Origin of the sequence: Deinococcus cellulosilyticus NBRC 106333 = KACC 11606, assembly GCF_007990775.1 — a bacterium.
GTDB lineage: Bacteria > Deinococcota > Deinococci > Deinococcales > Deinococcaceae > Deinococcus_C > Deinococcus_C cellulosilyticus.
In genome coordinates, this window is record NZ_BJXB01000009.1 from 1 (window position 1) to 110,017 (window position 110,017).

Annotated in this window: 121 protein-coding genes (1 of these 121 cut by a window edge); 73 read left to right on the top strand and 48 right to left on the bottom strand. The window is 59.0% G+C overall.

What is annotated here, in order from left to right; all coding sequences use genetic code 11:
• From DC3_RS11080 to DC3_RS11120, 9 genes are all read left to right on the top strand, one after another.
• Positions 1 to 410: hypothetical protein (locus tag DC3_RS11080; RefSeq protein WP_222594746.1), on the top strand; the 410-nt coding region annotated here is incomplete at its 5' end.
• Positions 407 to 1,474: a flavin-containing monooxygenase gene (locus DC3_RS11085; protein ID WP_146884440.1), complete on the top strand. Its 1,068-nt coding sequence runs from the start codon at positions 407 to 409 to the stop codon at positions 1,472 to 1,474. The genes DC3_RS11080 and DC3_RS11085, both read left to right, overlap by 4 nt.
• Before the next feature lie 40 nt (positions 1,475 to 1,514).
• Positions 1,515 to 2,195 carry a response regulator transcription factor gene (locus tag DC3_RS11090; protein ID WP_146884441.1) on the top strand — a complete coding sequence of 227 codons (681 nt, stop codon included), beginning with the start codon at positions 1,515 to 1,517 and terminating at the stop codon, positions 2,193 to 2,195.
• Positions 2,196 to 3,134: 939 nt separating this feature from the next.
• Complete coding sequence (locus DC3_RS11095; protein ID WP_246130629.1) at positions 3,135 to 5,276, top strand: heavy metal translocating P-type ATPase; 2,142 nt, start codon at positions 3,135 to 3,137, stop codon at positions 5,274 to 5,276.
• 711 nt (positions 5,277 to 5,987) lie between these two features.
• Positions 5,988 to 6,725, top strand: coding sequence for a glucodextranase DOMON-like domain-containing protein (locus DC3_RS11100; RefSeq protein WP_246130641.1), 738 nt, complete (start codon positions 5,988 to 5,990; stop codon positions 6,723 to 6,725).
• Positions 6,726 to 6,784: 59 nt separating this feature from the next.
• Positions 6,785 to 7,075: a hypothetical protein gene (locus DC3_RS11105; RefSeq protein ID WP_146884444.1), complete on the top strand. Its 291-nt coding sequence runs from the start codon at positions 6,785 to 6,787 to the stop codon at positions 7,073 to 7,075.
• Positions 7,076 to 7,137: 62 nt separating this feature from the next.
• Positions 7,138 to 7,446, top strand: coding sequence for a hypothetical protein (locus tag DC3_RS11110; protein ID WP_146884445.1), 309 nt, complete (start codon positions 7,138 to 7,140; stop codon positions 7,444 to 7,446).
• A gap of 560 nt (positions 7,447 to 8,006) precedes the next feature.
• Positions 8,007 to 8,369, top strand: coding sequence for an ArsR/SmtB family transcription factor (locus DC3_RS11115; protein ID WP_146884446.1), 363 nt, complete (start codon positions 8,007 to 8,009; stop codon positions 8,367 to 8,369).
• Positions 8,370 to 8,526: 157 nt separating this feature from the next.
• Entirely contained in the window at positions 8,527 to 9,552 is a 1,026-nt protein-coding gene (locus DC3_RS11120) for a DUF475 domain-containing protein (protein ID WP_146884447.1), read from the top strand.
• A 99-nt stretch (positions 9,553 to 9,651) separates the two neighbouring features.
• Here the strand turns inward: DC3_RS11120 and DC3_RS11125 are convergent, their stop codons facing one another.
• On the bottom strand, positions 9,652 to 10,278 hold the full coding sequence (locus DC3_RS11125) for a DUF305 domain-containing protein (protein ID WP_146884448.1): 627 nt from the start codon (positions 10,276 to 10,278) through the stop codon (positions 9,652 to 9,654).
• On the bottom strand, positions 10,275 to 10,781 hold the full coding sequence (locus tag DC3_RS11130; protein WP_146884449.1) for a thioredoxin-like domain-containing protein: 507 nt from the start codon (positions 10,779 to 10,781) through the stop codon (positions 10,275 to 10,277). The genes DC3_RS11125 and DC3_RS11130 overlap by 4 nt, the downstream gene beginning before the upstream one ends.
• A 310-nt stretch (positions 10,782 to 11,091) precedes the next feature.
• On the opposite strand from DC3_RS11130, the gene DC3_RS11135 reads away from it, so the two are divergent.
• Positions 11,092 to 12,384 carry a cytochrome P450 gene (locus tag DC3_RS11135; RefSeq protein ID WP_146884450.1) on the top strand — a complete coding sequence of 431 codons (1,293 nt, stop codon included), beginning with the start codon at positions 11,092 to 11,094 and terminating at the stop codon, positions 12,382 to 12,384.
• Between the two features lie 402 nt (positions 12,385 to 12,786).
• On the opposite strand, the gene DC3_RS11140 is transcribed toward DC3_RS11135, so the two are convergent.
• Entirely contained in the window at positions 12,787 to 13,023 is a 237-nt protein-coding gene (locus DC3_RS11140; protein WP_146884451.1) for a 4Fe-4S dicluster domain-containing protein, read from the bottom strand.
• 71 nt (positions 13,024 to 13,094) lie between these two features.
• Between DC3_RS11140 and DC3_RS11145 the strand changes: the two genes are divergently transcribed.
• The 10 genes from DC3_RS11145 to DC3_RS11190 all read left to right on the top strand — a co-directional run bounded on the left by DC3_RS11145 (position 13,095) and on the right by DC3_RS11190 (position 21,412).
• Positions 13,095 to 15,455, top strand: a complete 2,361-nt coding sequence (locus DC3_RS11145) for a heavy metal translocating P-type ATPase (RefSeq protein WP_146884452.1) — start codon at positions 13,095 to 13,097, stop codon at positions 15,453 to 15,455.
• Between the two features lie 11 nt (positions 15,456 to 15,466).
• Positions 15,467 to 15,712, top strand: a complete 246-nt coding sequence (locus tag DC3_RS11150) for a glutaredoxin family protein (protein ID WP_146884453.1) — start codon at positions 15,467 to 15,469, stop codon at positions 15,710 to 15,712.
• Positions 15,705 to 16,085: an ArsR/SmtB family transcription factor gene (locus DC3_RS11155; protein WP_371863436.1), complete on the top strand. Its 381-nt coding sequence runs from the start codon at positions 15,705 to 15,707 to the stop codon at positions 16,083 to 16,085. The genes DC3_RS11150 and DC3_RS11155 overlap by 8 nt, the downstream gene beginning before the upstream one ends.
• A complete protein-coding gene (locus tag DC3_RS11160) occupies positions 16,082 to 16,876 on the top strand; it encodes a lycopene cyclase domain-containing protein (RefSeq protein ID WP_146884455.1) in 795 nt (264 codons plus the stop codon). Before DC3_RS11155 ends, DC3_RS11160 begins: the two co-directional genes overlap by 4 nt.
• A complete protein-coding gene (locus DC3_RS11165; protein ID WP_146884456.1) occupies positions 16,873 to 17,673 on the top strand; it encodes an undecaprenyl-diphosphate phosphatase in 801 nt (266 codons plus the stop codon). The genes DC3_RS11160 and DC3_RS11165 overlap by 4 nt, the downstream gene beginning before the upstream one ends.
• Positions 17,670 to 18,167: a signal peptidase II gene (lspA, locus tag DC3_RS11170; RefSeq protein WP_146884457.1), complete on the top strand. Its 498-nt coding sequence runs from the start codon at positions 17,670 to 17,672 to the stop codon at positions 18,165 to 18,167. Before DC3_RS11165 ends, lspA begins: the two co-directional genes overlap by 4 nt.
• 103 nt (positions 18,168 to 18,270) lie before the next feature.
• Positions 18,271 to 18,648: a hypothetical protein gene (locus DC3_RS11175; protein ID WP_146884458.1), complete on the top strand. Its 378-nt coding sequence runs from the start codon at positions 18,271 to 18,273 to the stop codon at positions 18,646 to 18,648.
• A 325-nt stretch (positions 18,649 to 18,973) separates the two neighbouring features.
• Positions 18,974 to 19,486, top strand: a complete 513-nt coding sequence (locus DC3_RS11180; protein WP_146884459.1) for a TlpA family protein disulfide reductase — start codon at positions 18,974 to 18,976, stop codon at positions 19,484 to 19,486.
• A 478-nt stretch (positions 19,487 to 19,964) separates the two neighbouring features.
• Positions 19,965 to 21,077 (top strand): apolipoprotein N-acyltransferase, encoded by a 1,113-nt coding sequence (lnt, locus tag DC3_RS11185; protein ID WP_146884460.1) that lies wholly within the window; start codon positions 19,965 to 19,967, stop codon positions 21,075 to 21,077.
• Positions 21,032 to 21,412, top strand: a complete 381-nt coding sequence (locus DC3_RS11190) for a nitrilase-related carbon-nitrogen hydrolase (RefSeq protein WP_246130644.1) — start codon at positions 21,032 to 21,034, stop codon at positions 21,410 to 21,412. Before lnt (DC3_RS11185) ends, DC3_RS11190 begins: the two co-directional genes overlap by 46 nt.
• 117 nt (positions 21,413 to 21,529) lie before the next feature.
• Here the strand turns inward: DC3_RS11190 and DC3_RS11195 are convergent, their stop codons facing one another.
• From DC3_RS11195 to DC3_RS11205, 3 genes are all read right to left on the bottom strand, one after another.
• Complete coding sequence (locus tag DC3_RS11195) at positions 21,530 to 21,838, bottom strand: anti-sigma factor family protein (RefSeq protein WP_146884462.1); 309 nt, start codon at positions 21,836 to 21,838, stop codon at positions 21,530 to 21,532.
• 582 nt (positions 21,839 to 22,420) lie between these two features.
• Complete coding sequence (locus tag DC3_RS11200) at positions 22,421 to 22,666, bottom strand: DUF2171 domain-containing protein (protein WP_146884463.1); 246 nt, start codon at positions 22,664 to 22,666, stop codon at positions 22,421 to 22,423.
• Positions 22,667 to 22,869: 203 nt separating this feature from the next.
• The gene (locus tag DC3_RS11205) at positions 22,870 to 23,235 is read right to left on the bottom strand and encodes a M23 family metallopeptidase (protein WP_146884464.1); all 366 of its coding nucleotides are present in this window, start codon (positions 23,233 to 23,235) and stop codon (positions 22,870 to 22,872) included.
• Between the two features lie 578 nt (positions 23,236 to 23,813).
• On the opposite strand from DC3_RS11205, the gene DC3_RS11210 reads away from it, so the two are divergent.
• Complete coding sequence (locus tag DC3_RS11210; protein WP_186815974.1) at positions 23,814 to 24,488, top strand: response regulator transcription factor; 675 nt, start codon at positions 23,814 to 23,816, stop codon at positions 24,486 to 24,488.
• A 136-nt stretch (positions 24,489 to 24,624) separates the two neighbouring features.
• On the opposite strand, the gene DC3_RS29100 is transcribed toward DC3_RS11210, so the two are convergent.
• From DC3_RS29100 to DC3_RS11220, 3 genes are all read right to left on the bottom strand, one after another.
• Positions 24,625 to 24,777, bottom strand: a complete 153-nt coding sequence (locus tag DC3_RS29100) for a hypothetical protein (RefSeq protein ID WP_186815975.1) — start codon at positions 24,775 to 24,777, stop codon at positions 24,625 to 24,627.
• A 343-nt stretch (positions 24,778 to 25,120) separates the two neighbouring features.
• Positions 25,121 to 26,074 carry a vWA domain-containing protein gene (locus DC3_RS11215; protein WP_146884466.1) on the bottom strand — a complete coding sequence of 318 codons (954 nt, stop codon included), beginning with the start codon at positions 26,072 to 26,074 and terminating at the stop codon, positions 25,121 to 25,123.
• A 12-nt stretch (positions 26,075 to 26,086) separates the two neighbouring features.
• Positions 26,087 to 27,160, bottom strand: coding sequence for a hypothetical protein (locus DC3_RS11220; RefSeq protein WP_146884467.1), 1,074 nt, complete (start codon positions 27,158 to 27,160; stop codon positions 26,087 to 26,089).
• A 168-nt stretch (positions 27,161 to 27,328) separates the two neighbouring features.
• Between DC3_RS11220 and DC3_RS11225 the strand changes: the two genes are divergently transcribed.
• Together DC3_RS11225 and DC3_RS11230 are read left to right on the top strand one after the other, a co-directional pair.
• Entirely contained in the window at positions 27,329 to 28,252 is a 924-nt protein-coding gene (locus DC3_RS11225; protein ID WP_146884468.1) for a cation diffusion facilitator family transporter, read from the top strand.
• Positions 28,253 to 28,356: 104 nt separating this feature from the next.
• Positions 28,357 to 30,474, top strand: coding sequence for a tetratricopeptide repeat protein (locus tag DC3_RS11230; protein ID WP_146884469.1), 2,118 nt, complete (start codon positions 28,357 to 28,359; stop codon positions 30,472 to 30,474).
• On the opposite strand, the gene DC3_RS11235 is transcribed toward DC3_RS11230, so the two are convergent.
• The 7 genes from DC3_RS11235 to DC3_RS11265 form a co-directional block, all read right to left on the bottom strand.
• Positions 30,448 to 30,675 carry a hypothetical protein gene (locus DC3_RS11235; protein ID WP_146884470.1) on the bottom strand — a complete coding sequence of 76 codons (228 nt, stop codon included), beginning with the start codon at positions 30,673 to 30,675 and terminating at the stop codon, positions 30,448 to 30,450. The two genes, DC3_RS11230 and DC3_RS11235, sit on opposite strands and share 27 nt — an antisense overlap.
• Positions 30,675 to 31,112: a hypothetical protein gene (locus DC3_RS11240; protein ID WP_146884471.1), complete on the bottom strand. Its 438-nt coding sequence runs from the start codon at positions 31,110 to 31,112 to the stop codon at positions 30,675 to 30,677. The genes DC3_RS11235 and DC3_RS11240 overlap by 1 nt, the downstream gene beginning before the upstream one ends.
• Positions 31,113 to 31,117: 5 nt before the next feature.
• Entirely contained in the window at positions 31,118 to 31,633 is a 516-nt protein-coding gene (locus tag DC3_RS11245) for a hypothetical protein (RefSeq protein ID WP_146884472.1), read from the bottom strand.
• A gap of 311 nt (positions 31,634 to 31,944) precedes the next feature.
• Positions 31,945 to 33,144 carry a ZIP family metal transporter gene (locus DC3_RS11250; protein WP_146884473.1) on the bottom strand — a complete coding sequence of 400 codons (1,200 nt, stop codon included), beginning with the start codon at positions 33,142 to 33,144 and terminating at the stop codon, positions 31,945 to 31,947.
• Complete coding sequence (locus DC3_RS11255; protein ID WP_146884474.1) at positions 33,141 to 34,253, bottom strand: multicopper oxidase domain-containing protein; 1,113 nt, start codon at positions 34,251 to 34,253, stop codon at positions 33,141 to 33,143. Before DC3_RS11255 ends, DC3_RS11250 begins: the two co-directional genes overlap by 4 nt.
• Positions 34,250 to 34,666, bottom strand: coding sequence for a metal-dependent transcriptional regulator (locus DC3_RS11260; protein ID WP_146884475.1), 417 nt, complete (start codon positions 34,664 to 34,666; stop codon positions 34,250 to 34,252). Before DC3_RS11260 ends, DC3_RS11255 begins: the two co-directional genes overlap by 4 nt.
• 551 nt (positions 34,667 to 35,217) lie before the next feature.
• Positions 35,218 to 35,466: a hypothetical protein gene (locus DC3_RS11265; protein WP_146884476.1), complete on the bottom strand. Its 249-nt coding sequence runs from the start codon at positions 35,464 to 35,466 to the stop codon at positions 35,218 to 35,220.
• Positions 35,467 to 35,883: 417 nt separating this feature from the next.
• Here DC3_RS11265 and DC3_RS29565 point away from each other — a divergent pair, with 417 nt between their 5' ends.
• Positions 35,884 to 36,054 (top strand): hypothetical protein, encoded by a 171-nt coding sequence (locus tag DC3_RS29565; protein ID WP_222594747.1) that lies wholly within the window; start codon positions 35,884 to 35,886, stop codon positions 36,052 to 36,054.
• Between the two features lie 72 nt (positions 36,055 to 36,126).
• On the opposite strand, the gene DC3_RS11270 is transcribed toward DC3_RS29565, so the two are convergent.
• The 5 genes from DC3_RS11270 to DC3_RS11290 form a co-directional block, all read right to left on the bottom strand.
• Positions 36,127 to 37,680 carry a hypothetical protein gene (locus DC3_RS11270; protein ID WP_146884477.1) on the bottom strand — a complete coding sequence of 518 codons (1,554 nt, stop codon included), beginning with the start codon at positions 37,678 to 37,680 and terminating at the stop codon, positions 36,127 to 36,129.
• A 3-nt stretch (positions 37,681 to 37,683) separates the two neighbouring features.
• Positions 37,684 to 38,262 (bottom strand): ATP-binding protein, encoded by a 579-nt coding sequence (locus DC3_RS11275; RefSeq protein ID WP_146884478.1) that lies wholly within the window; start codon positions 38,260 to 38,262, stop codon positions 37,684 to 37,686.
• 233 nt (positions 38,263 to 38,495) lie between these two features.
• Positions 38,496 to 39,116 carry a zinc-binding dehydrogenase gene (locus DC3_RS11280; RefSeq protein WP_146884479.1) on the bottom strand — a complete coding sequence of 207 codons (621 nt, stop codon included), beginning with the start codon at positions 39,114 to 39,116 and terminating at the stop codon, positions 38,496 to 38,498.
• Positions 39,035 to 39,496 (bottom strand): alcohol dehydrogenase catalytic domain-containing protein, encoded by a 462-nt coding sequence (locus DC3_RS11285; protein WP_146884480.1) that lies wholly within the window; start codon positions 39,494 to 39,496, stop codon positions 39,035 to 39,037. Before DC3_RS11285 ends, DC3_RS11280 begins: the two co-directional genes overlap by 82 nt.
• A 30-nt stretch (positions 39,497 to 39,526) precedes the next feature.
• Complete coding sequence (locus DC3_RS11290) at positions 39,527 to 41,005, bottom strand: multicopper oxidase family protein (RefSeq protein ID WP_146884481.1); 1,479 nt, start codon at positions 41,003 to 41,005, stop codon at positions 39,527 to 39,529.
• Between the two features lie 233 nt (positions 41,006 to 41,238).
• Here DC3_RS11290 and DC3_RS11295 point away from each other — a divergent pair, with 233 nt between their 5' ends.
• The 6 genes from DC3_RS11295 to DC3_RS29960 all read left to right on the top strand — a co-directional run bounded on the left by DC3_RS11295 (position 41,239) and on the right by DC3_RS29960 (position 45,542).
• Positions 41,239 to 41,643, top strand: a complete 405-nt coding sequence (locus DC3_RS11295) for a hypothetical protein (RefSeq protein WP_146884482.1) — start codon at positions 41,239 to 41,241, stop codon at positions 41,641 to 41,643.
• A gap of 23 nt (positions 41,644 to 41,666) precedes the next feature.
• Complete coding sequence (locus tag DC3_RS11300; protein ID WP_146884483.1) at positions 41,667 to 42,329, top strand: hypothetical protein; 663 nt, start codon at positions 41,667 to 41,669, stop codon at positions 42,327 to 42,329.
• A gap of 94 nt (positions 42,330 to 42,423) precedes the next feature.
• Positions 42,424 to 42,867: an allene oxide cyclase barrel-like domain-containing protein gene (locus DC3_RS11305; protein WP_146884484.1), complete on the top strand. Its 444-nt coding sequence runs from the start codon at positions 42,424 to 42,426 to the stop codon at positions 42,865 to 42,867.
• 38 nt (positions 42,868 to 42,905) lie between these two features.
• Positions 42,906 to 43,625 carry a DUF3159 domain-containing protein gene (locus DC3_RS11310; RefSeq protein WP_146884485.1) on the top strand — a complete coding sequence of 240 codons (720 nt, stop codon included), beginning with the start codon at positions 42,906 to 42,908 and terminating at the stop codon, positions 43,623 to 43,625.
• Positions 43,626 to 43,697: 72 nt separating this feature from the next.
• The gene (locus DC3_RS11315; RefSeq protein WP_146884486.1) at positions 43,698 to 44,489 is read left to right on the top strand and encodes a response regulator transcription factor; all 792 of its coding nucleotides are present in this window, start codon (positions 43,698 to 43,700) and stop codon (positions 44,487 to 44,489) included.
• 54 nt (positions 44,490 to 44,543) lie between these two features.
• Positions 44,544 to 45,542, top strand: a complete 999-nt coding sequence (locus DC3_RS29960) for a C39 family peptidase (protein WP_146884487.1) — start codon at positions 44,544 to 44,546, stop codon at positions 45,540 to 45,542.
• Positions 45,543 to 45,646: 104 nt separating this feature from the next.
• On the opposite strand, the gene DC3_RS11325 is transcribed toward DC3_RS29960, so the two are convergent.
• From DC3_RS11325 to DC3_RS11335, 3 genes are read right to left on the bottom strand one after another with little or no spacing between them, the layout of a single operon-like run.
• Entirely contained in the window at positions 45,647 to 45,880 is a 234-nt protein-coding gene (locus DC3_RS11325; protein WP_146884488.1) for an anti-sigma factor family protein, read from the bottom strand.
• Positions 45,881 to 45,890: 10 nt separating this feature from the next.
• Complete coding sequence (locus DC3_RS11330) at positions 45,891 to 46,718, bottom strand: cytochrome c biogenesis CcdA family protein (protein WP_222594748.1); 828 nt, start codon at positions 46,716 to 46,718, stop codon at positions 45,891 to 45,893.
• Between the two features lie 3 nt (positions 46,719 to 46,721).
• Complete coding sequence (locus DC3_RS11335) at positions 46,722 to 47,138, bottom strand: cupredoxin domain-containing protein (RefSeq protein ID WP_146884489.1); 417 nt, start codon at positions 47,136 to 47,138, stop codon at positions 46,722 to 46,724.
• A 175-nt stretch (positions 47,139 to 47,313) separates the two neighbouring features.
• On the opposite strand from DC3_RS11335, the gene DC3_RS11340 reads away from it, so the two are divergent.
• The 6 genes from DC3_RS11340 (at position 47,314) to DC3_RS11365 (ending at position 52,145) form a co-directional block, all read left to right on the top strand.
• Entirely contained in the window at positions 47,314 to 48,348 is a 1,035-nt protein-coding gene (locus DC3_RS11340) for a YVTN family beta-propeller repeat protein (RefSeq protein WP_146884490.1), read from the top strand.
• A 135-nt stretch (positions 48,349 to 48,483) separates the two neighbouring features.
• Positions 48,484 to 48,729 (top strand): DUF2933 domain-containing protein, encoded by a 246-nt coding sequence (locus DC3_RS11345; RefSeq protein ID WP_146884491.1) that lies wholly within the window; start codon positions 48,484 to 48,486, stop codon positions 48,727 to 48,729.
• A gap of 40 nt (positions 48,730 to 48,769) precedes the next feature.
• The gene (locus DC3_RS11350; RefSeq protein WP_146884492.1) at positions 48,770 to 49,591 is read left to right on the top strand and encodes a class I fructose-bisphosphate aldolase; all 822 of its coding nucleotides are present in this window, start codon (positions 48,770 to 48,772) and stop codon (positions 49,589 to 49,591) included.
• 1 nt (position 49,592) lies between these two features.
• Entirely contained in the window at positions 49,593 to 50,264 is a 672-nt protein-coding gene (locus DC3_RS11355) for a M50 family metallopeptidase (protein WP_146884493.1), read from the top strand.
• Positions 50,261 to 50,866: a DUF2336 domain-containing protein gene (locus DC3_RS11360; protein WP_146884494.1), complete on the top strand. Its 606-nt coding sequence runs from the start codon at positions 50,261 to 50,263 to the stop codon at positions 50,864 to 50,866. Before DC3_RS11355 ends, DC3_RS11360 begins: the two co-directional genes overlap by 4 nt.
• Positions 50,808 to 52,145: a phenylacetate--CoA ligase family protein gene (locus DC3_RS11365; protein ID WP_146884495.1), complete on the top strand. Its 1,338-nt coding sequence runs from the start codon at positions 50,808 to 50,810 to the stop codon at positions 52,143 to 52,145. The genes DC3_RS11360 and DC3_RS11365 overlap by 59 nt, the downstream gene beginning before the upstream one ends.
• Positions 52,146 to 52,160: 15 nt before the next feature.
• On the opposite strand, the gene DC3_RS11370 is transcribed toward DC3_RS11365, so the two are convergent.
• Together DC3_RS11370 and DC3_RS29965 are read right to left on the bottom strand one after the other, a co-directional pair.
• The gene (locus DC3_RS11370; RefSeq protein ID WP_246130631.1) at positions 52,161 to 52,937 is read right to left on the bottom strand and encodes a sulfite exporter TauE/SafE family protein; all 777 of its coding nucleotides are present in this window, start codon (positions 52,935 to 52,937) and stop codon (positions 52,161 to 52,163) included.
• Positions 52,938 to 52,968: 31 nt separating this feature from the next.
• Positions 52,969 to 53,199, bottom strand: coding sequence for a hypothetical protein (locus tag DC3_RS29965; protein WP_146884496.1), 231 nt, complete (start codon positions 53,197 to 53,199; stop codon positions 52,969 to 52,971).
• 180 nt (positions 53,200 to 53,379) lie between these two features.
• Here DC3_RS29965 and DC3_RS11380 point away from each other — a divergent pair, with 180 nt between their 5' ends.
• Entirely contained in the window at positions 53,380 to 55,860 is a 2,481-nt protein-coding gene (locus DC3_RS11380) for a heavy metal translocating P-type ATPase (protein ID WP_146884497.1), read from the top strand.
• A gap of 27 nt (positions 55,861 to 55,887) precedes the next feature.
• On the opposite strand, the gene DC3_RS11385 is transcribed toward DC3_RS11380, so the two are convergent.
• A complete protein-coding gene (locus tag DC3_RS11385; protein ID WP_146884498.1) occupies positions 55,888 to 56,445 on the bottom strand; it encodes a hypothetical protein in 558 nt (185 codons plus the stop codon).
• 240 nt (positions 56,446 to 56,685) lie between these two features.
• On the opposite strand from DC3_RS11385, the gene DC3_RS11390 reads away from it, so the two are divergent.
• From DC3_RS11390 to DC3_RS11410, 5 genes are all read left to right on the top strand, one after another.
• Positions 56,686 to 57,045: a four-helix bundle copper-binding protein gene (locus DC3_RS11390; protein WP_146884499.1), complete on the top strand. Its 360-nt coding sequence runs from the start codon at positions 56,686 to 56,688 to the stop codon at positions 57,043 to 57,045.
• Between the two features lie 10 nt (positions 57,046 to 57,055).
• Positions 57,056 to 57,616: a DUF305 domain-containing protein gene (locus DC3_RS11395; protein ID WP_146884500.1), complete on the top strand. Its 561-nt coding sequence runs from the start codon at positions 57,056 to 57,058 to the stop codon at positions 57,614 to 57,616.
• A gap of 73 nt (positions 57,617 to 57,689) precedes the next feature.
• Complete coding sequence (locus DC3_RS11400) at positions 57,690 to 58,433, top strand: hypothetical protein (RefSeq protein ID WP_146884501.1); 744 nt, start codon at positions 57,690 to 57,692, stop codon at positions 58,431 to 58,433.
• Positions 58,434 to 58,528: 95 nt separating this feature from the next.
• A complete protein-coding gene (locus DC3_RS11405; RefSeq protein WP_146884502.1) occupies positions 58,529 to 59,176 on the top strand; it encodes a M23 family metallopeptidase in 648 nt (215 codons plus the stop codon).
• Positions 59,177 to 59,332: 156 nt separating this feature from the next.
• Entirely contained in the window at positions 59,333 to 59,638 is a 306-nt protein-coding gene (locus DC3_RS11410) for a hypothetical protein (RefSeq protein ID WP_146884503.1), read from the top strand.
• A 270-nt stretch (positions 59,639 to 59,908) separates the two neighbouring features.
• On the opposite strand, the gene DC3_RS11415 is transcribed toward DC3_RS11410, so the two are convergent.
• The 3 genes from DC3_RS11415 to DC3_RS11425 all read right to left on the bottom strand — a co-directional run bounded on the left by DC3_RS11415 (position 59,909) and on the right by DC3_RS11425 (position 62,619).
• The gene (locus DC3_RS11415; protein ID WP_146884504.1) at positions 59,909 to 60,886 is read right to left on the bottom strand and encodes an undecaprenyl-diphosphate phosphatase; all 978 of its coding nucleotides are present in this window, start codon (positions 60,884 to 60,886) and stop codon (positions 59,909 to 59,911) included.
• A gap of 84 nt (positions 60,887 to 60,970) precedes the next feature.
• Complete coding sequence (gene lnt, locus DC3_RS11420) at positions 60,971 to 62,437, bottom strand: apolipoprotein N-acyltransferase (protein WP_146884505.1); 1,467 nt, start codon at positions 62,435 to 62,437, stop codon at positions 60,971 to 60,973.
• The gene (locus DC3_RS11425) at positions 62,434 to 62,619 is read right to left on the bottom strand and encodes a hypothetical protein (protein WP_146884506.1); all 186 of its coding nucleotides are present in this window, start codon (positions 62,617 to 62,619) and stop codon (positions 62,434 to 62,436) included. Before DC3_RS11425 ends, lnt (DC3_RS11420) begins: the two co-directional genes overlap by 4 nt.
• A gap of 229 nt (positions 62,620 to 62,848) precedes the next feature.
• On the opposite strand from DC3_RS11425, the gene DC3_RS11430 reads away from it, so the two are divergent.
• The 10 genes from DC3_RS11430 (at position 62,849) to DC3_RS11460 (ending at position 68,941) form a co-directional block, all read left to right on the top strand.
• Positions 62,849 to 63,649: a site-2 protease family protein gene (locus DC3_RS11430; RefSeq protein ID WP_146884507.1), complete on the top strand. Its 801-nt coding sequence runs from the start codon at positions 62,849 to 62,851 to the stop codon at positions 63,647 to 63,649.
• A gap of 461 nt (positions 63,650 to 64,110) precedes the next feature.
• A complete protein-coding gene (locus tag DC3_RS29750) occupies positions 64,111 to 64,392 on the top strand; it encodes a hypothetical protein (protein ID WP_246130632.1) in 282 nt (93 codons plus the stop codon).
• Positions 64,393 to 64,419: 27 nt separating this feature from the next.
• Positions 64,420 to 64,584 carry a hypothetical protein gene (locus tag DC3_RS29755; protein ID WP_246130633.1) on the top strand — a complete coding sequence of 55 codons (165 nt, stop codon included), beginning with the start codon at positions 64,420 to 64,422 and terminating at the stop codon, positions 64,582 to 64,584.
• Positions 64,581 to 64,994 (top strand): type II restriction enzyme NmeDI-related protein, encoded by a 414-nt coding sequence (locus DC3_RS29760; RefSeq protein ID WP_246130634.1) that lies wholly within the window; start codon positions 64,581 to 64,583, stop codon positions 64,992 to 64,994. Before DC3_RS29755 ends, DC3_RS29760 begins: the two co-directional genes overlap by 4 nt.
• A gap of 26 nt (positions 64,995 to 65,020) precedes the next feature.
• A complete protein-coding gene (locus DC3_RS29765) occupies positions 65,021 to 65,341 on the top strand; it encodes a type II restriction enzyme NmeDI-related protein (RefSeq protein ID WP_246130636.1) in 321 nt (106 codons plus the stop codon).
• 51 nt (positions 65,342 to 65,392) lie between these two features.
• Positions 65,393 to 65,959, top strand: a complete 567-nt coding sequence (locus DC3_RS11440; protein WP_246130637.1) for a DUF305 domain-containing protein — start codon at positions 65,393 to 65,395, stop codon at positions 65,957 to 65,959.
• 59 nt (positions 65,960 to 66,018) lie between these two features.
• A complete protein-coding gene (locus tag DC3_RS11445) occupies positions 66,019 to 66,687 on the top strand; it encodes a response regulator transcription factor (RefSeq protein ID WP_146884508.1) in 669 nt (222 codons plus the stop codon).
• The gene (locus DC3_RS11450) at positions 66,684 to 67,784 is read left to right on the top strand and encodes a sensor histidine kinase (protein ID WP_146884509.1); all 1,101 of its coding nucleotides are present in this window, start codon (positions 66,684 to 66,686) and stop codon (positions 67,782 to 67,784) included. The genes DC3_RS11445 and DC3_RS11450 overlap by 4 nt, the downstream gene beginning before the upstream one ends.
• The gene (locus DC3_RS11455) at positions 67,781 to 68,428 is read left to right on the top strand and encodes a peptidoglycan DD-metalloendopeptidase family protein (RefSeq protein WP_146884510.1); all 648 of its coding nucleotides are present in this window, start codon (positions 67,781 to 67,783) and stop codon (positions 68,426 to 68,428) included. Before DC3_RS11450 ends, DC3_RS11455 begins: the two co-directional genes overlap by 4 nt.
• 6 nt (positions 68,429 to 68,434) lie before the next feature.
• Positions 68,435 to 68,941 (top strand): TlpA family protein disulfide reductase, encoded by a 507-nt coding sequence (locus DC3_RS11460; RefSeq protein ID WP_146884511.1) that lies wholly within the window; start codon positions 68,435 to 68,437, stop codon positions 68,939 to 68,941.
• A gap of 151 nt (positions 68,942 to 69,092) precedes the next feature.
• Here the strand turns inward: DC3_RS11460 and DC3_RS11465 are convergent, their stop codons facing one another.
• A complete protein-coding gene (locus tag DC3_RS11465; protein ID WP_146884512.1) occupies positions 69,093 to 69,662 on the bottom strand; it encodes a thioredoxin-like domain-containing protein in 570 nt (189 codons plus the stop codon).
• Positions 69,663 to 69,998: 336 nt separating this feature from the next.
• Here DC3_RS11465 and DC3_RS11470 point away from each other — a divergent pair, with 336 nt between their 5' ends.
• The 11 genes from DC3_RS11470 (at position 69,999) to DC3_RS11515 (ending at position 81,223) form a co-directional block, all read left to right on the top strand.
• Positions 69,999 to 71,582: a tyrosinase family protein gene (locus DC3_RS11470; RefSeq protein ID WP_146884513.1), complete on the top strand. Its 1,584-nt coding sequence runs from the start codon at positions 69,999 to 70,001 to the stop codon at positions 71,580 to 71,582.
• Between the two features lie 892 nt (positions 71,583 to 72,474).
• Complete coding sequence (locus tag DC3_RS11475) at positions 72,475 to 72,927, top strand: hypothetical protein (protein ID WP_146884514.1); 453 nt, start codon at positions 72,475 to 72,477, stop codon at positions 72,925 to 72,927.
• A 30-nt stretch (positions 72,928 to 72,957) separates the two neighbouring features.
• The gene (locus tag DC3_RS11480) at positions 72,958 to 74,124 is read left to right on the top strand and encodes a TniQ family protein (RefSeq protein ID WP_146884515.1); all 1,167 of its coding nucleotides are present in this window, start codon (positions 72,958 to 72,960) and stop codon (positions 74,122 to 74,124) included.
• A 169-nt stretch (positions 74,125 to 74,293) separates the two neighbouring features.
• Positions 74,294 to 75,298 carry a tyrosine-type recombinase/integrase gene (locus DC3_RS11485; protein WP_146884516.1) on the top strand — a complete coding sequence of 335 codons (1,005 nt, stop codon included), beginning with the start codon at positions 74,294 to 74,296 and terminating at the stop codon, positions 75,296 to 75,298.
• Between the two features lie 359 nt (positions 75,299 to 75,657).
• Positions 75,658 to 76,530: a DMT family transporter gene (locus DC3_RS11490; protein WP_146884517.1), complete on the top strand. Its 873-nt coding sequence runs from the start codon at positions 75,658 to 75,660 to the stop codon at positions 76,528 to 76,530.
• 84 nt (positions 76,531 to 76,614) lie between these two features.
• A complete protein-coding gene (locus DC3_RS11495; protein WP_146884518.1) occupies positions 76,615 to 77,433 on the top strand; it encodes a hypothetical protein in 819 nt (272 codons plus the stop codon).
• A gap of 76 nt (positions 77,434 to 77,509) precedes the next feature.
• A complete protein-coding gene (locus DC3_RS11500) occupies positions 77,510 to 77,956 on the top strand; it encodes a PaaI family thioesterase (RefSeq protein ID WP_146884519.1) in 447 nt (148 codons plus the stop codon).
• Positions 77,957 to 78,019: 63 nt separating this feature from the next.
• Positions 78,020 to 78,640: a hypothetical protein gene (locus DC3_RS11505; protein WP_146884520.1), complete on the top strand. Its 621-nt coding sequence runs from the start codon at positions 78,020 to 78,022 to the stop codon at positions 78,638 to 78,640.
• 21 nt (positions 78,641 to 78,661) lie between these two features.
• Entirely contained in the window at positions 78,662 to 78,832 is a 171-nt protein-coding gene (locus DC3_RS29105) for a hypothetical protein (RefSeq protein WP_186815976.1), read from the top strand.
• A gap of 369 nt (positions 78,833 to 79,201) precedes the next feature.
• On the top strand, positions 79,202 to 80,062 hold the full coding sequence (locus DC3_RS11510) for an AraC family transcriptional regulator (RefSeq protein ID WP_146884521.1): 861 nt from the start codon (positions 79,202 to 79,204) through the stop codon (positions 80,060 to 80,062).
• A gap of 54 nt (positions 80,063 to 80,116) precedes the next feature.
• Positions 80,117 to 81,223, top strand: coding sequence for an aminotransferase class I/II-fold pyridoxal phosphate-dependent enzyme (locus DC3_RS11515; RefSeq protein ID WP_146884522.1), 1,107 nt, complete (start codon positions 80,117 to 80,119; stop codon positions 81,221 to 81,223).
• Positions 81,224 to 81,417: 194 nt separating this feature from the next.
• Here DC3_RS11515 and DC3_RS11520 read toward each other — a convergent pair whose 3' ends face one another.
• Both DC3_RS11520 and DC3_RS11525 read right to left on the bottom strand, forming a co-directional pair.
• Positions 81,418 to 82,875, bottom strand: coding sequence for a glycoside hydrolase family 30 protein (locus DC3_RS11520; RefSeq protein WP_146884523.1), 1,458 nt, complete (start codon positions 82,873 to 82,875; stop codon positions 81,418 to 81,420).
• Positions 82,876 to 83,346: 471 nt separating this feature from the next.
• A complete protein-coding gene (locus DC3_RS11525) occupies positions 83,347 to 84,366 on the bottom strand; it encodes an LLM class flavin-dependent oxidoreductase (protein WP_146884524.1) in 1,020 nt (339 codons plus the stop codon).
• Between the two features lie 239 nt (positions 84,367 to 84,605).
• Here DC3_RS11525 and DC3_RS11530 point away from each other — a divergent pair, with 239 nt between their 5' ends.
• The gene (locus DC3_RS11530; protein ID WP_186815977.1) at positions 84,606 to 85,913 is read left to right on the top strand and encodes an AGE family epimerase/isomerase; all 1,308 of its coding nucleotides are present in this window, start codon (positions 84,606 to 84,608) and stop codon (positions 85,911 to 85,913) included.
• 173 nt (positions 85,914 to 86,086) lie between these two features.
• Here the strand turns inward: DC3_RS11530 and DC3_RS11535 are convergent, their stop codons facing one another.
• Together DC3_RS11535 and DC3_RS11540 are read right to left on the bottom strand one after the other, a co-directional pair.
• Positions 86,087 to 86,620, bottom strand: coding sequence for a hypothetical protein (locus DC3_RS11535; RefSeq protein WP_146884526.1), 534 nt, complete (start codon positions 86,618 to 86,620; stop codon positions 86,087 to 86,089).
• Positions 86,621 to 86,973: 353 nt separating this feature from the next.
• Positions 86,974 to 87,948, bottom strand: a complete 975-nt coding sequence (locus tag DC3_RS11540) for an MBL fold metallo-hydrolase (RefSeq protein WP_246130638.1) — start codon at positions 87,946 to 87,948, stop codon at positions 86,974 to 86,976.
• 351 nt (positions 87,949 to 88,299) lie between these two features.
• Here DC3_RS11540 and galT point away from each other — a divergent pair, with 351 nt between their 5' ends.
• A complete protein-coding gene (gene galT, locus DC3_RS11545) occupies positions 88,300 to 89,382 on the top strand; it encodes a galactose-1-phosphate uridylyltransferase (RefSeq protein WP_146884527.1) in 1,083 nt (360 codons plus the stop codon).
• Positions 89,379 to 90,428 carry a galactokinase gene (gene galK, locus DC3_RS11550; protein WP_146884528.1) on the top strand — a complete coding sequence of 350 codons (1,050 nt, stop codon included), beginning with the start codon at positions 89,379 to 89,381 and terminating at the stop codon, positions 90,426 to 90,428. Before galT ends, galK begins: the two co-directional genes overlap by 4 nt.
• A 94-nt stretch (positions 90,429 to 90,522) precedes the next feature.
• Here galK and DC3_RS11555 read toward each other — a convergent pair whose 3' ends face one another.
• Both DC3_RS11555 and DC3_RS11560 read right to left on the bottom strand, forming a co-directional pair.
• On the bottom strand, positions 90,523 to 90,924 hold the full coding sequence (locus DC3_RS11555; RefSeq protein WP_146884529.1) for a PaaI family thioesterase: 402 nt from the start codon (positions 90,922 to 90,924) through the stop codon (positions 90,523 to 90,525).
• Between the two features lie 74 nt (positions 90,925 to 90,998).
• Entirely contained in the window at positions 90,999 to 91,577 is a 579-nt protein-coding gene (locus DC3_RS11560) for a hypothetical protein (protein ID WP_146884530.1), read from the bottom strand.
• Between the two features lie 504 nt (positions 91,578 to 92,081).
• Here DC3_RS11560 and DC3_RS11565 point away from each other — a divergent pair.
• Positions 92,082 to 92,768 carry a GntR family transcriptional regulator gene (locus DC3_RS11565; RefSeq protein WP_186815978.1) on the top strand — a complete coding sequence of 229 codons (687 nt, stop codon included), beginning with the start codon at positions 92,082 to 92,084 and terminating at the stop codon, positions 92,766 to 92,768.
• A gap of 71 nt (positions 92,769 to 92,839) precedes the next feature.
• Here the strand turns inward: DC3_RS11565 and DC3_RS11570 are convergent, their stop codons facing one another.
• Positions 92,840 to 93,163 (bottom strand): hypothetical protein, encoded by a 324-nt coding sequence (locus DC3_RS11570; protein ID WP_146884532.1) that lies wholly within the window; start codon positions 93,161 to 93,163, stop codon positions 92,840 to 92,842.
• Positions 93,164 to 93,391: 228 nt separating this feature from the next.
• Here DC3_RS11570 and DC3_RS11575 point away from each other — a divergent pair, with 228 nt between their 5' ends.
• Together DC3_RS11575 and DC3_RS11580 are read left to right on the top strand one after the other, a co-directional pair.
• The gene (locus DC3_RS11575; protein WP_186815979.1) at positions 93,392 to 94,312 is read left to right on the top strand and encodes a LysR family transcriptional regulator; all 921 of its coding nucleotides are present in this window, start codon (positions 93,392 to 93,394) and stop codon (positions 94,310 to 94,312) included.
• Between the two features lie 85 nt (positions 94,313 to 94,397).
• Entirely contained in the window at positions 94,398 to 94,640 is a 243-nt protein-coding gene (locus DC3_RS11580) for a hypothetical protein (protein ID WP_146884534.1), read from the top strand.
• Positions 94,641 to 94,689: 49 nt separating this feature from the next.
• Here the strand turns inward: DC3_RS11580 and DC3_RS11585 are convergent, their stop codons facing one another.
• Positions 94,690 to 94,902 (bottom strand): hypothetical protein, encoded by a 213-nt coding sequence (locus tag DC3_RS11585; RefSeq protein ID WP_146884535.1) that lies wholly within the window; start codon positions 94,900 to 94,902, stop codon positions 94,690 to 94,692.
• A gap of 246 nt (positions 94,903 to 95,148) precedes the next feature.
• On the opposite strand from DC3_RS11585, the gene DC3_RS29970 reads away from it, so the two are divergent.
• Positions 95,149 to 95,283: a hypothetical protein gene (locus DC3_RS29970; protein ID WP_281292530.1), complete on the top strand. Its 135-nt coding sequence runs from the start codon at positions 95,149 to 95,151 to the stop codon at positions 95,281 to 95,283.
• On the opposite strand, the gene DC3_RS11590 is transcribed toward DC3_RS29970, so the two are convergent.
• From DC3_RS11590 to DC3_RS11600, 3 genes are all read right to left on the bottom strand, one after another.
• Positions 95,268 to 95,870 carry a hypothetical protein gene (locus tag DC3_RS11590; protein ID WP_146884536.1) on the bottom strand — a complete coding sequence of 201 codons (603 nt, stop codon included), beginning with the start codon at positions 95,868 to 95,870 and terminating at the stop codon, positions 95,268 to 95,270. The two genes, DC3_RS29970 and DC3_RS11590, sit on opposite strands and share 16 nt — an antisense overlap.
• Positions 95,863 to 97,482, bottom strand: a complete 1,620-nt coding sequence (locus DC3_RS11595; RefSeq protein ID WP_146884537.1) for a tetratricopeptide repeat-containing diguanylate cyclase — start codon at positions 97,480 to 97,482, stop codon at positions 95,863 to 95,865. Before DC3_RS11595 ends, DC3_RS11590 begins: the two co-directional genes overlap by 8 nt.
• 80 nt (positions 97,483 to 97,562) lie before the next feature.
• Positions 97,563 to 97,832, bottom strand: coding sequence for a helix-turn-helix transcriptional regulator (locus DC3_RS11600; protein WP_146884538.1), 270 nt, complete (start codon positions 97,830 to 97,832; stop codon positions 97,563 to 97,565).
• Positions 97,833 to 98,012: 180 nt separating this feature from the next.
• On the opposite strand from DC3_RS11600, the gene DC3_RS11605 reads away from it, so the two are divergent.
• Both DC3_RS11605 and DC3_RS11610 read left to right on the top strand, forming a co-directional pair.
• Positions 98,013 to 98,408: a hypothetical protein gene (locus DC3_RS11605; protein ID WP_146884539.1), complete on the top strand. Its 396-nt coding sequence runs from the start codon at positions 98,013 to 98,015 to the stop codon at positions 98,406 to 98,408.
• A gap of 2 nt (positions 98,409 to 98,410) precedes the next feature.
• The gene (locus DC3_RS11610) at positions 98,411 to 101,329 is read left to right on the top strand and encodes a DUF4132 domain-containing protein (RefSeq protein WP_146884540.1); all 2,919 of its coding nucleotides are present in this window, start codon (positions 98,411 to 98,413) and stop codon (positions 101,327 to 101,329) included.
• Between the two features lie 91 nt (positions 101,330 to 101,420).
• On the opposite strand, the gene DC3_RS11615 is transcribed toward DC3_RS11610, so the two are convergent.
• The gene (locus DC3_RS11615) at positions 101,421 to 103,247 is read right to left on the bottom strand and encodes a glycoside hydrolase family 3 protein (RefSeq protein WP_146884541.1); all 1,827 of its coding nucleotides are present in this window, start codon (positions 103,245 to 103,247) and stop codon (positions 101,421 to 101,423) included.
• Between the two features lie 329 nt (positions 103,248 to 103,576).
• The gene (locus DC3_RS11620) at positions 103,577 to 104,839 is read right to left on the bottom strand and encodes an MFS transporter (protein WP_146884542.1); all 1,263 of its coding nucleotides are present in this window, start codon (positions 104,837 to 104,839) and stop codon (positions 103,577 to 103,579) included.
• Positions 104,840 to 105,301: 462 nt separating this feature from the next.
• Between DC3_RS11620 and DC3_RS11625 the strand changes: the two genes are divergently transcribed.
• The gene (locus tag DC3_RS11625; protein ID WP_146884543.1) at positions 105,302 to 105,607 is read left to right on the top strand and encodes a Dabb family protein; all 306 of its coding nucleotides are present in this window, start codon (positions 105,302 to 105,304) and stop codon (positions 105,605 to 105,607) included.
• 43 nt (positions 105,608 to 105,650) lie between these two features.
• Here DC3_RS11625 and DC3_RS11630 read toward each other — a convergent pair whose 3' ends face one another.
• From DC3_RS11630 to DC3_RS11645, 4 genes are all read right to left on the bottom strand, one after another.
• Positions 105,651 to 106,502 (bottom strand): aldo/keto reductase, encoded by an 852-nt coding sequence (locus tag DC3_RS11630; RefSeq protein WP_146884544.1) that lies wholly within the window; start codon positions 106,500 to 106,502, stop codon positions 105,651 to 105,653.
• 178 nt (positions 106,503 to 106,680) lie between these two features.
• Positions 106,681 to 108,006 (bottom strand): GH1 family beta-glucosidase, encoded by a 1,326-nt coding sequence (locus tag DC3_RS11635; protein ID WP_146884545.1) that lies wholly within the window; start codon positions 108,004 to 108,006, stop codon positions 106,681 to 106,683.
• Between the two features lie 29 nt (positions 108,007 to 108,035).
• Positions 108,036 to 109,523 (bottom strand): gluconokinase, encoded by a 1,488-nt coding sequence (locus DC3_RS11640; RefSeq protein WP_146884546.1) that lies wholly within the window; start codon positions 109,521 to 109,523, stop codon positions 108,036 to 108,038.
• A gap of 15 nt (positions 109,524 to 109,538) precedes the next feature.
• Positions 109,539 to 110,017: the 3' portion of a MurR/RpiR family transcriptional regulator gene (locus DC3_RS11645; RefSeq protein ID WP_146884547.1), read on the bottom strand. Its footprint extends 397 nt past the window's final position; only the last 479 of its 876 coding nucleotides appear in the window; the start codon falls outside the window, past its right edge; its stop codon occupies positions 109,539 to 109,541.

Below are 110,017 nucleotides of genomic sequence, written 5' to 3' on the forward strand. Positions count from 1 at the left end.
GGAGTGCAGTAAACCCGAAAGCCATGACCAGACCACTCCCCCTGACCCTCCTGGCTGTTTCCCTCACCACAGGTGCTTTCGCCCATGGGGCCCACCTGGAAATCCAATCCATCCAGGTCTTGCCCACCAACAAAACCAGCGGGTTTTTGAAAGTGCAAGTCAAAAACTTTGAAAACGTCACCAACACCCTGCAGGCGTTTGCCTCCAGTGGGGTGAAATTCACCCTGGAGAAAAAAGTCGGCGGGGTGTACCAGAAAACCAAAAGCTGGCCGGTGAAGCCTGGCATCCAGCGGCTCGACAAAAACACCCAGTACCGGGTCCGTTATCAGGGCACCTTCCAGAAGACCAGCAAAGGCATCCCCATCACGGTGCTGGGCAGCGGCATGGTCGCCACAGTGGTGGTGAAATGACCGACGTGCTGGTCATCGGCGGGGGGCAGGCGGGACTGGCCACCAGTTACCACCTCAAACAGCAGGGCATCCGTCACCTGGTGTTGGACGCAGGGAGGCACACAGGGGACAGTTGGCGGGAGCGGTACGATTCACTCAAACTCTTCACCCCCACCCAGCACAGCTTGCTGCCCGCCCTGTCGTTTCCAGCCAGGCGGGACCATCACCCCACCAAAGATGAGGTGGCCAACTACCTGCAGGCGTATCGGGAGGTGCACGGACTTCCCGTCAAACACGGTGCCCGGGTGGTGGAGTGCCGCTCTGAAGGGGCAAGTTTCAAGGTCAGGACCGAAGTTGGGGAAACCTTCACCTCCCAGGCAGTGGTGGTGGCCACCGGACCGTTCCAGAAACCCTTCACCCCCCACCTCAGTCAGGAACTGAGCCCTGGCGTCTTGCAACTGCACTCCAGTGGTTACCAAAACCCCTCTTCGGTCACTGGAAAGCGGGTGCTGGTGGTGGGTGGAGGAAACTCCGGGTTTCAGATTGCCGAGGAACTCTCTGAAGACCATCAGGTGACGGTGGCCATCGGCAAGAAACCGTCTTTTGTGCCTCAACGCATCCTGGGCCGTGATGTGTTTGACTGGCTGGATGTGCTGGGGTTCATGGACAAACCTCCCCACTCCCTGATTGGGCGGATTTTGCAGCAAAGGGACCCGGTGATCGGATCAACAGTCCCCCAGTTGGTCAGGGAGGGGAAACTTGCCGTCACTTCACGCATCGTGGGGGTTCAGGGGGGCCTGCCGGTGAACCAGGAAGGTCAGACCCTGCAGGTGGACACGGTGTTGTGGGCCACGGGCTTCCGGCCCGATTACAGCTGGCTTTCCACCCCGGTGGTCCGTCAGGACGGCCAGGTGCTGCACCGTGAGGGCGTCACCCCGCACCGGGGGCTGTACTTTGTGGGACTGTCCTGGCAGCGCTCCCGGAGGAGTGCGCTCATTGGTGGGGTGGGCCGTGATGCCCTGTTGATTGCGCAGCACCTGAAAGAGCACCTCAAGAAACACCTGACGCCATCCGGTGCTGTTTGACCATCAGGGCACCCTCCATTCCCAACCGCCAAGGTGAAACATGCCAGACCTGCCCAAAGTGTTGGTGATCGAAGATGAAAAAGACACCGCCCGCTTCATCGAACTTGAACTGCAAGCCGAAGGCTACCACACCCACATTGCCCTGGATGGCCTCACCGGCCTCGCCCACTTTCGGGAGCATCAACCCGACCTGGTGATCCTTGACCTGATGCTTCCTGTGCTTGGAGGCCTGGACGTCACCCGCCGCATCCGCAAAACCAGCAACACCCCCATCCTGGTGCTCAGTGCAAAAGATGCCTTGCAAGACAAAATTGACAGCCTGGATGCTGGTGCGAACGACCACCTCAGCAAACCTTTCTCCATCGAAGAGTTGCTGGCACGGGTGCGCGCCCATCTGCGCCGGACGAACCCCACTTTGAATGGAGAGCTGCGCATTGCTGACCTGGTCATCGATTTGCACGGCCGGGAGGTTTTCAGGGCAGGGCGTCGGATTGAATTGACCAGCAAGGAATTTGAACTCCTTGAATTCCTCAGCCGTCACCCGGCACGGGTGCTCTCGCGGTATGAACTGGAAGAACAACTTTGGCCAGGGTACGTCGGTGGCAGCAACGTGGTGGATGTGTCCATCGGGTGCTTGCGGCGCAAACTGGAAAGGGAGGGAGAACGCCGCCTGATCCACACCATCCGCAGCGTTGGCTATGTCCTGCGTGATGACCGTTGAAAGGCCCTCCTGGGGTTCTGCTGGACGGCCCAGGAAACACACCCATTCCCACAGGGACTTTCTCTCCACCCGCATTCGACCCTGACAGCAAGTTTTTGCTTCGCCACCCTTGAGGTGCTGACCTTGCAGCGGTAGACCTGCAAGGTGGGGTGACCGTGGCGCAGCGTGGTGGGGTGACGGGATGTGCTCCCGGGTGTCCAGGGTCTTGCAACGCTTCTGTAGGGGGGTGTCCCCGTCAAATGGTGGGCAAAGTAGCCCTGGGCGTTCCGTATGTCTGGGTGGAACAAATCTCCCAGGAGGCCGTCGCCACCGGTGGCTGGATGGGATCGCCCGCACCTTTTTGGGCCTGGAGCTGGAGCCCTTGAGAGGAGGTGGTGGCCCTGGGCAGGGCCACTGACGTCCAGCAGGGCCGTGCCTCTGAAATCAACAACGATCTGATTGCCTTGCACGGTTGACAGGAACGAAGCTTCACCCTGCAGGGAAAGGGTTTGCTTTTGACTCAACCAACCCCCATTCGTGTCTGTCCTGGCTTTCCAGGCACACGTTCCCAGGGGTGACATGGGTCGATGAGGCCCACCCTGTTGGTGGCCCGCAGATGGTGTGCTATGAGGGTGTTGGTCGGATGGGCGAGCAGCGAGGGTGGCAGCAACTGGAGAGGCGGCATGTGGGCATGATCTTTGAAAATCGGCTGAACCCTCAGGTCTTGCTGCTGGTTGCGGAACGCAAGTCAACGCAGCTCCGGGTGAGGCTCAAGTCCCTGTGCTGAAGACCGCCAGCAGCACAGCCGCGTTTGCGCTGGGCGGGATGTCATGAGTGGGGGCAGGGTTCAGCCTGACAAGGGCTGTAGGGTGGGGCAGGTCGGGTGAGGGGCGTGCCCTCGATTCACATTGTACCCAAATCGACTTGTTACATGAATGAATGTTCATATATTATGGGGTCATGACCGAAGCCCGAAAGAACACCCTCACCTACTTCGTCGACGAAATGGACTGCGCAAGCTGCGTCAAAAAAGTCGAAGCCGCCACCGCCCGGCTCCCCGGCGCACAGGTGAAACGCACCAACTTCACCACCCAGATCCTGGAAGTCGAACTCGACGAACAGCAGACCCCCCGAAAGACCCTCGAACAAAACCTGCAATCCCTCGGCTACAAACCCAACCTCAGGGAAGAAAACGGCCAGGCCCCCCACAACCACGCCGGCCACGAAGCCGGACACAGCCACACCCATGAGCACGAAAGTGGCCCCTGGTACAACACTGGACAGGGCAAACTGGTGTGGCAAACCGGCCTCCTCTTGCTGATCGCCTACGGACTGGGTTTCCTCTACCCCCAGTACGCTGGCGGGTTTTACATCCTGGCCACGGTGCTCGGGGTGTGGCCCCTGATCAAAAAAGCCTATGCCTCTGCACGCCTCGGGGACCCCTTCAGCATCAACATGCTCGTCAGTGTGGCCTCCATCGGAGCCCTGCTGATTGGAGAAGCCGCTGAAGCCGCCGTGGTGGTGTTCTTCTTCGCCATTGGAGAGCTCCTGGAAGGGGTGGCCGCTGGCCGGGCCAGAAGCAGCATCAAAGCCCTCGCGGCACTGGCCCCCAAGACCGCAACCCTGATGGAAAACGGGGTGCCCAGGGACATTCCTGCTGAAGCTCTGCAGGTCGGACAGACGGTCAGGGTGGCCCCAGGAGGAAGGATCCCTGCAGACGGCACAATCCTTGAAGGCCAGAGCAGCATCGATGACTCGCCGGTGACCGGAGAGAGCGTGCCGGTGAACAAAGGACCTGGAAGCACCGTGTTTGCTGGCTCCATCAACACCGAAAACGTGATCACACTAAAGGTGGAGAAAGCCGCAAAGGACAACACCATCGCCCGCATCATCAAAATGGTCGAGGAAGCCGAAGAAAGCAAAGCCCCCACCTCCCGCTTCATTGACCGCTTCAGCCGCAAGTACACCCCCTTTGTGGTGCTGGCCAGCCTGCTCACCGTGCTGGTCCCCCCCCTGCTGTTCGGGGGCCAGTGGACGGAGTGGCTCTACAAGGGGATTTCGCTGCTCCTCATTGGTTGCCCCTGCGCCCTGGTGCTCTCCACCCCCGCAGCCATCACCTCCGGGATTGCCAGTGGGGCCAGACGGGGCCTCCTCATCAAAGGCGGAGCAGCCCTGGAAAGCCTGGGCACCCTGAAAACCATTGCCTTTGACAAGACCGGCACCCTCACCGAAAACAAACCCCGGGTCACGGATGTGGTCACCCTGGAAGGCACCGAAACACAGGCCCTCGAGATCGCTGCTGCTGTGGAATCCGGGTCCCACCACCCGCTCGCCAAAGCCATTGTGGAGAAAGCTGGAACGGCCAGCCTTCCACCCGTCACCGAAGCAAAAGCCCTCTCTGGAAAAGGGGTGAGTGCCGTGATTCAGGGGGTCACCCACCTGGTGGCTTCCCCCAAACATGCCCAGACCCTCACCGACCTCTCAAAACACCAGCACACCATTGAGGGGCTTGAGCAACAAGGAAAAACCGTGGTGGTGGTCCTGAAGGACACCACGGCGCTGGCGCTGATCGCCATCCGTGACGAAGCCAGAAAAGACGCCAAAGAGGCCATCTCTGAACTGAAAGACCTCGGGGTGGGTGCCGTGATGCTCACCGGGGACAACCGAAGGACCGGACAGGCCATTGCCAGTTCACTGGGCATGGACGTGCAGGCTGAGCTCCTCCCGGAAGACAAACTCCGCATCATCCGGGACATGAAAGCGAGAGGCGGCATCGGAATGGTCGGGGACGGCATCAACGACGCTCCAGCCCTCGCAGAATCCACCGTGGGCATCGCCATGGGGGGCGGCACCGACGTGGCCCTGGAAACCGCAGATGCAGCCCTGCTGCGGAGCAACGCCAGAGACGTTCCAGCCCTGATCCGCCTGTCCAGAAGAACCATGGGGAACATCAAACAAAACATCATCTTCGCCCTGGGCCTCAAACTCATCTTCCTGGTGACCACCCTACTGGGTTACACCAGCCTGTGGATGGCCATCCTGGCCGACACTGGAGCCACCATGATCGTCACCGCCAACGCCCTGAGGCTCCTCAGGAAATGACACCAGAAGGCACACGTGAAGGCCACCCCTGCAACCTGTTGTGGTGGCCTTCACCGTTCACCCGATCCAGCTCAGGGGCATCCCGTCCACAGGCACATGATGAGCCATGATCGTCCATCAGGCAACCTGGTTCCCCTGGAGGGTTGCTGAACCAGAGGTGCAGATCACCGCATTTTGGAGCAGGAATGCTGTTCAACCTGGTGTGCTTGCGGGATTGACACCCTTCAGGCACGACCGTTCAAAAGGGATGCAGGTGTGAGGTGAGATGGAAGATCATCATGAGCAGCACAGTTTTGTGCCCTGACCAAGCACCTTTGGATGGATTCGGTCCAACGCACAGGAAGAAGGGGTGACCTGGGGTTGTCCCGCTGACCAGATGATATGGGCACCTTGTGGAACGGTTTCAGGGCCTTTTTGGACAGGCGACCAGCGATGGCTGCAGCCTGTCTTTCACGGAATGAAACGGGGTTCAGTGGATTCACTTCAAGGTTTTTCAACCCTGTCTGGAAGGCCCCTGTCCCCTGAATTGCACCGCTGCCTTTGGGGGTTCTCCATCACATCAACCAGGGGGGTGCCATGTTGAAGTGGAACCCACAGGATCACCCACCACCAACGATCAGCGAGACCTTTTCAGGGCGTTGGTGAACCGCGGCATCCCCATGTCCGGCCTTCAGGCGTCTTGCTGGATGCTTTATACTTTGCAATGTGCCCATGGATGCCCCGGTGCTTTTGTTTGTTGCAGATCCTGCTGGGGACCAGCGGGGGGACGGAGGGTACCTGTTGCCTGGCACCCTTTCAAACCTTGAAGTGGCCAGTTTGGATTTGCGTTCTTTTGCCGTGCGCAACGAGGGGGGAAACCTCAAGCTGGAAGTCGGCATGGCTGCCCTGGAAAACCCCCTCAGGGCCCCAGTTGGATTTTCAGTTGCCGTGCTGGATGTGTTCATCAAAACCGCTCCTGGAGGGGATGAGCGTCTCGCCGACACGGGGTTCGTGACCCCCAGCAACCAGGGGTGGCAGCACCACCTGTCCATTTCCCCTTTGAAATCCACATTCCAAAAGTGGGACCCCTCGGGTGGGGTCGAGGTGCAAGAAGGTGCTTTTCAGGTGCAGACCCAGGGCACCACCGTGCACATCTCCACCTCCCTCCCAGCAGGCCAATACCAGTACTGGGTGATGGTCAGCGTCTTCGATCCGCTCACCCCGACGGGGGTGGAGGCACCCAGCCTGGGCGGCAACCCCAGTCACCTGCGCAGTTCGTTGCAAAATGCTCCTGTGCCAGTGGATGTGCTGCTGGCAGGTGAACAACAACCGGTGTACCGTGAGGGCACCCTCCCTGCGGTGGGAAGGTTCCGGGATGGTCGCCCCTGGTGGTTGTTGCTGCTGGGGGGGATCGGGATGGCGGGTGCCTTTTGGGCCACATTGCAATTGTGGCGGCGGGAAAATCGGTGACGGAGTCCCCGGAGAGGTCGCTCCGACCAGGGGTGCTTCGGGAGAGTCTCCTGGAGGCCATGGACATTTTTCGAGGGCTGTCCATTGTGGAAGTGGTGTGCCATCACCTGCTGTTGATCGTTCTGAACCGCACCTTGCATTTCGCGGTGCCTGTTTTTCCGTGCATGACTGCAGATGACTTCACCCAGGCTGCAGTCATGAAGCCTTTCAATGCCAGGCGTTTTCACAGGGGAGGTTTCAAAAAGAGCCTGATGCCACATGTGATCTGGACACTGCTTTATGGGGAAAAGATTCATGCGGTTGGTGGTGACCTGCTGGACTGGGAACGCTGGCTGTTCTGGCTGCAGTGACGCAAAAGACATGCCCACCTGTACTTTCTGATGGTTGCCCTGCGTTCTGTGCCCTTTTTCCCATGGTTGTTCCGCTCTGGAAACGCCAACAGCGGCATTTCTGGTGGGTGACCTGGATGGCTTTTGCCACACAGGCCGGGGTGTATTTGCTCAACAAGGAAAGCGCTCTGGTGGACTTCCGGTTTCCAGCGACCCTGGTGTGGTGGCACCTGCCTGCCCGGGCACTGGGAATGTATGTCGGCAGCCACGACCAAGGGTTTGAATGGGTGCGGCGCAACCACCGCCTTTCCATTTGTGTGTTGGCGGCGGTGGAGTTTGACCTGCCCCCGGGGGGTCAACAGCATGCTGGGTCTTCCTGTGAACAATGGTGAGTGCCATGCAGCACACTGGCGGTTCACCACCTTTGCCTTGATGCGCTTCGGCCTGGCCCACAGTTTCTCCAGGGGGCCAGTCGGATTCCGGAAACCCATGGCTTTCTGGGCAAGCACAGCCTGCACGTTTGCCTGGTGCATCCATGGGTGCTCGATGTGCTCAAACGGTTTTCAACCGGGTTGTTTTTGCTTTTTGTTGGGGTGTGTGGCAATCTCTTTGCTGTTCCCCTGGGGATGGCCCATGGGTTGCGCAACTCCAGGTGGTCGGTGTGGTTGTTTGGGAGGGGACGGCAGCATCCGCCCACTGAGGCATGGGGGGCAAGAAAGGTGCTTGTGCGTTGGCACGCTGGGTGAGGAGGCAGACGCCTCTGAGACAGACTGCATCACCCCATGGTGTGGGGCTCAAAATGTCAAGTTGGGCAGGGGTTCCACAACGCCAGCACCCCTCCCGGCAGCGTCCGTTTCCCAGCAAAATTCTTGCACCTCTCTGGTCGTGCTCCGGTGTGGAACCCAGTGCAGTGCACCTTTGTTGCCTGTGGGGTGGGTTATACTGGGGCTTAATGATTGAGACGTCTCAAGAAGATGTGTGTGAAGTGTCGTGTGTGCATCCGGAGGCGGTGCAGGCCGCCCGGAAAGCCCAACCTGCAGATGCCTGTGTGGAGGTGGCCAGTGGACTGTTGAAAGCGGTGGCTGACCCCACCCGCCTGAAAATTCTCTCGGCCCTGTCCACCACAGAGCTTTGCGTGTGTGACCTGGCGGTGGTGGTGGGGATCAGTGAGTCGAACGCCAGCCATCAACTCAGGCTGCTGAGGACCGCGAGGTTGGTGCGTTACCGCAAAGAAGGCCGGGTCGCGTACTACTGCCTGACCGACCACCATGTGAAGGAACTGCTGGGGAGTGCATTGGAACACGCCATGGAGTGAAACACCCACCGCTGACCTCCAAAGGTGTTTTCGCGTAAGATGGTCAAATGCAAAAACCTGTACATCCTTTCAGACATTCCTTTCGGGTGGCTTCTGCCCCCATTCAACTTCCTCCTGGTCATCCGCTCCCATGTTCAGATTTGTTCAGCAGGGCAGCATGCTGAGCAAAGAGTTCGGCTTTGCTTTTCTGGTGACCCTGATCTGCCTTGCCGGGGCTTTTGTTTACGGCCTGCAGACCGGAGGCATGGGCACCGCAGGCTCCTTTTTGCTGATCGCCGTGATTCTGGGTGTGATGGAAGTGTCCCTCAGTTTCGACAACGCCGTGGTCAACGCCAGTGTGCTCCGAAACATGAGCGAAGTGTGGCAACGCCGCTTCCTCACCTGGGGGATTTTGATTGCGGTGTTCGGGATGCGTTTCGTGTTCCCCATTTTGATTGTGGCGGTGGTCGCCAACCTGGGGTTCATCGAAGTGGCCCGGCTGGCCTTCAGTGACCCTGAAGCGTACGCCCGTCACCTCACCCAGGCAGAAGTGCCCATCTCGGCGTTCGGGGGCACCTTCCTGCTGCTGGTGTTTTTGAAGTACCTGATGGACCCCGAGAAAGAAATTCACTGGTTGACCTTCATTGAGCGTCCGCTGGCCAAAATTGGCCGTCTGGACACCATTCAGGTGTTCCTCACCGGTGTGCTGCTGCTGGTTCTGGTGAACTATACGGTGGCAGGGGAAGAAAAACTCACTGCCCTGATTGCAGGTGTGGTGGGCATCCTGACTTACATCTTCATTGATGCCCTCGGGGGCCTGTTTGATGCCGATGACATGGCGGCCAAAGCAGGCGCAGCAGGCCTCACTGCCTTCATTTACCTGGAGGTGCTGGACGCCAGTTTCTCGCTGGACGGGGTGATCGGGGCGTTCGCCATCACCCGCGAAGTGGTGGTGATTGCCGCAGGCTTGTGCATCGGTGCAGTTTTTGTGCGTTCCCTCACCCTGATGCTGGTGAAAAAAGGCACCCTGCAGCAGTACGTGTTCCTGGAGCATGGGGCACACTACGGAATTGGCGCTCTGGCCATCATCATGCTGCTGGGGATGAACGAAAACATCCACATCCCTGAACTGGTCACCGGCCTGATCGGGGTGGGTTTCATTGTGGCCTCGGTCCTGTGGTCTGTGCGGCACCCTCCCAGGTGAAAGCACCCTCACTTGAAACCCCTGGAAGCCTTCCAGGGGTTTTTTATGCAGGGTTCCCCTTCAGCAGGGGGTGTCAGGACCACAGGATGGCCCCAGAAATCACGGGTTGTCCTGCTGGTGATGCATGCCAGGCGTGGCATCCTGGGGGGATGTGGGCACCTCACCTCCCTGTTGTTTCAGCAGTCGGGTCAACTCCTCAATTTCGTTTTGTTGGGCCTGGATGATTTTTTGTGCAAGGTTGCGCACCACAGGCAGTCGAGCGGTGCTCACTGCAGCCTGGGCCATTTTCACCCCCCCCTGGTGGTGTCGGATCATCAAGCCCAGAAACTTGTTCTGGGCGTCGTTCAGGGGCAGGGTGCTGAGCGACTTCACGTCTTCTGGGGTGGCCATCCCCATGTGTGAGGGGTCCATGGGTTCACCTGTGACAGGCTGACCATACTGGTGCAGCCACCCCATCATCTGGCCCACCTGGTTGGTTTGCCCGGATTGGATGTCGAAGCTGATGGCTTTCAGGGTGATCTGGAGGGGGGAGCGTTGGTTGAGTGCGGTGAGGCGCTCATGAAGTCGAATGGCCATGTCAACTGCCTGGTTGTGGTGGGCGATCATGCCTTGCAGAAAACCGATGTCTTGCTGGTTCGGTTGTGGGCTGCGGAAGGCCAGCAGCCCCAGCATGAAACCACAGAGCACCCACAGCAATGGAAAGAGAACTTTGCGTGGGTTGTTCATTGCACCCCGCTGTAGGCACCGGAGCAGGGGGCTCCAGGCTCAGGGGCGTCTGGACTCTGGGCGTAGGTGCGGATGAATTCAACCAGTCGCACATCCGACACCGAATCCAGTTTCAGTTGTTTGCCCCAGGCCGAGACCACCACTTTGCTCTTCAGGTCCGGGTAAGGGGACATCAGCACGTGACTGTTGCCTTTCATGGCATCTGCCAAGGTGTTGATCTCTTCGGCACTCAGGTCCGGCTGGTGGGTGATCCACACCGCCCCGTGTTCCATCGAGTGCACCCCGTACTCGTTGTAAATGGGGGACTGGTAGATGCCGCAGTTCTGCCAGGTGGGGTTGTGCTCGCCGCCTGCGGGTGGGGTTTGTTTGTATTCCAGTTTGCCTTCTTTGTGGCCCGCTGCCACGGTGAAGGTTTCGACCCCTTCGATGCTGCTGGTTTTGGTGTTGCAACTGGCGAGCAGGGTCAGGCCGATCAAGAGGGGGATCATCTGGGGTGCTTTCATCTCCGGTTCATTTTACATGAACACCTGTGAGGACCTTCAGGCTTTGTGGTTTCAGGTCAGGGCAGTGCGGGGTGCTGAAACCTGTAATATTCTGCAGTTCCCCTGTTGCCCTGGCCAGCAGTTGGACCTCAAAGTTCCAGATGTGCGTCATCTGAAGTCATGCCTGATTGCTTTCGACACCACCTTGATATCTGTACATTTGTTCATATATCATGGATGGGCACCACCCCAAGGAGCCCACCATGAAAAATGCCCCCGGCCCCCGAGGACTCCCCATCTTCGGAAACCTGCTTGATTTTGCCAGAACCCCCTGAACTTCCTGGACGAAACCACAAAGCGGTACGGCTGCGGGGTGAAGGTCCGCATCGAAGCTGAACGGGACACCTACATCATCACCCACCCCCAGCACGTCGAAGAAGTCCTCCAAAACACCGGACGCACCTTCCAGAAAGGCTACCAGCGCCACCCCATCATGCGCATGGTGCTCGGCAACGGCCTGGTGGCCAGCGAAGGGGAGTTCTGGTTGCGTCAACGCCGCCTCGCCCAGCCCCTCTTCCACCGCCAGCACATCCACCGTTATGCCCAGACCATGGTGGACTTCACCACCCGCACCCTGAAAACCTGGCCAGACCACGGAGAGGTCCCCCTCACCGAAACCCTCCACAACCTCACCATGGAAATCATCACCCAGACGGTGTTCAGCGTCGACCTCAACCAGGGTACCCCACACAACGTGGGAACATCCATCACGCAGATGATGGACTTCTACCAGCAGCAAATGACCAGCCCGGTGCGCTTCTTGATGGAACGCTTCCCGCTTCCCCTCCCCATCCCTGGAGAAAAGCACCTCGTGCGGGCCGTCCGGGACGTTGAAGAAGTGATTCTTGCCTTGATTGAACTGCGTCGCCAAAGCCCTGAAAACCACCACGACCTCCTGTCCCTGTTCCTGCAAGCCCGGGACGATGACGGACAGGGCATGACCGACACCCAACTCCGGGATGAACTCATCACCCTGTTCCTCGCCGGACATGAAACCACAGCCAACAGCCTCTTGTGGACCCTGTGCCTGCTCAGCACCCACCCAGACATTGAAGCACAACTGCAAGACGAACTTCGCACGGTCCTGAATGGCCGCACACCCGGTGCTGACGATTACCCCAGCCTCACCTTCACCCAGCAGGTGGTCCGTGAAAGCCTGCGCCTGTACCCCCCGGTGTGGTGGATGTCCCGCGAACCCCTCACCGACTGGGTGTGTGATGACCTGCTGATTCCAGCAGGCTCCGAAGTGGGCATCAGCCCCTGGGTGATGCACCGGGACCCCCAATTCTACCCGGACCCCCAACAATTCCGGCCCCACCGCTGGACGTTCGAATTCCAGCAGGCCCTGCCCCGCCACGCCTACTTTCCTTTTGGGGGCGGACCCCGATTGTGCATCGGCAACAACTTTGCCCTGATGGAAATGGCCCTGGTGCTGGCCACCTTGCTGCAGCACTTTCATGTCCATGTGCATGGGGCACAAACCGTCCTGCCGGACCCTTCGTTGACGTTGCGTCCCCAAGCCCCCCTCAGGGCCCAGGTGGTTCGCCGCACCCCGGTGGCCTGACACACCAACCAACGGGCTTGCTGCATTTCTCCAGCAAGCCCGTTGGTTGCCACCGCACCTTCACAAGGCCCCATCCCCCGGTCTGGAGGTCAGGTTCAGACCCTTGCACCCAGCGAGGTGAGGCTTGTGGCTGGAAGGACTTTTGAAACCCATCCTGCATCCTTCTGGATGACTGGTCTGTCACGGAATCCCCTCAGAGGGCTTGGCTCACCCTTGAGGGACCGGGAACTGCAGTTGTCTGCACTTTGGCCCCGGCCTGATCCGAAACGTCCTCTTTCTCATGGGCAGGATCTCAGAGGGGGACGTTTGCTGGTGGGTCACCTGGGGTTTTTTCCTGGTTCCCTGTGCCCGTGGGGCGATGTTCAGCAGGTGCTGCTGGGAACCCGGGTGAGGGCCGGAGGTTCAGGTGCCGAAGTGCTTGCGGGCTTTTTCAGCAAATCCCTGCCAGCCCCTGGGCAGGTCGGTTTCGAGGTAGACGGCGTTCACCGGGCAGGCAGTCAGGCACGCCCCGCAATCGATGCATTCGGCTGGGTGGATCAGGAACTGGTCTCCGGCGTCGTAGATGCATTCCACCGGGCACACTTCGGTGCAGGCCTGGTCTCGGGTGTCGATGCAGGGCTGGGCAATCACATGGGTCATTTTTGCCTCCTGGCTTTCAATGTAACACATCCCTCTTGATATCTGTACAGTCATACAGATATCATCAGGCCATGACCCAGACCCGGCAGACCTACCGTTACTTCGTAGAGCGCATGGACTGCGCCGACTGTGCCCGCACCGTCGAAAATGCCCTCAGCAGGCTTCCAGGGGTAGAGGACACCCGGGTGAACTTCAACACCCAGACCCTTAGCCTCACCCTCGACACAACCCAGAGCTCCACCAGCAAAGTCGAACAGACCCTGAGAAGCCTGGGTTATCCCCCCACCCTGCAAGAGGAAAAGCAGACCCTCCTGCCCCTCAAATACTTCGTGGAGCGCATGGACTGTGCCGATTGTGCCCGCACCGTCGAAAACGCCCTCAGCAGGCTCCCAGGGGTGCAGGACACCAGGGTCAACTTCAACACCCAGACCCTCACCCTCACCCTGGACCCCGCACAAACGTCTGCCCTCACCCTGGAACAGACCCTCAGAAGTCTGGGTTACCCTCCCACCCTGCAAGGGGGTGAAGGAGGTGGAGGGGGTGGAGAGGTGAAAAAACCCCAGACGGCCCCCAGGGCACCCCAGCCCTGGCACCAGACCGCCAAAGGCAAAAGTGTCCTCACCACCGGGGGACTCTTGATCCTGGCGGTGCTCCTCAGCGTGGTTCTGCCCGGGTACGCCCTGTGGGCCTACACCCTCGCCACCCTCATCGGCACCTACCCCCTGGCCATCAAAGCCTTCCATGCTGCTCGGCTCGGAGAGCCCTTCACCATCAACACCCTGATCACCGTCGCGGCCCTGGGATCGGTCTTGATCGGCGAGAGCGCCGAAGGGGCACTGGTGGTGTTCCTCTTCACCATCGGAGAACTCCTCGAAGGCATCGCCGCCGGAAAAGCCCGCCAGGGCATCCAGGCCCTCGCCCAGCTGGCCCCCAAAACCGCCTTGCTCCTCGAAAATGGCCAGACCCGGGAGGTGCCGGTGGAAGACTTGCACGTTGGCCAGACGGTGCAGGTGCAGCCCGGAGGCCGCATTCCCGCCGACGGCACCATCCTCACCGGGGAAGGCAGCGTCGACGATTCCCCCGTCACCGGGGAGAGCGTCCCGGTCAGCAAAGGCACAGGGGACTCTGTCTTTGCAGGCTCCATCAACACCGAATCGGTGCTCACCGTGCGGGTCGAGCGGGACGCCAGCGACAACACCATCAGCAGAATCATCCACCTGGTGGAAGAAGCCGAATCCAGCAAAGCCCCCACCGCCCGCTTCATTGACCGGTTCAGCCGCATTTACACCCCCCTGGTGATGCTGGTCAGCCTGCTCATCGCTGTGGTTCCTCCCCTGTTCTTTGGGGGTTCCTGGTACGAGTGGCTGTACAAAGGGGTCACCTTGCTCCTGATTGGCTGTCCGTGCGCGCTGGTGCTGTCTGTCCCGGCTGCCGTCACCTCCGGCATCAGCGCCGGAGCCAGACGGGGCCTCCTCATCAAAGGTGGACTGGCCCTGGAGAACATCGGCTCCGTCAAAACCATTGCCTTTGACAAGACCGGCACCCTCACCGAAAACAAACCCCAGGTCACGGATGTTGTGCCCCTGGAAGGCACCGAAGAGAACGTGCTCAAAATCGCCGCTGCAGTGGAGCAGGGCTCCAGCCACCCCCTGGCCAAAGCCATCGTGCAAAAAGCCGGAGCGGCAAACCTCCCCGAAGCCAGGGACCACAAGGCCATTCCCGGCAAAGGGGTCACGGCCACCGTGCAGGGGGTCTCCCACCAGATCAGCAGCCCAAAACACGCTTCAAAAACAGCGGACCTCTCCCAGCACCAGAAACAGATTGAAACCCTGGAAGAACAGGGCAAAACCGTGGTGGTGTTGCTCAGGGAAAACACCCCTCTGGCACTCATTGCCATTCGAGATGAACCCCGAGGGGACGCAAAAGAAGCCATTGCGAAACTCAGGAGCCTCGGGGTGAATGCCGTGATGCTCACCGGGGACAACCGGAGAACGGGCCATGCCATTGCCAGCTCGCTGGGCATGGAGGTGCAGGCCGAACTCCTCCCGGAAGACAAACTCCGCATCATCCGCGAAATGAAACAGCACGGCAAAGTCGCCATGATTGGAGACGGAATCAACGACGCACCTGCCCTTGCAGAGTCCGATGTTGGCATTGCCATGGGGGGCGGCACCGATGTGGCCCTGGAGACGGCAGATGCAGCCCTGCTCGGTCACAATGTGCGGGGGGTCAGTGACCTGCTGCAACTCTCCCGGCAAACCATGGGGAACATCAAACAAAACGTGGTGTTCGCCCTGGGCCTCAAACTCATCTTCCTGGTCACCACCCTGCTCGGCATCACCGGGCTGTGGCCCGCCATCCTCAGCGACACTGGAGCCACCGTGCTGGTCACCCTCAACGCCCTCAGGCTCCTGAAGTTCAACCCCCAGTGAAAGGAACACCCATGATCACCGTGTACACCGTGCCCCAGTGCTCCAGTTGCGAAGCCATCAAAACCTACCTCCACCAGCGTGGTTTGGCGTTCACCGAGAAAAACGTCCGGGAAGACCCGGCGGCCCTGCAGGAAATGCAAGAGAAAACCGGCCTGAGGATCGCCCCGGTCACGGTGGTCGGGGAGCGGGTGCTGTACGGCACCTTTGAAGACCAGTTGCCGGAACTCCGCACCCTGCTGGAGGGTGACCGTGGCTGACGAACCCAGGCCCCTGGAGGCCGAATGTGAAGTCACCGTGCTGCACCCGGAACGCCTGGAGAACGTGCGCCGGCACCTCCCCAGCCAGGAGACCCTGGATGACCTCTCCCAGACCCTGAAACTCCTGGCCGACCCCACCCGGCTGTTGATCCTCAGTGCTCTGCTCTTTGAGGAGTTGTGCGTGTGCGACCTCGCCGCCCTCACCGGAGTGAACGAATCCACCATGAGCCACCAGCTCAGGTTGCTGAGGCTGCAGGACCTGGTGCAGTTCCGCAAGGTGGGCCGCATCGCCTACTACCGCCTCTCCGGGGAGAAAAGCCGACAGGTGGTGATGCAGGTGACCGGCATCCACCCGGTGGAGCCTGTCGAATGACGTACCTGGAGTTCCTGCTGATTTTCCTCTTGCCTCCCCTCACGGGCCTCCTGGTGTGGGCCTGGAGGGTGCACCGCCAGAACCTCCCGCTGGGTGGACGGTACCAGTCCAGCAACCGGCGCTCGGTGTGGTTTTTGCTCCTGCTGCCGGTGCTGGCCGTGGTTTACACCACCCCGTGGGACAATTACCTGGTGTACTCCCAGGTGTGGACCTACCCGGATGAACGGGTGATCGGCAAGATCCTGTACGTTCCCGTTGAAGAGTACCTGTTTTTCGTCCTGCAAAGCCTGCTGGGAGGGCTCCTGTTCTTGCTGTTGCTGCGCATCCTCCAGACCCCCCCGGAAGGCAAAAACCCCCTGGGGAGAGGGCTGGGGATGCTGTTTCACTTCCTGCTGACCGTGGCGGGCGTGTGGCTGTTGCAATCCCCCTCCGGAGTGTACCTGGGCCTGATCCTGGTGTGGGCCTGCCCGGTCTTGTTCTTCCAGTGGTGGTTCGGGGGGGATTTGCTTTCCGGGAAGGTGCAGGGGGCCCGCCTGCTCGGCACCTTTTTGCTCACGGTGTACCTGGGCCTGTGTGACATGCTGGCCATCAACCTCGAAATCTGGTCGATCAGCGAAACGTACACCACAGGGGTGATGCTGGGCCATTTGCCCCTGGAAGAAGGGGTGTTCTTCCTGGTGACCTCGGTGCTTTTGATGGACGGCCTGGCCCTGTTCTTGCACCCGGAGGCGGAAAGCCGTTACCTCAAACTCAAACACAAATTTCATCCCCTCATCAAAGGAAAAGCATGAACGAAACCCTCTCCAGTGTGATGCTCGGCGTGACCGAAGGCATCACTGAATTTCTGCCGGTGTCCTCCACCGGGCATTTGATCGTCACGTCTCAACTGCTGGGTGTGGAGGACACCGGTGGCACCTTCGAGATCGCCATTCAACTCGGCGCGGTTCTCGCAGTGGTCTGGCATTACCGACATGACCTGCTCTTGCAGGCGAAACAGGCATCCCACCCGGATGTGAAACGGCAGTGGGGGTCGATCCTGCTGGCTTTCGTGCCTGCGGCCGTACTGGGCTTTTTGTTCTCATCCTGGATCACCCTGCACCTGTTCTCGGTGCCAACCGTGGCTGCAGCGTTGATCATCGGCGGGGTGTTGATGTTGGTGGCGGAAGGCCTCGCTTACCGGGTGGGCACCCGCAATGTGCAGCAGGTCCGTCCCTTGCAGGCCCTGATGGTGGGGGGCATGCAGTGCCTGGCCCTCATTCCAGGCATGTCGAGGAGCGCCACCACCATCATAGGAGGGATGTTTGCAGGGATGGACCGCAGCACGGCCACCCAGTTCTCGTTTTACCTCTCGATTCCCACCCTGGGGCTGGCCACCCTGTACGCCCTTGGGAAGAACCTCTCTGCTTTGCAAGAGGGGCAACTCCTCAATTTGCTGGTGGGGATGGTTGCGGCGTTTTTCATGGCTTTGCTGGCGGTGGGCTGGCTGCTCAGGTACGTCTCCAAACACAATTTTCGCCTGTTCGCCTGGTACCGCATTCTTTTCGGGACTCTGCTGCTGGCCCTGACCTTCCGGGGGGTGCTGGCATGAGGTGGGGTGCCGTGGTTTTGATTGTGGTGGGGGTGGTGCTGGACCAGTGGCTGAAGGTGTGGGCGGTGTCCACCTTCCGGGAGGGGGAATTCCAGGCGTTCATTGGGGGATTCCTCAGCCTGGGCCTGATTTACAACAAGGGGGCGGCGTGGGGCATGCTGGGCGGAGCCACCCTGGCGCTGGCCGTCTTGCGCCTCCTGGTAGGCTTGTGGATCACGTTCAGCCTGCTGAGGGGCAAGTACGGGGACCTCTGGGTGCCGCTGGGCTTGATTGCTGCCGGTGCCCTGGGGAACGCCCTGGACGGGTTCCGTTTAGGAAAAGTGGTGGATCCCCTGATGTCACACACCCTGTCCAGCATCACCCAGTTCCTGTACAAGCAGGACTTCCCGATTTTCAATCTGGCGGATGTGTTTGTGGTCAGTGGGGTGGTGTTGCTGGTCTTGCGAAACTTGGTGCGTCCTGCAAAGGAAAAGCATTCCTCACCTGCAGCCTGAACCCCACAAGAATTCTAAGGAACCGCACAGGCGTTGTTGTTCCCGCTGTTGGCCAGGATCCAGACGGTGAACATCCGCTTGGCCCCTGAAAGAGGAGACTCCCATGACCCAAATCGAAAACACTACCCTTCATGTGCTGAGCATCTGGAAGCTTCTCAGTGAAGCCCAGACCAGGTCCATGGTCTGTGAAGTGATCCGGCAGGAAATCAGTTGCATGCAGTGCACCACCTTCCCGGTGCAGATTGCCTTGCATGTGAGCCAGGAGGGAGAAATCCTGTTGGTCTGGGGAGACAACGTCAGCCGCAGGGTCAAGGGGGTGGTGATTCGCACCATCCTTGAGCCTCCAGTGTACGGGGACGATGGAGAAGGGGGCGACCTGGTGCCCACGGTGGATGAAGTACTGGAGATCATGAGCATGGATGAGCAAGTGGAGGCCATTGAAGCTGCCCTGAGGGGGGTTGCAGGGTGCGGGAAAGCATGAATTCCTGCCACCACCAGGTCCTTTCTCGACACCTGCTGCTGGAGGTGTCTCCGTCCCAATGCTCCATGCCAGGGTTCGGAATGGTTTCCAACGAAACCAGAGCATCAGCGAACAGGGACCGGAAAGTCCCTTTTGTGTTCAGGTTGGTTTTGCTGCCTGCTGACGAAGGCTCAGAACCTTACCTTCCTGGTTGGGTGAACGGACCGCCCATGACTGAAATGCGGACATCTGGTCTTTTTCCTCAGGATCTAGCGGATGACTTTGCAGCTCCACCCCTGCTGGAATCCTGGATCGGTTCCGTGGGGTTTGCCATGGAGGTGATGGCATGAAGAGATTCATAGGCCCTTTGCTGGTGGTGCTGGTGGTGGCCCTGCTTGGGTATGGGCTGCTCAAGGAAGACAGGTCTCCTTCCAGCCCTCTGGAAGGCAAAGCCGCACCGCAATTCGTGCTGAAAAGCATTGAGGGTCAGGAATACAACCTGCAGAAAATGCAAGGCAAGCCTGTGGTGATCAACTTCTGGGCGTCCTGGTGCCTGCCCTGCCGGGCTGAAGCCCCTGTGTTTCGCACCCTCACCCAACAGGCTGGAGATCAGGTGGAATTTCTGGGGATTTTGTTCAATGACAACCCAGTGAAAGCCCAGGCATTTCAGGAGGAATTTGGTTTGAAGTTGCCCATCTTGTGGGATCCTGGCTCCAGAGTGGCCATCAATTATGGCATTGCACAGATTCCGGTGACCCTCATTCTTGATCAGAGTGGCATTGTCGTGTACCGACGATCTGGCGAGGTACGTCTTGAAACCATGCAGGAGGTGCTGAAAAATCTTGGAGTGAACCTGTGAAAAGGCTTTTCATCTGCCCTGTTTTGCTGTTCAGTCTTGCGGTTGGTTTTCTCTTCCAAAACCTCGGAGGTGACAAATTGGGCTGAATGGACAGGTGTGGTTGATGGCAAGAAAGACTGGATCTGGTGACCTCAGGGATTCTGCGAGCCAAGTTCCAGCGAAGGGGGTTTGCTCAGGTGATTTCAAACACCCTATTTTCCACCCAGGTGTCAAGCAAAAGATGTCCCACCTGGCTCTGTTCCAGCAAGGATGGCACAGCCTCAGGGCTTGTGACCAGGGAAAATGCACTTCGGATCCGTGCGAAAGGCTTCAGGAACACGGCAAAACCGTGCGCTGGAAAAACCTCATCAAAAGTCGAAATGCTCAAACACACGGACCCGTTCATCCTTTGTGCTGCCCGCTCAGGAAACAAAATCAACCAGACGACTGACCAGCTGGTCACTGCGCAGGGCAAAACAGGTGTGGACCTGGGGCAAAGATGAACTTCCGGATAAATCCCCCGTGCCTGTTTCCCCTGTTGGGGTTGATCACCGGGAGTGTGTTTCTGGTCACCCCCCTGTCCTGGCTCACTCCCCTGCTGCTGGCATCTTTGCTGGGCAGGATCAAAGACCTTGCTGTGGGTCCCCTGTTCTGGGGAATGTTCCAGTTTGCTTTCCTGTTTTTTGCGGTGCACCTGTGGTGGTTGCCGGTCAGCCTGGGAGAATTCTTTGGCCCCATGAGTTATTTGCTTTACGTGCTGGTGCTGCCAATCCTCTCCACCATGTGGAGCCTCACCACCGTGTTGACCCGCTGGGTGTTTGAAGGGCATTTCTTGTTCTTTTTGCCCTTCAGTTGGATGTTGATGGAGCATTTGCGCAGCCTGGGACCGTTTCAGTTCACCTGGGGCACCCTCGGGTATGCCTGGGTGAATTCGCCTGTGGTGCAAGTTGCTGACCTGGGTGGGGTTCCCCTGCTCTCTTTTCTCACCATGCTGCTGGCCTGTGCTCTGGCCGACCTCAGGAAAAAACAAGGGGTCTGGTTGCTGCTTTTGGCTTTGCCCATGCTGGGAGGGGCACTGCTGTATGGCCTGGTACCCCCTGGGCGCCCTGAAGCCAGAGAGAAGGTGGCCCTGGTGCAGGGCAACATCCCTCCCAGACAAAAAATCCAGCGCCGACAGCAGGCTGAACTGGAAGTTTATCTGGACCTTTCCAGAACACTGAAAACCCGGGATGCCCTGGTGGTGTGGCCTGAGACAGCCTCTCCGGTGACGGTGAAGGGGGATTTGCTTTCTGAAATGCTCAAGATGCAGCCCCGCTGGTTGGTGGGCAATCCCCGCTGGGAAGGGGACAGCTATTTCAATTCGGTCTCGGCGTTTTCCAGCACCTCCAGTGGCCGTTACGACAAAAGGGTGCTGGTGCCTTTCGGGGAAAGTTTTCCCTTGCAAGGTCAGCTTTCCGGGGTGTACAGCTGGGTTTTTGCCAGCCTGGGGTTGCCAAACCTGAGGGGGTCACCCCTGGGAAACGTGAAGCCCCCATTGGGCTGGATGGGATCCTTTACGGCACCTACATCTGTTACGAGTCCACCTTCCCTGAACTCACCAGACAACTGGTGAAGAAGGGGGCACAGGTCCTGGTCAACCTCAGCAACGACAGCTGGTTTGGTCAGGGCCTGGGGGCACAGCAGCACTTTTTGATGGGCACCGTGCGGGCCATTGAAACCCGGCGCTACCTTTTGCGCAGCGGCAATGACGGGATCACCGCTGTGGTTGACCCACGTGGACAGACCCTGGGAACATTGCCCAGCGTAGAGAGGGGGGTTTTGCTGGCCCGCTTCAGCACCCTGGAGGAAATGACCCCTTTTGTCAAATACGGCAACTGGATACTTTCCTTTGCCCTGATTGCTCTCCTGGGCGGTTTGCCTCTTTTGCTGAGGAGACGGGCAGGGTGAATCCCTCCCTGCTGTTGTTGATGGGGGATCTCAAGGACCTGGTTGGAGCACTGAAATTGCCTCCTTTTGACAGGTGTTCACGCAAGCCATGGATGGTCTTCTTTCAGGAAGCGAGGATCAAGGGGAGTTTTGCCCTTCTGATGGTTCGGGAGAGAGGTGGATGCGTTCCAGCACCTTCTCTTTGAGGCTTGCTGGAGGGAACTGGGAGTGGGTGAAGTCCAGAGCCTGAATCAGTTCGCGAAAATCTTGAAATTGCTGCAAGCAGTTCGGGCAGTCTTGCAGGTGCTTGCAGGTGCTGTCCGGAAGCGGTGTGTGCTCCAGCAGGTGGTTGAGAAGGTGGTCTTTTGTGTTTTCACAAGTGAAATCCATCATGGATTGCCTCACAGCACTCTGGGTTTTCCAGGGTTTGCGGTCAGGCCCCTTCATGGGGGTCGTTCTGACCAGGAAGTCTTGACTGGGGGGTTGACTGGAATTTTGATTGTCCCTTTGAAGCAAGGCTTTCAACTGGCTTTGCAAATCTGCCTGTTGGTGTTGCAAGTCTGCCATTTGAGCAGTTTGCTCTTCCAGTCTGGCTTCCAGCAATAGGCAGTTGGGACAGGATTCTTCCACGGTACCCCCATTCTAACCGTTTTGAAAGGTCAATCCCTGCTGGGACTGATTACAAATTCCCTTTGTTCTGGCCATCAAACCAGTCCTGGTGGCATCTGGTGATGTCAGTGTATTTCTGCTTCCAGTTGTAGAAGGGGGCTGTCCCCATTGGCACAGTTCAGCCATTGAGGTCTCACCTTGCTGGGCCTCTTGCAGAATGTCCAGGATCTGTTGTTCGGTAAAACGCCCAGTGCCGACCCTTCCGTCACTGCAGCATGCTTTCTGGCCAGGAAGCGGGACTCTTTCATGTTCGATCCTCCAGGGTGAAGGCCGAACTCTCGATTTTCTATTGGACCACGTTTCCGGGGGCAAACCACACAAAAAACGGACCCATGCGAGGGGCCCGGACGGCAGAACTTCTCAGGAGCGGTGCTCAGGGTGGGGGTCCTGGGACAGCCACTGTTGCTGTACTTCCTGATGTCCCCACTTGAGGTGGACATGCTCATCCACATGGTCCACCGCAGACAGGGGAATCCAGTGGTGCTGACCACTGTCGTCTTTGGCCACCTTGATGTAGTCACCGTCCAGATGATCCACTTTGCCGTGGTCGTTGTTGTCTTTGCAACGGATGGGCATGTGGGCTTGAATCTGTTCTTTGAATTCCATGAAATCCTCCTTGCAGGAATCCAATTTATGCTCACCGGGTCTCACCTTCAGCAGGTGACTTCACAGTCTTGGACTGCTGGCCCCTGATCTTCTGGGCCCATTTCCTCACTCCGGAGTGGCCTCAAAGTCTCCTCAGGCGGACTGAAACGTCCGTTTTCGCGAGGAGGTTTTCCTTTCGGTTTGCACAAAGCGAACCAAGGGGGTCAGAGCGCAGTCAGGGGATTGATTTCTTTGTCCTGAACGTACACCCGAAAATCCACGTGCACCACGGTGGCAAAGTCCGTCTGGCCCATCAAAGCCAGCACCTGTCCGGCTTGTACCAGCTGGCCCGCGGTGACCAGCAACTTGCTTTTGTGGCTGTAACGGCTTTCCACACTGTTGCTGTGGTCCACCGTGTATCCAAAGCCTTTGGTGTCCCAGCAGGAAACTTTCACCACCCCGCTTTGCGCGGCACGCACCGGGCTGCCAGCTTTGCCTCTGATGTCAAGGGCCGGGTGGAAGTTCTTTCCGACCACCACCATCTGGCGGTACCCGAAGCCATTTGCCACCTGCCCATTTGCCAGCCACACCCAGCTGGCGGTGCTTCAAGACAGCTGTTGCATCATCGGCCTGGAAACCTGGGTGTTCTTTTGTGGTGTCCCAGGCATGTTCAACCCTGACCGAGCCGCAACGCGTGGGGGGTTTCGTTGAGGGTTGAGGGCCACCACGGCATCCAGGTTCACCCCGGGGCGCTGGCTGATGCGGGTGAGGTGTCTCTCTGCTCTACGGTGTAGGTTCGAATTGCCAGTGCTGAGGGACCACCGCACAGCACCATCAAGGCAATCAACAAGGTTCTTTTCATGTTCACTTGAAATCAAGCAATTCCCACAAACCATAAAAACCCAGGTGAAAATGACATCGGAATCCTACTGCCAGGGTCAAAAATCGACACTCAACACAAGTGGAGAAGCATGTCCTGATCATTGAACACAAGTTGCTGCCTCTCCAAAGCCAACCATACCCAGCGTTTCCCACATGAGCGCTTCGGGAGCAGACTGGGTGCTCCTGGGTTGGTTTATTGATGTGTGTTTCCAGAGGGGTGAGGTCAAAAGATGATGCATGAATGTCCGCACAGATGTTCTCATGTGCCCTCCCTTATGATGTTCTCATGCCCGTTTCACCGACCTTGCTGCTGATTGAACTGCACGGCACCACCCCCTCTGGCACCCAGCGTGCACTCACCCAGGCCGGATACCTGCTGCTGCAGGCCGAACCGCAAGACGCGGTCATCGCGTACCAGCAACACCTCCCCGACCTGGTGCTGCTGGACCTCAGTCACCCCGAAGCCTTCCATGCCGTGCAAAACATCCGCAAAACCAGCAACGTTCCCCTGCTCACCCACAGCCTGCAACCGAGCCTCCACACCAAAGTCCAGGCCCTGGACGCGGGAGCAGACGACTGCCTGGACCGGCATTGCCCGCCGGTTGAACTGCTCGCCCGCCTGCGGGCCCAATTGCGGCGCAACGTTCCAGCCTTGCCCAGTGACGTGCAGGCCGCCGGACTCAACCTCAACCTGGAAAGTCGGGAGGTGCATTTCGGCCAGGAACGCATCCAGGTCACCAGCAAAGAATTCGAACTGCTGGAACTCTTCGCCCGTTCCCCCGGGCGGGTGTTCAGCCGCGGCGAAATCGAGCGGCGCATCTGGCCCGACTACCAGGGAGACAGCAACGTCATTGACGTGTACATCGGGTACCTGAGACGCAAACTCGAACAGGCCGGAGCCCCCGGGTTGCTGCGCACCAAGCGCGGTCTGGGGTATGGGCTTCTAGACGAGGACATTTGACCACCCGCATCGTCCGGGTTTCCTCACATCCAGGCATTCTCATCACAAGCAGCCCTGGCCCATTTCTTGCACACTGCCAGACCAGGCTTCGTGATCCTTGACGTGGACCTGAAGCCTGCAAAGAATCTACAGGTGATCAGGGGGTTGCTTTGAAGCCGTGGACTTCGGAGAGCAGTTCGTCGGTCACACCGTCCAGGGAGGCAACGGTTCCAAACACCAGTGTGCCCATCAGCAGCCCACCGACAAGCCCGGGCAGCAAGGTGCGTTCCAGCGGAATTTCTGACTGCACAGCAGCAGGGTGCCCCAGGAGGTTTTGCTGTTCTTTGGGTTCAGCTACCACTGCACCCCGCACACTCGGGACTCCATGGCACAGGTGAGCAACATCCCATGTGCCTTTCAGCGGGAAATCCCAGACCAGGCAGTCAACGATCAACCGAAACGTCCAGTACCAGCATGCAGGGTGCAACCCCTGAAGCGGCAGGTCTGCTCCAGCAACAGGTCGTGTTCACATGGGACCAGGGCAGGTCCAAATGGTGACACCACAGGTCTTTTTTCATGCAGGATGGGAACTTCATCCCACAGGGCTGTGAGGGTTCAGATTTCTTGCATGGGTTTCCCCACTTGGGTTTGGTTCACCCCTCGTGGTGTTCGGCCTCCACCACTTCGATGCGCTGGGTGATGCGTTTGTCCCCGGCGACCAGGGTGAAGCTGCGGCTGGAGGTGGGCAGGGGAAACGCAATCACCGTGGGCACCATGTCCTCGAAGGTTTTCACGGTCCTGCCCTGCTCGTCTTCGATGCGCGCTCCACCGTGGAAGGCGGGGGTGTTGGCGTCCACCAGGTGGGCCACCAGTTGCGGCAGGGCGGTGATTTCGCTGGCCAGGGCGTAACACCAGATTTCCCGGCCCGGGAAGTCTGCGGGGGTGGCTTCATGGGAGAATTCTTCCATCATTTCGGCGTTCACCCCGTTGCCGATCCCGACGACCGTGAAGACCGTTTTGGGGAATTTGCCTTCCACAATGGCTTTGGCCAGGAAGTCATGGGTGTATTCGATGACGTCTTCGCTGTCATGGAAGTGCCCGTCGGTGACGATCACCCCCAGGGCCGCGTCCACCCGTTCGCCTTTCTGGATGAGTCCTTTGATGTACTGCACGAAGTCCCGCACGGCGGGAAGCAGCAGGGTGTTCCCCCCGTCTTCTTTTGGGCCGGCGAACATCAGGCCGGAGAGGGTCGCTTCGGTGACCTCCCCGAGCGGTTCAATCTGGTCCCCTTGCGGTCCGCAGGCCCAGTAGGCCACCCGGCAACTCCCGTTGGCGTCTTTCTGGGCGAGGTAGGGGATGGAGACTTTCATGGCTTCATCCACCAGGTTTTTTTGTTTTCCAAGGCCAAACAGGCCCCCTTTGCGTCCGTACACCCCGCTGGATTCCATGCTGCCGCTGCCGTCCATGTAGAACGCCACCGCCAGGTTTTCCACCGTGGCATCAATCGCAAAGGTCACTTCGACGTTGAGCTGGCCGTTTTCTTCTTCTCCGTGAATGTCGCTGAAGACTTCGTTCAAAGCACCAAATTTTCTGACTTCCAGTGGCATGGGTGTGTCCTTTCAAAAATCCTGATCCCAGTCTTTCGGGGCAGGCGGAGAGGCTTCGGGTTGCTCGGGTTCTGTGGAAGGCTTTTTGGGAGGAGGGGACGGATCAAAGTCCGTCCCCCATGTCTTCTGGGCTCTGGGTTTCGTTTGTGGTGCTGGGGTGGCCTTGGCCGGGGTGACCGCAGGAGCGGGCTTTTCAGGTTCAACCGGAAACCCAGGCTTCTGGGAGGTGTTTTTTGGACCCCCGAGGGGCCGTCCGTCGTACACCGAGCGTTGCTGCTGGGCCTTGTGGATGCCCTTGCCGTGTTCACCCAGCAAGGCGGGCAGGTGGCGGTCCAGCACCTGCAGGGTTCCAGCAAGGGAATCGTCTGCGGTGTCTGCCAGGAACTGTTTCAACTGTCCAACCAGCGTGGTGGGAGGGGCCGTTTGCCAGCGGAGTTTCCTGAGGGGGTGCAAGTCCGGGAGGTCCCCCTGCAGATCCTGAATCAGGCCTTTGAGGGTGAGGTGCATGAGGTCCTGGTTGTCGATGTGTTCCCCCATGGGGTCCGGGTGCATCATGTACAGGCGCATCAAACGGTCGTCTTGCCCGCTGGCCGGGAAGGTGAGGGCGGAGACCTGCTGGGGCACGTCCCCCAGGGAGGTGAAGGTGAGGCCTGACCCGAGTTGTGCGCTGAGCAGCACGTCCAGGCGACCGAGGGTGAAATGTCCCTCCTGGTGCAGGTCCTGGGTGCCTGCCGGGGTCCAGCGGCCTTCCAGGGCACCGGTGGCCTGCAAGGGGTCGTTGAGGCCCTGCAAATTCCCCAGATGTGTCATGTGGGTGATGTGGCCGACGAAGAGGGCCGGGGTGCTGAGCATGGGGAGCCGTCCGGAGGTGCTGGTGTGCATCGCTTGCAGTTCCTGCAGCAAGGCGGGGTGGTCTTTCAGGTCGGCTTTTCTCAGCAGGGTCACCCCGCCTCCGAAGCGGGAGGCCACCACGCACAGGTCGGTGTGGCCAGCGTGGGTGAGGTAAAACAGGTCCATCAGCCGCACGGGGCGGTTTGATGGTTCAGGGGTCACCCCGGTGGGATGGAAGCATTCAGGCCAGTTCATGGTTCTGTTGTCATTTTACGTGTCCATGGGGTGCAAAGTTGCAGGGTCGGGCACAGCCACCGTCTGATCAACCACCTGCTTGGGATGCAGCGGGTTGAGAGACAGGTTGATATATGAACAAATATTCATATATAATCAAATCATAGGGAGCACCACCCCGGAGGAACCATGGGACACCACCACCCACACGGACATTCACACACGCACAGCCATGCCCCGGCCAATTTTGGCAAAGCCTTCCTCATTGGCATCACCCTCAACCTGACCTACGTTTTTGCTGAACTCATCTACGGCCTCATGTCCAAATCCCTGGCCCTGGTCAGCGACGCCAGCCACAACTTCAGCGACGTGATCAGCCTGATCCTCGCCTACACCGCAGTCCTGCTGGCCACCCGTAAGCCCTCTGCAAAGTACACCTACGGGCTGAAAAGCACCGGCATCCTCGCCTCCCTCACCAACGCTGTGCTCCTGCTGATCGCCGTGGGCATCATCGTCTGGGAAGCCATCGAACGCCTGCAGCACCCAGAACCCATCCAGGGGAACACCGTGATCCTGGTGGCCTCCCTCGGCATCATGATCAACTTCACCACCGCCATGCTCTTCGCAAAAGGACAAAAAGGGGACCTCAATGTGCGCGGGGCCTTCCAGCACCTGATGGCCGACGCCCTGGTCTCAGTCGGTGTGGTGGTGTCCGGCATCGTCTACCTGTACACCGGCTGGACCTGGCTGGACCCCATGGTGAGCCTGCTGGTGGCCCTGGTCATCACCCTGGGCACCTGGGGCCTCCTCAGGGAATCCCTGCGCCTCGCCCTGGCTGGCGTCCCCCACGGCATCCAGCTGGACAAAATCCAGAACCACCTGCAAAAGGTTCCTGGGGTGGTGGAGGTGCACGACCTGCATGTGTGGGCTTTTGGCACCACCGAAACCGCCCTCACCGTGCACCTGGTGATGGAAGTGCCCCAGAACAGCCTGGATTTCCACAGACAGCTCAGAAAAGACCTGCACGACCACTTCGGCATCGAGCACGTCACCGTGCAGGTAGAAGAACCTGGGGACCTCCCATGCCCACAAGCCTCCCCACATGGGGTGTGACAAAAACCCTGTTCTGAAGCCTAAAAGTGGACCCGAAAAAGGTCCACTTTTCAACTGCAAGCGAGGTCACTCCCTCTGGCTGTGAAGGGTGTTATGGTCAAAGCATGAAACGGTTCCTTCTCACCTTCACCCTCCTCGTCTCCACCGGTCATGCCCAGACGTCCGGGGCGGTGGGCTGGCTGGGTGCCGAAAAGAAAACCGATGAGGGCCTCTCTGCACTCCTGTCCCATGACCTCGCCGTTCACCTGGGGTTTTTAAAGCCCTTCCACACCCAGGTGTTCACCCCTCCCGTGATGACCCCTCAGGGGCCCTTACTGCCCATGGAGGTGCTCTACGGGGAGGGTTTCAGTGAAGTGACTTTAGGGGAGCACCTGCTTGTTCTCCAGGACGCACTGGGGGTGGACACCGTGGTGGGTGGTGTGGTTTCTGGAAACAAAGTCACCGTGCGGGTCAGGCAGGGGAAAAAAGAAAAAACCCTCACCGTCACCGGACAGGGGGACCTGCTGCGGACCCAGACCGTGGAAGGGGTGGCCCGGCTCCTCGGGCTCAAACCCCACAAAGTGGAACTCACCTCCAACACCGCTGCTCCACTCCTGCTGGACCTCAAAACCTTCAACATCCTGGAGGCACAAAAGAGAACCATCCCGGAAGGGAAGCTGGGCAAAGGTCTGCTGGAAGGGATCACAAAGCCCAACACCTGGCAGGAGCGGGCTTACCTGGCCCTGATGCTGAAACCTGGTGACCTGCCTGGACTGGACCTCTCCTTGCCTGCCCTGAAGGTGCACCAGGCGGTTTTGCTGGAAGGGCAGGGGCAAACGGAGAAAGCCGATCAACTGCTGGCAAACACCACCTTGCCCTTCGCAAAGACCCTCTCTGAGGTCTTCCACTGGAACCGGGGGGGGAAACTCCCTGCAAACTGGTCTCCGGCGGACCGGGGGGTGACGTCCCAGTTGCAGGCCGCACTCATTCACGCCCAACTTCCCTCCATCAAAGACACCCGCAGGACCCTTGCCTCCCTCACCCCGAATTCGGAGTTCAGCCTCCGGGGCCTGCAGGGGGTGCAACTGCAAAAAGCCGAGTGGAAGGGAGCGAAAGCAACCCTTGAGCAGCTCACCGATCTGAACCCCAAATGGCTTCCTTACTGGACGGACCTGTCCTGGGCCAACTTCAAACTGGGCAAGTCAGCTGAGGCCCTCACCACCGTCAAACGGGCATTGACCCTCGACCCCCAGGATGCGACCTCCAGGTACCGGCTGGGCCTCTACCAGCTGGCCGCCGGGCAGGAGAAGGAGGCCGAGGAATCCTACGGGAAGGCCTTGCAGGTGAGCAGCGCAAGTGACACCCGGGTGGCTTTAAAAGAACTGTGGACCCTCCAGAACCCGGTCAAACTGTACTTCCATGCGGTGCTTGACGAGCAGGTGGGCAGTTACCGGCATGCCAGTGCAGACCTGAAAACCTACCTGAAATCCGCAGGTGGGGAACAGGGGGAAAAAGCCAGAGACCGGCTCTCCCGGGTGGTTGGGGCAACCTGCACCCCGAAACTCGGAGAGAACCCCTGGACCCTGGGGAACGGGGAGAAGATCACGGTGCTCAAACGCAAACTGGTCCTCAGTTCCAACTGGAATGTGCGCTGCGAGGGGGTGCTGCCCTTGCCCCTCACCTTCACCTACCAGTTTGTGCAAGACGGCAAGGTGCTGGCTTCCGGACGGGCAGAGCCCGTGCAGCAACCCGGTCTCAGTGGACTGAAGGTGCCCGGGGTGACCGTGAAACTCGGTGAGGCCAGGGACGGGGACCTCACCGTGAAACTCACCTCCAGGGGAGGGGACGGGCAGGTGTTTGAATTTGCCGAAACTTACCCCCTGAAGGGAGAGGCGTCCCTGAAAGAAGAAGTGGTGAGCAGTGGCCTGCACCTCATCGATGAGCAGGGACGGGACATCCAGGGCGAAGACATCGTGCAAGTCCTGCTGGAGCAGGTGAAACGGGTGTTCTCGGACAGGGAGAAAGTGAAGAAACTCTACCCTGAACTCAGAGAACAGGACCGGCTGGAGGTTTTGAAGGTCACCCCTGAAGGGGTGGAGGCCCGGCTTCGCAAACTGCTTTCCCTTGTGGGAGACACCCTCGGGGCGGGCAGTCAGGTGTTCTTCCCGGATGAGTTCGTCACCCCGCTGGGCCGAACTCCGAGCGGGGGTGAAGCTTCACTGAACCAGGGCCTGAAGGCGTGACCGCAGGATCTCCGTCCGGCTCCTGGCATGCATCGGGGTGAACCCTTCCAGCCACCACTCGAAGTTGGGGTCCCCCATGATCTGCGTGAATTCTGCTTTGAGGTATCCCCTGAGTTCAGGGGATGCGGCCTGAATTTCATGGGTGAGTTCCGGGCGTCCGTCCATCACGCTGAGGATGTCTTCCATGTCGTGGCTGCACATCAGGTCCCCTTGCCCGCGCCCTTTGTAGGCTTCGAGTTTGGTGGCCAGGAGTCCACCACCCGCACATCAAGTCCGTCCAGGGTAAACTTCAGGGTGTGGTGGAGGGAGGGCTCGTACCACCGGTTGGTGAAGCCCAGCACCTGGGCATCGGGCGTCATCACATCCAGCAGGGTGTCCAACCTTTTCCAGCGGCACATGGGGGCGTCTTCGGTGGTGTCTTCGCTGAACCCCAACTTGCGGAGCTTTTCACTGAACTGGTAGTACTCCCCCAGGGTGCTGACATGGATGAGCAGGTCAATGTCTCTGGTGTACCGCACCTGTTCAGCACCGGCATCGGTGATCAGCAGGCCGGTGGCCATGCCACCCACCAGCACCACTTCATCCAGCACCGGCTGCAGGAGTTGCAGGGTGTGCCTGAGCAGGGCCAGGTTGTCCATGTTGTTTATGGCTGAGAGAGCCTTTTGGAGAGGTGTTTTTCGGCCAGTGTGCGTTCCCGGTTCCGTCCGGCCCTCAGGGCGTCGAGCAGGGCCAGGGTCTGGTGCACCTGGGGGTGGTTTCGGGCAATGCTGGGGGCGTACTTGTGGATGGGGATGAGGGCAGTACCCCGCTGGGTGCCTTCTGCATCCGGCCACACCGTGCGGGGGGTTTCTTCCGGGAAGTGTTCGCTGAAGGGTAAGACGTGGTGCAGGGTGGCAACGCCCCGCGTCTCCGGTCCATATTCGGGCGGGTAGAGGTATTTGATGGCGTGCAGGAAGAATTCCAGGGCCCGCTGTGAATGGGCTTTGAAACCCACTTCGCCCTTGTGGACCAGGCCGCTGCGGTCCAGGCGTTTGATGCTGCTGTGGGTTTCACTGAGGCTGATGCCGGTGAAGTCCGCGAGCCCCTGGTAGCCCTGAGGGGGTGCGGAGGTGGAGGTCAGGACCACCAGCAAGAGCACGTCCTGGTCTTTGAGGTTCATGGGATGAGTGTAGCAGATTTTCGCATTTCGCGAAACGCGAAAATGATGTCCTGATCCGCCCATTGTTGCATTGCGCAACAAGCGGTTTCAGCAAAAGTGCTGTTTCAGCATCACGGTGAAACAGCACTTTTGCTGAAAGCAGGAACGTCAGCAAGAAATTCACCTCTCTGGAAGGAAAGGCAGCAAAGGTAACCTGGGCTGTGCTCACTTTGCGCAGACCAGATCACTTTTCCTGGGTGATTCGGTTGCACCATGGTCGGGAATCGAACATGAGAACAGCACCCCCGCAGGGGTGCTGGAGTTCCTGAGCTTCAGAATTTGACCAGGAAGGCGGTGAAGTACATCACCAGCACCCCGGCCGTGAAGCCGGTGAAGTTCACCCAGTTCAGGGGGTTCACCTGGGCTTTCTCGTCGTCTTTCTTGACCAGGAGGCCCACTTCGAAAACCACCTGCAGGATGGCTCCCACACCGATGGCGAGGAACAGGGTGGCCAGGATGGGGTTGAAGGCAAACCCACCAATCCAGGTCCCGAGGATGGCTGGGAAGCCTGCAATCAAGACCAGCAGGATGAAGTGCTTGATCCCCGGGTTCTTCTTGAGGATCGGGGCAGCGATCCCCACCCCTTCGGTGATGTTGTGCAGGGTGAAGCCAATCACCAGGAAAGTGCCCAGAGCGGCCTCACCAGCTGCGAAGGCTGCCCCGATGGCGAGGCCTTCCCCGAGGTTGTGCAGGCCAATCCCGAAGGCGATGCGGTAACTCAGGGACAGGTTGGAGGGTTTTTCTCCGGCTTTCTTCTCCCGGCGTCCCAGCAAAATCAAGGTGAAGAGCACCAGCAGGGCAATCAGAATGGTGACGGGCAGGCCCTGAATGAAAGCGGGGAGTTCAGCGGCGAATTCGGTGGCGTCCAGCCAGGTGCCAATCGCCAGGTACACCAGCAGGCCCAGGGTCAGGGAGAGGATGAAGTTCATGGCCCGCCTGGAGAGCGAGCGCATCCACGGGTACCAGAGGACACCCAGGGCAACCGGGATGATGCCAACGTACAGGCCAATCAGGGCGAAACGCCACAAGAGGTCCCCGGAGAAACTCGGCGTCAACACGGCCACCGGGATTTCATGCTCGAACACGGTGCCGGTCGAGGTCATCAGGGCAATCAGGTGGGCTTCGTCCTGCACCCAGTGGTAGGGAATGGTGAAGGTGGCACTGCCAAACCTGGGGATGGTGTTGGACGGCTTAGCCGTGAAGGTCCAGAAGGCGTCATCGACCATCAGTTGCGGGATGGTGACCTCCTGGGGTCCATCGTTGACGACGGTGAGTTGGATGGTCTGGGCATCGGGCAACCTGACTTGCTGCACGGTGACGTGCTCAACAGGAGGACCAGAGAGGTTCTGCAGGCCTCCACCAGTGGTGAGCAGGTAGGCCAGCAAGACCCCGAGCAAAATCAAGGGGACGATCATGAAGCCCCACAGGCCACTTTTGTTGTTGGGGGTGTCTATGGTGGGTCCGGTGCTCATGACTTGCCTCCTTTGCCCTGCATGCTCTTCTGGTGCCAGGTCATGTCCACCCCGCTGTTTTTCAGGGCCTCTTCGTAATCTTCTTTTTTCACCACGTTGAAGTGTCCCATCCAGCCGAGTTCGGTGAATTCACTGATGTGGGGGTGGAACATGTACTGCCCGGGGAAGCGATAGCTGAATTCCAGGATGCCCCGCTGGCCCTGCACCTGTGAGATGGTGTCCACGGTCTTGGAGGTGGGGGTGAGGGTGGTGCCGTGGTCGTAGTAGTCGAACATGTTGGCGTGCAGGTGAAAGGAGTTGATGAAGTCGAATTCCAGGATGTTGATCAGGTAAATCCGCACCCGCTCCCCGACCATCAGGGGGATGGGGGTGTTGGCGTAGGCAAAGGCCACGGTGTTTACGGCGTAAATGTCATTCGCATTGTCGAAGTTGGTGTCAAAGGCGTTCATCACCATGATGAGTTCCTTGGCGGGGGGGCGGCCTTCCTTGGGGTCCACGATGAACGCGCCGTACAGGCCTTTGTGGATGTGGCGTTTTAAAGGCAACGCATGGCAGTGGTACAGGTGGCACCCGAAAGGCTCGGCGTCAAACTCATAGGTGAAACTTCCCCCGGGCTGGATTTCCGGGGCATTGAGGATGGTGCCGTCCATCTCAGCGGGGTGGATGCCGTGGAAGTGGATGGTGTGGGGGTGGCTGCTGGTGTTCACGAACTTGATCCTGAGGCGGTCCCCTTCGGTGCAGCGGAAACTGGGGCCCGGGACCCGTCCGTTGTAGGTCCAGGCGGCGAATTTCACCCCGGGGGCAATTTCGATTTCTTTGTCCTGGGCGTAAATGGTGTACTCCCTGAGGGTCTGGCCGGAGGGGAGGGTGGAGACCTTGCCGTAATCGAAATCGACCAGCATCAGCATGGGGTCAAAGCCGTTTTCCTGATGGTTCACGGTGCCCAGCATGCGGTTGTTGTCGCCGGTGTGTTTGCTGTGGGGCGTGGTGGTGTTTTCCGGGTGGCCCTGGTGGGTCTGGGCTTTCACCAGGGTGGTGAGGCCCAGCAGGCCCAGCAGGCCACTGAGGCCTTTGAGCATGTTCCGGCGGGTTGCAAGTGGGGTTTTCATGGGGTGCTGCTCCTTTGTTGAATGGGGTGGCCGGTGAGGTCTTCGGTGGGCTGGCCGAGCAATGCATACAGGCGGTCTTCAAGTTTTTCGCTGATGTGGTGCTCTAAGGTTTCGGCTTCCCGCTTTGCGTCTTCGATGCTGTAGCCGAGCACCTGGTGGAGGTAAAGGGTGAGGAGCTGGTGGTGCCGCTGGATGTTTTGTGCAAGGGTCCTTCCAGTTTCGGTGAGGGTGATGGTGTGGTAGGGGGTGTGCTGGATGAGGCCTTGCTGCTGGAGGTGCCTGAGCTTTCCGGTAACGGAGGGGGGTTTGACCTGCAGGTGTTGGGCGAGCCTGCCTGGGGTGACCTGTTCACCGAGGTCCAGGAGGTGTTTGAGGTAGTCCTGGGTGGAGGGGGTCAAGTCCTGGTGTCTCATGCCTTAATTATTAGGCATGCCTAAATCTTTTGCAAGGTCCATTAAAATCATGATCTGAGTGTAGCGAAACCCATACATCTGAACAGCAGTGCAGTTGGCCAAGTGAATCTGGGTAATCTCACCGTGCCCCCAGCCCAACTGAACCCTCGGTGGATGTCCTGGGCCACTACATCATGCTGTGTATGACATGACCCACCTTTGGCAGGGCCATGATCCGATGCTGTTCCTGCTGCTTTGGACGCTGGAACCTACCCTGTAGGCTTCCATCTCCAGGAGTGATGGAATGGTCCTGGTGGAAGGGCGCCCTGCTGTTTTAGTCATGGGTTTGGGTTTTCCAGTGTGCTCACAGAATTCAATGGGCAACTGGCCCTGGTGCCTCTGGTGTTCTGGTGGCTTCGGATCCAGGAAACCTTTCCTCTCATGGTGGTTTACCGATTGTCTGGTGGGTCGGTCCTGGCCATTTTTGCTGTGCTGCTTTTCCTGGACCAGGCCAGAGCATGAACCTTGACACTGGCACTGAGAATGCTGCTGGCCCTCCGGAGAAGGATGTTTCAATCAAACTGAAAAAATCTGAGGAGAACAAGGGAAATTCGTGAAAAATTCTTTTCTCGCAAATCATTGCGTGCCCTCAGCAAGGTGGGGGGCGGACTGTCCGAAGCCGTGGGGAGGGGTTGGAGGTTCAGGTCGTCCGGTCCAAGCAGGGTGTTGGACCTGATGCAGCTGACCTGCTGGGTTTTTTCGTTGAGGGTCAGCTGGCGGAGCAGGGCGTTGGCCAGTTCGAGGGGGGTGAAGTGGGGCATGGACATCCGCCGGGATCCTGTGCAGGGCGTCGAGGGGGGTCCAGCTTTTGGGCAAGGGTGTCCTGTGGGGTTGGCGTTTGAGATTGCTGTTGGTCTCATTGCAAGGGATGGAGACCAGCAGGGACTTGCCCTGTTTCCTTGTCACCGTCAGGGGTAGGGGCAAATTGAGGGCTGCTGGATAGAGGCTTCGAGAAAGGCAAAGATCTGTCCCAGGAACCGGTGTGCCCAGGTGAATCTGCTTGTGTGGTCTGGGGTTCAGACTGCGGTCTCGCTTGCAGGCGTGGGCCAGGCGGGCCTGCTCAATGGAGGGTGTCCTGTCAGCACATTGAAGGTTTTGAACTGCCAAAGTGTTGTGCTGATCACCAAATTTCCACTTATACCGTTAAAATCGGTTCATGCACCAATTCTCCCAAAGTCTTGAACAGGAATGCAAAATGGGCATCGGTGATGCTGGGTGTGGTGGTGCTGGGAGGTCTGCTGTACCTGATGCACCATTTGATTGTGCTGGGCCTCATGAAGCAACTGCACAGTGAAATCTTGTATCCACAGTGGTTAAAGCAGGGTTGCCAGGTTCCTGACGCCAGGTAAACTTGCAACCTCCACTGGATCAACCCACTCAAATGAGGCGCGATGAAACTCCAGGGGCATGAGGCAAAAGTCCTACAGCACTTTGGTTTCATCAATGCCCAGGCGCTGGAACAGAAATTGACTGCGCAATTTGGCTTCATCAATCAACGAGCCCAGGTCGATCACTTCCAGGTAGATGCCTGCATCTTTGAAATACCCGAAGTACCGGAATTTTGCGAAGTCTGCCTGCAAAAGCCCGACATCTGCATAGCGTTCCAGCAGGGTTCTGGCTTCTTCGGTGAAGTCGATGACGATGTACCCAAAGAACTGAGCCCCTTCGGCAGTACCGACCGTTTTGCCTGTGTGAGACTTGATTTTCCCCGCCTTGACTTTCTTGGCGTAGCCCCTGACCTGCTCCAGGGGGTCTTTTTTGGGGTGTCCGTACACGTACTGGTTTTTGCCTGGACGTTTGAATTCAATGATCACCACCGATGGGGAGCGTTCACCCTGCCGGTAAGCATGGGGGTTGTCGAAATACTGTTCATCGAAAGCCAGGTACATGTCGGGCTCCAGCAAACTCTCCGAATCGGTGTGCTTGTTCGATGCAAGTTTCATGTCCGAAGCCAGGTAAGAGTGGTACATCAGCCGTTCGTCCAGCACCCAGAGGTTCTGAAAGTTCTGGTGGATGCTGTCCGAAGAGGTGTTCAGGGGATGGAAGATGCGGTGCACCGCTTCCTCCAACATGTATTTTTCTTCTTTGGACCACTCCAGTGATTTTTCCAGGTACTCCAGGATCATTTTTCTGTGCACCACGTAATCCACCAAATCCATCTGTTTAAGCACATCCAGTTGCTCCATCAAGGCATTGTGGCGGTCCCGCAACGCTTCCAAACTGACCCCTGGGCCATCCGGGCGGGCCTGGTACAACTCCTGAGATTCCCGGTGGATGTCCTCTTCGATCTTGATGCGGGCTGTGGTCAAAGCCAATTCAAAATCACTGGGCTTCGGATTCTGTGGCAAATTCAATTGTTCCAGCAGGGGACGGTACCTGGGGTTTTCCACCAGGGCTCGGTATTTTGCGCGCCGCCGGGGTTCTTGAAAGATGTAGTTCCTCAAGGCGTCTTGCTCTTCGGTTTTGATGGCGGTGATCACATCAGACAGGTGCACTGCAGCACGGCTGCCCACATCTCCAAAAATGCGTTCAAGGGTGATCAGGGTTTCTTCGGGGTCTTCTGTGCCGTCAAACTCTGAACGCATGGGAATGTCAAAAGCGGTCCGTTCAGGTTTCACGTGACGGTCCAGGAAGTCCCCTGTCACGCAGGGCAGCAAGTAGAACTTTTCTTCCTTTCCGAGGCTGCCCTGCCTGGGGATTTTGGGCACGAAACTGGCCAGGTTTCGTCCCACCACTTCCCGACCATTGGCACACAGGTAGATTTTGTTGGTGTTTCCAGGGGCCCGTTTGGTGCGGACGTAACGGATGGTGAAGTTCTCCCCTCCGAGTTTCAGGTGATCCAACACCACCGAGGAGAGCATTTCATCTTTGAACATCCGGGTGATGTCCACTTCCTGCAGCCCCTGGCGGGTCAGGTCATGCAGCACAATGGAGGCTGCTTTCTCCGCTGAAAAGTAAATCAGGAAGTGTTGCATGATTTACTTGGCGATGTGCTCACCGGACTTCCTGAGAAGTTCAACGTACTCTGCTTTTGGCTGCAACAACCGAACGGTGGTGTGTGTGTCCTGAGGTGGGATTTCTTCGATGTCTTCCCCAAAGATGTTTTGTTCGACATCGCAGCTGAAGGTGCGCTTCAAGTACACCTCGCGTTCATGGTCAAAAAAGCAGCTTTCAACCTGGATTTGTTCGAACACCTTCAGGTAGGTCAGGCGACCTATGCCTTTTCCACCCCGTTCTGCTTTGTGCATGGAAAAAATGGTGAAGAAAGACTGGTGGTTGGCTTCATTGAAACCGATCCCGTTGTCGCGGACTTCGATGGCCTGAATGGGATGCACCACAGTTCGGCTGAGGTCCAGGTCCAGGGGTTCTTGTTGAATGTCCCTCTGAAGGGTGATCAGGATGCTGCCCGAACCCGAGAGGTCCCCCAGGATGTTTTTGCGGTCTTCCAGGGCATGTATGGCGTTGGACACAGCTTCAAACAAAGGCTGAAACGGTTTGTTTTTGAAGTCCGACAGAGACTTCATGAAACCCTGAAGTTCAAAACCGAATCTGCTCATACCAGAACATCTTATCGGATTTGTGAGCAGGGCGTCACATTCTGGCCTGGGCAGAGGACCTCACAGGCCACGGCCACAAAAGCACCCCCAGTGACCAGCAGTGACAGCTTGAGCCGGTTTACCCCAAGAGAGGATGAACACGACGAAAAAGGCCCAATGGGTGTGACCAGCAAACTTGAGGCACAAAAAAGAGGATGGAACGTCCTTCTTTCGGTATGGGCCAGACAGGCCTTTCACTTCCAGCCTGCCAGCACCTCCTTGCCCACCGTTTGAGCTGACCTCAGCACCCGGTGGGCCTCACGAAGGTTTTGGAGGGTGCTGGGACCCAGGTGCAGTCCCAGCACGGACTTCAGCACCTTGTGGTCCACCAACTCAGCCACCTGCTTCAGGATCTTTCCCACCTCGGACAGGTCCCCGGCCTGGGTGTCGGGACGGATGAACACCATCTCCCAGTGGAAACTCACCCGTTTGTTGAACAAATCTCCCAGGGGGACTTTTTCTGCGGTGTGCCGAACGGCCACGATCTTCCCCCGGGGCCGGATCAGGGTGACCATCTGCTGCCAGTACAGCCCTACATCCACCGCATTGAAAATGAAATCCACACTCGAATGAGGAATTTGCCTCAGCAGTTCCCCGGGGTGCACCACCAGGTCCGCTCCCATGTCCAGCGCCCAGTCGTGCGACACGTCCCGGGAGGCCGTGGCGATCACCCGCAGGCCCGCGTGTTTTGCCAGCTGGATCACCATGCTCCCCACCCCTCCCGCACCGCCGATCACCAGGAGGGTCTTGCCCCGGTCCTGCTCCTGAACTTCCAGGCATTCAAAGAGCCCCTCCCACGCCGTGAGGGCCACCATCGGCAGGGCTGCCGCTTCCAGCCGCAAAAAGAACGGGGTTTCAGGGCCACCAGGCGGTGGTCGACCCGCTGGAACTGGCTGTACGATCCAGGACGGTCGAACTCCCCAGCCCAGTACACTTCATCTCCCACCTGAAAGCCCGTCACCTGATCCCCCACGGCCACCACCACCCCCGAGCCGTCCCAGCCCAGAATGCGGGGTTCGGTGAGGGTCTGCCCGGTCAGGCCCCGGGTGACCCTGAGGTCCAGCGGGTTGATGGAGACGGCCCGCACCTCAATGAGCAGGTCCACCCCCGGCACGGTGGGCACGTCAAGAGAGCGTTCCGTCAGGCACTCAAGGCCGGTGATGGGCTGGTGGGCAGCAAAACCAAATGCTTTCATGACCGCTCCAGTGCAACAAAGAAAGGGGACTCAGTGGCCACTGTGGTCCATGCCGGGCATGTCAGGCATGTCCTCCGAAGCAGCTGCAGGGGGAAGGGTGGGTGTGAGAGACGCAGGGAGCGCCTCACCTGCTGGATGCACCTGCAAGACGCCCATCATGCCCTCTTCTTCGTGCTCGGCAATGTGGCAGTGGAAGACCGTCTTGCCGGTGAAGCCCTCAAATTTCACGGCCACCTGCACTTTTGCTTTCGCAGGGACGTTCACGGTGTCCTTCCACACCGGAGGCACTTCCTGGCCGTTCACCGAGAGGACCTGCACCGGGAAGGTGTGCAGGTGGAAGGGGTGGTCCATTTCGGTCTGGTTCTCCACCTCCCAGATTTCGGTGGTGCCTTCAGAGACATGGAAATCCACCCGGTTCATGTCAAACGTGCGTCCGTTGATGAAGAATTTCACAGGCTGCATGGTTTCTTGCAGCACCACCTTGCGAATGGCTTCGTTGCCAGTCACCTTCAGGAATGGACGGGGCTGCAGGGCAGGTTGTGGCACGCTGGCTGAGACGCTCCCTTTCTTCCCCTGCAGGGTGAGGAGCACCTCTGGTGTGCTGGGTGTGTGACCCTGATGCCCCCCGTCCATCTCATGCACCCCCCGGTCGTAAGGGTGGTTTTCCAGCCGGAGGTCCTGCTGGTCTTGCACGGAAATCAGCACATCGGCCCGCTCGCCGGGGGTGAGGAGGAGTTCTTTCACCTGCTCGGTTTTGGGCAGGTCGATCCCGTCCTTGGCGATGACGTGGAGAAAAGCTGAACCAGAGAGTTTCAGCAGGTCATAGCGGGCGTTTGAAGCGTTGATCAGGCGGAGCCTCACCCAGCTGCTTTCGGTCTTCAGGGTGGGGGAGGAGAGGCCGTTGACCAGCAGTTTGCCTTCCCGGCCGTTCATGCGGGTGCCGTCACTGTCCTGTACTTCAACAGGGAGGTCTTTGAGCACCACGGTGTGGGTCTCCATCCCCTGGATGTGGCTGTCAAAGGTGGGGTCCTCGACGATCAAGGGTCCTGCGAGGCCCTGGAAGAGTTGTGTTCCGAGGTGCCCATGGGTGTGGGTGTGGTACCAGAAGGTGCCGTGCAGGCCTTGCGGAACAGTGAAGCTGTAGGTGTGGCTTTCTCCGGGCTGGACCTGCAGAAAGGGATCGTCCACCCCTGCCGGGAGGGTCAGGCCGTGCAGGTGCAGGTTGGTGGGTTCACGGAGGTCGTTTTTGAGGGTGAGGTTCACCTGTTCTCCGGCCTGCAGGGTGAGCTGGGGTCCGGGAAAACTCTGGTTGAAGAGCTGTGCTTTCACCTCTTTGCCGTCCAGGGTGATGCTGGTTTCTGCGGCGGTGAGGGTGAAGGTGCTGCCTTTTTCTGTGCGGCTTGCTTGCACTTCAGCAGGGTTGTGGTACTCGGTCATGGGACTTCCTTTTGGAGCGCATGCGGTGAGCGCCACGGTCAGCAGGGTGAGGGAAGTGAGGGTTCGAATCATCGGGAACTCCTTGTGTTTTCTTTATATCCCCCCGAGGGGGATAAGTCAACATCCGATCTTCAAAAGAGACTTCAGTCACAGAGAAAGCGCCGTTTTTGTCCACATAATCGACTTCAGACCCGATGGTTGGCAATTCTGATTTTCGGTATCCCCCCAAAGGGGTGGAGAGAAACAGGGTGTTCGAGACCACAGGTGCCCCATGCCTGCCCGTGCAGGCCAAGGAAAGGAAAACCATGACCAAATTGAACGTCGGCAGTTACGTCTCCAGCCTCAAAGCCCTCCCCGCCCAGGTCAGGGACCGCCAACTCTTCCTGGAACGCGCCCGCCTCCGGGACACCGTGCCTGAAGTGGCCGGCCTCGAACTCGTTGGACTCGGCGGCAGTTGCGGCAAACCCGCCTTCTTGCTGCCTTACGTGCTGAGGTGGAATAAGGAAAACACCCTCAAACTCGAAAAAATTGCTGAAGACTTTGGTTGCTTCGTGGAGTACGGGGCCTACCCCCACCTGAAACTCCACGATGGGGGCCAGGAGGTTGCTGCCGTGCAGGACTGGAGTCAAGCCACGTTGGTGTTCGTGCGCCCCGGGTATGAACTGGGCGTCGAACTGCTCACCCGCCTGAATGAAGACCTGAAAGACTGATCATGTTGCGTGTCCTTTCTCTGATGACCCTGGTGCTCGTGTCCTGCAGCACCACCCCTCCCGTGCAGGTTCCCCTGGACCGGGGGGTGTTCGCCAGCAGTGAACGTGCCCTGTACGAACTAAACCTCCACACCGGTGAAGCCACCCTGCAAGGCTTCTTTGATGTGGGTCCTGTGCAGGACATCGCCCTCCTGAAGGACACCGGGGAGCTTTACGGGGTCACCCTGAACGGACTGTACCGGATCGACCCCGGAACGGCAGAAACCGTGCGGGTGGATGTGGAAGGCTTCGTTCCCGTAAACAGCCTCACCCAGACCCTCTCCGGGGACCTGCTGGCCGCCAGAGGAAGAAATGTGTTCCGGATCAGTCTGGACCGCCTGGTGATGCAGAAAGTCACCACCCTGCAGACCCAGAAATCGGTGAGTGGCGACCTGATTCAGCACCAGGGGCGGATGCTCGTCACCCTGGGGGCACCGGAAGAGGACGACACCCTGGCGGTCATCCGACCGGGTGGCCAGGTGACAGAACTCGGCTCCACCGGTTTCCGGGACGTCTCCGGCCTCACCGAAGTGGAAGGTCAACTGTACGGGGTCACCCGCCTCGGGGAGTGGATTTCCCTGGATCCAGTGACCGGAAAAGGCCAGTGGATCCATGACGTGCCCTTCCCTGGATCCGGCTTGCAGTAACTTCACCCACCCCTGAATTCCAAAAAAGACCCACGCCAGACACCAACCGTTGCCTGGGAGGGCCAGCTGTTGCTGGCCCAGAAAAGGAAAAACCATGAAATTGTCTCGTTTCCTCACGCCCGTACTTTCCCTGCTTTTCACTTCCTTTGCGGTTGCTGCACCTGTCCCACTGGTGTTTGATGTTCAGACCAGCCCGTTCACCCTGATTGATGTGGGCACACCCGGTCCCGGGGTGGGGGACACCACCGTTTTTGATGACCGTCTGTTCCAGGAAGGCAAAGAGGTGGGTTCGGGAAGTGGGTTTTGCACCATCACCCGCTTTGCGCCTGAGCAGGAGCACCCTTTTAAACTCTCTTGCACAGCAACGTATGTGCTGCCCGGGGGGACCGTGGCGGTGCAGGGCATCATGACCAACAGCCCCCTCAAGACCCTCACCGTGGTGGGCGGCAGTGGGACTTACCTGGGAGCCACAGGCACCCTGGAGTTCCTGGAGCACGGGGACGGCACCGGTAAAGTCACCTTACACCTGCAGCCCTGAGGCTTCCCTTGACGTTCCCCCTGGGGTACCCTGTGGGCATGTTTCGTCTGGACCTGCGGCCCCTCAGGCACCTCCTGGTCACCGTGGCTTTTCCGGTGCTGGTGTTGCAGCAGGATTTGTTCGGCACCGGCTGGGGGGTGCAGGACTTCGCCGGTCCCACGTTTGCCTTCATGATTTCTGCGCTCGTTCCCGCGCTGTACGTGCTGGGCATGCAACTGGGCAACCGTCAGGCCTCCCCGGTGTGGTTGCTGTTCACCCTGTCCACGCTGGTGAATGCCCTCAGCAGCTTCTGGTGGACCGACGGTTTGACGTTTGCCGTCAAGGACTCGAGTGGCAGTTTGTTCCTGGCCGTCAGCACCCTCACCTCCCTGCTTGTCGGCAAGCCCCTGTTTCGGTTCGTGGTGCGGGAGTACCTGTCGGTGGTTCCGCAGCTCACGGCCGACGACCTCACCCGATTGTTGCACGGTCCGGTGCGCACGCTGGTGCAGCAGAGCACGGTGGTGTTGTTCCTCAAAGGCCTCACGGTGGCTTCCGTGAACACCTACGTGAAATTCCACATGGTGAAGGGTTCGTTTGGCACCGAGGCCTTCAACCAGTCCCTGTCCCTGGCCGTTGCGGTGATGGTGCCCGTGGCGTACCTCGCCACCGTCACCGCGTACACCTTGATTTTTGTGTTGTGGAAACACAAATTGGGCCGTCACCTGACGTTTCCGTTCAGCCCTCAGGTGCTGCATCAGGCCCTCTTGCACGTCCGTTGACCCCTTTACGGTTTTTTCACACAAAACCCCTACTGTGAAGGTCATGCAAGACCCACACAAACCCAGCAGGCCGTGTTTCTCCCGGGCGGTGGAGGGGCCATTCACGGGGACGGTGGTGCCGGTGCCCCGGTCCGGCAAGCCCACAGGGCACCCCCTGACCGGCAGGGGGGAGGTGTGACCCTCCCGGGACCGTCGACCGTGCTGCTGGCGGCCAGACCCGACCAGATGGGGTTGCGGGGGGTGCTCGAGCAGGCGGGGCACCTGACCACCTGGGCAACTTGTTTCTCAGAGGCCCTGGACTTGTTTGAGCGGAACCGGCCGCAACTGGTGGTGGTGGATCAGGCCCTGCAGGCGGGCGGGGTGAGGCTGGTGGAACAGGTACGCAAAGTCAGCAACACCCCGATCCTGGTGCTTTGCCCGACCACTGAGGTGAACGAGATTGTGGGAGGCTTGCGGGCCGGAGCGGACGATTGCGTGCCGAGGGGGGTGATGCCGGAAGAGTTGCTCGCCCGGGTGCGGGCGCACCTGCGGCGCCAGCGACCCCCGGTGGTGGGGGAGGTGCATTTCGGAGGGTGGGTGATGGATTTCGACGCCAGGGAAGTGCGCTGCCACGGCACCCGGGTGTCGTTCTCACCGAGGGAGTTCGATTTGCTTTCCCTGCTGGTGCGGCACGAAGGGAAAGTCTTCTCCCGGCCGGAACTTGAACGCAAATTCTGGCCGGAGAAACACTCCGAGAGCAACGTGGTGGACGTGTACGTGGGCTACCTGCGGCGCAAAATGCTCCAGCATGACCCCCACCCCTACATTCACACCCTGCGCAGCCGGGGTTACGTGCTGCGCTTGCCGCAAAGTCCAGGACATTAGGGGCCTTCAGCGGGCCTTCTCGGATCCTTCACACCCGGCGGGCACCATCGGAGCATGAAACGCATGCGTGAGCATTTGGTGGGGCTGCTGCTGGGGGGCGTGGCGGTCGCCCAGCAGCAGGTGGAGTTGACGGGCGTCCCCCACGAGTACCAGCGCCTCAACAATTGCGGGCCGACCACGACGGGCATGTACCTGGGGTATTACGGCAGCGCCCTCAGACAACACCAGGTGGCGGAGGCATTGAAACCCAACCCCAGAGACAAAAACGTCACCCCACAGCAGGTGCTGGAGTACGTTCAGCAGCAGGGCTTCCAGGCGAAACTGGGTTCGGGTGGGAACCTCGGCACCCTCAAGAACCTGGTGAAAAGGGGCATTCCGGTGATGGTGCACACCTGGATGGAACTCCCCGGGGAGGGCGGACTGGGGCACTTCCGGCTGGTCACGGGGTACGATGAAACCCGCAGGCAATTCACCACGTTTGATTCCTACCTCGGTCCCCGCAGGGTGTTTTCGTACGGGCAGTTCGACCAAGACTGGCAGGTGATGAACCGCACGTACCTGGTGGTGTACCCCGGGCAGAAAGCCCCCTGGGTTGAAAAAACCCTGGGGGTGCGCATGGATGACCGCTGGGTGGAGCGAAACGCCCTGCGGGTGGCCCTGAGGGAAGCAAAGGAGCAGCCAGACAACCCTTTTGCGTTCTTCAACCTGGGTTCCAGCCTCTTGAAGGTGAACAGCCCCCGGGCGGCGGTGCGGGCGTTTGATCGGGCGTTCAGCCTGGGGGTGCCTCCTCGCATGTTGTGGTACCAGTTCACTCCGTTCCAGGCGCACCTGCAGGCCGGGCAACCCGGGCGGGTGGTGGAGTTGACCTCCAGGGTGCTGCGGGCCGCCCCGGACCATGAGGAGGCGTACTTCTGGCGGGCAGAGGCCCGCTTGCAGCAAGGGAAGGTCACGGAGGCCCGGGCGGATTTGCGGCAGGCCTTGCGCTTCCGCCCGTTGTTTCAGGAGGCCCGGGAGCGCCTGCTGGCCTTGAACGTCAAATCGAAACGGCCCTGAACCCTGTTGTGGGGGCCGGGGAGGCCGTCAAAAACCCAGGTTGAAAAGCAAGACCCCCTGCTTTTGCGGCCCCCTTTCACTGCAGCCGCAACTTGCCTCTCGGTTCAGGCCTTTTTTGGGGTGTGGAGGCGTTGCAGCATCTTCACTTTGGTGTCCGCTGGGGGCGGCTGGGGGGCACTGAACGCCAGGGCCTGAATCAACTGTCGCAGGTCCTGCTGGTGCTGCTGGCAGTCCGGGCAGTGCCGGAGGTGCAAGAGGGTTTCCGGGGGCAGGGGCGTGTGGTCCAGCAGGTGTTTCACAGTGCGGTCCCGGGTGGTGGGGCAATCCAGAGGGTTCATGGGGCCTCCTCTACAACAGGGACAGGAATCCCACCAGGATCACGAAGACGCCTAGGGTGAGTTTCACCTGCCGTTTGTGGGTGAGGTGCAGGCGGGACACCCGTTGCAGCACCGTTCGGCTGGAGGCCACCGTGACCAGCAAGACGAGCGGCAAAACGAACGCCACGTTGTAGGTCAACAGCAGTGTGTAAGCGTAAGTGACCGGGGTCAAAGAGGCGATCACTGCAGCAATGGCCAGGTACATGGCTCCACCGCATGGGATGGTGCAGGTGCCAATCAGGACCCCACCGATGAACGCCCCGGGGAGGGTGCTGTGCCGGGTGGCTGTGCGGGCCAGGCTGTGCAGGCCGCCCGGCATGGTGAGGCGGATGGGGCTGTCCGGGAACAGGTGTTCGAGCGACATGATCACCCCGAGGAGCACGGCGAGCATCCCGGCAATGCGGGTGAACAGGTGGGTGTTGCCGAGCGTTTGCAGCCACGCAATCTGGATGAATCCGGTGCCGAGCAGGAAGTACAGCAGGAAGATCCCCAGGATGTACATGAAGGCCACCCCCCAGATGCGACGCCGGGCCTGCAGCACCTCCGTCTGGCTGTGCTGGCCCACCAGGTGCATCAGGGCACCGATGAACAGGAGCAGGGTGGTGATGGCGCAGGGGTTCACCCCGTCCGCAAAGCCGGTGGTGGTGGTGAGCAGGAGGGCTGCGGGTTTGTTGTTTTGCAGCCAGCCGATGGAGGGCAGGGTGTGCTCGCGGGTGACGGCCAGCCACATGCCGAGGGGCAACAGGGACAGCACCAGGGCCAGGGGGGCCCAGCGGCTCAGGAACCGGGGGAGGGTCATGGCTTAGCCTTCCACCTGGATTTCTCCACGCATGAAGGGGTTGTCTTTGCCGCCGCAGCAGATGTCACAGTAGAAGGTGTACGTGCCTTTCCCCAGGGCGGGCAGGGTGAACGACCCGGTGGTCATGGGGGCGATTTTCTGCTCGAAGTTCTGGCCTTCGATGATGAAGTTGTGCCATCCCCCGCCGTCACTGTGCATGGTGTTGTCGAGGTTCACCACCGACACCTTCAGGGTTTCCCTTTCGCGGGTTTTCAGCACCTTCTGGTCCCAGCCGCCCATGCTGATTTGCAGGGTGAGGGCGTTTTCCTGCCGGGCGGCCTGGATGCGCTGGTAGGGTCGGAGGAAGAGCAAGACCATCAGGGAGAGCAGCAGCAGGGCGATCAATGTGGTGGTGAGCCGTTTCAGGGTCTGGGGGTTCATGTTTCACCTCTGGGGTCAGGGTACCTCTGTCCTGTGAAGATCATGTAAAGTTTTTCACGAGTAAGTCAAATGGGACGATTGTCCTGAAATTTTTGTTCGTCGGAAGACAAAAGTCCCGTTCAGAGCCACAAATGGTCTTCACACAATTTTCAAACTTCCCTGTTACCGTGAACCCATGAAAACCACAATGCTCGTCACCCTGATGCTGATGTCCGTCCCCGCCCTCGCCCAGCAAACCGACAAACTGTACGTTGCCAACGAGTACTCCGACACCGTCACGGTGCTCAACGCCCAGACCGGAGAGGTCCTCAAAACCATCGACCTGAACAGCGACAAACAAAACGAGCACCTCAGCCACCACGCACAAAGCACCGGGGACGGAGAAGACCACAAGGACGCCACCGTGATCCCCCACAACCTGCAAGTCTCTGCCGACGGCAAGTGGGTGTATGTCACCGAAGCCGGGCTGAATGTGGTGGCCCGCATCAACACCCAGAGTGACACCCTGCAAGGCACCTTCGACGTGGGGGACCACCCAGCCCACGTGGTGGACACCCGAGACGGCAAAACCCTCCTGGTCACCAACGGTGGAGCTGGCACCCTCAGCGTGCTGGACAGCAAAACCGGCAAAACCCTGAAGACCCTCAAGGTCGGCCAGCAACCCCACGGTCTGCGCGTCCGTCCGGACGGCCAGGAAGCCTACATCGCCAACACCCTCTCCAGCAGCGTCTCGGTCCTCGACCTCAAAACCCTCAAGGTGGTCGCCGAAATCCCGGTGGTCAGCAAGCCCGCCCAGGTGGCGTTCAGTCCGGACGGCAAGACCGTGTTTGTCTCCAACGCCCACCTTGGTGAGAAGGTCACCGGGCACGTCACGGTGATCGACACCCAGACCCGCAAGGTCTTAAAGAACATCGAGGTGGGCACCACCCCGATCCAGCTGGCGGTCACCCCGGACAACCGGTTTTTGTACGTGGCGAACACCGGATCCAATGACATCAGCGTGGTGGATTTGAAGGCCCTGAGGACCACCAAAACCCTTCCGGCTGGCAAGGCCGCGCACGGGGTGGCGATCAGCCCTGACGGCAGGTGGGGGTATGTCACCAACACCGACGATGGCACGGTGACGGTGCTGGATCTCACCACCCAGACGGTGAAAAACACCTGGAAGGCCCAGTACGGCAGCAACGGCGTGAGCCTGCTGGACCGTTGATGCACCAGGTCAGGGCCGGGATGTGCCGAGCATCCCGGCCCTGCCTCATGGTGGGTCACCCTTTACAGGAGCTTCACACCCCAGAGGTACACTCAAAACAAAGATCCCCCCAGGGGGGATGAAAGGAAGGCTGTCATGCAACACGAACACCCCCACAAAGAAGCCCCAACCGCCACCAAACCCTGGTACACCCAGACCGGCTGGCAAGTCACCCTGGTGGTCGCCCTCTTCCTCACCCCTTACCTGATCTACAGCCACTTCGGTCACCTCAGGGAAGCCCTGCCGTTCCTGTTCCTCTTGCTGTGCCCTCTCCTGCACCTCTTCATGCACGGCGGCCACGGTGGCCACGGCAGCCACGGCGGACCCACACCCCCCAAATGAGTCACCCTCCGGCCCGCACGGGCCAGAAAGGACCCCCATCATGCACCCCACCTCCCTGACAGCCGGCCAGAAAAGCCGCCTGCACCAGCTCACCCAGTTCACCCACCACCGCCTGCTGATTTTGCCCCTGGACCAGGGCCTGGAGCACGGCCCACAGGATTTCCTTCCTCACCCGCACAGCTGGGACACCCACCACCTCTACCCTCTGGCGCACCTCATCCCTTTTTCTGCCGTGGCCCTCCACATCGGGCTGGCCGAGAAGCACCAGGGGCAGAAGTCGGACGTCCCCTGGATCCTCAAACTGAACGGCAAGACCCCAATCCCTCAGGGGAGCCCGCCTTTCGCCGCCCTCAGCGCCCAGGTGGAAGACGCTTTGCGGTTGAATGCCCAGGCGGTGGGTGACACCCTGGATGTGGGGTCCGCCCGGCAAGACGACGACATGGAGCAGTGCGAACGGGTGCGCAGGCAAGCCCACCGGCATGGCCTGCCGGTCATCGTCTGGGCTTACCCCCGGGGGGAACACGTGGACCGTCAGGGGGGACCCAACCATCCCCTCATGGTGCAGTACGCAGCCAGGGTCGCTCAGGAACTCGGTGCGGCCACCTGGAAAGTCAACGTCCCACAGGCAGACATGGAGCACCTCCAGGAGCACCTGCACACCATTTTGCTGGCCGCCGGACCCACCAAAGTGGTGTTTGCAGGGGGTGAACTCACAGAGGAAAACCAGGTGCTGCAAACAGCCAGAATGGTCTTGCAAGCCGGGGCCGCTGGATTGATGTTTGGACGCAACGTCTGGCAACGTCCCTTAGAAGAGGCCCTTGCCCTCTCCCGGCAACTCCTGCACCTCCTCAGGGACGTGTGACATGGCGACCGTACAGAGGTTCATTCCGTTGAAGTTCGATCCCACCTCACTGGGGATGGTGCTGCTGGTGGGGTGGATGGTGCTCCAACACCCCGGCATCCCCAGCCCGGTGCTGACCGCCTTCACGCTGGCCTTGGGTTACGTGCTTTCGGTGCTGCTCCACGAGTACAGCCACGCAAGGATGGCCCGGGTGTTTGGCATACCCACCACCCGGATCACCCTGACTTTTTTCGGCGGTCAGGCGGAATTGCAGCACGACACCCCCACCCCCACCTCCACGTTCATGGTGGCGTTCGCAGGACCGCTCAGCAACCTCTTGCTGGCCTTGCTGCTGCACGTTGCCTTGCTGCTCCAATGGCCAGAAGGGGTGGGGTGGTCCCTGGGGATGCTCAAGACGATCAATGTGCTGCTGGCGGTCAGCAACCTGATTCCAGCCCCTCCCCTCGACGGGGGGCACATGCTGCACAGCGTGATCTGGAAGCTGACCGGGAAACCTGACGTCGCGCAGGCCACGCTCGCCGTCACCGGCGGGGTGTTCCTGCTGCTGCTGGGGGCCGCTGCCGTGTGGATGGCCCTGCGAAACCCGCTGGGTGCTCTGGTGCTGGCCCTCAACGCATCCATGGTGTTCTCCCACCTGATGGGCTGGTGGAAAGAAAGGCAGCACCAACCATGACCCCTGGGGTGTTCCCTGCCGTGTTCCAGGGGTACCTGTCGGACGTGCGTTTCCGCATGGCCCTCGCGGATTCCCCCCACACCCCCGCACTGTGGCTGGAGGTGCTCGCCGAGGACCCAGCCCAGGAGGTGCGGCTGCTGGTGGCCGGCAACCCCCACACCCCGGAGCAGGCCCTGCGGGGTCTGGTGCACGAGACGACCCTGCACCTGAAACTTGCCGGGAATCCCGGCACCCCGCTGGACGTCCTGGAGGCCCTGGCCGCTCAGGGAAACCAGGACGTGAGGGACAGACTCAGCGAAAACCCCGCCAGTCCAGCCACGCTGCTCCGCTCGGTGTTCCAGCACCTCTCCCACGCCGCCCTTCACCACCTGTACCGGCACCCGAACTGCCCAGCAGACCTCCAGCAGCACCTGCTGGCCCTGCACCCCCACTGGAAGCACCACCAGAGCACCCTCCGGGGGCCTTCAGAAAGGCCGATCCTCCCGGAGCCCTGCCAACCTCCGTTCACCTGCGGGTGCACGGGCCAGGAAAGGACCACCGACCATGAAACTCCGCCAGTTGCTGCCGTTGTTGCACCACCGGGAGGTGCTCATCTCCCGTGACCGCTGGAGCCGGGAAGCCCTGCTGGACCACCAGAAGCAGGCCCTCCAGCACCTCATTGAACACGCCGTGAACCACTCCCCTTACTACCGTCACCTGTACGGGGGGCGAACCGACCTCCCCCTGGAGGCCCTCCCGGTAATCACCAAAAAGGAATTGATGGAGCACTTCGATCAGGTGGTCACCGACACCCGCCTCACCCGGGCTGAACTGGAACGTCACCTGCAGGGGGATTTGAAGTCCCCTCACCTCGGGACCCACCAGGTGTGCATGACCTCCGGCACCAGCGGATTGCGGGGCATTTTTCCGTTCAACGAAGCGGAATGGTTGATGGTGATGGCCTCTTACGCCCGGGCGTACAGTTGGGCCGGGGCCACCCCCACGTTGTTCAGGCACATCAAGATGGCGGTGGGGTCCACCACCACCCGCTGGCACCAGTCCTTGCAGGTCGGGGAGACCGCCCACAGTCCCTTCGTGCCGACCTTGCGCCTGGACGTCACCGATCCGTTGGTGGAGAACGTCGTGAAACTCAATCCATTCCAGCCGGACGTGCTGGTGGCGTACAGCTCCATGGGCCGCCAACTGGCCCTCGAGCAACAAAAGCACCGCCTGGACATCCACCCGAAAGTGGTGATGCTGGCCAGCGAGGTGCTCACCGACAGCACCAGAAAATTGATTGAGGACACCTGGGGGGTGACGCCTTTCAACGTGTATGGCCTCACCGAGGGGGCCACGGTGGCCGCCGAATGCCCCCACCACCGCCTGCATGTGTTTGAAGACCTGGTGATCGCAGAAGTGGTGGATGAACAGAACCGGCCCGTCCCGGTGGGAGAGGTGGGCAGCAAGGTGCTGCTGACGGTGCTGTTCGGCCGCACCTTGCCCTTGATCCGTTACGAGGTCACCGACCGGCTGGTGGAGTCCGAAGAAACCTGCCCGTGCGGGATGCCGTACCGCACCCTGAGACCTATTGAGGGCCGCAAGGAGAACCCTTTGCGCCTGCAGGACAGGGCAGGGAGGTGGGTGGAGGTGCACCCGAACCTGTTTGAGGACGTGCTGGGTCCCCTCCCGGTGGGACCGTGGCAGGTTGGGGTGCAAGGGCGGGTGCTGCACGTGCACGTCAGTGGGGATGGGGTGCCGGACGTGCAGAGGCAGGCGGTGCAACACCGCCTGCAAAAGGCCCTCCAGCAACTGGGGCTCGACCAGCAGGTGCAGGTGCATTTCGGGAGGGAGGTGAAGCGCGGCCTGAGCGGGAAACCCATGGGCAACCTGGTCGGACCGTGACCTTGCAGGGGCCCTTCAACCTCGGGGCCAGGGGACGTCCACCACCACTGCACGCACGGCCAGCACCAGCACGGCAAAGGTGAACACCATGCGCACCACCCGTTCAGGCAGGTTTCGGGTCCAGATGGCCCCGAGTTGGGCCCCCCAGAACATCACCAGGGCCATGGCTAGGGCCACCGGCCACACCACCAGTCCCTGCAGGGCGAAGACGATCACGGCGATCAGCGAGGAGAACACATTCAGCCACTTGGTGCCCACCACCGCCTCTTTCAGGGTGAAACCCAGGGTGTGGGTGAACACCACCGTCAGCAGGGTCACGTAGCCTCCGCTGAACAGCCCCCCGTAAATCCCCAGCAGGAACGTCAACGCCCAGCCCCACCAGGGGTTCTTGTGGGATGGGGGTGGGGTAGGGGAAGGTCTGAGCACCACCCAGGCCATGACCAGCATGGCGGCCACCACCACCCCCTTCAAAGAGGAGGTGGGCAAAACCGTGACCAGCAAAGCGCCCAGCAGGGACCCACCCACCGTCAGGGCGGTGAGGCCGCTGAGGGAGTGGAGTTGCAACTCTCCGCTTTTCCAAAACTGGCTGGAGGCCCCCAGGCTGAGGGCGGTGAGGGCCACCATGTTGCTGGCGATGGCTTCAGGTGCAGCCATGCCCAGGGCGAGCATCACCGGGACCGTGATCAGGGACGTGGCGCCCGTCACCACGCTGATCACGCTGGTCAGGAAAGCCACGGGCAGCAAGATCAACAGGTCGGTGCCCAGCACCCGTCCATCATAGGGGTGCGACACGCTGCAGGCAAGGTGGTTTTCAGGGCGGGGTTCAGTGGTGTCGCAACTGCCGGTGGGCTTCCACCACCCAGTCCGGGTCGTGCAGGTGGTCGGGGAGTGCGTGGCGCACCACCTCCCGTTGCAGGTGGCGGAGTTCCTCTTGCAGGGCCTGCAGGTGGCACAACACCCGGTGGGTGGAAGGGTGGGGGTGTTGCATGAGGGTGTGGAGTTCCTGCAGGTGGTCTTGGATGCGCTGGAGTTTGCGGATCAGGCAGCGGTCCATAAAACCTCCAATCCCCCGGTGGGGATGTTAAGTTATTTTGTCTGATCATTTGGCTGGCCGCAAGAGAAAAGTGTCCTGACAGTGACTCTTGACTTTGCCTGTGAAACGCAGCACAATAAAACCATAAATCCCCCCTAGGGGGATAACAGGTGAGTCGTTCCCTCACCCCACGGAGGAACCATGACCAGCCACACCCACCACCACACCCACACCATTGAAGTCGAACTCAAAAACTGCCACAGCGGCACCGACCTCGAACACTTCGAACGCCAGGCGAAACACATCCCCGGGGTGCAACACGTGCACCTCGACCGCACCCGCATGGTCGCCCACATCACCACCACCCTCACCGAACAAAACCTCCACCAGCACCTCGAACAACAGGGCTTCCTCTGCACCTGCAAAAACCCCCCCCACCATCCCACCCCCCCTGCCTCCAAAACCACCGAGACGGCCCCAACACACACCCACCCCACGCCCTCCGCACCCACAAGCCCCACCCCAGATGCCCACGCTGGACATGGTGGACATGGAGGAACGCACACCCCAGATGCCCACGCCGGGCATGGTGGAATGCACACCCCAGATGCTCACGCCGGGCATGGCGGAATGCACACCCCAGATGCCCACGCCGGGCATGGTGGAATGCACACACCGGATGCTCACGCTGGGCATGGTGGGCACGAGGGTCACGGACCGGAAATGATCCGGGAGATGCTCGTCAAGGGCATCTTCTCCCTGATCCTCACGGTTCCCGCCGTCCTGTACTCCCCCATCGGGGAGAGCCTGGGCTTCAAGGGCATGCCTCCTTTTGGGCTTTCGATGGAGGTGTTCGGGTTTTTGCTCACCACGCCTGTGATCCTGTGGGGGGGGAGCCTGTTCACCACCAGCGCCTGGCGGGCCCTCAAGCACCGGGAAGCCAACATGATGACCCTGATTGCCCTGGGCATCTGGGTGAGTTACCTGTACTCGGTGGCCGCCACCTTCCTCTTCAAAGGGGAAGTGTTTTACGAAGCCGCGGCGATGCTCACCACCTTCTCGATTGCGGGGCACTGGCTGGAAATGCGGGCCCGGTACCACACCGGGAAGGCGGTGGAGGCCCTGCTCAAACTGGTTCCGGAGACCGCCCGGGTGGCCAGGGACAACCAGGAAATCACGGTGCCGCTGTCTGAAGTGAAAGCCGGGGACACCCTCTCCGTGAAGCCCGGGGACCGCGTCCCGGTGGACGGCCAGGTCACTTCGGGTGAGAGTTACGTCGATGAGAGCATGATCACCGGGGAGCCCATTCCGGTGTTGAAAAAAGCCGGGGAAGCCGTGACGGGCGGGACGGTCAACAAGGACGGGTCGTTCCGCATGGAGGCCCAGAAGGTCGGTTCGGACACGGCCCTGGCGAACATCGTGCGGATGGTGCAAGACGCCCAGGGCAGCCAGGCCCCCGCACAGCGCCTCGCGGACACCGCCGGGCGGTACCTGGTGTATGTGGCTTTGCTGGCAGGGCTCGTCACCTTCGCCGTGTGGATGCTGCTCACTGGCAACCTGGTGTTTGCCCTCACTGCAGCCGTTTCGACCATCGTGATCACCTGCCCGGACGCCCTGGCGCTCGCCACCCCCACCGCCATCACCGTGGGGATGGGCCGGGCCGCCAAAGAGGGGGTGCTCTTCAAGAACGCCACCCACCTAGAGAACACCGCCGGGCTGGACACCGTGGTGTTCGACAAGACCGGCACCCTCACCGAAGGCAAACCTTCCCTCACCCGCATCGTGGCCCTTTCGGGCAGTGAGGATGAGGTGCTGCGTCTGGCGGCCAGTGTGGACCGGCACAGCGATCACCCCCTCGCCCGGGCCATTGTGGACGGAGCGAAAGCGAGAAACCTTTCCTTGTGGGAAACCACCGGCTTCCAGAACATCTCGGGTTTCGGGGTGCAGGCAGGGCTGGAGGGTGCGATGGTGCGGGTGGGAAATGTGGATTTGATGGTGCGGGAGAACATCCCCACCCTGGACGCTTCCTCTCAGGCCGATGAGGCCGCTTTGCGGGGGGAGACGGTGATGTACGTGGCGAAAGGGGGGGAACTCATGGGGCTCGTTGGGGTGTCCGATCAGGTGCGTTCGGAGGCCACCAGGGCCATCCGGGACCTGCATCAGCTGGGCATCAAAACGGTGATGCTCACCGGGGACAACGAGCACACCGCCCGTGCGGTGGCGAGACAGGTCGGCATCGATGAGGTGATTGCTGGCGTGAAACCCGACCAGAAGCAATCCAGGATCGAGGGGCTGATGCAGGGCGGCAAGCGGGTCGCCATGGTCGGGGACGGCATCAACGACGCGCCTGCGCTCGCCACCGCCACGGTCGGCATTGCGATTGGGGCTGGCACCGACGTGGCCATTGAGACCGCCGGGGTGGTTTTGCTGCAGGACAATCCAGCAGCAGTGCCGGTGGCCATCCGCCTCGCGAGAGCGGTGAACGGGAAAATCAAACAGAACCTGTTCTGGGCTGCGATTTACAACGTGCTGGCCATTCCGGTCGCTGCAGGTGTCCTCTACCCGTCTCTGGGCCTCTTGCTGAAACCCGAGTGGGCGGCTTTGCTGATGAGCATTTCCACGGTGACGGTCACCCTCAACGCCCTGTCCCTGAACCGGCTGCGGGTGGGCACGGCCCACTGAGGTTCAGTCCTTCAGGAAACCCGGTGGTCACCGGGTTTCTTTTTGCAATGTGTATCTGACCACCTCCACCCAGTGCTCGGAGGGGAAGTCCTTCTGGTGGGGGTCGACCAGCACCCCCTGCACCCCGTGCCTGGCCTGCAAGACGGTCAGCCGGGTGAGGGCATGGAGGGTGGTCCTTTTGCACTGCACCACCAGGGGGCCGTGTTCGAAGTACAGGTCGAACGGCCATGGTCCGGCCCGCCACAACCGCCTCGGGAGGTGCTCCTGGCATTCGTGTTCCAGCAACCGCAGGAATGCGCGTTCGGCGGGATAGAGTTCCTGAATGGGTGCTTCCATCAGGGCGGCGTGCTGCAAGGCCTGCATCAGGTGATGCTGGTGCCGGACGTGCACGGCGGGGGTGAGGCGGCCTTTGCGGCCATCTCGCATGGTGAATTGTTTGAGGGTGTGGGGTGGGAGGGGCACACTGGGGTGCTGCTGGAGTTTCTGCCAGCACTGTCCCGGCATCGGCACCTGGAGGCTTTTCAGCAGGTGGTGGATGGAGATGTGGTGGTGTTCCACCTGAAACAGGGGCAGGTCAGGGTCCATGGATGCCTCAACGTCATTGTCCCGCAGCATCTTAGGGGCAGGGTGTGAAGCTTGTGTAAAGGGCGGCTGAACGAACCTGAAGGCCATGTATAAAAGTCGTACAAAACGAAAAAAGATCGTCTGAGACACAATTTTCTCTTTCGCTCGGGGAGATTTGTTACGGTGCCCTTCCCCCCTTTCGGCCATCTTGAGAAAAGCCACCCCACCCGGGGCGGGAAATTCACACTTCAGGAGGACCCCATGAACCACCAGGCCACCCACACCGCCAGCCGGAGTTTGCAAGCCTGCATTCAAATGTGCCAGGACTGCCACACCACCTGCCTGCAGACCCTTTCTTACTGCCTCACCCAGGGGGGCGAGCACACCGAAAAAGGGCACCTCACCACCCTTCAAGACTGCGCCGACATCTGCCAGACCAGTGCGGACTTCATGCTCAGGGAAAGCCACCTGCACCAGCACACCTGCCAGGCTTGCGCCGAAATCTGTCTGCACTGCGCCGAGCACTGCAGCAAAATGAACGACGAAACCATGCAGCGCTGCGCGGACGTGTGCCGCCAGTGCGCCGAAAGCTGCCGTGAAATGGCCAGCATGCACCACTGAGGAGAACCCCATGAAAACCCTGCTCACCACCCTGCTGCTCACCGGCTTCGCCTTCGCCCAGGACCACACCACCATGAACATGCAAAACATGACCGGCATGCAAATGATGCAAATGCCCGGCATGGACCAGATGATGAAATTGACCGGCAAGGACTTCAACCGGGCCTTCCTCAGCATGATGATCCCCCACCACCAGGGGGCCATCGACATGGCCGAAATGGCACTGAAGATGGGCAAGGACGCAAAAGTGAAACAGTGGGCCAGGCAGATCATTCAAGACCAGAAAAAAGAAATCGCCCAGATGCAAAAACTGCTGGCCACCCAGGGGGGCATGGATGAAGAGATGGCCGGCCAGATGAAAAGCATGATGGAGATGCCGGACATGCAAGGCATGGATCCGGACAAAATGTTCGTGCAGATGATGATCCCCCACCACGCCAGCGCCATTCACATGGCGGGCATGGCCCTGGAGAAAAGCGGGAATTTTGAGGTGCTGCGCCTCGCCCGGAACATCGTCACCGCCCAGGGCAAGGAAATCCTGGATTTCAAAATGTGGCTCTCCAAACACTGACCACCCAGAGGCAGATGGGGCAAGCCCCATCTGCCTTTACGGTTTTTTCACGCACCTGCCGTACAGTGAACCCATGAAGCACTGGACGGCCTTGTTGTTTTTCACTTCCCTGGCGTTCGCGAGCCCCCTCCCCAGCCGGGATGCCCATGCGGTGGTGTGGCTGACGGACGGCCGGGTGCTCGTCGGGCACCACGACGGCATCTTGCAAAGCAAAAGCCCCTTCAAAACCTGGAGGAAACTTTTGCAGCAAACCAACCTTGACGCCATGAACCTCACCCCCCTGGAGGGCCGCCTGCGCCTCACCGGGCATGGCATTTTTGGGGATGTGAGCCTGGCCGGCACTTTCACCCCCCTGACGCCCGCAGGGCTCCCCACCATGCCGGACGTGCACGGTTACACCCGGCTGACTGAAAAGGTGCATTACGCCCTCATCGTCGGGCTGGGCGTCATGAAAAGCCAGGACGCAGGCCAGAGCTGGAAGAAAGCCCCCCTTCCCGATGACACCTTCCGGCTGCTCGGCACCCCACGGGGCCTCACCGGGGTGAGTGACACCCTGGGCCTCTTTGAAGTGCAAGGGAACCGCACTGTGAAAATCCCCACCCCTTACCCGGTGATGAACGTGCAGCAGGACACTTCTGGCCGGTACTGGCTTGCCACCGCCGCCGGGGTGTTCGTGCAAGACGGCAAACGCTGGAAGAAGACCTCTGGTGAGGTGCTGCTCGCTTTCGCGGTGCACGCCAAGGACCCCACGCGCATTTTTGGCGTCACCAGCAAGGGGGAAGGGCTGCAGGTGCAGGAAGCCCCCGCCCCCCGTTAGACAAGAACCTCAGGCCCCCATGCGGATTGCACAGGGCTGGACCGATTGGGCCACCCGCCCGATTGTACCTTTACACAATTTTATGTTTCCTTGTTATGGTCCCCCTTGATGCCCAGAGTCCTCCTTGTGCTCCTCGCCCTGAGCCTCACCTCGGCCAATGCCGCCCAGACTTACACTGTCCAGAAAGGCGATACCCTCACCTGAATCGTCCGGCAGCAGGTCCTCAACATCGACACCTGCTTGAAGCCAACCGGAACATCAAAAACATCACCAGCCTGCACATCGGACAGAAACTCACCCTGCCTGCCAAAACCACCCGCAAAGGCAGTGCCAAAGCGCAATTCACGCCCGCAGGGCTCAGCCAGGAAACCTGGACGTGGCCCCTCAATGGCAAAATCACCAGCGGTTTCGGTTACCGCACCCTGGTGGTGGCGGGCAGCAACTTCCACGGTGGACTGGACATCTTCGCGCCGCAAGGCACCCTCATAAAAGCCGCCCGTTTCAGCACCGTGTACGCCGGGTTTGATTCCAGCGGGTACGGCAACACCGTGGTGATCAACCATGGGGGCGGCTGGCAAAGCCGCTACAGCCACAACAGCCAACTTCTGGTGCAGGTCGGACAGCACGTGCAAAACGGGCAGGCCATCGCCCTGGTGGGCCGCACCGGGTACGCCACCGGAGCGCACCTCGATTACCGCATCACCTTCAACGGCCGTGAACTCGACCCCCTCAAAATCCACTGACCTCCGCTCCAACCCTGATGATTTTTTGCACCCTGGGATGCTTGATTGGGGCCAGCCTGGGTCAACACCTGCCTCTGGACAGGGTGCACCATCCGGGGGGGATGCCCAGGCGAGGCGGTTCAGAGACGTGTGAGGATGTGGTGTGTAAGGTCAGGCATGACCGACTGGACCCCACCCCCCGATTTGCCCTGGCCTGCATTGCAGGTGAGGGATGGGGAGGTGTTCACGGTGAACCATGCCAGCACCATCCGCACCCTGTACGTGGAAGCCCTGTTGCGAGACCCACAGGTGAGGTCCGGTGAGGTCCGGGCATTGCTGATCCAGGCCCTGTCTTGCCGCTGGGCAGACGTGTGGGAAAGGGCGTTTTCTGAACTCTGGCATCCTTCGGATGCCGGGGCACAACCATTCCTTTTGGGGTTTGTGCGGTTGTGCCAGCAGTTCGAACCTGACCTGGAGGGGTGAGGCCGCCTGAACCCGTGCGTGGTCTCTTCAAGGCTGGGTGCCCTTGGCACCGTCCATCCTCGCGTTCTGTGTCGGGTGAACCTTTCCAGTGCGGGTGACTCCGTCCCTTTCGCCTTGCAAATCAAGTGTTTGGCTCGACGGGCAGGCTCCCTGAGAAAGGCGCAGTGCGGCGGACCGGGATGGTGTGTCCTGCTTGTGTTCGGTCGTCCGGGGCATTCCATCCAACTTGGGTCATGCACCACGCCAGGCGGTCAGCCAGAACCGCAGCCATCACACCCGGTCCTTCTGAGGTGCATCAAACAGTGTAAATCCTGTGCGTGTGGTGTCACAGTCAGGTTGAGGCATCCAGGGAGAGCCGGAAACGCACCCCGGAAATCGTTCTCCATCATCAGGGACTTCCGCCCACATGCCAGGCTTTCTGGGGTGCCCCTGTGCTTCATCCCTGTGCGTTGGAGAGGAGCCCGAGTGGACCAGCAGCAAAATGGCGGCTCCCGCAAAAATGCGGTAAAGGGCGAACCCCTGGAAGTTGTGCCGGGCAATGAATTTGAGGAACCACCCGATGGAGAGCAAAGCCACCCCGAAGGCCACCCCCAATCCCACGAAAATGGTGGTGGCCTCTTGTGGTCCTGTCCCTTGCAGGTCTTTGACCAGGGACAGCAGCGAAGCTGCGCCCAGCACCGGAATGGAGAGGTAGAAACTGAATCCGGTGGCAGCAGAGCGGCCCATGCCCGAGAGCAGGCCTCCCACGATGGTGCTGGCACTCCTGGATACCCCGGGAATCAAGGGGAACACCTGAAACAGGCCCACGGTCACCGCCTGCCTCAGGGTGACTTTTGTGGCCTCATGGGTGGTTTGCCGGTGGGGCAGGCGTTCCACCACCAGCATGACCACCCCTCCAATGATCAAGGAGACGGCCACCACCGTGGCATTGAAAAAATGGGCTTCGATGGTGTTCTTCAACAGCAAAGCCAGAACCCCTGCGGGCAGGGCGGCCACAAGGATGGTCAGCCAGAACCGCTGGGTGTCCCTGGAGGTGGTGATGTGACGGGCCTGCCCCAGGAGGTCTTTCGAGTAGAAGACCAGCACGGCCAGCACCCCGCCGAGTTGAATGAGGATCTCGAACAGTTTGCTGCTTTTGAAGTGCATGAGGTCAGCCGTGACAATCAGGTGTCCGGTGGATGAGATGGGCAGAAATTCGGTGATGCCTTCCACCACACCCACGATGAGGAGGTTGACTGAATTGAGCATGTAACCTCTTCTTTAAAGGGCCCGATGGAAGGAATGCAGAGGGGACTGAAACGCTCTGGGGGCCGTTGGGGTGAGCCGGGTTTTTCAGCCTTGTGGGTGGGACTTCAGTCGGTCTTTTGGGCTGGTTTGCCAGGGGGAGCGGTGGGCAAGCAAGGCCAGCAGCACCAACCATGACAGCCCCACCACCCAGTTCCCGTACTTGACGTACAGGGTTTCACCGTCCATTGGGGTGTACTTCCCGAGCAGCACCCCCCTCACCCCCCGGGGCAAGCTGGTCAGGGTTTCTCCCTCTGGTCCCACCACCGCGGTGATGCCGTCGTTCCCGGCCCGCAGCAGGTAACGGCGGGTTTCGATGGCCCGCACGGTGCCCATCAGGAAGTGCTGTCTCGCACCCAGCCCCTGCCCGAACCAGCTGTCGTTGCTGACGTTGACCAGCACCTGTGCCCCCTTCTTCACCAGTTGCCGGGTGAGGTCCGGGAAGGTCGATTCGTAACAGATGTAGGTGCCGTAACGGACCCCACCCACCTCCAGGGGGGTCTGCACCGTTCCCGGGGTCACCCCCCTGAGTTCAGGGAGCCCCATGCTGGAGAACACCCAGCGGTACATTTCAGGCAGCTGGTCTTGCAGGGGGAAACGCTCCCCAAACGGCACCAGGATCCTTTTGTCGTACGCAGCTGACCCGGACGCAGAAAGTCCGGTGACCGAATTGAAGGACCGGTCACCGTCCCAGCGGGGTGCGCCCACCAGCCAGCGGGGGTTGATGTGCAGCAGTTCGGCTTTCCGTTTTTCATCCAGTGCCACCGGGGAGGCGGTCTCTGGCCACACCACCAGGGCGTCGTCTGGGACGCCCTGTGAGAGTGACAGGTAGGTGCTGAGTTCGTCTTGCTGCCGGCCCCGGGCTTTTTGTTCGGGGGGGATGCTGCCCTGCACCAGGGCTGCCTTCAAAGCACCAGGTGGGGTGGAGGTGGGGGCGAGTCCGGCCACCACCGCTGCCCCCAGCAACGGGAGGGTGAAAAACAACACCGGAGAAATGCGGGGAAGCTGGGCCAGAAAGCAGGCCAGCAGCATCCCCAGCAGGGACAGCAAATACACCCCGCCCACGTCCGCCACCTGCGCCACCGGTGAGCCCACCCACAAGTACCCCAGGGTGCCCCAGGTGAACTGGAACACCCCCAGGCTGCGCAGGTGCTCCATCACCACCCAGCTGAACGGCAAGGCCAGCAGGACGTTTCCTCCGTACAGCAGGCGGGTCAGGGCGGCGGTGAACGCCCACATGCCAGCGAGGATCGGCACCATCAGCGCAAACAGCAGGTAACTGATGGGGCCGAACAACGCCCCCAGGCTGGCTGGCAACCACCACAGGTGCAAGGTGAAGAACCCAACGGCGAACCAAAACACCCTGACGAACACCCCTTTGCTGGGGGTGTTGGGAAGTTGAGAAAACAACACCCCCAGCAGCACCGGGGTCAGCCAGGACAGTTTCGTGGTCAGGAACAAGAGGCCCGTCCCTGCGCCCAGCAACAAAAAAACCCATCCACGCCCGGGCTTCACTTCATGTCCATCCCGGGCATGTCTTGCATGTCGGGTGCCCCCTGGGTTTGCTGGCCTGCAGGACGCATGGGCATCCCCCCCGTGGTGCGGGGTTTCATGGTGTCAAAGAGGGCCAGCACCATCCAGGTCAGCAACCCCAGGGCCACGGCCCAGCCCAGCAACTTTTGTTTCCACCTGTTCACCCGCTCACTTTATGCAGGAGGTGTGAAAATCCTGTAAAGGGAACGGCAGCCTGGGGAAGGACCACAACACCAACGTCAGCAGGTGCACTTTAAAGGACCGCTTTGCGCCCCAGCCTCCTGGACGCACATTCTGGCAGCCGGGGTGGGGGGTTGGCACGCCACCTTTCGCATCGGTCGTCCTGGAGGCCCAGGGGTCACAGGGTTCGGTGAGGCTCCGGGGTGAGACCGGATGGTGATCGATAAGGCCATCCGCTGGTCCTGCCTTTACCGTTTTTTCACGTTGGGGGTTCACACTGACCCCATCGATGAGACCCTTTCCTGCAATTTCCCAACCCATTTGCTGCCCTGTGCGTTCCCGAAAGGCCTGTCCGTGACCTGGCGTTTCGGCACCTTCAAAGGCATCCCTTTGCACTGGGATCCGTTGCTGGTGGTGTTCGGCCTGGTGTGGATGTGGCGGCACCTGCAGGCTTCAGGTGGCTCCGTGTTCACCTTGGGCTGGCCGGTGTTCCTGTGGGTTTCGGTGCTGGTTCATGAACTGGCCCATGCCCAGGTGGCCCTCGCTTTGCGGCAGTCGGTCACCTCCATCTCCGTCCACCTGCTGGGTGGGCAAGTCGAACTGGAACAGGATCCCGCCACGCCGCACCTCGAATTCTGGATCGCTGTGGCCGGACCCCTCAGCAACCTGCTGCTGTGCTTGCTGTTGTGGGGAACCTGGATGGTGTATCCAGAGGTTCAGGCGGGGTTGCAACCTGCCTTTCAATTGAACCTGGGGCTCGCGGTGTTCAACCTGCTGCCAGGGCTTCCGCTGGACGGGGGGCATGTGCTGCGAGCGGCCCTCTGGACGTACACCCGGGACGAAACCCGGGCCACCCGGGTGGCTGCCCAGGCGGGACAGGTCCTGGCTGCGCTGGTCATGCTGTATGGGGTGACGGCAGGTTTCAGGGGTAACCTGCTGCTGATGGTCGTCTTGGTCTGGACGGGAGGGTCGATGTTCCGTTCGGCCCGGTCCCAGCAAGAACCCCTGGGGTGAGCAGGCTTTGCGGCATTTGCATGCCTGGCAGGATCAGGGCATGACCCCCTGTTCCGTTGAGGACTTTTCTGAAACCCTGTTGAACACACTGGCAGGGGCAGGGTGGGCACCCTCAGCGTGGAGGAACGGTGCGATCGACAGCCAAACCTGGGGCAGGTGCAATCAGCTCGTTCCGTCCTGCCATGTCCACCCCCTGAAGGCCAATCCATCGGGGCTGCTGGCACCCTGGATCCTCCTTCAAAGCCCCAGCAGGCTGTCTTCAAAGAGGCTGCGGTTCAACGACATGGTTGCCACGGCGCCCCGGCTGCTGCAGCCACCCCCAACTGGGTGCGCACCACATGGGAGATGTCCCGCGCCACAAACAATCCTGGAACCGAGGTGCGACGGTGGGCGTCTGGGTGTTCAGGCCTTCTATGGTGGTCCTGGGGTGTGAAAATCCTGTAAAGGGGTAGGATGAAGCCATGAAGGTTTCTTTTGTGGACCTGCTGTCCAGGCACCGCACCGATGACCATTCCGTTTGCCACACCTGGTTTTTGACCGAGGACCGCCTGAAGTCGTTTCGTACGGTGCGGCGCGGGGTACAGCAAGTGGTGGAGGACATTGAAAATGGGGTGTTCCCGAATGACTTCAAGGGGTCGAGCCTGGAGGTGGTGATGACCGCCATCACCGAGCAGAAGCAGGTGTTTCAGGGTGCGGCGCATGCCTTTTACTGGAAACCGAAACTGCGCATCCCGGACATTTAGGAGAGCCCGGCGAACCAGCGGGCCTTCATGCGTTTCCTGTCCTGTGCCCTCCGGGCGACCTCCGAACCGCATTTGTTGGAGGCCATCCGGCAACTGGACGCCCAGCACATCAAGGGGCTGGGGCCTGCAGCGGCGAACATCCTGTATTTTCTGCACCCCACGTGGATTCCGGCGTTCAACACTGAATTTTGAAGGGCTTCAATGTGCTGACCGGATCGAAGTTGAAGCTGGGGTCCTGGTCGGATTACCTCCTGATGCGCCAGGGCATGCTGGGCTTGCAGCACGAACACCGCCTGTTGTCCCGCGACCTGGGGGAACTCTCTGGGCTGTTGTTCGAAGTGGGCCTGGGGCGGGTGGTGGTGGAAGGCAACGTGGATGTGGCGGTGCAGGCTGAGCACCTCAAGGTGGAAAAAAAACGCCTGAAGAAAGTGGACCTGGACGTGAGAGAGGAGGATTTGCACAGCCGCATGCAGGCGCACCTCCTCAAAGTCGGGCGGGCCCTGGGCCACCAGGTGTGGGTGGCCCGCAACGACCGGTCCCGGCCGAACTGCCATGGCGGCACCCTGGGGGAAGGCACCCTGGGGACAGCCTCTCGCACCTGAAGTTGCCTGCAGAGGTGCAGGGCACCGTGGAACTCATCGACGTGTTGTGGCTTTCCGGCACCGAAGTGAAGTGCGCCTTTGAGGTGGAGAAAAGCACCTCGATTTACTCGGGGATTTTGCGCCTGCAGGACCTCAGCCTCACCTTGCCGGACCTGCCGCACCTGTACCTGGTGGCGCCCGATGAACGAGAAAGGGAGGTGGGGGCGCAACTGAAACGCCCCAGTTTCGCCCACCTGGTCAACAAACCACACCTGCTGTCTTTTGGTGCCTTGGAAGAGAACTGCCTCCACCTGTGCCAGTTCGGGGAGTCCAGGGAGGTGCTGCGCCGCATCGCCCGGTCATTTTGACCCTTTACAGAAATCACACACAACCGTTCTACCCTGAGGTCGGAGGTTCACATGAAACGAACTTTGATTGCACTGCTCGTCCCCACCTTGTTTTCGGTGGGCCTGGCACAAATGGACCACGGCAACATGCAAATGGAGATGCCGCTGGGCAGCACCATGGACCTGGGTGGCCTGGAGAAACTGAGTGGCAAGGCGTTTGACCGGGCGTTTCTGAGCATGATGGTCCCCCACCACCAGGAAGCCATTGACATGGCAAAGGCGGTGCTCCCGAAAAGCAAAGACGCCCAGGTGAAAAAATGGGCCCAGGCGATCATCAAAGACCAGCAGAAGGAAATCACCCAAATGAACACCTTGCTGAAAACCCTCGGTGGGGTGGACAGCAAGATGCAGCAGGCCATGGAGAAAGGCATGACGGGCATGACCGACATGGTCAAGAAAGCCAAAGACGCCGACCGGGCGTTCGTGGAAGGCATGCTCCCACACCACGCCAGTGCCATTTCGATGGCGAACCTCGCCCTGGAGGTCAGCGACAACGAAACCGTCCTGAAACTCGCCCGGGACATTGTGGTGGTGCAGGCCGGAGAAATTTATGGTTTCAAGCAGTGGCTGGAGAAGTGAATTGAACAGGCTGGAAGGAAGCTGCCCTGAGGGGCAGTTTTTTCAGCCAGGAGGCAGGTATGGCGCGCATTTTGATCATGGATGACGACCCGAACATCCACCACATCCTCTCAGCGTACCTGGTGCGGGACGGACACACCGTCTTGCAGGCCATGGACGGCACAATCGGCCTGCAACTGGAGGGTGAAGCGGACGTTTTGATCATCGACTGGATGATGCCCGGAGTGAGTGGGGTGCAGGTGATTGAACACCTGCGGACGCAGGGCTGCGTGAAACCGGTGCTCTTGCTCACCGCCCGCAGCGACGAGGGGGACAAACTGCAAGGCCTGGACCTCGGGGCGGACGATTACGTGGTCAAGCCCTTCTCACCCCGGGAGGTCACCGCCCGCATCCGGGCGCTGATCCGGCGGGCAGGCATCAAGGATGAAATCACCTGCGGGACGCTCACCGTGAAACCCCAGTCCCACCAGGTGTGGGTGGAGGGCCGGGAGGTTTCGCTCTCCAAACTGGAGTTCGATCTGCTCTTGGCGTTCCTCAGCACCCCGGGGATGGTGTGGAGTCGGGAAAGGCTGCTTTCCAGGGTGTGGGGGAGTGACTTTCCCGAGATGGACCGGGTGGTGGACGTGCACGTCAAGAACCTGCGGAGGAAACTCCAGGACGACCCGGAGAACCCGACGTTCATTGAGACGGTGCGCGGGGTGGGGTACCGACTCAGGGAGCAGGAGTGAAATTCTACCCCAAGCTGTTCCTCACCCACTTGCTGGTGAGTTTGATTGGCCTCTTCGTGGTGTTCGGGGTGGCGGAACTGGCCGCCCCGGCGTTCTACCGGGAGCACATCAGGATGATGGTCAGAGAGTTCGGGCAGCAAGGGGACAACCTGCACCTGGAACTTGAGCGGGGCTTCCGGAACACCGTGACCTCCGCGATCCTGGTGGCGATTCCGGTGGCGGTCCTGGTGGGGTTGCTCAGCACGCACTTCCTGATGCGCCGCATCGTGAAGTCCGTGCAGGCCCTCGGGGACGGCAGCCAGGCGATCAGTTCCGGGCGTTACAACCTGAGGCTCCCTGAAGACGGCCAGGACGAACTCTCCCAGCTGGCCCGCAACTTCAACCGCATGGCGCAGGCCCTGTCGGACGTTGAGAAAACCCGTGTGGAAATGATCACCAACGTCGCCCATGACCTGCGCACCCCCCTCTCCGCCCTCAGGGGGTACAGCGAGGGCCTGATTGACGGGGTGATGGAAGGGGACGTGGTGGCCTTGAAGGTGCTGTCGGAAGTCTCCCACATGGAGCGCCTGGTGCAAGACCTCTCACTGGTCTCCAAAGTGGAGGCCGGAAAGGTGGAGCTTCACCCTTCGGAGGTCAACGCCACGCAGGTGCTGGATGAAGCTTTTGAACGGTTCCGCGCGGCGTTCGAGGACCGGCAGGTGGAATTGCGGGTGCTTCCCAGCCCCGGGTTGCAGGTGCAGGCCGACCGGGACCGGCTGTCCCAGGTGCTGAACAACCTGCTTTCCAATGCGCTCAGGCACACCCCTCAAGGGGGACGGGTGACCCTGGGGGTGCAGAAACACGCCCACCAGGGGGTGTTCATGGTGTCCGACACCGGGCCGGGCATCCCCGCCGAGCACCAGGGGCGGATTTTTGACCGGTTTTACCGCATCGACACGCACCGCAACCGCGAGGAGGGGGGAAGCGGGGTGGGCCTCACCATCGTGAGGGGCCTCGTGGAGTTGATGGGCGGGGAGGTGGGGGTCCGGTCCCGTCCAGGCAGCACCGAATTCTGGTTCACCTTGCCGCTGAGCTCCCCACAGGGAGGGGAAGCATGAAGGTCGTGTGGGTCATGGTCCTGCTGTGGTGTTCGGTGGCACTTGCCAGCGAGTACCAGGTGGAAAAAGGAGACACCCTCCAGGCCCTTGCAAAGGAATTCGAAGTGACGGTCGAGCGGCTCTTGTGGGCGAACCCCGAATTGAAAGACCAGCATGACCTGGTGGTCGGGCAGGTGATTCACATTCCGGTGGGCCGCACCTCCCGTTTCTTCCCACAAGAGTACCTGCTGGACTCGGTTCCGGTGTTGAAGTGGGTGTGGCCGGTGGACGGCAAAATCACCAGCGGCTTCGGGACCCGCACGCTGGTGGTGGCGGGCAGCAATCACCACCCGGGGGTGGACATCGCCCAGAAGACCGGCACGCCCGTGAAGGCCGCCCGGGCGGGGGTGGTCAAGGTGGCTGGCTGGGACAACACGGGCTTCGGGAACACCGTGGTGATCGACCATGGGGACGGCTGGACCACCCGCTACAGCCACAACAGCCAACTCAGGGTGAAGGCCGGACAGCAGGTGGTGGACGGAGAAGTCATCGCGGAAGTTGGATCGACAGGGTTCTCCACCGGGCCGCACCTGGACTTCCGCATGACCTACCAGGGCGCCCTGGTGGACCCCGTGCGGGTGTTTGAGCGGAGCATCAGGCGGTGACGTTGGATGAAGGAAAAACCGCTGAAGCACAACCACCCCTGGAGGGTGGATCTCCCCCTGGTGCTCTTGCTGCTGATCGTGCTCACCCAGGTGGTGTTGCGCCCCACCGGGCCGCACCCGCTGGTCGGGCGGGACGCACCGGGGTTCATCCTGGAAGACCACCATGGTCGGGCGGTGGCCGTGCCGTCCGGACGGGTGGCCCTGGTGCAGTTCCAGCCGGCCCGGTGCCGCACCTGCCCTGCGAACCGGAAGGTGCTGGACCTCCTGCAGCGAATGCACGGCAGGCAGGTGCAGGTGATCACCGTGACCGAACCAGGTCCGGGGAGGCTTGCCCATGCCGGTCACCTGGAAGTGCATGATGTTGGGGCCAGGGTGTCCCGCCAGTACGGGACGACCGGGCAACCCCTGACGGTGCTGATCGGCAAGGAAGGGAAAGTGCTGTGGGTGCACCGTGGGGCTTTCACGTCCTTTGCGGCCCGGGAAGCCCTGAAGCGGGTGGGGCTCGCCCGGTGACCCAAGGATCCGCAAGCATCCCCACTGGCTTTGTGGGGATGCTTGTAAAGCTCAGACCTGCCCAGCAGGGCGTCAGCAGCAGCGCCTGTGGTAGCCACCCCACGGTGAGGCCCACCCACCGGCGAGCAGACCGGGCAGGGTGAGGGGGATTTCACCGGACTGGATTTTCAGGTCCGCGTCCCCGGTGTGCATCAATGAAGGCTGCGGCAGCGCCGAGGTCTTCGGTGTTCAGGGTGAGGGATTTCGCCCAGGCCTGCAGGAGGATTTTGCCGTTCAGGTTTTCTCCGGGCACCACCAGGAGGCCGTCCCACATGCCTTTGTGGGTGCCAGCCCACTTTTTGAGGGTCTGCTGGGTGGGTTCGGTGAGGGTGCCGTAGTGGACGATCACCGAACCGTGCTCGAGGGCGTGGACGAGTTCTTCTTTCTTCTGGGGGGTGGTGTAAAAGCCAGGGTTCACCCAGGTCTGGCTGTGGGGACCGCTGGTGGGGTGGTCTTCGTTGTAGTTGTGGGTCTGGCCTGCTTCGAGGTGGGTGCGGCCGTTGTCGGCGTGTTTCTGGGTGTGTTCGAGGGCTGGTTGGTTCTCGGCGGCGAGGGTTTCAAGGGTGGGTCCGGAGGGTTTGGGCCACAGGAGGTAGGTGAGGGTCCCGAGGACAGTGAGGGTGATCAGGGCGAGGGGCAGGGGGTTTCTTTTGGGGGAGGTGGGTGGGGTGCGGGTGGGCATGTCAAAGGCATTGTGACGGTTTCCTGTGAAAATCCTGTAAAGGTGCTGCACTCCTGTGTCGGTGGCTGCCCCGTTTCCCAGTGGGGGTTTTCCTTCCTGCAGGGCTGGGTCTGGGGGAACCTGGGAAAAGAAGAGATTATACTGCTTTTTCTCAGGAAGACAAGGGGAAGTCACCCAGTGGTGCGGGGCAGGACGTTCGCTTACAGTGGAGGTGAGGTTCTGAAAGTGCGTTGTGTGGGTGTTTCCCTTGCTGGGAGGTCACCCCCGTGGTGCCCTTTCGAACGGAATCCGGGACCGATTCCACTCTGGCTTTTGACGTTCCAAAAGGAGCACACCATGACTGCAGCATTGAGGGTTCGCCGGTCGCTGGAAGACCTGCAAAACGATTACCAGGCGGGCAACAAGACCGAACTTGAGAACCTGATGCGCGCCTGGCGGGGCATTCAGGCCCTGCCCGCGGACGATCAGAAGTCTTTTTTCGTGCTCGGAGGATACCACGGGGAGCCCTTCCGGGGGGCGGGATGGGGAAACGCCGCGTACTGGGGTGGGTACTGCAACCACGGGAATGTGCTGTTTCCGACCTGGCACCGGGTGTACCTGCTGAAACTGGAGGATGCCCTGCGCAGCATTCCCGGGTGCCAGGACGTCACCTTGCCGTTCTGGGATGAGACCAGCGAGAACTCGCTGAAACACGGCATTCCCTGGGCGCTGACCGAAGAGAAATTCATGTTGGATGGGGAGGAGATCGACAATCCCCTGCGGTCTTTCACCTTCCCGGTGAACATTGTGGACCACCTCACGTCCGGGGACGACCCGAATTACAGCAAGCCCAGGGGGTACCAGACGGTGCGTTACCCCCTTTCCGGTCTGGTGGGTCCCGATGACCGGGAGGCCACCGAGCGGCACAATGCGAACTTCCCGGATGCCACCACCAACACGGCGCTGCTGAACGCCAACATTGTGGCGTGGTTGAATTCATCCATTGTGGTGGAAGGGCAACGCATCAACACCAACGTGCATGACCTGTTTGTGCAGTGCCTGAACGCCCCGAATTACACGGTGTTTTCCAACACCACTTCAGCGGCAGCTTTCAATGACAATGCCGCGGTGAAAGTGGTGCCCCTGGAGAAGCCGCACAACAGCATCCACCTGGCGGTGGGGGGCTTTGATGTGCCAAAAGAAGGGGATTTCTCACCGATTCCCGGAGCGAATGGGGACATGGGGGAGAACGACACTGCGGGTTTCGATCCGATTTTTTTCTTTCACCACTGTTTCATTGACCGGGTGTTCTGGTTGTGGCAGCAGCGGCACGGGAGCACGGAGCAACTGGAGATCATTGCGGGTTATCCGGGAACGAATTCGGTGGACGGTCAGGGCCCCACCCCGGGCACGGCCCCCAACAGCTGGCTGGGGGTGGATTCTCCTTTGGATCCTTTCATGATGGACGCCCCTCAGGGACCCCGGACGTTCACCTCCAGGGATTGCGTGAACATTGAAACGCAACTGGGGTACACGTACGGGCCCTTTTCCCTGGAAGGTGGGTCCCTGCTGTCTGCTGCTGCACTTCCTGTGGAGGCGTCACACCGGGTGCATGTGACGGGAATCGACCGCACGAACATCGCGGGGTCGTTTGTGGTGGCCCTGTACCGGAATGTGGGTGGGGAGCGGCACCTGGTGGACAGTGAGCCGGTGTTGAGCCGCTGGCATGTGGAGGGGTGTGCGAATTGCCAGACGCACCTGAAGGCTTCTGCGGTTTTTGTGGTGCCGAAAAGTTTGGGGGTTCCCCTGTCAGGTGAGGGCCTGGAGGTGGTGGTGCACACCCGGGATGGAGTGTTGGGGGGAACGCCGAGGTTGCTTTCGGTGGGGGACCCTGGGAAGGGTTCAAAGTTCCGTTTGAGGGTGGAGCCACTGGACCTGTGATGTTGGGGTGAGTTGGGGTTTGGGGATGGGCCGTGTGTGGTCCATCCTTTTTGTTGTGGGTGCGGGTGGAGAGAGGCTCTATTCCTACGATAAGTCTCTTTATCGTAGGAAAATTGACTGATTTTTGTCTTAAGCCTCTAGAAAGTGCCCCGAACTGCTGAAAGATATAGAATGACCTGTTCCAAGTTTGAAGGGCATTTCTGGGCATTCTGTGCACACATTCTTTTCTCATTAAAGGAGTCAGATGAATCCTGCCCACCGACTGCCCAGTCGACCCAAGAGACACCCCGATGAAACCTGGAGTTCCTGGATTGAGCGGGTGAGTTTCAGCAACAGCCTCAAAGTCAGCGACCTGTTCCCAACTTCCCACAACCCCCACCGTTCCCGCGGGTGGCCGCCCTCCAGCATCAACAGGGCAGACCTCCAGGCCCTGGCTGTGATGCTTGGTATCGATGAAGCAAATTTGGTCCAGCACATGGATTTCCTCCCAGCCCACACCACCCTCTGGTTCTGTCCCCTGTGCCTGCAAGAACAACCCTACTTCCGCACCCACTGGATCCACACCCAGGGGCGGTGCACCATGCATTCCGTGATGCTATTAAATTCTTGTTCAAAATGCAGGAAGGAAGTAAGCGCATACAAAACAGTCTTACACAGAAAAAACCCCAAAACCATGCTTGGTGCATTCATGACGTGCAACCACTGCCAGCATCTCCTTTCTGACCAGCCCACTTCAGCAGACCCCTTCCAACCCAGTACATGGGAACTGCTGGACCTGATTTACCAACACCCCAAACCCCACCCACCAGCGACCAACCTGCAGACCCCAGAATCAACCTTACCCCTCGCCGTGACCTGGTTGATCTGGCACGAAGTGCTCCAGAATCGCTTTGTGAGCACCAGTGAAAACCTCAAAGCCACCCTGAACCGAAACGTTGACGTCAAGTGGCACACTCCCACCTCCAACCTGCAACGGGTGGAGTGCCTTCAAGAGCTTCTCAAAGACTGGCCATGGAGGCTCCACCGCTTTCTCCGCTGGGTGGCCCACCTGAATGCCCTGCAGGACCACCTGCACCTCCCGACCTGGGTGGACCAGGTCATCACCAGTTTCATGCACCAGAAAGACCCCATCTTGATGCTGCAACTGCCTTACCTGCTGGAGGTGGTGGACACCCACCGCATCCCCACTCCAGGGTCACCTCCACTCCAGCACCATGACCTCTGGAAAGCCATCGACTGGCTGGATGGGACCCACCTGAAGGTGATCCAGCAGGTCGAATTGTGCGCATGTGCCCAGCACATGCAACTTTACGGCAGCAACCGGTACCTGGTGCCCTCGCCTTGACCAGACCTGTGGAATCTGACACCCTGATGCATGTCCAGCGATGCCTTTCGTTTGCCGGTGCGTCCCAGGCCCCTGCCCGATGAATCCTTTGCGTCCTGGGTTCAGCGCACAGCATTCAGCAATGGGCTGAGGACCAGCGACCTGTACCCGGCAAAACCCAACGTCAACAAAGCTCTGGGGTTGCCCCCAAAGGCCTTCATGACCGAGAACCTCACCCATCTGTCCCTGGTCCTCGGAATGGACGAACACCTGCTGGAAGATCCCATGCAGGCCGAACATGTGGATGCCACCACAGCGATCTGCCCCCTGTGCCTGCTGGATTCCCCCTATTTCCGGGTCAGTTGGCAGTTCCCGCACACCATAAGATGCGAGCAGCACAAGATTCACTTGCTGGACCACTGCACGTTCTGCAACAATCACATCCCTGCGTATGTCGCCTTCAAGGAGAGGATGCACCCCCAGGACATGCTGCAGGCGTTTGTGGGTTGCCGAAAATGCGGCAAACCGCTGCACACCTGTGAAGCAGAACCAGACCGGGAACCGGCGGTGCACTGGCACCTGTATGCCTTGCTGAATGGCTTTCACCTGGAACCTCCATTTCCATGGTTGACCGTGGAACTCTCTGGGCGGGAGTGGCCTGTGGGTGTCCTGCAAGTGTTGTATCACCAGGTGGTCTGTGCCTACACCTTTCATGGCAATGACCTCCCAAATGCCCTGTGGGAAGGACACCCTGACTTCCCGCAAGAAAATCCTCTGGGAGAGTATTCTTCAGCGAAGAGGGCAGCCATGGCACGCATCAGGTTGCTCAGTTGGTTTGTGCAGGACTGGCCGTGGCGTGTCCACCGATTTTTGCGGCATGTGGCTTACGCCAGCCAACCTGAAACCCGGGACCGCAGGTATTGGGTGTCCGAGGTGCTGGTTGACTTTGCCTTGGGGCACGATCCCATTGAGAAATTCCATCTGGAGTACCTGCAGGAAACGCTGCGGCGAGAATGGAACCGGCGGCATGAGGATTTTCACGACCACCTGGAAGACTGGTTTTTTCCTGCACCCATCAGGAGGCTGATGACCCATTTACGGATCTGGAGTTTGGAGGAGTTGCCTGTGGTCAATGTTGAAGATTGTGTGTGTGCCACACGGTGGAAGGAACTGCAGTTCAACAGGAGGTATAAGCAACGGCAGACTGAATCGGAATGACGGGTCACCCAGTCATTCCATAGGACAGTCATATCAAAACAGATTGCAATTCATGTGTTTTTGATGTCAGAACAGACTGCAACCGACAAGGGATGGGCACCCCCCATCCCCATTGGGGCTCTGTCTACGATAACTGTAATTATCGTAAAAATGCTATGATGGTTGCAACATGGCACTTGAACTTGACGTTTACCGGGGCCAGCTCGAACAGGCCCGACACCTCACCAACCTCACCGACGACAACAAACGCAAGAAAGCTGTCCGGGCCTGCGCCGAAAAGGACTTTGACACCCTCTGGGAGATTGTGCTTGGGTACCTGACCCTGTACGCCCAGAACAAGATCCTGACCAGCACGCACACCATCCGCAGCTACCACACAGGGATCAGACAATTCGTGGAGTATGCCACCCAGAACGCCTGGAACCTGCTGAACCCGAAGCGGGATGATCCGCAACTGTGGGTGAATGCCCTGCTGGTCACCCCGGCCATCAATCCGAAGGCGGTCAGGCCTCCCAAAAAACCCAAAACCCTGAGCATCGACACGGTTCGCTCCCGGGTGGCAGCTGTACGAACCCTGTACAAGGCGCTGCGCTGGGCAGGGGCCACCGAAGCAGACCCCTTCCAGGACGTGCGTTTACCCAAAGACAACACCCACAGCCTGGAAAAAAATGCCCCTTACGCTGAGGAGGAAGTGGAGGCCTTTCTGGAGTACGCGGACCTGCCCATGCAGGTGCTGATTTACCTGCTGTCCCACGGTGGTCTGCGCATCAGTGAGGCCCTGGCTGTGGAATGGGAGGACCTGGATGATTCCCGCAGGCGCCTGAGGATCAACGAGGGCAAGGGCCGCAAGACCCGCACCATCGCCATGTCAACGTCTCTGCTGCAGGTGCTCAGGGAGTACCGCCGTGAACTGGGGGTACGCCCGGATGGCCAGCTGTTTTCCTTTGGCACCCGGGAAACCGCCCATTACCACATCGAGAAGGTGGCCTTGCAGGCAGGGGTGCGCTTCCGGGGGTTCCATGCGTTTCGCAAGTACGCCGGGACCCGCCTGATGGAGCAGGTCAAGGACCTGTCCCGGGTGGCCAATCACCTGGGTCACGCCTCGGTGGACACCACCCGAAAGTATGCGAAGCCTGCGGCAGATGACCTCAAAGATGAACTTTCTGGCTGGTGATGCCTTCTCACTTTCATTTTGATGTTTTCCCGGGTCTTCTGATACCTGATTTGAATTGGAGGGGCCTTAAAAGCGATTTTAGAGCGTGATGTGAAAAAGAAGCTTTGAAACAGCTTTTCTGCGTTTTGTGCACGTTCTGCCCTTTGACTGTCCATCTGGCGGATGTCAGGGGGCAGCCTTTCTTTTATGCTGGACAGCATGATTCTTGGGATTCATCCGCATCACATCATTTCTCCGCCCACCGTCCGTTGCTGATCCGGCACGGACAGGGATTTTTTGCATCTGCTTTCACCTGAGCTGACAGCAGGTCTGCCCTGTTTTTGAGACTCAACTGCTCCATTCAAACAGGGTGTTCAATCATGAAACAATTGGAAGGGGTCTTTCTGACCCTGCTTGCTGCCGTGCTGTGGGGCACGGTGGGCATCAGCGTGAAGTACCTGATGCTGCATTCCCACCTTTCAGCCGAAAACATCGCCTTCATGCGCCTGATGCTGGCTGCGCCCATGCTGATGCTGTTTTCTTTGCGGTTCCAGAAGCCTGTAGGCCCTTTTCCGCTTGTCGGTGTTCTGCTGCTGGGTCTGGGGCATGCCGTGTATTGCTATGGCTACTTCCGGGCCATCCCGCTCACCGGGATCAGCATCGCGGTTACGGTTTCCCTGTGCCTGCCTCCCCTTTTGCTGGCGTTTTACAGTGCCCTGGTGCTGAGAGAAAAACTCCACCTGAACCTGTGGGGAGCCATCTTCCTGGGAGTGGTGGGCCTCGGTCTGGTCACCCAGGTCAGTCACGGTCACCTGAACCTGCAAGGCCTCATGCTGTCGGGTCTCGCAGGAATCGGGTTCCTGCTGACCCTGAAAGGCAGCCAGTTGATCCTGGGCTGGCAACCCCAGACCCCCCTGCTGGCCCTGGGGTTTCTGGCTGGAGGGATTTTCCTGTTGCCTTATGCGCCTGACCTGCACCAACTCCGTCAGCTGGCCGCTGTGGAGTGGGGTCACCTGCTGTACCTGGCCCTGATTCCCTCTGCCCTGGCTTACATCCTCTTCCAGCGTGGCCTGAAAACCATCTCCAGCCTGACTGCAGGCCTCATCACCCTGTTCGAGCCCCTGGTGTCGATGGTGCTTGCTGTGCTGCTGTTCAGCGAAGTGCTGCTCCCCCTGCAGTGGCTCGGGGTGGCGTGCGTGTCCCTGATGCTGCTGCTCCTGACACGCAAAAACTCCGTCCAGAACAGCACGTGATCGTGACCATCACCAAAACCCTCTCAAACGTTGCATAATAGTCAGCAAATGCCTGACCAGGACCAAACAATAAAATCCGTACGCATGCTGATCCAACAGGCGAAGCAGGACCCGCACCTCCAGCGGGAACTGCTTCAGCTTGCCCACGAAATCATCGGCCTGCACCTCAACCTGCCCACCCCCGTCCCTGCAGAAAATCCCGAAATCCGCAGGGCAGAGCCCGTCCCATCTGGTCCATCCATTCCTGGCTTCTCTGAGCCGGATGAACTCGATGACCTGATGGACCACTTCTACGCCACGCTTCCCGCACAGAGTGCCCCCTCCACCCTGGTGGAAGCACACTCTGGGGACTTCCACCTCCCGGAAGTGCGCCACGAGCCCCGGCCTGAACCCAAACCGGACATCTACCCCCTGCAGCCCGACGAGGTGCTTGCAGGCGTGATCAACCGCTGTCAGGTCAAGGCCCGCCTGATCGAAGCCATTGCAGATGCAGACCAGACCCGCATCGAGCAGTACGCCCGGGAACTGCGCACCCTGGAAGGCCGTTACACCTGGCACCAGGACCTCAACCCCAGGCTGGGCCGGGACAAGCTCTTCAACATGGCCCAGAATTACGCTGTGCTTGCAGAAGTTGCCCAGTACCTGAACCGCACTGGCACCACCGTCAGGCACGCCCTGGAGCTCGCAGCGGAAGCCCAGTCCGCAGTGCGGGCCGCCAGCCTGGAACTCGGGGAGTCTGGAGACGACAGCGACCAGCGCGCCATGTTCGGGTGGCTGAAAGCCTACACCTCCCAGCACCGGGTGTTCCTGAGCAGGCACATGCGCCTCAATGACCCCGCAAACCCCTACAACCACGAGGACCGTCGCCGCCAGCTGGAAGACCTGCTGGCCCACCACGGCTGATCCACACACAAACCCTGAAGCAGCAGACCGCAGATCAAAACGGTCTGCTGCTTCATTTGCACGTTAAACTTCTGTCATGACCCACAACTTCCCCAGCCCTCAGGACATCGAGACCCTCAGTCCAGAAGACCTCGCAGCGAAACTCACGGGCATCCCTGGCACCCTGGGTGAAAAACTTGGTGTGGTGATCACCCATGCCACCCCCAGCCGCGTTCTGGCCACCATGCCCGTACAGGGCAACCTGCAACCCGCAGGAAGGCTCCACGGAGGGGCCAGCATCGCCCTCGCAGAAGAACTCGCCAGTGTTGGTTCCTGGCTCAACCTTGATGTCAGCCAGCAGGTGGCTGTGGGTGTGGACATCAACGCCACCCACGTGCGTGGCGTCACTTCAGGGCAGGTGCAGGCAGAGGCCACCCTGGCGTACCGGGGACGCACCGTCATGGTCTGGAACATTGTCCTGCGCGATGAGCGGGGGAAGGAGACCTGCATTGCCCGCTGCACCTGCAATGTGATCCGCAGGTAAACCATCAAACCTGAGCCACATGGCTGATGGGCTCGCACCTGAAGGTCTCTTACACTGGTCAGGATGACCCTCTTTGACGGGGCCATGGTGGTCACCCTGCTGCAAGCTGCCCCCAACCGGGTGATGGCCCTGGACATATTCCTGGACACCGATGACCAGATTGAACTGGATGAAACCCAGCACCGGGTGCTTTTCGACCGGGAAGACCAGATTCACCTGCTTCCCCACCTCCCTCCCCAGCAGGGTGAGCTGCAAAGGGAACTCGAGGTGCAGATCCGTCTGTTCTGGCGCACATTTGCCATGCTCCCAGGCATCGAACGAGGAGAGCGCATCCAGGCCATGAAGCGCCTCACCGATGAAGTCGAAACAGCCCTGCAGATTTGCACCCTGGGGCGGGGACGCTTCAGGGACATCGGCGAGAACCGAGGGAATGTGCTGCTCCTTCCCCATGAACGCCAGGCACTCGAAGACATTCTTGCAGTTCGAAAGCACCCTGGTGGAAAGGCACCTGCTCCTCGCCGCATTCGTCCAGCAGCATGCCCGAAAAGCAGTCGAGCAACTGAACACCTCCTACCCGGAGGCTCTGGAACAGGCCGTCATGGCTTACGTCCATGCAGAACTTCAACGGATGAACCTGAGTGTATCCATTCCAATGGCCCGGGAACAGAATCCCCTGTAAGGTGACATCCATCAGGAGGTACACCCATGACCGAGAAAGAAAACAACCAACAGGGCAAGAGCGGAGAAACCGGCACCCAGAACACCAACACAGGTGGACACGGCGCAAGTGCCGACACCCACAGCGGCACCCTCAGTGGTCAGCGTGGCAACACCAACCGGACTGGGGAACAAACCGGGATCAAAGAAGAAAAATAAGCTGCTCTGACTTCAGGGGGGCTGGTTTTGTTTTACCAGCCCCCCGTTGAAAGTCCGCTGTGGACACGGAAAAAATGCCTGTTTTGGTGCCCGTGCCCTGTTGGGCCGCGCCAATGGAACCCTCCAGCAAAGAGAACATGGATCTAACCGTTGGGCATGGGGTTGCGTGTTTTTGCATGGAGGCTTCCGATCAAAGAGTGCTCTGTTTTGTAAGGAGTGCAGGATGGGGATTCAGAACGTGAGGATGCGTGATTTGTGGGTAGAGTGTTGTTTGATTTTACTTGTGAAAATATTATCTTTTTAAGAATACCCTCTTTTGAACATGTGCCCATCTGGTTCTGCTGGACCTGATGCTTTACAATCCAGTGAATGCCTTCTTCAGGTGCTTCCATCCTGATCAGCAAATTGGACCTTTTTGAAGGTCTGGAGTGGATGAGGATTCAGACAGACCAACACCACTTTGAACCCCACACCCATGGGCATTTTGTGGTTGGGATGGTGGAAACCGGAGCAGAGCGCTTCATGCACCGGGGCAGCCACCTGCTGGCCCATCAGGGCGACCTGAGCCTGGTGAACCCAGACGTGGTGCACACCGGTGAGCCTGCTTCACCAGCGGGTTATGTCTATCGGGCTTTTTATCCACAGGCTTCGTTTTTACAAAACATTGATCCACAAGGAACTCTCCCCTATTTGCGGTATCCTGTGGTGCATGATCCTGAACTGGTGCAGCGGTTTCTGCACATCCATCAGGAACTGACCAGGCGTTTCCTGCACTCTGGCCGCAGAGTGGACCTGGGCCTGGAAACAGCCTTGCTTGAGGCCTTCCATCTGCTGCTGCACAGACATGCTGAAAGAAAAGCACACCACCCCTTTCCTGGGAGTCACAGTGTGGCCCGGCAGGTTCAGGACTTTCTGGAAGCCCACCTGCAGGACCCTGTGCGTCTGGAAACCCTCGCGCAGGTGTTTCAAATGCATCCTGTCGTGCTGGTGAGGGTCTTCAAGCGACAGTTTGGCCTTCCACCCCATGCCTACCAGAACCAGAGGCGCATTGACCGATCACGCAGCATGCTCAGGCAGGGCAGAGCGGTGGCAGAAACGGCCCTGGAGCTTGGGTTCTTTGACCAGAGCCACTTCACAAAGCACTTCCGTCGGGTGATGGGGGTGACCCCGGGTGTGTACCAGAAGGCTGTGGGTGGATGGCAGACGGGTTCAAATCGTCCTATCCCGTGAACGACATTTTGCGCTGAAATGGGTGAAGACTTCACCTTGTTGCAAGGAGCGATCATGAAACTGAACCCTTTCAGGATTGAAGAATTCTACGGCGTGCACGAATTCACCGCCAGTCACATGCTGTCGAGTTCCGATGTGGAATCCCGCAGCATCCAGGCGTTGCTTCAGCTGGAACCTGATGCCCTTGATGCTTTTTTGAACCTGAAACTCGGGTACACCGAGGCCCCGGGAGCACCCGAGCTTCGCCAGGAAATTGCCCGACAGTACACCGGGCTGGAGGCCGATCAGGTGCTGGTCTTCTCCTGTGCCGAAGAAGCCATTTTTGTGTTCTATCAGGCGCTTTTCGGACCTGAGGACCACCTGATGGTGGTGACCCCCTGCTATGAATCCGGACTGGAACTGGCCCGCAGCACCGGGGCAAGCGTGAGCGTGTGGGAGCGCCAGATGGAAGACGGCTGGGTTTATCATGTGTCAGCTCTGGAGAGACAGCTGCAACCAAACACCCGGGCCATCTACCTGAACACACCCAACAACCCGACGGGCACCCAGATGGACCGGGAGACCTTCCAGGATCTGTGTGCACTGGCAGAAGAAAAGGGCATCTGGCTGTTCAGTGACGAAGTGTACCGGGGGCTGGAACATGATGCATCCAGCATGCTCCCAGCAGCCTGTGAAGTCACTTTTAAAGGGGTTTCTGTCGGGTCCATGTCCAAGTCTTTTGGACTGCCGGGTTTGCGCCTGGGCTGGATTGCCTGCCAGGACCGGGACCTGCTGAGAAAACTGCAAAGCTTCAAGTTTTACACCACCATCTGCAACAGCGCACCCAGCGAGTTCCTGACCACCCTCGCCCTCAGGCATGCCAGTGAAATCCTGCAGGAGAACCGAAAGCTGGTGCTCAGCAATCTTGCACTGCTGCAGGGGTTCATGCAGCGGCATCAGGACATGTTCGACTGGGTGCCTCCTCAGGGAAGCCCGATTGCCTTTCCCAGGCTGAAATCTGGAAATGCTTCAGAATTCTGCCGGCAGGTCCTGGAGAAGACTGGCATCCTGCTGCTGCCGGGCGAGGTGTACGACCAGCCGGAACACTTCAGAATCGGCTATGGCAGGAAGCACTTTCCGGAGGTGCTGGGCCTGTTTGAAGGGTTCCTGAAAGGGCATTGAGCAGATTCTGGGTCTGTCCAGCACCTCCACGAAGACGATGGACAGAAGCTCACCACGCAGGATGCATCAAAACAGCCCGTGCTCATCGGCTCAGGCTGTTTTGATGTGATGAATTGAAATTACGGGTGGATTTTGCTTGTGAATTTTTTATTTTTTGGTGGCAGATGCAGAAGGTGATGGTGAAGGGTGACCGCTCACCAGAAAACCGTGGCCACTCCAGAGGCGGGCAAACTCTGCTGGATGGACTTGCCGTTCCAGACCATTTTGAAGGTGGCTGTGCTGTTGCTCTGGTTGAGGACCACCAGGGCTTTTGCGCCATTGGTGTTCCTGAAGGCCACCCCGATGAATTTTCCGTCGCTGGAATCCGTGGTGCCAATGCGCACGGCACCGGGCCACACGAAACGGGCAAAGTGTGCAATGGCGTAATACTCTTCGTTGAAGGTCACTGCCCCGCCATTCTGGTTGATGCTGACCACTCCCCTGCAGTTGGAGCATCCTCCCAGATGGGGGCCTCCGGAGGGATCAAGGGCAAGGCTCCAGAACAAGACCGTTTTGGCCCAGTTCTTGGTGCCTCCAATGAAGAGGTTTTGCATGTTCCACTTCATGTTGTCCCCAAAGTTGGTGGCCCAGAGTCCCCCAGAGCACTCGGTCAGGTAAACGCCTTTGCTGGGAAAGGCGTCTCGCACCCTGCTCATGGCAGCGTTGTTCCCTGCGTAACAGTGCCAGGCGGTGCCTTCGTAGTAGGCCGATCCCTCGTTCAGTACGGCTCTGGGGTACCATTCCAGATCCCAGTTGTGGTCCAGGGTCAAAATCTTCACTCCGGTGCCGTTCATGGTGTTGAAGAGGTGGCCCCTCACAAAGTTCAATTCGTCGTACCATTCGAATTTGGTGCCTGGGTAACTGCCCGGTTCGTATTGCGGCTCGTTCTGAGGAGACAGGTAATTGAACTTCACCCCCTGGGCATTGTAGGCATCAAAGGTCTTGCGCAGGTAATTGGCGTAGGTCTGGTAGTGCTCGGGTTTCAGTTTGCCACTGTTGAGGCTTCCACTGGTCTTCATCCAGGCCGGAGGGCTCCAGGGGGTGCCCATGTAGCGAAGGCTGGAGTTGATGGTCTTTGCCTGTTTCGCCAGGGGGACAATGTAGGTCAGATCATGGACGATGGAGAACCGGGTGAGGTTTGGATCGGCTGCCCCATCGTTGTAGGTGTAGTGGCTGAGGGCCATGTCACTTCCGCCCAGAGGAATGCGCAGGAAGCTGATCCCGGCATTCCCATCATTGAACCCGAACAGACTTTGCATCAGGCTGTTGCGCTGAGTGGCGCTCATTTTGTTCCACATCAGCCACCCTGCTGAATCGGTCAGAGAAGCACCAAACCCTTCCATGGTCTGAAAGGTCTGGCTTTCGTTGATGGTCAGGGTGGAGGGGGTCACATTGCCGTCTGAAACGAAGTTCTTTGTGCCATCCCACGAGATCAGGCGACTGCGGTCCGGGTGGGTCACCCACACATCCGCGGCTGTGGCCGACTGGGGTCGGAAACCGGGCTCGATCTTTGGAGGGGCAGAAGCCAGATCAACCTGGGTGTTTGTTCCACAGGCTGTGAGGGCAAGCAGGCTGCAGGTCAGAAGGGCAAGGTGGACCGTTCGTTTGTGCATGAGAACTCCTTTTGGGCCGGGTCGACCGGAGAAACCTGTGTCCAGCAGTCACATCAGAAGACAACTCAAAATGTATCCGCTTACATTTTGAGAGCAGGCAGCACAGGGAGGTTGAAAAACCAGAAATTCCCACAGGGGCCGTGCTGGTTCTTCTGCTGTACCAGAAAAGTCAGGACATCCAGCTTCATCCAGATGGAAACCAGCGTTTCAATTTGTGCTGTACCCTGACCTTAACCTCTGTTCCAGAGTTTGTCAAGTGCAAGAAACAACTTCTGCAGAGGCTCTTCCCTCCTTCCGCATCTGGGCATGAACAGCCTTATTTCTCGTTCCAGAAAAGGCTGGTTTACGCTTAGACAATCCAAATGCTGGCGGAAAGATCTGGTGTTAAGGTTTAATGATTAAAACTCAAAGGGTCAGGCAAATGTACGCGCATACATCTGCCTGACCCCGCTGTTGCGGTTTCCCCGCGAATCAGGCCTGTGCGGTCAGCGAAAAGGCCTCTGCAATCAACCTGTAGGAGTTCAGACGTGCCCTGTGCCTGTCCATGTTGCTGGTGATCATCACCTCTGAGGCCTGCACCATCTGCGAGAGGTCCAGAAGTTGCTCCCTGACCTGCGCAGGGGTTCCCAGCACCAGGGCTTTACGGTACAGCTGAACAATCTGCTGCTCCTGCTCAGTGTAGGGATAGGCTTTCGCCTCCTCCACCGTTGGAAATGGCTGACTGATCCCTCGGGCAAGACGGATGCGCAAGAGGTCCAGAGGGAGGGCAAGTTCTTCTGCGGTCTCGCGGTCTTCAGCACAGATGGCCGCCACCGTCAGGATGGCATGAGGGCGCTGCAGGACCCTGGACGGCTGGAAAGCCTGATGGTAAATCTGCATGGCCGGAATCAGTGCTTCTGGACTGAAGTGGTAGGCAAAAGCATAAGGCAGGCCCAGCCTTGCCGCCATTTCTGCTCCGTAAGTGCTGGACCCCAGCAGATAAAGCGGAGGCAGGGCCACATCTGCAGGGTAGGCCTGTATGCCCTGGAAGTTGCGATCCTCTGGGAAAGGCCCCTCTCCTGCATAAGCCTGCAGTTCGGCAACTTGCGCCGGGAAGTCGTCTGCAGCAAGGGCCTGGGGGTTGCGCCTGAGGGCCAGAGCCGTTCTGCGGTCTGTGCCTGGAGCCCGGCCAAGGCCCAGATCAATGCGGCCAGGGTAGAGGGCTTCCAGGGTCCTGAAGTTTTCTGCGACCCTCAGGGGACTGTGGTTTGGAAGCATGATGCCCCCGGACCCCACCCGAAGGTGACGGGTTTCCCGCGCAATGGCCGCAATCAGGATTTCTGGAGAGGAACTCGCCACCCCGGCCATGTTGTGGTGCTCGGCCACCCAGTAACGGTGGTACCCCAGCCTGTCTGCCAGTCGGGCCAGTTCCAGTGTGTTCTGCAAGGCTTGCGGACCCGATGATCCCCGCACCACGGGTGCCAGATCCAGAATGGAAAGTTTCAAGGTCATCTGCCTCCTGTTCTCGGCCCATCAAACCATGCACTGGAATTTCCCGGGGTGGTGAAACTCACCTTCTTTCGGTGTTGCTCGCTGGTGTCACTCCAAGCCACCTCTCACAGAAGGGGCTCCTTGTTGGTTGAGCACGGACAGGCTTCCAGACGGAACGACCTCCTTTTGTTTTGCTACTGTATAATGAATAAAAGTTTAGTAAACAGAATAGAAGTGGCTCTGCCCACTGGAGGATGCCCATGCTCAAACAGATGCTCACCCCCCTCATTCTTGTCCCTCTCCTCTCTGCTGCTGCTCAGTCCAGCCCTCCTCCTGCAAACGCCCAGCGTTATTGCCAGCAACTGGTTCAATCCGTGGACCTGTGGAATGGAGGTCCCGATGGGCAGACAGGCATGGGAGCATACAGACAGGACTTCAACGGATTCTTTCATGTCAACCTGTCCAGAACCTGGGAACAGCAGCGAGGAAACCGCATCACCTCGGTGGCCCAGGCCAGGGCCATCTACATGAACATCGAAGCCTTCCGCGCCACCCGAGAACAGCGCTTTCTGCGGGCCGCCCTTGCAGGAACAGACTTTCTGCTGGACCATTTTCGGGACAGCACCCATGGGGGATTTTACTGGGAGGTGGATGACACCGGATGGGTCACCTCCCGCAACAAACAGGGATATGGCAATGTCTTTGCCCTTTTCACCCTCGCCCAGCTTTATTCGGTCACCCATGATCCCAGACACCTGGAGGCTGCCCGAACACAGCTGAAAGTGCTGGAAAAGCATTTCCTGGACCCCAGGGATATGGGGCTTGTCCTGCCCGGGTTCAATTTTGACTTCAGTGAACTGGACGGCCACCCCAACATTGACACCTTCACCCATTACTTTGAAGCCCTTCTGGCTTTGCATGATGTGCTGGATGGAAGCGAAAAAGATCATGTTGCAGGATTGACCAAAGAAGCAGGTCAAGCCCTTGTTGAGGTCCTCTACCAGAACAAGCAGGGACACACCGATCAGGGGTACGTGGCCTACAATTACGACAGCAAATGGAGTCCTGCCCAGGCCCCTTACACCCGCGCAACCCAGTGGACCACAGCAAGACAGGCCAGCACAGGGCACAACATCGAACTGGCCTATCTGCTCTCCCGGGCTGTGGAACGGGGATTTGATTCATCGTGGCTCGAAACAGCACGGAAGCTGAAACGGTTTGTGGAGGTGCATTCCCTGAATCCACAAACCGGAGCCATGCAATTTGAAATCACCGAATACGATGGCACTCCTTCACCTGGGAATCCTGACAATGCGCTGTATGTGTGGTGGGCCAGTTCGGAAGCTGCCCGGGCATTTCTGCATTTTGCTGTGGTCCACAAGGATTATTCTCTTGCAGCGTTTCATAAACAAGAGAATTTCATTCAGAACCATTTTGTGGATCAGGAGCATGGGGGTGGTTCCAGAATGTGGAGGTCGAAACCCTCAAGGTGCCCGACCCGGGCAAAGGCAACATCTGGACCGTCAATTACCATGAAACGATGCTGGCAGCAGAAGTCCTGCGATTGAACACCCGGTAGCCAGAAGCGATGGGAGCGCAAAAAACCGACTGTGAAGCCTATGGGAACACAACCCTGCTTCGCTGAAAAGGTTCCGCAAGCACAGGATGTCTTGCGGAACTGAAATGTCCTGTCACTGGTTGATCGAAGGGCAGTCTTGCTGATCAAAGGCCACCTGTGCCCTCATTTCCCCGAACCGCACTGCATCACCCAGGTGTTCTTGCGGTCATCGTCGTTGAAGAAACCAAAAGTCTCGGTCATGTTCAGGCGGGGAACTTTCAGAACATAGATGGTGCCGTCCACCCGTCCCTCGGTGGTTTCGAATGGCGGAATGTTGATCTGGTCGAGCACGGTGTAAAAGGTCGGGCTTTTCTTGAATGCGGCAATCCACTGGGTTTCTTTGGTCTTCAGGTCCTGTTTGCTGCGGCCCGTCAGGTGGTGCAGTTCCCGACTGATGCAGGCCCGGCTGAAACCATTTTCTGTGGCGGCCTGTTTCAGCTGTTCAAAATAGTACTGGATGACCTGGCTCTGGTACATCTTGCGGCCCGATTCTGGAGCCACACTCTGGAAAGTGAAGGGAAAGCGCACCACACCCTGGGCAGAGACAAAACTGCTGGTGGGTTGCAGCAGGTGGATGTACTCGGACTGGGCGAGGGCAACAGATGAACTTGCGGTCAGCAGCAGAACAGATGAACGAATGAAGGTTGAACGAAACATGGGAGGTCCTTCCTGAGCACACTTTTGGCTGCTCTTTTTGATGTGCCTTCAGGATAGGAGAGGTGAATGTTCAGTGCTCTGTCTTTCTGAAAATAGAGGGGCGGGCAGGGCAGGTGCAGGGTCACTGAACGGGCAGTGTCGACTGGGAAAGCCGTCAGCTTTCAGCAGTCAGCACCAGACGTGCAGGTACACTTACAATTCAGCCAGACAAAACAGAAGTTTGACCCGGCTGAACATTCAAATCATTTCGTTGCCTTCAGCACGAGCAGCAGACCGACTTTTGCTGAAGGCTGCTGGCTCACTCCTGATTGCTCTACACCATCCACATGCCCTGCTTTTGCGCTTCCCCGAGGTCAGAGGGCTTTGCGGCGTCTCATTCGCACCAGACTGATCCCTGCAGCCAGTGTGAGGGCGGCCACCCCCACCATCTTGAGCACTGGGACGGGTTGCTGTGGGGGCACGTAGGTGGTGCCGCTTTCATCTGCCATGGCGCTGTGCCGTACATAGCGGCCTTCTTTTGGCACAGCACGCTCTTGAAAATGCTGCGCGAGGGTGCTCAGGGCCTGTTGCATCTCAGGACCTTTCATGGGCTTGCCGTGGCCTGCAGCCACCACTTCAGGGTGAAGCTCTGAGAGGGCCTCTACAGATGTTCTGGCCTGCTTCCAGTCGGGCGTGAAGTATTTGGGTGGCCCGGAGATCTCTTCCCTGTAAGTGAGGGCAGAGAAAGCCGATTCCTGTCTGGTGGTCACAAAAGCGTCTCCGACAATCAGGGATCGGTCACTTTCCCGGAAAAACGACACATGGCCCGGGCTGTGTCCGGGGGTGTGAATCCACCGCCACTCTGGAAGTCCGGGAACACTCCCATCTTCTGGTAGGGCCTGAAGGTGCTCAGAGATGTCAATGGGCCGCTTGGGATAGGTGAAAGACATCCACGCCATCATCCCTCCACCCACGGTGGGGTCTGGGGGTGGATAGGAGGAGGTGCCATTCAGGTAAGGCACTTCCAGTGGGTGGGCGTAAACCGGAACCTCCCACTCTTTCAGCAGGTCACCCAGTGCTCCCCGGTGATCGAAGTGCCCGTGGGTCATCACAATGGCTGAGGGTTTGACCCCGGGGCCAAAGAGGGTGGAAGCCACCTCCTTGATTTTGGGCGCAGAGGCGGGCATTCCAGCATCGATGAGGACCCAGCTGTGGTCTGTCGGGTTCTGCACGAAATACACGTTGACGAACAGGATTTTCAGGCCCCAGACATGGGGAGCCACCTCGAAATACATCTGTGCATTGGGCTGTACCGAATCCTGCGGTGAAACCTGGATTGATTCTGTCATGCTTTCAGGGTAGTCCTGTGGTGCAATCCTGGACATAAGAAATCCGACAGTTGCCCCTGCTGGTCCTGTGAAAGTCAGGTTTCGTTTTTTTCAAATTGCCCGGACCACCTGCATTCTATCGGGTCCTTTTCAAGAAGACATGGACACAAATTTGTCCGAGTCCCACCTGCTTGGACAGCGCACCTTGACTCCTGGCACAGAATGCAGATAATGAAAATAACGAAGGAAATGAAAGATGCCATCCCCACCATGAACACCCTGAAGTCCAGTCCACCGCTCACCTGCAAACCTTGCCGCTGAAGGACTGCACCGGACACCCCCCAGGGCATCCTCTGGTCAGAAAGGACCCCCATGTTCAAGAAAACCCTCACCAAACCCGATGGCCGCACCCTGTGGCTGTATGGCCGTCAGGACTTTGAGCACGCCGCCGCAGTGAGCCCCAGCAATGAGCCTGTGGTGGCCAATCCTCACATGCGTTTTCATCCCCTCAGGCAGGAATGGGTGCTGTACGCCAGCCACCGCCAGAATCGCACCTTCATGCCCCCACCGGAGTACAATCCGCTTGCTCCCACCCGCGACCCGGAGAACCCCACCGAGCTTCCAGAGGGCAGTTATGACATTGCGGTGTTTCAGAACCGCTTTCCCAGCATGGCCCTGGAATCCCACAACCCTCCAGCTCTGGAAGGCACCCTGACCGAGGCAGCAAACGGCACCTGCGAGGTGGTGGTGTTCACCCAGGATGCCAACACCCTGCTCTCCAGCCTGACCGAAGACCACATTGACCTGCTTTTGCAGGTGTGGGCAGACCGCACCACCGAACTGGGCAAACTGGACAACATCCAGTACGTGCTCCCCTTCGAAAACAAGGGGGTGGAGGTGGGCGTGACCCTGCACCACCCGCACGGCCAGATCTACGCCTACCCTTTCATTCCCCCCATCCAGCAAAAAGCCCTGGAGGCTTCCCGCCTTTACCTGCAAGAACACGGCCAGAACCTCGGTGAAGCGCTGGTCCAGACCGAACTGAAGGAAAAAGGGCGTCTGGTGCATGAAGGCAAACACAGCGTGTCCTTCATTCCACCTTTTGCCCGTTACCCATACGAAACCTGGATCATGCCAAAAACAGCGGCCCCTTACCTGTCCAGCCTGAGCACGGAAGCCCGACAGGACTTTGCCCGCACCCTTAAAGACACCCTGTACCGTCTGGACCACCTGTTCAGCCGTCCGATGCCCTACCTGATGACCATTCATCAGGCCCCCACCGACGGTCAGGACCACCCGGAGTGGCCCCTGCACATTGAAATCTACCCTGCTCTGCGTGCCGAAAACCGCCTGAAGTTCCTGGCGGGCACCGAACTGGGCGCGGGCATTTTCGCCAACGACACCCTCCCCGAGCAAACTGCAGAGAAACTGCGTGAAGTCCAGGTGAATGCATGAGTTTTCAGGACATCTTCGGACATGAGCCCACCATCACCCGCAGTGCACCGGGCCGGGTCAACCTGCTCGGTGAGCACACCGATTACAACGGCGGCTTTGTGCTGCCCACCGCCATCCCGCAGGAAACCACCGTCAGCCTCTCTGTCAGCGAGGACGGACTGGACCACATCTACAGTGCAGACCTGAATGAAAGACAGGACCTGCCCAGAAACGGTCAGCCGGAAGGTTTTGCCAAGTATGTGCAGGGCAGCGTGCGGGTGCTGGAACAGAAAGCCTCCATCCCTCCCCTGAACATCCACGTTTCCTCCAACGTCCCGATGGGGGCAGGCCTTTCTTCAAGTGCAGCTCTGGAAGTCGCTGTGATTCGTGCAGTGAACGACCTCCTGAAACTCGGGCTCGATGGGGTGGAAATTGCCCTGCTGGCCCAGAAGGCCGAGCACCGTTTCGCAGGTGTGATGTGCGGCATCATGGACCAGATGGCATCCAGTGTGGCAAGCACCCGTGAAATGCTGTTGCTGGACACCCTTACGCTGGAACGCAAACTGATTCCCCTCCCAGAAGGGTACGAGGTGCTGGTGATGGACAGCGGAGCCAAACGCCGTCTGGCCGAAAGTGGATACAACACCCGCCGGGCAGAATGCGAAAAAGCCTGTGAACTTCTGGGCATTGCCAGCCTCAGGGACGCTGAGCTGTCCGATGTGGACCGCCTGCCTGAGCCTCTGAACAAACGGGCGAGACACGTGATCACCGAAAACGCACGGGTGCAGGAAGCCCTGACTGCCACCGCAGAGCGTTTTGGCGAATTGATGAACCAGTCCCACGCCAGCATGCGAGACGACTATGAGGCCTCCCATGAGCAGGTGGATGCGCTTGTGAGTCTGCTGCAACAGCACCAGGACGTGCTGGGTGCCCGCATCACTGGTGCAGGGTGGGGTGGGTGCTGTGTGGCCCTGGTCAAAGCAGGCACCGCCAGACAGGTGTCGGAAGAGGTCCTGAAGGCCTTCAATGAAACTGGTGGCACCGGACGTCTGGTGGTTCCCCAGTAAAGTTCAAACATCCTCTCTTTTTCCCCGAATCGAACAGCAGCGTGAAGGCAAACACGCTGCTGTTCTGCTGTCAGGTCAAATGTGTTCTGGCAGGTCATCTGGGCAGGATGGTGCCAATGGCCGTTGCCACCATTTTTTCCTCCCCATCTTTGAGGGCATAAATGTCGCACTGGCAGACCGCCTGACGTTGACCGTGTGAGATGGCACGTGCGCGGGCAGTCAGCCTGTGTCCAACAGCAGGCTTTAAATAATGAATCTTGAACTCTGAAGTCACCACGATGGATTGCAGGGCTGCCGCACCTGCGAATGCCAGGGCAGTGTCTGCCAGAAAACTGAGCGCTCCGCCATGGGCGGTGCCATACTGCTGGGTGTACTCGTCTTTCATGGGCATGTGAATTTCGGTGTGCTGGGGAGAGCAGTGGGTGATCTCTGCACCCATGTGCACACTGAAGGGTTGCTGGGCCAGAGCACTTCTGGCAATGGACAGAAAATCCATCTCCACCTCCTTAAATTTGAACCTGGTTCAATGATATTCCGGGGACAAATGCTTTGGGTGAAGAAGGGGAAACTTCAGGCCATGTGTTTTTGCAGATTTGCGTTCTGGGAGGCTCTCCCTCTCCCCTGCCGGATGGCTGCCCTGAGTGCCGTTCCGACCTGAACAGGATTCAGCAACTGCTCGGTGCTTTGCTGAAATCCAAGCCGGAAAAGGTGGTCCTGCAACAGTGCTTCCGGAATGTCCTGCCATGCAGAAACACGATAGGCCCGATTCAGAGCCATGCACAGAGGCACCACCCGAACCTGCACCAGATCAAATCCAGGATCATCTGTCTCATGCAGACGGTGCATCCCCAGTTGCTCACGGGCAATACTCACCGCCAGAGCATGATCTCCGCAGGCCACAGGATCAAGTTCCTTCTGGGCTTCCAGAATCCGCTGGAGCAGGCGTTCGAGCGGTGCGCTGTTGCACCCGGCACACCTCACCCGGTCCAGTGCCGAAAGGTACACCTCGTAAGCCCGGTCAAGCCGCAACTGGGCCACCTGGGGGTGACTCCTGAGGTGATGATGGGCCTCACGCAGCATGTGCATGGCCTCTCTGCAGGCTTCCTGAACACACACCTGTGTGTATCCCTCTGGGAAGGTTGAAATCATGGCACCCCTTTTCCTGGAACTGCAGCAGTGTTGATGGAATGGTGCAGAGCATGGATGCAACAACCATGTGCAGAAGATGAATGTATTGTAACCAACTGGCCATGGTTTGGGCAGACCCCATGGGGATTACCCCAACACCCCCTCAGGCATTTCCTCAGGTTGGAAGGGCTGCTCTGATGGTCACATTAAAAAGCAGTGTTCAGAACAACAAAATTTCGGGCAGTGCCTCGCAGCACTGCCCTTGCCCCTAACGTCTTGCCTTCTAAAGTTGTGACGCGTTCCCCTGTGACTGAACGTTCCCTCGCTCAGTCCTCCGTAGTGTAATTGATGCTGTGCACAATGTCAAGCATTTTTTGCATTTTGTTCAGATTATTTTTTACAAAGAGCTCATTTTAGGCCGAATATTCCGACGTTTTAACCATATTTTTGCATTTTGTCAGACTATTTTTCGACAACTTGCCCTCTAGCCCTGGAGCATAAGTGTATGACACAATGGACACAAATATGCTGCTGGATGACCAACTTTTTTCCCTGCTGCTCACTGCCATTTCCGAGCACCGCCTGCCTCCGGGCACACGGTTGCCCGAAGAAACCCTGTCGAAAATTTTCAAGGTCAGCCGGGAACGCATGCGCAAGGTGCTGTTGCGCCTCAGTGAAACCCGCTGTGTGCAACTGACCCCCAATGTGGGGGCCAGGGTCGCCGCTCCAAGCCTCAAAGAAGTGGAAGACATTTTCCAGGCCCGCATGCTGATTGAATCTGAAACGGTGGCCCTCGCCTGCAAACGCTGGACAGAATCTCAACTTGCCGCCCTGGAAATGCACCTGCAGCAGGAAGCCGCTGCCCGCAAAGCCCAGAACCTGCCGGAACAGGTGCGACTGACCGGACTCTTTCACATCCGCATCGCTGAAATGGCCGACAATTCCTTCCTGCTGCGCTTCATCACCGAATTGGTGTGGCACACGGCTCTGGCTGTGGCCCTGTATGAGCTCTCTGGAGACACCGAATGCACCGAACTGGAACACCAGGACCTGCTGGTGGCGCTGAGGAAACGCGATGCCAAAGAAGCCGTCAGCATCATGCAGGAACACCTCCAGCACGTACAGGCCAGCCTGAGCGATCAGGCCAGGGTGTTCCCCAAAGTCAATTTGCAGGAGATCCTCTCTCCACTGGTCATGGCACAACTCAAATAAAAGAAGGGACCGGAGGTGCAAAACTCCGGTCCCTTCTCATTGGTATGCGTGCGTTGCAGGTCAGTCTCAGGTCACTGGGGCACAGTGCGTTTGCGGGCAGGGAACAGTCTGGCGTACCAGGGCTCAGGGGCATGAACGGGCTCGACGTTCACAAATGCACGGGGAGCAGGGGCAGCAGGAACTTCACGCTTCCAGCGGTAGCCAATCACTTCGTAACCCTGGCTTTCCAGGCCTGTCAGAAGTTCGCCGGCACGGGCATCGTCTTTTTCAATGTGGAAACGCAGGGAGAAGTCGCCAAGTGCAGCATATGGGAAGTGCTCGAAACGTTCGTCGGATTTCAGGAGACGCTGGATGGCCTGGGATTCAAATGTACCGGTCACTTCTAAGATGAGCATGACGCCCTCCTCTAACCCGTCAGGGGGTTATGGCTGTATGAGACGGAGGTTTTGGTTCGGATTCTGGCGACTCTTTTCGCCCTGACATCAGGTTACGCCAAACCCTAGAAAACTCCAATCGGAAAACAGGGAGGTGCCACAGGCTCATATCGGGTTTTCCGATTCAAAAGGTGCAAATAGCAGAAACAGCGGATGGCAGCGGAGCCACGGGACATTTACACTGGACACATGAAACTGTCTCAGCTCAGGGCACTGATCGCCATCGCCGACACTGGAAGTTTCTCCGAAGCCGCGCTGGATCTGGGCATGTCCCAGTCCTCGGTCAGTGAAGCACTGTCCGCCCTGGAAACCCACCTGCAAAGCTCACTTGTGGAAAGAGGCCGCTTTGGTGCTCGCCTGACCCCACTGGGACAGCAGGTGCTGATTCACGCCCGTGCCGCCCTGGGTGCCATTGAAGGCATCGAGCAGGAGGTCACCCTGTCCAGAGGTTCCATCCAGGGAACCCTGCGCATCTCCACTTTCAGAAGCATTGCCAGCCAGTTGATTCCGAAAGTGATGGCCCAGCTGAAACAGCACCATCCAAAACTTCAGCTGGAACTGCTGGAATGCATGATGTGCGAAAAAGAAGACCTGCTGCGCCCGGTTTTTGACGGAACCGCTGACCTCGCCTTCCTGCCCCAGTGTGAGAGCTCGGAATTCATGTCGTGGGAGATCATGGAAGATCCCTACATGGTGCTGGTGCCAGACGCCTGGGTGCACCGGGCCACCATCCGCCCAGAGGACCTTGTGGACCAGCCCCTGATCGTCTCCAAAGGTGGAGACTGCACCAACCGCATCATGGCGTATCTGGCAGACCACCAGCTTTCCCCCACCGAGATCATCAAAGTCCATGACGACTTCACCATGTACAACATGGTTGCGCAGAACCTGGGCATCTGCCTCAGTCCCAGACTGGCCATTGACTATGTGCCCAGAGGGGCCACCATGCTGCCTCTGGAAGTCCCCCTCTCCCGTTACATCAGTCTGGCCGTGCGCCAGGGAGGGCTCCGCACCCCGGCAGTGCGTCATTTTATCATGGCCCTGAAAGGCCTCCTGCCAGAAAGCAAGCTGCCGTTTCTGGAAACCGTGCAGTGCCACACCTGGACCTGAGCGATTCAGCGAAATCCGATTTTTTTGCATCGTTTGAGGTGACCGCCGTCAGATCTTTGAAAGGACAGGTTGTTACCATAAAGGTGTGCGACAGGTCAGGGTGATTGCGGACCACATCTGGTTCGAGGGCGAACTGCTTCCCAGAGAACAATGGGAGGCTTTCGACCTGCTCTATGGCTGCATGGAACACCTGCCAGAGAACGATGGAGAGCATATTTTGCTGCTGGGGGTGAGGTGTGGTTTTTCTCCTGGGAAAGTGCAGGAGAAACCCTTTGTGTTCATCCACCAGAGGTCCATTCAGAGCATTCTGGAACTGCCAGAACCATAACAGAAACACCCCCGGCATCAACATGCTGGGGGTGTTTGTTTTTCGGGACTCACACAGGGGGGTTGAGCACTTCCTGGGGGTTGTGGTCAAACACCTGGATTTCTCCACCGAAAACCTCCCAGTACCCCTGGGACACAAAGCGCATCACGTCGGTGGGAAGCCTCCAGCCGTGGGTGATGGCGTAGTGCTCGAGGGCAGACAGGGCACTCGGGGCCTGGATGATGGTCATGAGGTTGTTTTCGATGATGTAGTAGAGCTGCATCTTTAACCTGCTTTTCTGGAGTTGGGCCGTGTGGCATGCTGCGGGTCTGAAAGGCTGGGGATCTGCAAAGGAAGACCATGGGCTCTGCCAGCGGATGGGTGTGAAGCGGTAGGACTGTTCACAGGCATCATTTCCTCTCTGTCCGGTCACTTCGCAGTGTCTGAGGAAGCAAGATGGGGATCAGGGGCACCAGTGAACATGCAGTCAGCAACGGCTTAGACACTGGGTTCATTTTACATTGTTTCAGTGCACAAAGAAACCTGCAGCTGGACCAGACAGAAGAAAACTGTGTTTGGGCGCATGATCGAAGGCATCATCCTGGAACCGTTCCAGGGCATGGTCGAAGGCATCATCCTGGAACCCTTTCAGTGCATGATCTGAGCGGTCATCCTTCCTGCAAATGAGGCCACATGTTCCCAGCCCTGAACCCACTGCCCCTGCACCTGAAGGCGGTAGAGGTCCAGCACCTGTCCTCTGGCGGGTCTGGGTGTGAGGTTTACAGGAGCCTCCTGGGTGACCGGGACACGGCTGCGGGCCAGGATGATGCCAGGCTGCCAGGGGTTGATGGTGCGGAAACTGAACGGTTCGCTGGGGCTGAATTCACAGTGGATGGACACCAGGGAATTGGACACCGTCCACAGTTTGGTTTTCAGGTGGAGGAGGTCAAAGTTCTGCTGCCCGTTCTGCAACCTTGTGGCATCCCAGTGCAGGTGGTTGCCCTGAAGCCAGCGCACCTCGCCCAGATCAAGGTTCACCGGATCGAAGTCACGAAGCCCCTGTTCCAGGCGTTGAATCAGGGCTCCACAGGGAACACAGGCCCGGAAAGAACCTTTCATCAGGATGCCTGGCGGGACCCTGAGGGCTTCAGGGGGGAAAACATCCAGCCAGTTCTGGCGAAGATGCACCACCGTTTGTGTGGTTTCCGGGTCCAGACGAAGCATGACGGCATAAACCACAGTTTCACTCATTCTTGGGCTCCTCACTGACGATGCAGTTGCGGCCACGCCTCTTGGCCTCATACAGGTGTTCGTCTGCCTGCATCAGCACCTGATCGATGCTGGCCAGCCGGGTGTTGGAGCAGATGCCAAAACTCATGGTGATGTTGCGGTCTGGCATCAGGTCCTTCCAGAGATGGATTTTCAGTTTGTGCTGGATGCGCAAGCAGGCCGTGTAAGCCCCTGCAGCGTCTGCTCCGGGCAGCAGCAGGACGAATTCCTCACCACCATAGCGGGCCACCAGATCGCTGCCTCTGCGGTCCTCTTGCAGGAGGTCGGCCACCCTTTTGAGCACCAGATCCCCAACTTTGTGGGAGTAGGTGTCATTGACACTCTTGAAGTGGTCGATGTCCATCAGCACCACACTGAAGTGCTCCATGGTGCGCCTCACCCGGGCAAATTCCCGCTCAAACTGAGAAAAGAACAGGCGTCTGTTGGGAAGACCGGTGAGGGGATCGGTGTTGGCAAGGTGCTCAAACTCCTCTGCCTGCTTTTCCAGACGTTCGTAAAGGCGCTGGCGTTCTTCGTGCAGGGCGGAGAGCTTCTGGTAGGCACTTTCAAGCTCCAGACGCAGGGACTTCTGGAAATCGCTGTTCTGCTGGTGCTGCCTGAGTTCCTGTTGCAGCAAAATGGGCTCATGGGGGTCTGCTGTGTCCTGCAAGGCCCGCTCAGAAGTCACGTAAGCTTCGAGGTGGTTCAGCACCTCCTCACGGCTGAGTGTTCGCACGTTCATCATCATCCAGTGGGCCTGGGCGGCCAGTCTGGGCATCTGGTGGGTGACGGCCAGATCGATGGCTTCTTCCAGGACCTGCTGGGCGTAACGGTAACGGGGAATGTTGACAGCCACCTTGGCGATGTTGATGCGCTGCTGGATCTGGCCGTGCAGGTTGCCACTCTGCTCAAAGAGGCGAATGTTCTCTTCATAGCAGGGAATGGCCAGTTGGGGCTGTGCCGTCCAGGTGCTCACACCAGCAATGCCGTTGAGGATCTCCACCCGCTGCTGGATGTTCTGTGGGGTGTCTGGCACCAGCTCAAGGGCCTGCTGAAAGAGACCCATCCCGTGTGAGTAGCGCTTCACAGAGCACATCACGTCCCCGAGCTGTTTGAGCACTCTGGCTTTCTCCAGATCATTCAGGCGGGCCAGACCTTCAAACACCTGCTGAAAGTCCTCCAGTGAGGATTGGAGCAGCAATGTGGAGCACACATCCAGCAGCAAGGGCAGGTAACGCTCATCCTGATGGGACATGGACTGGATGAGGGTCATCTGACGGGTCCGGGCCGCATCATATCCTCCGAGGGCCTGCAGGATTTCAATGGCCTTGATCTGGAAGGGGTAGGTCTCCGTGGTGTCAGATTGCTGCTCGGCTTTTTCCAGTGCCTCCAGTGCTTCTGTGGTCCGCAACAACTGGTGCAAGATGCTGGCTTTCAAAAGCCATCCTTGCACGTTCAGATGGGCATCAGGCACTGTGCAGAGAATCTGCAGCGCTTCCTGAGGTGAACCCAGTTCCTGCAAAAGCTGTGCCTGCTGCAGTTCGGTCTGGAAAGCAGTGGTTTCTGGGGGAAATGTCCCATCGGAAGGCAGCATGATGGGTTCACTTTAGAGGGGGCGAGGTCACCAAAATCTTACCCACCCTTGAAAGAATTGTGGGGGATTTCAGCTCTGGCTCAGCTTTGTGGTGAACCCCAGTGCACTGCGTCATGGTCCTTTTGAATGCTGATCAGCAAGCCTGCCGAGAGTTCCCAGAGACGCTCAATCTTCAGAGCCAGCAGTGGGATGACAGGGGCATTGCCCAGCAGCACCTCCTGGAGGTCGTCCAGGGTGTATTCCAGCTGCACAGCAAGTTCCTCCACGGTGATGCCCCTGCATTCGCATTCGAATTTCAGGATCAGACCGGGGTGCACTGGCTGTTCAGGGATGGGCAGGACTTCTTTCAACAGATCCTCACGCTTTCTCTGCCGACAGTATAGATCAGGGTGTATGCTGGCACACCAAGTAAATTCGTTACAGATCTGTGACAAAATCCATTGGTGACTTTGGGCGGGCGATGGCCCATGTCGGAGATTGAATTCAGACACCATATTGTTTATTATGCTTTAAACATAATACGAGGTCCCATGAGCCAACTGTTGACCCTGATTGATGAAACCACCACTGGCAAAAAAACCACTGTCTGCACCCTGACGTTTCCTGAAACCCATGTGACAGCAAGAGAAATCCTGCGCAGACGCATTTATGCGGAAGTGACCGAACACAACAACCAAAGCAGCAGATCGTTTCAGGGCCTGGTCTGGCCTGGTGGTGACCCTGCTCAGTGCACTGCAGGACATGCAACCCCTCCTCTGGACTGGGAAAAACAGTTCAAGACCGCCCAGCAGGCCTTCCAGATGTTCCAGTTCATCATGCTGGTTCAGGACAGACAGATTGAGAACCTTGAGGAAGAAATCCACCTGAAACCAGATGAAACACTCGAAATCCACTTCCTGAAACTGGTCCCACTGGTGGGTGGATAGGTATGGCTTTTCCAGACGCTTCAGAACGCATCCTTCAAATCCTGAACAACAACAGTCCGTCTCAAAATGCTGAAACCCGAGCCCTGCAGGACCACCTCTACACCTTCATGACTTCAGCACCATTTGACCAGGAGGCTTTCAAACCCCTTCTGGAAGTGATACCCCAGGCCAGAGCAGGACTGGCAGACCACCGCAAATGGTTGCAGAAAGCCCTGGACGCACTGAATGCCCACCAGCATGTGCTGCCTCTGGAAATTGCAGCCCGCGCAAGGGTCCTGAAATGGACCCTTGAAGCACAGCACCTGACGTACCCCTCGGCCACAGTGGCCTTGCGCAAGTACATCGAGTTATCGCAGGCCAGAGCCGAATCTACAGCTACAGAAATTCAGCGGATGCTTCCCCACCTGTCTGCAGAAATGCAGGTCTACGCACAGGAATTGCGGGATGGCACCTCCGAACTGGATGAACTGGCAGAATTCCCTCAAGATCCAGATCCTGCAACCCGGGCACTGGCCGCCTTGCAACAACTGACTGTCTTTGAGAAGTGGACCTATCTGTTGGACCACAGCGTGCGGGGAACATCGCTTCTGGAGCGCATTCACCAGCAACCTGTGGAGTTCCGGCGCATGGTTCTGATGACTGCTTTCACCCACCCTGCTGCACCCGCAGTTCACACCTACACCCTGGACCGTCTCTTGCAGCAGGAACAACCCCTGGACCCTGAATTGATCCAGGTGATTTTTGAATGGGCAGGAAAATGGCATTCCATGTGGTTCCATGATCCTCTTTTCAAGTCCATCAGCCTTCTGGCAAAATCAGCTCTCGAAGCAGGAACCCTTCCAGAAACCACTGCAGCCATGCTCAGACGCACTGCTGCAGTTTATGCAGCCAGCAAAGAGGCCCAGCAAGCCCTGAATTGGCTCCCCACTTCACATCCCAATGCTGGGGAGCACTGGGCAGATCAGGTTCTCTCTGACCTCAAGAACATGCCTGCTCCGAAGCCCTGGCTGGACTTCTTCAAACACAGCATTGGGTTTACGGGTTCCAAACCCAACGCCCGGCTCCTCAGGACATTTCAGAAGCAGCTTGAGGCCCTGCCCACTCCCGAGGAACAGGTGCTGTCATGGCTCAAAAAAGTCTGTTCTGGTCGCAGTTTACCTCTCCGCACCATTCCAAACCAATCCCACAACCAGAGTGAGGACGGCTTTAACACCCTGCTCCTGCGTGGCCTGATCTGGCTGTGTGCGTTCTTGCCTTACACCCCTGAACTTCCCAGGACCCTGGCCCAGATCGCCGAATACAGCCTGAAGAAAGTTCCCGGAGTGGGACCACGCAGTCCCAGAATTGCCCATGCCTGCATTTACGTTCTCGGCCAGATGGAGCATGAGGGGGCTCTGGTCCAATTGGCGCGGCTCAAAAGCCGCACCCTTCTGAAACCCACCCTGAAGGAAATCGAGAAGGCCCTTGCAGCAAAGGCCAGCAAACTGGGCATCTCTACTGAAGACCTGGAAGAACTGGGAATGCCCACCTTCGGTCTGGATGAAACAGGTTGCCACACGGAGCAATGGGGGGACATCACAGCCAGATTGGACGTCTCCGGGCAGGAGGTTGAACTGTCTTTCTGGAATGCAGCAGGCACAGAAATCAGGAGCCTTCCGGCCCGTTTGAAGCACGAGCATGCAGAAGAATTGAGGGAACTGAGAGCCAGCAGCAAAGACATCCGCCAGATGCTGACCACTGTGGCTGGACGCCTTGATGGGCTGTATCTGCAACAGAAAAGCTGGCCTGTGCAAACCTGGCAGGAGCGTTACCTGCATCACCCCCTGGTGGGCACGGTGGTCCGCAGATTGATCTGGAACTTTAATGATGGAGATCAGAAAACCTCACTGATCTGGAACAAGGGCAAGTTTGTAAACGCCCACGGGCAGGTCCAGGATCTTCCAGCCCACAGCACCGTGACCCTGTGGCATCCACTTGACACCAGCAGTGAAGAAGTGCTGCGCTGGCGTGATTTCATCCTGCAGCAGGAGGTCACCCAACCTTTCAAGCAGGCCTTCAGGGAAGTGTACCTGCTGACCGCTGCAGAAGAACACACCCGTGTCTACTCGAACCGATTCGCGTCCCACATCCTGAAACAGCACCCTTTCCATGCCCTGTGTGCTGTCAGGGGCTGGACAGACAGCCTGCGAATGATGGTGGACGCATACTTTCCCCCTCCAACCAAAATTCTGAACGCATGGAACCTCCGAGCAGAATTCTGGGTGGAAGGGGCCGGAGATGAACATGGTGTAGACACCAACGAGAGTGGCACCTACCTGTACCTTGCCACCGATCAGGTGCGCTTCTATGCCCTGAATGCAAGCGAGAACCTTTTGAACGCCCCGGGAAGTGGTGAAACCAGTGGATTTTTCCGTGAACCTCTGAATGCTGATCCACTCCCCCTCCAAGACATTCCAGCACTGGTCTTCAGTGAAGTGATGCGGGATGTGGATTTGTTTGTGGGCGTGTGCAGTGTCGGAAATGACCCGAATTGGATGGATTCAGGTTTGCACCAGCACCATGACAGGTACTGGCAGGATTACAGTTTTGGTGAGCTTGGTGCAACTGCTGTCACCCGAAAAGAACTGCTCTCCCGGATTCTGCCCAGACTGAGCATCCGGGAACAGGTGTTCATTGAGGGCCGTTTCCTCAAGGTCAAAGGAAAAATCCGCACCTACAAAATCCATCTTGGCAGTGGGAACATTCTGATGGAGCCCAACGATGAATACCTGTGCATTGTCCCTGCCAGGGGGGTCGGCCAGAACGCAGTTGTTTTGCCTTTCGATGGTGACCATACGCTGTCCATCATTCTCTCCAAAGCCTTCTTGCTGGCAGAAGACCAGAAGATCATCGATCCCACCATTGTGCGCCAGATCCGCTGATCCACATGAAGCAAAACGGTCTGGTGAGTTGCCGCACACCAGACCGGGGAGCATTTTGATGGGCCAGGAGAGGACCCGGACGCAGATCAGCTCAGAGGGTGACGGGAACCCTGGTGGTGAGGCCATCCCCGAGTTTGAAGAGGTGCTTGCTTTCCTGGGCGAGTTTCAGGTCCTGCTGGCTGTAGGGCCAGTAAAAGCTGAGTTTTCCGGTGAAGGGGAAATCCCCGAAGACCACATCTGCCACACCCTGGCCTTCAGAGCCGGGCAGCCAGCTTGCCACGAAGGCATCCCACTCAGGAAGGTGATCGGTGATCACGTAAGGGCGGCCAGACAGCAGCAGCACGGCAAGTTTCTTGCAGGACTTGCGGGCATTGGCGATCACATCGAGGTGGGCCTGGGTGAGCTTGAGTTCAAAGCGGTCCCCCATGCCTTCTGCTGCGGGTTCTTCTGCAATGACCACCACACCCACATCAAAGGTTTCAGTGCTCAGGCCGTCTTCGCTGTACTGGATGAGTTCAGGGTTTGCGACCGTTGCCCTGAAAGCTTCCAGGATGTTGGTGCCTTCGGTGATCTGGCCGTGGCTGCCCATCCAGGAGATGGTCCATCCGCCGCACTGTGCCCCGAGGTCATTTGCTGCAGAGCCTGCCAGCAGCACTTTCTGGGTTTTGCTGAAAGGAAAGACACCTTCATTTTTCAGCAGGACCTGGGATTTGCGCACGGCTTCCCTTGCGACTTCGCGGTGGGCTCTGGAACCGACCACGGACAGGTCTGGAATCTCCTGCTCATCGAACAGACCAAGGGCATGCTTGGTTTTCAGAATACGGGTCACTGCGTCGTCAATTCGGCTGAGGGGCACGTCTCCGTTTTCCACCGCCTTGCTCAGGGTCTCAATGAAACGCTCGTACTTGAAGGGCACCATCACCATGTCGATGCCAGCGTTGATGGATTTCACCACGCAGGTGTAGTAATCCGCATCAATCTGATCAATGCCTTCCCAGTCGGTGACGATGAAGCCCTCAAAGCCCATCTCCCCTTTCAGCACGTCATTGACGAGGTAGCTGTGCCCGTGCATCTTGACCCCGTTCCAGCTGGAGTAGGACGTCATGATGTTGAGGGCTCCGGCTTCAATGGCCTTCTGGTAGGGCGGCAGATGCACGGTGCGCAGGGTTTCCTCGTCGATCTCGCTGTTGCCCTGGTCAAGTTGCCATGCTCCCTGGCTGAGGAGGGCCTGCATGCCTGCATCCACGTGGGCATTGGCCAGCGTAGCGTCGTTCTGCAGGGCGTTGGGGTCACCAGAAATGCGTCTGGAGCTTCCGAAAGTGGTGGCCCCGTCTGCCACAAAGTGCTTCACGGAGGGCAGAACACTGCTTGGGCTGTTCCAGTTTTCCCCCCTGAGGCCTTCGATGTAGGCAGCAGCAAGCTCGCTGACCAGAGCCGTGTCCTGGCTGTAGCCTTCAAAAGAACGGCCCCAGCGGATGTCGTAGGGAATGGAAACTGCAGGAGCAAAATCCCACCTGACCCCTGTGGCTGCCACTTCCAGGGCCGTGGCACGACCAATGCGGCGCACCAGGTCCACATCGCGGGTGGCTCCGAGACCGATGTTGTGTGGGAAGATGGTGGCTCCATGCATGTTGTTGTGTCCGTGCACGGCGTCCACCCCGTAGATCAGGGGGATTTTCAGGCGGGATTGTTTTGCCTCTTCAATGAAGCCCAGCACCATCTCGCGCCAGTTCCGGGGGTTGTTTTCGGTGGGATTTCCGCCCCCGCCACTGAGGACCGATCCCAGGCTGTATTTTGCAATGTCACCGGGTTTGACACTGTTTTTTTCAGGCTGGGTCATCTGGCCGATTTTTTCTGCCAGGGTCATCTGGGAGAGCAGGTTGTGGACAAAGTTCAGGTTGTTGCTGGGTTGACTCATGGTGCTCCTCGGGGGTACTTTAGCGGTACAGTAACAGTCTACGCTGTTTTCGGGATGAATGTTGTGCACAGTCTGGGTCAAAGTATCGAAACGATTCGATGGTAGCATGTTGGTGCCAAAAGTGAAAGTGCTCTGCCTCTGAATCGACCGAAAATCCACCAGAAGTGCAGACATGTGCTGAAAAAACTTTCAGGATGGGATGAGCAGGAGATCAACAGAGCCAAAAGCCAGTCGACCGAACCAACAGATGCCCTGCAGGAAAGCGTGCCAGTGATTGCCCTCCCCAGGAAACAGGTGGATTGGTGGATGTCAGGCCGTCCTGTTCAAGCTCAGTCTCCAGAAGCCGCATCCGCAATTCTGACCCCTCTGATGGGAATCAGACAGACCAGACGCATCACAATGCACAGCAGAAAATACACCACGTAGGCTCCAGCCACCTGCTGTCCTTGCAAGATGGACACAACCCAGCCTGAAACCAGACCCATCACGAATGCTGCCGCACCAGAAAGAAGGTTGCCCGATGAAAGGTAAGGCAGGCGGTTCCCAGGCTGGGTTTTGTGCATGGCGAGATTGAAGATGGCGAGGTTGGCGGCATTGTAGATGATGGCTTCCAGCACCGCCAGAAACCACACCAGAAAGGTCCAGTGGGTCTGGTGAATGACCAGCAGGGTGATGGGAATCAGCAAGGCACTGCTGAGGGCAGCCACTTTCAGGACCAGGGTGTTGGGAATGCGGTCCACGATGCTGCCAATCTGGTAGTTGACCAGCAGGCCAATGGCTGCGGTCAATGCCGCATACAGACCCACCTGCGTCATGGTGAAGTCCAGAACATTCAGGAAATAGGGAATCAGCATGACCGTGCAGAAAGCCTGGGCTCCACCCCAGACGGTCATGAAACGCAGAAAAGGCGCGAATTTTGGGTCCCTGAGGGGGGTCATGAGCACGTCTTTGAAGGTGAGTTTTGGGGCACTGGGATAGGGATCATGGTACATCAGGTACATCAGGGTGGAGATGATCGACAGCACGAAGGCCGCACCGAACAGCAGGGCATAGTTGGTGGGCGACACCAGATGGTCAATCACCAGACCTCCAGCCAGAGAAGCTGCAGTCGCACAGATGCCCATCAGGCCGTTTCGCATGCCAAAGTAACGCCCACGGATGACACTGGGGACCACATCTCCCATGATGCCGCTCCAGATGGTCCCTGCTGCCGACTGGAAGATGTTGGTGAAGGTCAGACCCACCAGCAGCCACACCACTTTTTCAGACGTGGGAAGATCAATAAAAAGCAGGGTGAGGGGCAAAAGGCCGAGCAACCTGCTGGCCATGCCCAGGTAGAACATCAGGCGTTTGCGTTTTTTGACCTGTGAAACCCACCATGCCGTGATCGGGCCGCTGAGCTGGGCCAGAAAGGGAATGCTGCCAGCGAAAGCCAGTTCGGTGCTGCTGGCCCCCAGGTGACCGAGGTAACCAATGAAGATGGGACCCAGCAGCCATGTGGCATAAATCTGCCAGATGCAGCCTTCCCAGACGGACAGTTTCAGGGTGGTGAGTTTCTTGGGATCGCGGATGTCAGCGTAAAGGGATTGCATGAAGAGTCCTCAGGTGCACGGGGGAAGGTGTTGGATGGCTGACAGGCCACTGTCTCTGGAGACCAGCGGCAAATTCGTTTCAGTATGGCGCCGTGATGGGTCACGGTCAAGGAAGATTGGTTACCATTGATCTGATGAAAAAAACACTCAGAGAAAATTGCGTTCTGGATTCAGGTTGATCTTGTCCTGGACAAACCTGAAAAACTTTTCAATACCGAGTACAATTTTTTCAGAGTTGAGGGTTTTCTTTCGGAACCATCGTTTCTGCAGACCCAGGCTGATGGGCAAAAAAAGGCTGTCAACCACACCAAGACCAAATCAGCAGGCACGATCTTATCATCAGCCCAGACAAATGAGTCAATCCACGACATCCATTTGAAATGCCAGTGGTGATGTAGACGTATGGTTTTGATTCAAGTCAGATCCTGATAGTGTGGTCCCATTCCACACAGGAGGCCATCCATGTTCATTCACAGCGTCTACTTCTGGTTGAAACCCGCACTCTCCGCACAAGACCACCAGACCTTCCTTGAAGGCATCGCCTCTCTTACAGAAATCGAAACGGTTGCTCATGGATACTGGGGCAAACCTGCAGCCACGGACCGCCCGATCATTGAGAAAGGGTATTCCTATGGTCTGGTGTTGGTCTTCAAAGACCAGGAAGCGCACGACGCCTATCAGGTCGATCCGGTGCATGACCTTTTCAGGGAAAGGTGCTCGCCGTTCTGGAACCGCGTGACCATCTTTGATACCGTTCAGGAAGCCTGAGCCACAAAAAAGCCCGGAGTGCTGTCTCCGGGCCTTTCTGTTTTCACTTCACTGCAGAAATGGCCTGAAAATCCTCATCAGAGAGTTCAAGCCGGGCACCCTGCAGGTTCTCCTCGAGGTGTTTGATGCTGGAGGTGCCCGGAATGGGCAGCATCACCTTCGAGCGTTTCAGGAGCCAGGCCAGGGCCACCTGGGCAGGTGTGGCGTCGTGCTTCCGTGCGACATTTTCCAGCACCTGCAGGTTCCCCCCGGCCACGGGACGCCAGGGAATGAAGCCGATGCCCTGCTGCTCACAGTAATCCAGCACCTGTTCAGACTGCCGATCAAACAGGTTGTACATGTTCTGCACGGTCACCACGGGCAGGACTTTCTGAGCGGCCTCAATTTCTTCCACGGTCACCTCAGAAAGCCCGAAGAAACGAATCTTGCCCTCGTCCTGCATTTCCTTGATGACCCCGAACTGCTCGTCTCTGGGCACCTTTGGATCGATGCGGTGGAGTTGCCACAGGTCGATGCGCTCCAGTTTCAGACGCCTCAGGCTCATTTCGACGCATTGCCTGAGGTACTCAGGGCGGCCCACGGGCACCCAGCGGTCCGGACCCTGGCGGGTGTGTGCTCCTTTGGTGGCGATCACCAGACCATCCGCATAAGGGTGCAGGGCTTCACGGATCTGTTCTTCATTGACGTGTGGACCATAAGCATCTGCGGTGTCGATGAAATTCACCCCGAGTTCCACCACCCGCCTGAGGACCCTGAGGGCATTCCCGGGGTCGGCAGGCTCACCCCAGATGCCCGGGCCTGTCAGGCGCATGGCCCCGAAGCCGAGGCGGTTGATTTCGAGTTCTCCACCAATTTTGAAGGTTCCACTGTGTGCAGCGTTTAAAGTCTGGGTCATGAGGTCTCCTTTTGTGTTCAATGGCATAGGTCAGAAGGGCTGGAGGGGGGTGCTGTTCTGGGAAGTTTACAGTTGGCAGTTCACAGCAGAGATTGGGACATTTCTGCCTGATCAGGCCAACGACATGGGCATGACGAGGAAAGAAAAGTGTATCCCTCAGGATGAGGACCAGCGCTTTTTATTTCTGCAAGATACCGCGCTGTTCACCCACAAAATTGCGGTACCATTTTGCACTGTCCTTGAGGGTGCGCTTCTGGGTTTCGTAGTCCACATGCACAATCCCAAAACGCTTGCTGTACCCGAATGCCCACTCAAAATTGTCCATCAGCGACCATTCGAAATACCCTTTCACCGGGACACCTTCTGCAATGGCGCGGCCCAGATGCTGCAGGTGGTCTTTCAGGAAGCGGACCCGATCCTCGTCATGCACCTGTCCATTCACCAGTTCATCCTTGAATGCAGCTCCGTTTTCGGTGATGTAGTACTTCGGAGCAGGGTATTCCCGGTGCAGGTCTTTCATCAGGCGGTAGATGCCCTCCGGGTACACTTCCCAGCCCATGTCGGTGCGCTCGGCGTTCTGCAGGGTTTTGCCTTCGGTGCTGACCCAGTAGCGATAGTAGTAATTCACCCCCAGAAAATCCAGAGGCTGAGCGGCCACTTTGAGCCTTTCAGGATCGATTTCGGGCATGAGGTCACCGTAGTGTTGCACTGCCCGGTCAGGGAAGGTCCCCCTGAACACCGGGTCCAGATACCAGCGGTTGATTTTCGCATCCAGCAGCAGGGCGGCTTCCTGATCTTCAGGCGAATCGGTGGCCGGATCTACGGGGTAGAGGTTCAGTACGGTGCCCAGTTCGGCCCTGGTGTTCTCCCCTCTCAGGGCCGCGATGGCGTCCCCATGGGCCAACTGGATGTGGTAGGAGGCCAGCAGGGCCATGCGCAGATCCTGAATGCCCGGGGCATGCCGTCCAATGTGATACCCCAGTTCTGCAGTGCACCACGGCTCGTTGAAGGTGCAGTAGCTCTTCACCCGGTCTCCCAGCCTGCGGTAGACGGTCAGGGCGTACTCGGTGAACCAGTGCGGGATGTCTCTGTTGGCCCATCCCCCCCGGTTCTGCAGGGCCTGTGGGAGGTCCCAGTGGTAGAGGGTCAGGTGGGGGTCCAGGCCCCTTTCCAGCAGCCCATCCACCAGACGGTCATAGAAGTCGAGGCCCTTTTCATTGACCCTGCCCATGCCTTCAGGGAGGATGCGGGGCCAGGCCACCGAGAAACGGTAGGCGTTGAGGTTGAGCCCTTTGATCAGGTCAAGGTCCTGCTCCCAGAGGTGGTAGTGGTCACAGGCAGTGGTGCCGTTCTCACCGTTCAGGATTTTTCCGGGCATCAGGGCGTAGGCATCCCAGATGGAGGGGCCACGGCCATCTTCGAAGGCTGCACCCTCGATCTGGTAGGCACTGGTGGCAACGCCCCAGGCGAAGTCTGCAGGGTAAGGGTGGATGGGGTCTTTCATGGTGTGCCTTTCATGCTGAATGTTTGGAGTCAGGCCAGTGTTTCACTGAACTGGTTTCTGGGGGTCAGGGCTTCAATCAGTTGCATCTGGCGTCTCAGGGCCTGCTGGTAAATGTCGTGAATGTGCGGTCTGGGTTCAAAGGCTGCCGTGACCATCCGCTCTGGGAGTTCAAAAGGGTCGAGGATGTTCAGGGCCTTGAGCGCCATCAGGGCGGCCCCGCGTGCAGTGGCCTCGTCGGGTACATCCGTGACCACCACAGGAGCTCCCAGCACATCTGAGAGCATCTGCAGCCACAGGTTGGAGGAAAGAATCGCCTGACCGCTAGCCACATAGGTGGGTGCTGCGCCCAGGGAGGGCCTGAGGCGACGGGCAATGTCTGCAAGTCGGTAGGCAATGCCTTCCATCCCTGCCCGCACGATCTGGTGTGGATGGGTGCTGAGTTTCAGGCCATGCAGGGTGCCCGTGGCCTGTGGGTTGTAGTTGGGGCTGCGCTCCCCACTGAAAGAGGGGACAAAAGTGAGCCCGTGGCTGTCCGGTTCAATCTCTGCAACCCGCTTTTCCAGTTCATTCCAGGGGCCCAGGTTCAGGGATTCCCGCATCCACTGGTGGATGTTGCCCCCTTCGGTGAGGGCTCCCCCGAGAAGGGCATGGTCCTCATCCACAAGGTAAGACCAGAGTCCAGCGGGGATGGATGGAAGTCTGCTGGGAACCACTGCACGCAGGGCACTGGTCGTTCCCACAGTGAGGGCCACAGTGTCCATGCGGGTGGCTGCACTGCCCACATTGGCTGCCGCTCCGTCCCCGAGGGCAGGAAAGAAAGGGATGTGGGCAAATTTGGGCCACCTGTGGGCGTATTCTGCGCCCAGATGCCGGTGGGCTGCCGTGTGGTCATCCAGCAGGGGCAACTGGTCCTCGCTCAGGTGCAACTGGTTCAACAGGTCCGGGTCCCACCTCAGGAGGTGCCTGTTCAGCAGGCCTGTCCAGGAGGCCAGTGAGTAAGAGGTCCGCACCGTGCCCCCAAAATACCTCCACAGCACATGGTCTGCAATGTTGCACCACGTGGTGGCTTCCATGCCGAACGCAGACCTCCACCAGGGAATCTGGGCGGTCCAGTAGGCGGTGTAATCAGGACAGCCTGTGCGATTGACCCTGCCTGGATCGGGCTGCAGTTGACCCAGGGCAGGGACGCTGCGGGTGTCCGCGTAGGTGAGCACTGGCAACACCGGTTGCTGGTGCCGGTCCAGGGCCACCAGGCTGGAGGCAATGCTGGTGAAGGCCACCCCCAGCACCTCCCTGCTGCCAGAGCGCACATGGAGGGCATCAAGCACCTGATCCACGGCCTGCGTGATGCGGGCCAGATTGGCCTCTGCGCCTCCATCGTCGCTGTGTGAGAGGCCACAGGACACTCTGGCCCGGATGCCCGGCAAGGCCTGTCCGTTCTGGTCGTAGGCCAGACCTTTCACACTGCTGGAGCCAATGTCAATGCTGAGCACAATGGGTTCAGATCGGATGTACATGCATGCCTCTGGTCATCACTTTCTTTCCTGCGCTTTTTTGAGGGCCTGATCAATCTTGTTGATGCGCCTGCTTGAAAAAGGTTCGCCCAGCACATGCAGGGAGGCCACCAGGGCGTCCACAATGCAGAGCTGTGCGAGTCGGGAAGCCACATGTTCTGGCCTGTAAGGGCTTTCGGTGGCAGAAACAGTCAGGGTGTGGTGGGCCAGACGGGACAGGGGCGTGCGTCCGAGACCAGAAAGGGCAATCACCTGTGCACCATTGTCGCGGGCCAGTTTTGCAGCATTCAGAACTTCTGCCCGGTTGCCCGAGTAGGAAATGGCGAAGGCCACATCGGCAGGTTCCAGCAGTGCGCAAACCTGCGTCATGTTGTAAGTGTCAGTGTGCACCCCACAGAGCAGCCCCAGCTTGAGGAACTTCTGGTGGGCATCCTGGGCGATGATGGCAGAGGCCCCCACCCCCAGAAACTCGATGCGTCTGGCCTGAGAAAGCACAT

Bases quoted from the DNA above. Each gene is read 5' to 3' on its own strand.
- DC3_RS11350 (WP_146884492.1), top strand. From the start codon at position 48,770: ATGCACCCCACCTCCCTGACAGCCGGCCAGAAAAGCCGCCTGCACCAG.
- DC3_RS11615 (WP_146884541.1), bottom strand. From the start codon at position 103,247: ATGAGTCAACCCAGCAACAACCTGAACTTTGTCCACAACCTGCTCTCC.
- DC3_RS11570 (WP_146884532.1), bottom strand. From the start codon at position 93,163: ATGCTCATCTTAGAAGTGACCGGTACATTTGAATCCCAGGCCATCCAG.
- DC3_RS11150 (WP_146884453.1), top strand. From the start codon at position 15,467: ATGATCACCGTGTACACCGTGCCCCAGTGCTCCAGTTGCGAAGCCATC.
- DC3_RS11400 (WP_146884501.1), top strand. From the start codon at position 57,690: ATGAAGCACTGGACGGCCTTGTTGTTTTTCACTTCCCTGGCGTTCGCG.
- DC3_RS11565 (WP_186815978.1), top strand. From the start codon at position 92,082: ATGCTGCTGGATGACCAACTTTTTTCCCTGCTGCTCACTGCCATTTCC.
- DC3_RS29755 (WP_246130633.1), top strand. From the start codon at position 64,420: ATGCGTTTCCTGTCCTGTGCCCTCCGGGCGACCTCCGAACCGCATTTG.
- DC3_RS11515 (WP_146884522.1), top strand. From the start codon at position 80,117: ATGAAACTGAACCCTTTCAGGATTGAAGAATTCTACGGCGTGCACGAA.
- DC3_RS11290 (WP_146884481.1), bottom strand. From the start codon at position 41,005: ATGATTCGAACCCTCACTTCCCTCACCCTGCTGACCGTGGCGCTCACC.
- DC3_RS11380 (WP_146884497.1), top strand. From the start codon at position 53,380: ATGACCAGCCACACCCACCACCACACCCACACCATTGAAGTCGAACTC.
- DC3_RS11110 (WP_146884445.1), top strand. From the start codon at position 7,138: ATGGTTGTTCCGCTCTGGAAACGCCAACAGCGGCATTTCTGGTGGGTG.
- DC3_RS11605 (WP_146884539.1), top strand. From the start codon at position 98,013: ATGAGCCAACTGTTGACCCTGATTGATGAAACCACCACTGGCAAAAAA.
- DC3_RS11175 (WP_146884458.1), top strand. From the start codon at position 18,271: ATGACCCAAATCGAAAACACTACCCTTCATGTGCTGAGCATCTGGAAG.
- DC3_RS11090 (WP_146884441.1), top strand. From the start codon at position 1,515: ATGCCAGACCTGCCCAAAGTGTTGGTGATCGAAGATGAAAAAGACACC.
- DC3_RS29105 (WP_186815976.1), top strand. From the start codon at position 78,662: ATGACCGAGAAAGAAAACAACCAACAGGGCAAGAGCGGAGAAACCGGC.
- DC3_RS11410 (WP_146884503.1), top strand. From the start codon at position 59,333: ATGACCGACTGGACCCCACCCCCCGATTTGCCCTGGCCTGCATTGCAG.
- DC3_RS11385 (WP_146884498.1), bottom strand. From the start codon at position 56,445: ATGGACCCTGACCTGCCCCTGTTTCAGGTGGAACACCACCACATCTCC.
- DC3_RS11300 (WP_146884483.1), top strand. From the start codon at position 41,667: ATGACCCTGGTGCTCGTGTCCTGCAGCACCACCCCTCCCGTGCAGGTT.
- DC3_RS11525 (WP_146884524.1), bottom strand. From the start codon at position 84,366: ATGACCTTGAAACTTTCCATTCTGGATCTGGCACCCGTGGTGCGGGGA.
- DC3_RS11635 (WP_146884545.1), bottom strand. From the start codon at position 108,006: ATGAAAGACCCCATCCACCCTTACCCTGCAGACTTCGCCTGGGGCGTT.
- DC3_RS11535 (WP_146884526.1), bottom strand. From the start codon at position 86,620: ATGTTTCGTTCAACCTTCATTCGTTCATCTGTTCTGCTGCTGACCGCA.
- DC3_RS11510 (WP_146884521.1), top strand. From the start codon at position 79,202: ATGCCTTCTTCAGGTGCTTCCATCCTGATCAGCAAATTGGACCTTTTT.
- DC3_RS11440 (WP_246130637.1), top strand. From the start codon at position 65,393: ATGAAACGAACTTTGATTGCACTGCTCGTCCCCACCTTGTTTTCGGTG.
- DC3_RS11200 (WP_146884463.1), bottom strand. From the start codon at position 22,666: ATGGAATTCAAAGAACAGATTCAAGCCCACATGCCCATCCGTTGCAAA.
- DC3_RS11365 (WP_146884495.1), top strand. From the start codon at position 50,808: ATGAAACTCCGCCAGTTGCTGCCGTTGTTGCACCACCGGGAGGTGCTC.
- galT (WP_146884527.1), top strand. From the start codon at position 88,300: ATGTTCAAGAAAACCCTCACCAAACCCGATGGCCGCACCCTGTGGCTG.
- DC3_RS11335 (WP_146884489.1), bottom strand. From the start codon at position 47,138: ATGAACCCCCAGACCCTGAAACGGCTCACCACCACATTGATCGCCCTG.
- DC3_RS11630 (WP_146884544.1), bottom strand. From the start codon at position 106,502: ATGACCCAGACTTTAAACGCTGCACACAGTGGAACCTTCAAAATTGGT.
- DC3_RS11105 (WP_146884444.1), top strand. From the start codon at position 6,785: ATGGACATTTTTCGAGGGCTGTCCATTGTGGAAGTGGTGTGCCATCAC.
- DC3_RS11255 (WP_146884474.1), bottom strand. From the start codon at position 34,253: ATGAAAACCCCACTTGCAACCCGCCGGAACATGCTCAAAGGCCTCAGT.
- DC3_RS11460 (WP_146884511.1), top strand. From the start codon at position 68,435: ATGAAGGAAAAACCGCTGAAGCACAACCACCCCTGGAGGGTGGATCTC.
- DC3_RS11165 (WP_146884456.1), top strand. From the start codon at position 16,873: ATGAACGAAACCCTCTCCAGTGTGATGCTCGGCGTGACCGAAGGCATC.
- DC3_RS11270 (WP_146884477.1), bottom strand. From the start codon at position 37,680: ATGCAACACTTCCTGATTTACTTTTCAGCGGAGAAAGCAGCCTCCATT.
- DC3_RS11405 (WP_146884502.1), top strand. From the start codon at position 58,529: ATGGTCCCCCTTGATGCCCAGAGTCCTCCTTGTGCTCCTCGCCCTGAG.
- DC3_RS11180 (WP_146884459.1), top strand. From the start codon at position 18,974: ATGAAGAGATTCATAGGCCCTTTGCTGGTGGTGCTGGTGGTGGCCCTG.
- DC3_RS11560 (WP_146884530.1), bottom strand. From the start codon at position 91,577: ATGATTTCAACCTTCCCAGAGGGATACACACAGGTGTGTGTTCAGGAA.
- DC3_RS11140 (WP_146884451.1), bottom strand. From the start codon at position 13,023: ATGACCCATGTGATTGCCCAGCCCTGCATCGACACCCGAGACCAGGCC.
- lspA (WP_146884457.1), top strand. From the start codon at position 17,670: ATGAGGTGGGGTGCCGTGGTTTTGATTGTGGTGGGGGTGGTGCTGGAC.
- DC3_RS11330 (WP_222594748.1), bottom strand. From the start codon at position 46,718: ATGACCCTCCCCCGGTTCCTGAGCCGCTGGGCCCCCCTGGCCCTGGTG.
- DC3_RS11485 (WP_146884516.1), top strand. From the start codon at position 74,294: ATGGCACTTGAACTTGACGTTTACCGGGGCCAGCTCGAACAGGCCCGA.
- DC3_RS11625 (WP_146884543.1), top strand. From the start codon at position 105,302: ATGTTCATTCACAGCGTCTACTTCTGGTTGAAACCCGCACTCTCCGCA.
- DC3_RS11610 (WP_146884540.1), top strand. From the start codon at position 98,411: ATGGCTTTTCCAGACGCTTCAGAACGCATCCTTCAAATCCTGAACAAC.
- DC3_RS11520 (WP_146884523.1), bottom strand. From the start codon at position 82,875: ATGCACAAACGAACGGTCCACCTTGCCCTTCTGACCTGCAGCCTGCTT.
- DC3_RS11230 (WP_146884469.1), top strand. From the start codon at position 28,357: ATGAAACGGTTCCTTCTCACCTTCACCCTCCTCGTCTCCACCGGTCAT.
- DC3_RS11575 (WP_186815979.1), top strand. From the start codon at position 93,392: ATGAAACTGTCTCAGCTCAGGGCACTGATCGCCATCGCCGACACTGGA.
- DC3_RS11235 (WP_146884470.1), bottom strand. From the start codon at position 30,675: ATGTGCAGCCACGACATGGAAGACATCCTCAGCGTGATGGACGGACGC.
- DC3_RS11115 (WP_146884446.1), top strand. From the start codon at position 8,007: ATGATTGAGACGTCTCAAGAAGATGTGTGTGAAGTGTCGTGTGTGCAT.
- DC3_RS11215 (WP_146884466.1), bottom strand. From the start codon at position 26,074: ATGCCACTGGAAGTCAGAAAATTTGGTGCTTTGAACGAAGTCTTCAGC.
- DC3_RS11160 (WP_146884455.1), top strand. From the start codon at position 16,082: ATGACGTACCTGGAGTTCCTGCTGATTTTCCTCTTGCCTCCCCTCACG.
- DC3_RS11480 (WP_146884515.1), top strand. From the start codon at position 72,958: ATGTCCAGCGATGCCTTTCGTTTGCCGGTGCGTCCCAGGCCCCTGCCC.
- DC3_RS11220 (WP_146884467.1), bottom strand. From the start codon at position 27,160: ATGAACTGGCCTGAATGCTTCCATCCCACCGGGGTGACCCCTGAACCA.
- DC3_RS11100 (WP_246130641.1), top strand. From the start codon at position 5,988: ATGGATGCCCCGGTGCTTTTGTTTGTTGCAGATCCTGCTGGGGACCAG.
- DC3_RS11595 (WP_146884537.1), bottom strand. From the start codon at position 97,482: ATGCTGCCTTCCGATGGGACATTTCCCCCAGAAACCACTGCTTTCCAG.
- DC3_RS11130 (WP_146884449.1), bottom strand. From the start codon at position 10,781: ATGAAAGCACCCCAGATGATCCCCCTCTTGATCGGCCTGACCCTGCTC.
- DC3_RS11640 (WP_146884546.1), bottom strand. From the start codon at position 109,523: ATGTACATCCGATCTGAACCCATTGTGCTCAGCATTGACATTGGCTCC.
- DC3_RS11240 (WP_146884471.1), bottom strand. From the start codon at position 31,112: ATGGACAACCTGGCCCTGCTCAGGCACACCCTGCAACTCCTGCAGCCG.
- DC3_RS11295 (WP_146884482.1), top strand. From the start codon at position 41,239: ATGACCAAATTGAACGTCGGCAGTTACGTCTCCAGCCTCAAAGCCCTC.
- lnt (WP_146884460.1), top strand. From the start codon at position 19,965: ATGAACTTCCGGATAAATCCCCCGTGCCTGTTTCCCCTGTTGGGGTTG.
- DC3_RS11145 (WP_146884452.1), top strand. From the start codon at position 13,095: ATGACCCAGACCCGGCAGACCTACCGTTACTTCGTAGAGCGCATGGAC.
- DC3_RS11265 (WP_146884476.1), bottom strand. From the start codon at position 35,466: ATGCCCCACTTCACCCCCCTCGAACTGGCCAACGCCCTGCTCCGCCAG.
- DC3_RS11540 (WP_246130638.1), bottom strand. From the start codon at position 87,948: ATGACAGAATCAATCCAGGTTTCACCGCAGGATTCGGTACAGCCCAAT.
- DC3_RS11210 (WP_186815974.1), top strand. From the start codon at position 23,814: ATGCCCGTTTCACCGACCTTGCTGCTGATTGAACTGCACGGCACCACC.
- DC3_RS11555 (WP_146884529.1), bottom strand. From the start codon at position 90,924: ATGGATTTTCTGTCCATTGCCAGAAGTGCTCTGGCCCAGCAACCCTTC.
- DC3_RS11585 (WP_146884535.1), bottom strand. From the start codon at position 94,902: ATGCAGCTCTACTACATCATCGAAAACAACCTCATGACCATCATCCAG.
- DC3_RS11470 (WP_146884513.1), top strand. From the start codon at position 69,999: ATGACTGCAGCATTGAGGGTTCGCCGGTCGCTGGAAGACCTGCAAAAC.
- DC3_RS11250 (WP_146884473.1), bottom strand. From the start codon at position 33,144: ATGAGCACCGGACCCACCATAGACACCCCCAACAACAAAAGTGGCCTG.
- DC3_RS11260 (WP_146884475.1), bottom strand. From the start codon at position 34,666: ATGAGACACCAGGACTTGACCCCCTCCACCCAGGACTACCTCAAACAC.
- DC3_RS29960 (WP_146884487.1), top strand. From the start codon at position 44,544: ATGAAACGCATGCGTGAGCATTTGGTGGGGCTGCTGCTGGGGGGCGTG.
- DC3_RS11275 (WP_146884478.1), bottom strand. From the start codon at position 38,262: ATGAGCAGATTCGGTTTTGAACTTCAGGGTTTCATGAAGTCTCTGTCG.
- DC3_RS11345 (WP_146884491.1), top strand. From the start codon at position 48,484: ATGCAACACGAACACCCCCACAAAGAAGCCCCAACCGCCACCAAACCC.
- DC3_RS11225 (WP_146884468.1), top strand. From the start codon at position 27,329: ATGGGACACCACCACCCACACGGACATTCACACACGCACAGCCATGCC.
- DC3_RS11430 (WP_146884507.1), top strand. From the start codon at position 62,849: ATGGTGATCGATAAGGCCATCCGCTGGTCCTGCCTTTACCGTTTTTTC.
- DC3_RS11620 (WP_146884542.1), bottom strand. From the start codon at position 104,839: ATGCAATCCCTTTACGCTGACATCCGCGATCCCAAGAAACTCACCACC.
- DC3_RS11085 (WP_146884440.1), top strand. From the start codon at position 407: ATGACCGACGTGCTGGTCATCGGCGGGGGGCAGGCGGGACTGGCCACC.
- DC3_RS11125 (WP_146884448.1), bottom strand. From the start codon at position 10,278: ATGAACAACCCACGCAAAGTTCTCTTTCCATTGCTGTGGGTGCTCTGT.
- DC3_RS11390 (WP_146884499.1), top strand. From the start codon at position 56,686: ATGAACCACCAGGCCACCCACACCGCCAGCCGGAGTTTGCAAGCCTGC.
- DC3_RS11195 (WP_146884462.1), bottom strand. From the start codon at position 21,838: ATGAAGGGGCCTGACCGCAAACCCTGGAAAACCCAGAGTGCTGTGAGG.
- DC3_RS11280 (WP_146884479.1), bottom strand. From the start codon at position 39,116: ATGGTGGCCCTCACGGCGTGGGAGGGGCTCTTTGAATGCCTGGAAGTT.
- DC3_RS11395 (WP_146884500.1), top strand. From the start codon at position 57,056: ATGAAAACCCTGCTCACCACCCTGCTGCTCACCGGCTTCGCCTTCGCC.
- DC3_RS11340 (WP_146884490.1), top strand. From the start codon at position 47,314: ATGAAAACCACAATGCTCGTCACCCTGATGCTGATGTCCGTCCCCGCC.
- DC3_RS11445 (WP_146884508.1), top strand. From the start codon at position 66,019: ATGGCGCGCATTTTGATCATGGATGACGACCCGAACATCCACCACATC.
- DC3_RS11500 (WP_146884519.1), top strand. From the start codon at position 77,510: ATGACCCACAACTTCCCCAGCCCTCAGGACATCGAGACCCTCAGTCCA.
- DC3_RS11590 (WP_146884536.1), bottom strand. From the start codon at position 95,870: ATGAGTGAAACTGTGGTTTATGCCGTCATGCTTCGTCTGGACCCGGAA.
- DC3_RS11285 (WP_146884480.1), bottom strand. From the start codon at position 39,496: ATGAAAGCATTTGGTTTTGCTGCCCACCAGCCCATCACCGGCCTTGAG.
- DC3_RS11495 (WP_146884518.1), top strand. From the start codon at position 76,615: ATGCTGATCCAACAGGCGAAGCAGGACCCGCACCTCCAGCGGGAACTG.
- DC3_RS11310 (WP_146884485.1), top strand. From the start codon at position 42,906: ATGTTTCGTCTGGACCTGCGGCCCCTCAGGCACCTCCTGGTCACCGTG.
- DC3_RS29965 (WP_146884496.1), bottom strand. From the start codon at position 53,199: ATGGACCGCTGCCTGATCCGCAAACTCCAGCGCATCCAAGACCACCTG.
- DC3_RS11455 (WP_146884510.1), top strand. From the start codon at position 67,781: ATGAAGGTCGTGTGGGTCATGGTCCTGCTGTGGTGTTCGGTGGCACTT.
- DC3_RS11245 (WP_146884472.1), bottom strand. From the start codon at position 31,633: ATGAACCTCAAAGACCAGGACGTGCTCTTGCTGGTGGTCCTGACCTCC.
- DC3_RS11505 (WP_146884520.1), top strand. From the start codon at position 78,020: ATGACCCTCTTTGACGGGGCCATGGTGGTCACCCTGCTGCAAGCTGCC.
- DC3_RS11095 (WP_246130629.1), top strand. From the start codon at position 3,135: ATGACCGAAGCCCGAAAGAACACCCTCACCTACTTCGTCGACGAAATG.
- DC3_RS11465 (WP_146884512.1), bottom strand. From the start codon at position 69,662: ATGCCCACCCGCACCCCACCCACCTCCCCCAAAAGAAACCCCCTGCCC.
- galK (WP_146884528.1), top strand. From the start codon at position 89,379: ATGAGTTTTCAGGACATCTTCGGACATGAGCCCACCATCACCCGCAGT.
- DC3_RS11490 (WP_146884517.1), top strand. From the start codon at position 75,658: ATGAAACAATTGGAAGGGGTCTTTCTGACCCTGCTTGCTGCCGTGCTG.
- DC3_RS11415 (WP_146884504.1), bottom strand. From the start codon at position 60,886: ATGCTCAATTCAGTCAACCTCCTCATCGTGGGTGTGGTGGAAGGCATC.
- DC3_RS11120 (WP_146884447.1), top strand. From the start codon at position 8,527: ATGCTGAGCAAAGAGTTCGGCTTTGCTTTTCTGGTGACCCTGATCTGC.
- DC3_RS11305 (WP_146884484.1), top strand. From the start codon at position 42,424: ATGAAATTGTCTCGTTTCCTCACGCCCGTACTTTCCCTGCTTTTCACT.
- DC3_RS11530 (WP_186815977.1), top strand. From the start codon at position 84,606: ATGCTCAAACAGATGCTCACCCCCCTCATTCTTGTCCCTCTCCTCTCT.
- DC3_RS11355 (WP_146884493.1), top strand. From the start codon at position 49,593: ATGGCGACCGTACAGAGGTTCATTCCGTTGAAGTTCGATCCCACCTCA.
- DC3_RS11360 (WP_146884494.1), top strand. From the start codon at position 50,261: ATGACCCCTGGGGTGTTCCCTGCCGTGTTCCAGGGGTACCTGTCGGAC.
- DC3_RS29750 (WP_246130632.1), top strand. From the start codon at position 64,111: ATGAAGGTTTCTTTTGTGGACCTGCTGTCCAGGCACCGCACCGATGAC.
- DC3_RS11325 (WP_146884488.1), bottom strand. From the start codon at position 45,880: ATGAACCCTCTGGATTGCCCCACCACCCGGGACCGCACTGTGAAACAC.